General features: G+C 66.5%; 99 protein-coding genes (1 of these 99 running past the window's edge). 60 read left to right on the top strand and 39 right to left on the bottom strand.

The genetic code is table 11. The features are described 5' to 3' along the window. The 11 genes from flgK to J7J08_RS07330 form a co-directional block, all read right to left on the bottom strand. Positions 1 to 395, bottom strand: the beginning of a protein-coding gene (gene flgK, locus J7J08_RS07380; RefSeq protein ID WP_214903366.1) for a flagellar hook-associated protein FlgK. Its footprint begins 1,483 nt before the window's first position; the window shows 395 of its 1,878 coding nt (coding positions 1-395); it begins with the start codon at positions 393 to 395; its stop codon lies beyond the left edge, outside the window. Between the two features lie 8 nt (positions 396 to 403). Then, positions 404 to 1,627: a flagellar assembly peptidoglycan hydrolase FlgJ gene (gene flgJ / locus J7J08_RS07375; RefSeq protein WP_214903363.1), complete on the bottom strand. Its 1,224-nt coding sequence runs from the start codon at positions 1,625 to 1,627 to the stop codon at positions 404 to 406. Beyond that, positions 1,627 to 2,685, bottom strand: a complete 1,059-nt coding sequence (locus tag J7J08_RS07370) for a flagellar basal body P-ring protein FlgI (protein WP_251006494.1) — start codon at positions 2,683 to 2,685, stop codon at positions 1,627 to 1,629. The genes flgJ and J7J08_RS07370 overlap by 1 nt, the downstream gene beginning before the upstream one ends. A gap of 103 nt (positions 2,686 to 2,788) precedes the next feature. Then, on the bottom strand, positions 2,789 to 3,481 hold the full coding sequence (flgH, locus tag J7J08_RS07365) for a flagellar basal body L-ring protein FlgH (protein WP_214903357.1): 693 nt from the start codon (positions 3,479 to 3,481) through the stop codon (positions 2,789 to 2,791). A 22-nt stretch (positions 3,482 to 3,503) separates the two neighbouring features. Then, entirely contained in the window at positions 3,504 to 4,289 is a 786-nt protein-coding gene (gene flgG, locus J7J08_RS07360; RefSeq protein WP_214903354.1) for a flagellar basal-body rod protein FlgG, read from the bottom strand. A gap of 105 nt (positions 4,290 to 4,394) precedes the next feature. Beyond that, positions 4,395 to 5,147 (bottom strand): flagellar basal body rod protein FlgF, encoded by a 753-nt coding sequence (locus J7J08_RS07355; protein WP_214903351.1) that lies wholly within the window; start codon positions 5,145 to 5,147, stop codon positions 4,395 to 4,397. 35 nt (positions 5,148 to 5,182) lie between these two features. Further along, positions 5,183 to 6,406, bottom strand: a complete 1,224-nt coding sequence (gene flgE, locus J7J08_RS07350; RefSeq protein ID WP_214903348.1) for a flagellar hook protein FlgE — start codon at positions 6,404 to 6,406, stop codon at positions 5,183 to 5,185. Between the two features lie 31 nt (positions 6,407 to 6,437). Continuing rightward, positions 6,438 to 7,118: a flagellar hook capping FlgD N-terminal domain-containing protein gene (locus tag J7J08_RS07345; protein ID WP_214903345.1), complete on the bottom strand. Its 681-nt coding sequence runs from the start codon at positions 7,116 to 7,118 to the stop codon at positions 6,438 to 6,440. 26 nt (positions 7,119 to 7,144) lie between these two features. Continuing rightward, on the bottom strand, positions 7,145 to 7,552 hold the full coding sequence (gene flgC, locus J7J08_RS07340) for a flagellar basal body rod protein FlgC (protein WP_214903342.1): 408 nt from the start codon (positions 7,550 to 7,552) through the stop codon (positions 7,145 to 7,147). 3 nt (positions 7,553 to 7,555) lie between these two features. After that, positions 7,556 to 7,951 (bottom strand): flagellar basal body rod protein FlgB, encoded by a 396-nt coding sequence (gene flgB, locus J7J08_RS07335; protein ID WP_214903339.1) that lies wholly within the window; start codon positions 7,949 to 7,951, stop codon positions 7,556 to 7,558. A gap of 612 nt (positions 7,952 to 8,563) precedes the next feature. Further along, entirely contained in the window at positions 8,564 to 9,508 is a 945-nt protein-coding gene (locus tag J7J08_RS07330) for a chemotaxis protein (protein ID WP_214903334.1), read from the bottom strand. A gap of 106 nt (positions 9,509 to 9,614) precedes the next feature. Between J7J08_RS07330 and flgA the strand changes: the two genes are divergently transcribed. The 4 genes from flgA (at position 9,615) to J7J08_RS07310 (ending at position 12,297) form a co-directional block, all read left to right on the top strand. Beyond that, on the top strand, positions 9,615 to 10,277 hold the full coding sequence (flgA, locus tag J7J08_RS07325; RefSeq protein ID WP_214903331.1) for a flagellar basal body P-ring formation chaperone FlgA: 663 nt from the start codon (positions 9,615 to 9,617) through the stop codon (positions 10,275 to 10,277). An 81-nt stretch (positions 10,278 to 10,358) separates the two neighbouring features. Next, a complete protein-coding gene (gene flgM / locus J7J08_RS07320) occupies positions 10,359 to 10,661 on the top strand; it encodes a flagellar biosynthesis anti-sigma factor FlgM (RefSeq protein ID WP_214903328.1) in 303 nt (100 codons plus the stop codon). Next, positions 10,658 to 10,996 (top strand): flagellar protein FlgN, encoded by a 339-nt coding sequence (locus J7J08_RS07315; RefSeq protein ID WP_093532818.1) that lies wholly within the window; start codon positions 10,658 to 10,660, stop codon positions 10,994 to 10,996. Before flgM ends, J7J08_RS07315 begins: the two co-directional genes overlap by 4 nt. A gap of 77 nt (positions 10,997 to 11,073) precedes the next feature. After that, entirely contained in the window at positions 11,074 to 12,297 is a 1,224-nt protein-coding gene (locus tag J7J08_RS07310; RefSeq protein WP_343237716.1) for an ATP-binding protein, read from the top strand. 467 nt (positions 12,298 to 12,764) lie between these two features. Here J7J08_RS07310 and J7J08_RS07305 read toward each other — a convergent pair whose 3' ends face one another. Together J7J08_RS07305 and J7J08_RS07300 are read right to left on the bottom strand one after the other, a co-directional pair. Further along, positions 12,765 to 14,522 (bottom strand): EAL domain-containing protein, encoded by a 1,758-nt coding sequence (locus J7J08_RS07305; RefSeq protein WP_214903321.1) that lies wholly within the window; start codon positions 14,520 to 14,522, stop codon positions 12,765 to 12,767. A gap of 3 nt (positions 14,523 to 14,525) precedes the next feature. Continuing rightward, positions 14,526 to 16,628 (bottom strand): PAS domain S-box protein, encoded by a 2,103-nt coding sequence (locus tag J7J08_RS07300; RefSeq protein WP_214903318.1) that lies wholly within the window; start codon positions 16,626 to 16,628, stop codon positions 14,526 to 14,528. A 143-nt stretch (positions 16,629 to 16,771) separates the two neighbouring features. Here J7J08_RS07300 and J7J08_RS07295 point away from each other — a divergent pair, with 143 nt between their 5' ends. Beyond that, on the top strand, positions 16,772 to 19,228 hold the full coding sequence (locus J7J08_RS07295) for an EAL domain-containing protein (protein WP_343237715.1): 2,457 nt from the start codon (positions 16,772 to 16,774) through the stop codon (positions 19,226 to 19,228). 508 nt (positions 19,229 to 19,736) lie between these two features. On the opposite strand, the gene J7J08_RS07290 is transcribed toward J7J08_RS07295, so the two are convergent. The 6 genes from J7J08_RS07290 to J7J08_RS07265 form a co-directional block, all read right to left on the bottom strand. After that, entirely contained in the window at positions 19,737 to 19,991 is a 255-nt protein-coding gene (locus J7J08_RS07290) for a hypothetical protein (protein ID WP_214903315.1), read from the bottom strand. Between the two features lie 104 nt (positions 19,992 to 20,095). Further along, entirely contained in the window at positions 20,096 to 21,286 is a 1,191-nt protein-coding gene (locus J7J08_RS07285) for a methyl-accepting chemotaxis protein (RefSeq protein WP_214903312.1), read from the bottom strand. Between the two features lie 255 nt (positions 21,287 to 21,541). Further along, positions 21,542 to 22,156 (bottom strand): high frequency lysogenization protein HflD, encoded by a 615-nt coding sequence (hflD, locus tag J7J08_RS07280; protein ID WP_214903309.1) that lies wholly within the window; start codon positions 22,154 to 22,156, stop codon positions 21,542 to 21,544. Then, a complete protein-coding gene (gene mnmA / locus J7J08_RS07275) occupies positions 22,153 to 23,292 on the bottom strand; it encodes a tRNA 2-thiouridine(34) synthase MnmA (RefSeq protein ID WP_214903306.1) in 1,140 nt (379 codons plus the stop codon). The genes hflD and mnmA overlap by 4 nt, the downstream gene beginning before the upstream one ends. Beyond that, positions 23,289 to 23,750, bottom strand: a complete 462-nt coding sequence (locus tag J7J08_RS07270) for an NUDIX hydrolase (RefSeq protein WP_214903304.1) — start codon at positions 23,748 to 23,750, stop codon at positions 23,289 to 23,291. Before J7J08_RS07270 ends, mnmA begins: the two co-directional genes overlap by 4 nt. 1 nt (position 23,751) lies before the next feature. Continuing rightward, complete coding sequence (locus J7J08_RS07265; protein ID WP_214903301.1) at positions 23,752 to 24,216, bottom strand: hypothetical protein; 465 nt, start codon at positions 24,214 to 24,216, stop codon at positions 23,752 to 23,754. Positions 24,217 to 24,310: 94 nt separating this feature from the next. Between J7J08_RS07265 and clpS the strand changes: the two genes are divergently transcribed. Continuing rightward, on the top strand, positions 24,311 to 24,640 hold the full coding sequence (gene clpS / locus J7J08_RS07260; protein ID WP_068851786.1) for an ATP-dependent Clp protease adapter ClpS: 330 nt from the start codon (positions 24,311 to 24,313) through the stop codon (positions 24,638 to 24,640). A 521-nt stretch (positions 24,641 to 25,161) separates the two neighbouring features. Beyond that, the gene (gene clpA / locus J7J08_RS07255; RefSeq protein WP_214903299.1) at positions 25,162 to 27,444 is read left to right on the top strand and encodes an ATP-dependent Clp protease ATP-binding subunit ClpA; all 2,283 of its coding nucleotides are present in this window, start codon (positions 25,162 to 25,164) and stop codon (positions 27,442 to 27,444) included. 90 nt (positions 27,445 to 27,534) lie between these two features. On the opposite strand, the gene J7J08_RS07250 is transcribed toward clpA, so the two are convergent. The 4 genes from J7J08_RS07250 to J7J08_RS07235 all read right to left on the bottom strand — a co-directional run bounded on the left by J7J08_RS07250 (position 27,535) and on the right by J7J08_RS07235 (position 30,333). Further along, complete coding sequence (locus J7J08_RS07250) at positions 27,535 to 27,888, bottom strand: hypothetical protein (protein WP_214903297.1); 354 nt, start codon at positions 27,886 to 27,888, stop codon at positions 27,535 to 27,537. A 218-nt stretch (positions 27,889 to 28,106) separates the two neighbouring features. Continuing rightward, entirely contained in the window at positions 28,107 to 28,325 is a 219-nt protein-coding gene (gene infA / locus J7J08_RS07245; RefSeq protein ID WP_005409596.1) for a translation initiation factor IF-1, read from the bottom strand. 146 nt (positions 28,326 to 28,471) lie between these two features. Further along, positions 28,472 to 29,206 carry a leucyl/phenylalanyl-tRNA--protein transferase gene (gene aat, locus J7J08_RS07240; protein ID WP_214903295.1) on the bottom strand — a complete coding sequence of 245 codons (735 nt, stop codon included), beginning with the start codon at positions 29,204 to 29,206 and terminating at the stop codon, positions 28,472 to 28,474. Then, positions 29,203 to 30,333, bottom strand: a complete 1,131-nt coding sequence (locus J7J08_RS07235; protein WP_214903293.1) for a GNAT family N-acetyltransferase — start codon at positions 30,331 to 30,333, stop codon at positions 29,203 to 29,205. Before J7J08_RS07235 ends, aat begins: the two co-directional genes overlap by 4 nt. Positions 30,334 to 30,480: 147 nt before the next feature. Here J7J08_RS07235 and J7J08_RS07230 point away from each other — a divergent pair, with 147 nt between their 5' ends. Next, a complete protein-coding gene (locus J7J08_RS07230; protein ID WP_214903291.1) occupies positions 30,481 to 32,052 on the top strand; it encodes an N-acetylmuramoyl-L-alanine amidase in 1,572 nt (523 codons plus the stop codon). A 78-nt stretch (positions 32,053 to 32,130) separates the two neighbouring features. Here J7J08_RS07230 and J7J08_RS07225 read toward each other — a convergent pair whose 3' ends face one another. From J7J08_RS07225 to trxB, 3 genes are all read right to left on the bottom strand, one after another. Continuing rightward, positions 32,131 to 32,433 carry an addiction module antidote protein gene (locus tag J7J08_RS07225; protein WP_214903289.1) on the bottom strand — a complete coding sequence of 101 codons (303 nt, stop codon included), beginning with the start codon at positions 32,431 to 32,433 and terminating at the stop codon, positions 32,131 to 32,133. A 55-nt stretch (positions 32,434 to 32,488) separates the two neighbouring features. Next, positions 32,489 to 32,776: a type II toxin-antitoxin system RelE/ParE family toxin gene (locus J7J08_RS07220; protein ID WP_214903287.1), complete on the bottom strand. Its 288-nt coding sequence runs from the start codon at positions 32,774 to 32,776 to the stop codon at positions 32,489 to 32,491. Positions 32,777 to 32,891: 115 nt separating this feature from the next. After that, a complete protein-coding gene (gene trxB, locus J7J08_RS07215) occupies positions 32,892 to 33,863 on the bottom strand; it encodes a thioredoxin-disulfide reductase (protein WP_214903284.1) in 972 nt (323 codons plus the stop codon). Positions 33,864 to 34,162: 299 nt separating this feature from the next. On the opposite strand from trxB, the gene J7J08_RS07210 reads away from it, so the two are divergent. From J7J08_RS07210 to J7J08_RS07185, 6 genes are all read left to right on the top strand, one after another. Continuing rightward, positions 34,163 to 36,529 (top strand): DNA translocase FtsK, encoded by a 2,367-nt coding sequence (locus J7J08_RS07210; protein WP_214903281.1) that lies wholly within the window; start codon positions 34,163 to 34,165, stop codon positions 36,527 to 36,529. A 226-nt stretch (positions 36,530 to 36,755) separates the two neighbouring features. Continuing rightward, positions 36,756 to 38,621: a DUF3857 domain-containing protein gene (locus tag J7J08_RS07205; RefSeq protein WP_251006493.1), complete on the top strand. Its 1,866-nt coding sequence runs from the start codon at positions 36,756 to 36,758 to the stop codon at positions 38,619 to 38,621. Between the two features lie 64 nt (positions 38,622 to 38,685). After that, entirely contained in the window at positions 38,686 to 39,324 is a 639-nt protein-coding gene (lolA, locus tag J7J08_RS07200) for an outer membrane lipoprotein chaperone LolA (RefSeq protein WP_214903277.1), read from the top strand. Between the two features lie 136 nt (positions 39,325 to 39,460). Continuing rightward, a complete protein-coding gene (locus J7J08_RS07195) occupies positions 39,461 to 40,762 on the top strand; it encodes a replication-associated recombination protein A (protein WP_251006492.1) in 1,302 nt (433 codons plus the stop codon). Continuing rightward, positions 40,762 to 41,166, top strand: coding sequence for a fluoride efflux transporter CrcB (gene crcB, locus J7J08_RS07190; protein ID WP_214903271.1), 405 nt, complete (start codon positions 40,762 to 40,764; stop codon positions 41,164 to 41,166). The genes J7J08_RS07195 and crcB overlap by 1 nt, the downstream gene beginning before the upstream one ends. Positions 41,167 to 41,264: 98 nt before the next feature. Next, positions 41,265 to 41,537, top strand: coding sequence for a hypothetical protein (locus J7J08_RS07185; protein ID WP_214903268.1), 273 nt, complete (start codon positions 41,265 to 41,267; stop codon positions 41,535 to 41,537). On the opposite strand, the gene J7J08_RS07180 is transcribed toward J7J08_RS07185, so the two are convergent. The 3 genes from J7J08_RS07180 to J7J08_RS07170 form a co-directional block, all read right to left on the bottom strand. Then, positions 41,482 to 43,833 (bottom strand): ATP-binding protein, encoded by a 2,352-nt coding sequence (locus J7J08_RS07180; RefSeq protein WP_214903265.1) that lies wholly within the window; start codon positions 43,831 to 43,833, stop codon positions 41,482 to 41,484. The genes J7J08_RS07185 and J7J08_RS07180 overlap by 56 nt on opposite strands. Continuing rightward, a complete protein-coding gene (locus J7J08_RS07175; protein WP_214903263.1) occupies positions 43,830 to 44,480 on the bottom strand; it encodes a response regulator transcription factor in 651 nt (216 codons plus the stop codon). The genes J7J08_RS07180 and J7J08_RS07175 overlap by 4 nt, the downstream gene beginning before the upstream one ends. A 108-nt stretch (positions 44,481 to 44,588) precedes the next feature. Then, a complete protein-coding gene (locus J7J08_RS07170; RefSeq protein WP_214903260.1) occupies positions 44,589 to 45,623 on the bottom strand; it encodes a WYL domain-containing protein in 1,035 nt (344 codons plus the stop codon). A gap of 119 nt (positions 45,624 to 45,742) precedes the next feature. On the opposite strand from J7J08_RS07170, the gene J7J08_RS07165 reads away from it, so the two are divergent. From J7J08_RS07165 to J7J08_RS07105, 13 genes are all read left to right on the top strand, one after another. Continuing rightward, positions 45,743 to 46,348, top strand: a complete 606-nt coding sequence (locus J7J08_RS07165; RefSeq protein WP_251006491.1) for a glutathione S-transferase family protein — start codon at positions 45,743 to 45,745, stop codon at positions 46,346 to 46,348. A gap of 100 nt (positions 46,349 to 46,448) precedes the next feature. Beyond that, positions 46,449 to 47,897 carry an amidohydrolase family protein gene (locus tag J7J08_RS07160; RefSeq protein ID WP_214903254.1) on the top strand — a complete coding sequence of 483 codons (1,449 nt, stop codon included), beginning with the start codon at positions 46,449 to 46,451 and terminating at the stop codon, positions 47,895 to 47,897. 341 nt (positions 47,898 to 48,238) lie between these two features. Next, complete coding sequence (locus tag J7J08_RS07155; protein ID WP_214903251.1) at positions 48,239 to 48,982, top strand: CS1 fimbrial subunit B flags: Precursor; 744 nt, start codon at positions 48,239 to 48,241, stop codon at positions 48,980 to 48,982. A gap of 70 nt (positions 48,983 to 49,052) precedes the next feature. After that, the gene (locus tag J7J08_RS07150) at positions 49,053 to 49,553 is read left to right on the top strand and encodes a CS1 type fimbrial major subunit (protein ID WP_214903248.1); all 501 of its coding nucleotides are present in this window, start codon (positions 49,053 to 49,055) and stop codon (positions 49,551 to 49,553) included. 93 nt (positions 49,554 to 49,646) lie between these two features. After that, complete coding sequence (locus tag J7J08_RS07145) at positions 49,647 to 52,190, top strand: TcfC E-set like domain-containing protein (protein WP_251006490.1); 2,544 nt, start codon at positions 49,647 to 49,649, stop codon at positions 52,188 to 52,190. Beyond that, positions 52,121 to 53,425, top strand: coding sequence for a hypothetical protein (locus J7J08_RS07140; RefSeq protein WP_214903246.1), 1,305 nt, complete (start codon positions 52,121 to 52,123; stop codon positions 53,423 to 53,425). The genes J7J08_RS07145 and J7J08_RS07140 overlap by 70 nt, the downstream gene beginning before the upstream one ends. A gap of 183 nt (positions 53,426 to 53,608) precedes the next feature. Beyond that, complete coding sequence (locus J7J08_RS07135) at positions 53,609 to 54,799, top strand: hypothetical protein (RefSeq protein ID WP_214903243.1); 1,191 nt, start codon at positions 53,609 to 53,611, stop codon at positions 54,797 to 54,799. A gap of 182 nt (positions 54,800 to 54,981) precedes the next feature. Next, positions 54,982 to 55,158: a hypothetical protein gene (locus J7J08_RS07130; protein WP_214903240.1), complete on the top strand. Its 177-nt coding sequence runs from the start codon at positions 54,982 to 54,984 to the stop codon at positions 55,156 to 55,158. A 215-nt stretch (positions 55,159 to 55,373) separates the two neighbouring features. Next, complete coding sequence (locus J7J08_RS07125; protein WP_214903238.1) at positions 55,374 to 56,309, top strand: alpha/beta hydrolase-fold protein; 936 nt, start codon at positions 55,374 to 55,376, stop codon at positions 56,307 to 56,309. A 119-nt stretch (positions 56,310 to 56,428) separates the two neighbouring features. Next, the gene (locus J7J08_RS07120; RefSeq protein WP_214903236.1) at positions 56,429 to 57,811 is read left to right on the top strand and encodes an ATP-binding protein; all 1,383 of its coding nucleotides are present in this window, start codon (positions 56,429 to 56,431) and stop codon (positions 57,809 to 57,811) included. A gap of 52 nt (positions 57,812 to 57,863) precedes the next feature. After that, positions 57,864 to 58,919: an ABC transporter substrate-binding protein gene (locus tag J7J08_RS07115; RefSeq protein WP_214903234.1), complete on the top strand. Its 1,056-nt coding sequence runs from the start codon at positions 57,864 to 57,866 to the stop codon at positions 58,917 to 58,919. Positions 58,920 to 58,932: 13 nt separating this feature from the next. Next, positions 58,933 to 59,973, top strand: coding sequence for an iron ABC transporter permease (locus J7J08_RS07110; protein ID WP_251006489.1), 1,041 nt, complete (start codon positions 58,933 to 58,935; stop codon positions 59,971 to 59,973). Beyond that, positions 59,970 to 60,746 carry a heme ABC transporter ATP-binding protein gene (locus J7J08_RS07105; RefSeq protein WP_214903232.1) on the top strand — a complete coding sequence of 259 codons (777 nt, stop codon included), beginning with the start codon at positions 59,970 to 59,972 and terminating at the stop codon, positions 60,744 to 60,746. The genes J7J08_RS07110 and J7J08_RS07105 overlap by 4 nt, the downstream gene beginning before the upstream one ends. Positions 60,747 to 60,833: 87 nt before the next feature. Here J7J08_RS07105 and J7J08_RS07100 read toward each other — a convergent pair whose 3' ends face one another. Then, complete coding sequence (locus J7J08_RS07100; RefSeq protein ID WP_214903230.1) at positions 60,834 to 63,032, bottom strand: TonB-dependent siderophore receptor; 2,199 nt, start codon at positions 63,030 to 63,032, stop codon at positions 60,834 to 60,836. Between the two features lie 508 nt (positions 63,033 to 63,540). On the opposite strand from J7J08_RS07100, the gene fusA reads away from it, so the two are divergent. The 3 genes from fusA (at position 63,541) to J7J08_RS07085 (ending at position 67,251) form a co-directional block, all read left to right on the top strand. Continuing rightward, positions 63,541 to 65,577 carry an elongation factor G gene (gene fusA / locus J7J08_RS07095; protein WP_214903228.1) on the top strand — a complete coding sequence of 679 codons (2,037 nt, stop codon included), beginning with the start codon at positions 63,541 to 63,543 and terminating at the stop codon, positions 65,575 to 65,577. A 285-nt stretch (positions 65,578 to 65,862) separates the two neighbouring features. Further along, the gene (locus J7J08_RS07090; RefSeq protein WP_214903225.1) at positions 65,863 to 66,792 is read left to right on the top strand and encodes a M14 family metallocarboxypeptidase; all 930 of its coding nucleotides are present in this window, start codon (positions 65,863 to 65,865) and stop codon (positions 66,790 to 66,792) included. A gap of 126 nt (positions 66,793 to 66,918) precedes the next feature. Then, positions 66,919 to 67,251, top strand: coding sequence for a hypothetical protein (locus tag J7J08_RS07085; RefSeq protein WP_214903223.1), 333 nt, complete (start codon positions 66,919 to 66,921; stop codon positions 67,249 to 67,251). Here J7J08_RS07085 and J7J08_RS07080 read toward each other — a convergent pair. Then, the gene (locus J7J08_RS07080) at positions 67,245 to 67,649 is read right to left on the bottom strand and encodes a ribonucleotide reductase subunit alpha (protein WP_214903221.1); all 405 of its coding nucleotides are present in this window, start codon (positions 67,647 to 67,649) and stop codon (positions 67,245 to 67,247) included. The two genes, J7J08_RS07085 and J7J08_RS07080, sit on opposite strands and share 7 nt — an antisense overlap. Before the next feature lie 181 nt (positions 67,650 to 67,830). Between J7J08_RS07080 and moaA the strand changes: the two genes are divergently transcribed. From moaA to J7J08_RS06985, 19 genes are all read left to right on the top strand, one after another. Then, positions 67,831 to 68,811: a GTP 3',8-cyclase MoaA gene (gene moaA / locus J7J08_RS07075; protein ID WP_214903219.1), complete on the top strand. Its 981-nt coding sequence runs from the start codon at positions 67,831 to 67,833 to the stop codon at positions 68,809 to 68,811. 7 nt (positions 68,812 to 68,818) lie between these two features. Next, positions 68,819 to 69,817, top strand: a complete 999-nt coding sequence (moaCB, locus tag J7J08_RS07070) for a bifunctional molybdenum cofactor biosynthesis protein MoaC/MoaB (RefSeq protein WP_214903217.1) — start codon at positions 68,819 to 68,821, stop codon at positions 69,815 to 69,817. Beyond that, positions 69,814 to 71,070: a gephyrin-like molybdotransferase Glp gene (glp, locus tag J7J08_RS07065; RefSeq protein WP_214903215.1), complete on the top strand. Its 1,257-nt coding sequence runs from the start codon at positions 69,814 to 69,816 to the stop codon at positions 71,068 to 71,070. Before moaCB ends, glp begins: the two co-directional genes overlap by 4 nt. Further along, complete coding sequence (locus tag J7J08_RS07060; protein WP_214903213.1) at positions 71,067 to 71,327, top strand: MoaD/ThiS family protein; 261 nt, start codon at positions 71,067 to 71,069, stop codon at positions 71,325 to 71,327. Before glp ends, J7J08_RS07060 begins: the two co-directional genes overlap by 4 nt. Before the next feature lie 2 nt (positions 71,328 to 71,329). Further along, complete coding sequence (locus J7J08_RS07055; protein ID WP_214903211.1) at positions 71,330 to 71,818, top strand: molybdenum cofactor biosynthesis protein MoaE; 489 nt, start codon at positions 71,330 to 71,332, stop codon at positions 71,816 to 71,818. Then, the gene (locus J7J08_RS07050; RefSeq protein ID WP_214903208.1) at positions 71,799 to 72,362 is read left to right on the top strand and encodes a molybdenum cofactor guanylyltransferase; all 564 of its coding nucleotides are present in this window, start codon (positions 71,799 to 71,801) and stop codon (positions 72,360 to 72,362) included. The genes J7J08_RS07055 and J7J08_RS07050 overlap by 20 nt, the downstream gene beginning before the upstream one ends. Next, positions 72,359 to 72,727 carry a hypothetical protein gene (locus tag J7J08_RS07045; protein ID WP_214903204.1) on the top strand — a complete coding sequence of 123 codons (369 nt, stop codon included), beginning with the start codon at positions 72,359 to 72,361 and terminating at the stop codon, positions 72,725 to 72,727. Before J7J08_RS07050 ends, J7J08_RS07045 begins: the two co-directional genes overlap by 4 nt. 140 nt (positions 72,728 to 72,867) lie before the next feature. Then, on the top strand, positions 72,868 to 74,286 hold the full coding sequence (locus J7J08_RS07040; RefSeq protein WP_214903201.1) for a NarK family nitrate/nitrite MFS transporter: 1,419 nt from the start codon (positions 72,868 to 72,870) through the stop codon (positions 74,284 to 74,286). Between the two features lie 66 nt (positions 74,287 to 74,352). Next, positions 74,353 to 78,099 (top strand): nitrate reductase subunit alpha, encoded by a 3,747-nt coding sequence (locus J7J08_RS07035; RefSeq protein ID WP_214903197.1) that lies wholly within the window; start codon positions 74,353 to 74,355, stop codon positions 78,097 to 78,099. Further along, positions 78,099 to 79,643, top strand: a complete 1,545-nt coding sequence (gene narH / locus J7J08_RS07030) for a nitrate reductase subunit beta (protein WP_214903194.1) — start codon at positions 78,099 to 78,101, stop codon at positions 79,641 to 79,643. The genes J7J08_RS07035 and narH overlap by 1 nt, the downstream gene beginning before the upstream one ends. Further along, entirely contained in the window at positions 79,640 to 80,320 is a 681-nt protein-coding gene (narJ, locus tag J7J08_RS07025) for a nitrate reductase molybdenum cofactor assembly chaperone (RefSeq protein WP_214903191.1), read from the top strand. The genes narH and narJ overlap by 4 nt, the downstream gene beginning before the upstream one ends. Beyond that, positions 80,317 to 81,021 (top strand): respiratory nitrate reductase subunit gamma, encoded by a 705-nt coding sequence (gene narI, locus J7J08_RS07020; RefSeq protein WP_214903188.1) that lies wholly within the window; start codon positions 80,317 to 80,319, stop codon positions 81,019 to 81,021. The genes narJ and narI overlap by 4 nt, the downstream gene beginning before the upstream one ends. A 3-nt stretch (positions 81,022 to 81,024) precedes the next feature. After that, positions 81,025 to 81,918 (top strand): peptidylprolyl isomerase, encoded by an 894-nt coding sequence (locus J7J08_RS07015; RefSeq protein WP_214903185.1) that lies wholly within the window; start codon positions 81,025 to 81,027, stop codon positions 81,916 to 81,918. Then, positions 81,918 to 83,249: a nitrate/nitrite transporter gene (locus J7J08_RS07010; protein ID WP_214903182.1), complete on the top strand. Its 1,332-nt coding sequence runs from the start codon at positions 81,918 to 81,920 to the stop codon at positions 83,247 to 83,249. Before J7J08_RS07015 ends, J7J08_RS07010 begins: the two co-directional genes overlap by 1 nt. After that, positions 83,242 to 84,435 (top strand): coproporphyrinogen III oxidase, encoded by a 1,194-nt coding sequence (locus tag J7J08_RS07005; protein ID WP_343237714.1) that lies wholly within the window; start codon positions 83,242 to 83,244, stop codon positions 84,433 to 84,435. Before J7J08_RS07010 ends, J7J08_RS07005 begins: the two co-directional genes overlap by 8 nt. Beyond that, positions 84,435 to 85,241: a helix-turn-helix domain-containing protein gene (locus J7J08_RS07000; RefSeq protein ID WP_214903484.1), complete on the top strand. Its 807-nt coding sequence runs from the start codon at positions 84,435 to 84,437 to the stop codon at positions 85,239 to 85,241. Before J7J08_RS07005 ends, J7J08_RS07000 begins: the two co-directional genes overlap by 1 nt. Beyond that, positions 85,238 to 85,978 (top strand): molybdate ABC transporter substrate-binding protein, encoded by a 741-nt coding sequence (gene modA / locus J7J08_RS06995; protein WP_251006488.1) that lies wholly within the window; start codon positions 85,238 to 85,240, stop codon positions 85,976 to 85,978. The genes J7J08_RS07000 and modA overlap by 4 nt, the downstream gene beginning before the upstream one ends. A 3-nt stretch (positions 85,979 to 85,981) precedes the next feature. After that, on the top strand, positions 85,982 to 86,665 hold the full coding sequence (gene modB / locus J7J08_RS06990) for a molybdate ABC transporter permease subunit (RefSeq protein WP_214903176.1): 684 nt from the start codon (positions 85,982 to 85,984) through the stop codon (positions 86,663 to 86,665). Beyond that, on the top strand, positions 86,655 to 87,323 hold the full coding sequence (locus J7J08_RS06985) for an ATP-binding cassette domain-containing protein (protein ID WP_214903173.1): 669 nt from the start codon (positions 86,655 to 86,657) through the stop codon (positions 87,321 to 87,323). The genes modB and J7J08_RS06985 overlap by 11 nt, the downstream gene beginning before the upstream one ends. A 22-nt stretch (positions 87,324 to 87,345) precedes the next feature. On the opposite strand, the gene J7J08_RS06980 is transcribed toward J7J08_RS06985, so the two are convergent. Together J7J08_RS06980 and J7J08_RS06975 are read right to left on the bottom strand one after the other, a co-directional pair. Next, positions 87,346 to 88,884, bottom strand: a complete 1,539-nt coding sequence (locus J7J08_RS06980; protein WP_214903171.1) for a sulfite reductase flavoprotein subunit alpha — start codon at positions 88,882 to 88,884, stop codon at positions 87,346 to 87,348. Beyond that, positions 88,881 to 89,309: a PAS domain-containing protein gene (locus J7J08_RS06975; RefSeq protein WP_214903169.1), complete on the bottom strand. Its 429-nt coding sequence runs from the start codon at positions 89,307 to 89,309 to the stop codon at positions 88,881 to 88,883. The genes J7J08_RS06980 and J7J08_RS06975 overlap by 4 nt, the downstream gene beginning before the upstream one ends. A gap of 274 nt (positions 89,310 to 89,583) precedes the next feature. Here J7J08_RS06975 and J7J08_RS06970 point away from each other — a divergent pair, with 274 nt between their 5' ends. Genes J7J08_RS06970 through J7J08_RS06960 form a run of 3 tightly spaced genes read left to right on the top strand, consistent with a single transcriptional unit; the run spans position 89,584 to position 94,201 of the window. After that, the gene (locus J7J08_RS06970; protein ID WP_214903167.1) at positions 89,584 to 91,008 is read left to right on the top strand and encodes a basic amino acid/polyamine antiporter; all 1,425 of its coding nucleotides are present in this window, start codon (positions 89,584 to 89,586) and stop codon (positions 91,006 to 91,008) included. 47 nt (positions 91,009 to 91,055) lie between these two features. Next, a complete protein-coding gene (locus J7J08_RS06965) occupies positions 91,056 to 92,483 on the top strand; it encodes a basic amino acid/polyamine antiporter (RefSeq protein WP_214903164.1) in 1,428 nt (475 codons plus the stop codon). Positions 92,484 to 92,524: 41 nt separating this feature from the next. After that, positions 92,525 to 94,201, top strand: coding sequence for an alpha/beta-hydrolase family protein (locus tag J7J08_RS06960; protein ID WP_214903161.1), 1,677 nt, complete (start codon positions 92,525 to 92,527; stop codon positions 94,199 to 94,201). A gap of 1 nt (position 94,202) precedes the next feature. Here J7J08_RS06960 and J7J08_RS06955 read toward each other — a convergent pair whose 3' ends face one another. From J7J08_RS06955 to J7J08_RS06945, 3 genes are all read right to left on the bottom strand, one after another. After that, positions 94,203 to 94,757 carry a YqhA family protein gene (locus J7J08_RS06955; RefSeq protein WP_214903159.1) on the bottom strand — a complete coding sequence of 185 codons (555 nt, stop codon included), beginning with the start codon at positions 94,755 to 94,757 and terminating at the stop codon, positions 94,203 to 94,205. 19 nt (positions 94,758 to 94,776) lie between these two features. Further along, on the bottom strand, positions 94,777 to 95,271 hold the full coding sequence (locus tag J7J08_RS06950) for a DUF6491 family protein (RefSeq protein WP_214903157.1): 495 nt from the start codon (positions 95,269 to 95,271) through the stop codon (positions 94,777 to 94,779). A 77-nt stretch (positions 95,272 to 95,348) separates the two neighbouring features. Further along, complete coding sequence (locus tag J7J08_RS06945; protein ID WP_214903155.1) at positions 95,349 to 95,810, bottom strand: glycine zipper 2TM domain-containing protein; 462 nt, start codon at positions 95,808 to 95,810, stop codon at positions 95,349 to 95,351. A gap of 313 nt (positions 95,811 to 96,123) precedes the next feature. Between J7J08_RS06945 and arcA the strand changes: the two genes are divergently transcribed. The 6 genes from arcA (at position 96,124) to J7J08_RS06915 (ending at position 106,054) form a co-directional block, all read left to right on the top strand. Continuing rightward, the gene (arcA, locus tag J7J08_RS06940; protein WP_214903153.1) at positions 96,124 to 97,374 is read left to right on the top strand and encodes an arginine deiminase; all 1,251 of its coding nucleotides are present in this window, start codon (positions 96,124 to 96,126) and stop codon (positions 97,372 to 97,374) included. A 73-nt stretch (positions 97,375 to 97,447) separates the two neighbouring features. Then, positions 97,448 to 98,605: an efflux RND transporter periplasmic adaptor subunit gene (locus tag J7J08_RS06935; RefSeq protein ID WP_214903151.1), complete on the top strand. Its 1,158-nt coding sequence runs from the start codon at positions 97,448 to 97,450 to the stop codon at positions 98,603 to 98,605. Then, positions 98,602 to 101,751, top strand: coding sequence for a multidrug efflux RND transporter permease subunit (locus J7J08_RS06930; RefSeq protein WP_214903148.1), 3,150 nt, complete (start codon positions 98,602 to 98,604; stop codon positions 101,749 to 101,751). Before J7J08_RS06935 ends, J7J08_RS06930 begins: the two co-directional genes overlap by 4 nt. Further along, positions 101,744 to 103,162 (top strand): efflux transporter outer membrane subunit, encoded by a 1,419-nt coding sequence (locus tag J7J08_RS06925; RefSeq protein WP_214903145.1) that lies wholly within the window; start codon positions 101,744 to 101,746, stop codon positions 103,160 to 103,162. The genes J7J08_RS06930 and J7J08_RS06925 overlap by 8 nt, the downstream gene beginning before the upstream one ends. A gap of 40 nt (positions 103,163 to 103,202) precedes the next feature. Next, the gene (locus J7J08_RS06920; protein ID WP_214903142.1) at positions 103,203 to 104,663 is read left to right on the top strand and encodes a DcaP family trimeric outer membrane transporter; all 1,461 of its coding nucleotides are present in this window, start codon (positions 103,203 to 103,205) and stop codon (positions 104,661 to 104,663) included. An 8-nt stretch (positions 104,664 to 104,671) separates the two neighbouring features. Continuing rightward, positions 104,672 to 106,054, top strand: coding sequence for a MipA/OmpV family protein (locus tag J7J08_RS06915; RefSeq protein WP_214903139.1), 1,383 nt, complete (start codon positions 104,672 to 104,674; stop codon positions 106,052 to 106,054). Here the strand turns inward: J7J08_RS06915 and J7J08_RS06910 are convergent. Further along, the gene (locus J7J08_RS06910) at positions 106,033 to 106,623 is read right to left on the bottom strand and encodes a DUF308 domain-containing protein (RefSeq protein ID WP_214903136.1); all 591 of its coding nucleotides are present in this window, start codon (positions 106,621 to 106,623) and stop codon (positions 106,033 to 106,035) included. The two genes, J7J08_RS06915 and J7J08_RS06910, sit on opposite strands and share 22 nt — an antisense overlap. Positions 106,624 to 106,821: 198 nt before the next feature. Here J7J08_RS06910 and J7J08_RS06905 point away from each other — a divergent pair, with 198 nt between their 5' ends. Continuing rightward, complete coding sequence (locus J7J08_RS06905; RefSeq protein ID WP_214903133.1) at positions 106,822 to 108,165, top strand: amidohydrolase family protein; 1,344 nt, start codon at positions 106,822 to 106,824, stop codon at positions 108,163 to 108,165. Between the two features lie 18 nt (positions 108,166 to 108,183). Here the strand turns inward: J7J08_RS06905 and J7J08_RS06900 are convergent, their stop codons facing one another. Beyond that, entirely contained in the window at positions 108,184 to 109,602 is a 1,419-nt protein-coding gene (locus tag J7J08_RS06900) for a DUF1552 domain-containing protein (protein WP_214903129.1), read from the bottom strand. Continuing rightward, positions 109,599 to 113,558: a DUF1592 domain-containing protein gene (locus J7J08_RS06895; protein WP_214903126.1), complete on the bottom strand. Its 3,960-nt coding sequence runs from the start codon at positions 113,556 to 113,558 to the stop codon at positions 109,599 to 109,601. The genes J7J08_RS06900 and J7J08_RS06895 overlap by 4 nt, the downstream gene beginning before the upstream one ends. Before the next feature lie 439 nt (positions 113,559 to 113,997). Between J7J08_RS06895 and J7J08_RS06890 the strand changes: the two genes are divergently transcribed. Beyond that, the coding region (locus J7J08_RS06890; RefSeq protein WP_285230670.1) for an ESPR-type extended signal peptide-containing protein at positions 113,998 to 115,343 on the top strand (1,346 nt) is incomplete at its 3' end.

Here is a 115,343-nt window from a genome sequence, read left to right as displayed (position 1 = left end):
ATGCTCTGTCGGTCGGCGGTAGCGGACGCGTTGGATGACAGGCCGCTGACCGTATCGAAGAAGTTCGACCACACGCCCGACACATTGGTGGCGGTGTCGGAGAACAGCGAATCCACCCGGTCGGCCAGGGTGGAAAGCTGCTTCAGCCGCGCCAGTTCGCCACTGCTGTCGAGCAGCCGCGAGATCGCCAGCTGGTCGGCTACGCGGCGCACATCGCTGATCCGGGTGCCGTTGCCGATGTCCCCGTAACCCAGGTTCTGCGGGTCGGCGGTGGCGAAATCCACCTTCTGCCGGCTGTAGCCGGGGGTGTTGATATTGGCGACGTTATGGCTGGTGGTGGCCAGGGCACGCTGGAAGGCGAGCAGGGCGCTGGTGCCGGTGGAAAGTACGGACATGGATTACCTCAACGACGGATTGCCCCCAGCCCGGCGGGGCTGGCGGTGCTGGCAAAGGTGCGGCCCAGGCGTTGGCTGGCATCGCCCACGGCGGCGATGGCGCGCTCGATGGTCGGGCCGCCGGCGATCGCGGCGATCTTGGCCGCGTAGCTGGGGTCGGTGGCGTAGCCGGCTTTCTGCAGGCCCTGGGCGAAGCTGCGGACATCGCCGCCGGCCTGCAGCGCGTTCTGGTAGCGCGGGCTGTTCTTGAGCAGCTTCACGTAGTCGGCGAAGCTGTCACCCACCGAGGTGTAGGCGCGGAAGCTGGCGGTTTCGTTGCGGCGCACGCCGTCGACATATTCGTGGGTGCCGCTGGTGGCCCGCTCGCCACTCCAGCCGGTGGCCTTGATCCCGAACAGGTTGTGCGAGCTGCCGCCGCCATTGCGCTGCACCAGCTTGCGGCCCCAGCTGGTTTCCAGTGCGGCCTGCGCTACCAGTGCCTTGGCATCCACGCCCAGTTCGCGCGCGGCCTGCTGGGCATGGCCCCAGATGCTGGCCACGAAGCCCTCCGGGGTGTGCGTGCCGAGCTGGGCGGCGGCGGTGCTGCCGGCCAGCGCGTCCACGGCGCTCGGGCCGGTACGGGCAGACGCGGTGGCGCCGACATCGCGCCAGCGGTCATCGGCCATGGCCCAGTTCTCGCTGGAGATATCGGTGGGCACCGCGCCATAGGGATCGCTGCGACCGATCGCCTCGTGCATCTGGCTCCTTTCACGCCCGGCAATCAGGTCCAGCGCGCGCTCCATCGGCTGCAACACCGCCGACGGCGCTTCGCCGCCAAGCTGCTGCAGCAGGTCCACTTCAGCCGGCGCGGACGCCGGTGCGCTGGAGGCAGGCAGGGCCATCGGCGCGGCGGTCGGCGCATTGAGCCGGTAAGCGCGCAGCGCCGCAGCCGGGTTGAGGCGGGTATCGGTGGGCGTGGCGGCATCGGTTTCGCCACCACCAAGCTGGCGCGAGATCATCGCCGACAGCCCCAGGCCACGGCCCTTGGTCATCGCGTCGGCGATCTTCTGGTCGTACATGTCGCGGAACATCGTGTTTTCGCCGGGCAGCAGCGAATCGCCGAAACTGGCATCGCGCATGCTCTTGACCAGCATCTGCGCGAACTGGCCTTCCAGCTGGCGCGCAACCTTGTCCACCTTGGCCGGGCTGTTGGCCTGGGCCGGGTTGAGCTCCAGTGACGGTTGGATGCGCATCAGATCACCTCGAGTTCGGCACTGAGCGCGCCGGCCTGCTTGAGGGCCTCCAGGATCGCGATCAGGTCGCCCGGTGCGGCGCCCACGGCATTGACCGCGTGCACGATCTCATCCAGCGTGTTGCCGCCGTTGAACTTGAACATGCGGCTGCCGTCGTTGGTGGCGGTGATGGTCGACTGCGGCGTGGCCACGGTCTGTCCCCCGGCAAACGCATTGGGCTGGCTGACGTTGGTATTTTCGTTGATGGTCACGGTGAGCGAGCCATGCGAGATGGCCGCTGCGCCTACCCGCACCTGCGCGCCGATGACCACGGTGCCGGTACGCGAGTTGACCACCACCTTGGCCGGCGCGGTGCCGGGGGTGAGTTCCAGGTTTTCGATGCGGGCCAGCAGGCCGATGCGTGCGCCCGGGTCGTTGGGCGATTGCACGGCCACGGTCACGCCATCCACCGCACGCGCCGCGCCTTCGCCGAACGCGTTGTTCAACGCGGCGACCATGCGCGATACCGTGGTGAAGTCGTTCTTGTGCAGGTTCAAGGTGATATCGCCACCGGCGCTGAACACGTCGGGCAGGGCGCGTTCGACGGTGGCGCCGTTGGGAATGCGACCGACGCTGGGCACGTTGACCGACACCCGTGAACCGTCCTTGCCCTGCGCACCGAAGCCGCCCACCACCAGGTTGCCCTGGGCGATGGCGTAGACCTGGCCATCGGCACCGCGCAGGGGGGCCATCAGCAGCGAACCGCCGCGCAGCGACACCGCGTTGCCGATCGAGGACACCGTGATGTCGATCGGCTGGCCGGGCTTGGCGAAGGGCGGCAGCTCGGCATGGATCGCCACTGCGGCCACGTTCTTCAACTGCGGGTTGACGTTGGCCGGCACGTTCACGCCCAGCTCGCCCAGCAGGTTCTTCAGGCTCTGCACGGTGAAGGGTGCCTGGCTGGTGCGGTCGCCGCTGTTATCCAGGCCCACCACCAGGCCGTAGCCCACCAGCGCATTGCCGCGCACGCCGCCGACCTGGGCCAGGTCCTTGATCCGCTCAGCCGACGCCGAAGACATGCAGAACAGGGTGATAAAAATGGCGTAGAGCGGGGCTCTGCCCCGCTGAAAGGCTCTGCCCCGCTTCGCGGAAATAATCGAAAAAATGCTCTTCATATCAGCCTCAGAACGGCACCAGCGCCGAGTTGAAGAAACGACTCAGCCAGCCCATCGCATTGGACTGCGCAACGGGACCGCGGCCGCCGTAAACGATGCGGGCATCGGCCACGCGGCTGGAAGGAATGGTGTTGTCCGGGAAGATGTCCGCCGCACGCACGACGCCCTGCACCTGCACCAGCTCATCGCCCTGGTTCAACCGCAGGTTCTTGGCGCCCTGCACGACCAGGTTGCCGTTGGGCAGGCGCTGCATCACGGTGACGGTCACGCTGCCCTGCAGGCGGTTGCTCTGCGCGCTGGTGCCCTTGCCGGTGAAGTCGCGCGAGCCGGTCGCGCTGGCACCCAGGATGTCCTTGCCGCCCAGGGTCACCGGTGCACCGAACAGGGTGGGCGTGCCCAGCGCAAGGTTGGATTCCTTGTCAGTACTGGTGTTGGCGGTGGTCTGCGCGGTGGTGCTTTCGGTCAGGGTGATGGTCAGCAGGTCACCGACATCACGCGCGCGGCGATCCGAGTACAGCTGCAGCCCGGGGCCGGCGGCGTAGATCGCGCCAGCCGTGGCGGGCGCGCTCGGCGCAACCACCGGTACCACCGGCGCCATCGCCGGGTAGGGGCGCACGTCGCCTGCAATGACGCAGCCGCCAAGCAGGGCGATCACGGCGCTGGCGAGCAGCAGGCGAAGGGTAGGGCGCAGAGGCGACATGGCAGGTTCCCGGTTCAACCGATCAGACGTTGTTGTTGAGATAGCCGAGCATGGAGTCGGTCGTGGAGATCGCCTTGGCGTTCATTTCGTAGGCGCGCTGGGTTTCGATCATCGACACCAGCTCTTCGACCACGTTGACGTTGCTGCCTTCCAGCGCACCCTGCACCACGCTGCCCAGGCCGTTCAGGCCGGGGTTGCCGTTCTGTGCCGGGCCAGAGGCGGTGGTTTCCAGGAACAGGTTTTCACCGCGTGCCTGCAGGCCTGCCGGATTGACGAAGTCGGTCAGGGTGAGCGCGCCAATTTCGACCGAAGCGGCGTCGTCGGCCATCTTCACGCTGATGGTGCCGTCGGTACCGATGGTCAGCGACTGCGCCCCTTCCGGAATCTGGATGCCCGGCTGCACCGGGTAGCCGCTGTTGGTGACCAGCTCGCCATCCTGGTTGCGCTGGAACGAACCATCACGCGTGTAGGCCGACGAACCATCGGGCATCTGCACTTCGAAGAAGCCACGGCCGTTGACCATCACGTCCAGCGCGCGGCCGGTCTGCTGCTGGCTACCCTGTTCGAAATTCTTCGACGTGGCCACCACGCGCACGCCGGTACCCAGCTGCAGGCCGGTCGGCAGCTGCGTCTGTGCCGAGGAGGAACCGCCAGGCTGGCGCACCTGCTGGTACAGCAGGTCCTCGAAGCTGGCACGGTCCTGCTTGAAGCCGGTGGTGTTGGTGTTGGCGAGGTTGTTGGAAACCACCGACATGCGCGTCTGCTGCGCATCCAGTCCGGTCTTGGCGATCCACAATGCCTGGTTCATGGCCTTGTTCCTGTGTTGGTGCGGGTGGCCACCCGGGGTGGCCGTTGTTCTGGCTGATGCATGGCGCGTGCCACAACCGCGCCAGGATTACGTCGGGGCTGCCGCTCAGCTGCCCAGGCGCAGCAGGGAATTGGCGCTGCGGGCGTTTTCGTCGCCGTGCTTGATCACCTTCACCTGCATTTCGTACTGCCGCTGCAGCTGGATCATCTGTACCAGCGCGCCGGCGGCATCGACGTTGCTGCCTTCCAGCTGGCCGCTGTCCAGCGACTTGCCCTGGGCCTGCACGAACGGCTGCTGCGGGTCGGTATTGCGCATCAGTCCGTCCAGCCCGCGCTCCAGCCGCGCATCCTCGGCCGCCACCACGCGCAGGCGGCCGATCACGGCCATGGTCTGCGGGCCTTCGCCCTGCGGGATGATCGAGATGGTGCCGTCGTTGCCGATGTCCATTGCCTGGTGCGGCGGAACCGCGATAGGCGCGCCGTTCTCGTCCAGCACCGGGTGGCCGCCGGCGGTGACCAGCTGGCCGTTCGGCGTGATCGACAGCGACGCGCCGCGCGTATAGGCCTCGCCGCCGCCAGTCGGCGCCTGCACGGCAAGCCAGTTGCCGGCGTCCAGCGACAGGTCCAGCGCATTGCCGGTGACGTGCTGGGCGCCCTGGCGCCGGTTGAAGCCGGCATCAACGTGCAGGGCGTCCACGCGCGAGGCGTAGCCGGCGCCCTTGATCGGGAAGGCCTCGGTGTTGGCGAGGGCTTCCTTGAATCCGGGCGTATCGGTGTTGGCCAGGTTGTGCGACAGCGTACCCTGCGCCTGCAGGGACGCACGTGCACCGGTCATCGCGACGTAGAGTGCCTTGTCCATTGTTGTGTTCCCGTGCTGCGTCGATCAGTGGCTCATCAACGGATGTTGATGATGGTCTGGGTGATCTGGTCCATGGTGGAAACCATCTGCGAGTTGGCCTGGAAGTTGCGCTGGGCGGTGATCATGTTGACCAGCTGTTCGGTCAGGTCGACCGTGGAGGCTTCCAGCGAACCGGCCTGGACCTTGCCCAGGTTGGAGCTGTCTGGCGCACCCGTACGCGGGGTGCCGGAGCCGAAGGTTTCCACCCACAGGTTGTTGCCCTTGGCTTCCAGGCCCTGCGCGTTGTTGAAGGTGGTCAGCGCGACCTGGCCCAGCGCCTTGTCGTCGCCGTTGGTGTAGCGGGCGTAGACCACGCCGTCTTCAGACACGGTGATTTCGTTGAGCTTGCCGGCCGCGTAGCCATCCTGCTGGGTGTTGCGCAGCGCGAACTTCTCGCCGTACTGGGTCGAACCGGTGACATCCAGGGTCATTGCCAGGGTGCCGGCGCCGGTGGTGGGGGTGAACGGATCCATCACGATCTGGCCGTTGGCCGGGTTGGTCAGCGCGCCGGCGTCGTTGAAGTTCAGCGTGGTCGGGGTGCCGACCGCCTGGCCATCGACATAGTTGTAGACCTGCCATTCGTTGGCGTTGGCGGTCTTGACGAAGTAGGAGGTCTGGGTGTGGCTCACGCCCAGCGAGTCGTACACGGTGATGCCGCCGGTGGACTGGTTGTAGCTGTTGGAGTCGGTCGGGTCGAACGTGCCCAGGGTCGGTTCACTGGCGTTGGCCGGCAGGGTGAAGGCCACGTTGACCTTGCCGGTCTGCTGGGGCGGGCTGTCGGTGGTGAGCAGCTGCAGGTCGGTGAGGCGGCCGCTGTCGAAGCTGGTGCCATCGGCGTTCGGCGCGAACACCTGCAGGCGTGCGCCCTGTGGGTTGGTCACGTAGCCGGCCTGGTCGGTCTGGAAGTTGCCGGCGCGCGAGTACACGCGGGCACCGTTCATGCTCATGGTGAAGAAGCCCTCACCGGAAATCGCCATGTCCAGGCTGCGCCCGGTCTGCTCGTTGTTGCCCTGCGAGAACTGCTGGGCCACGTTGCTCAGGCGCACGCCCGAACCTACCGCGTTCTTGGACAGGCCGTAGCTGGTGGCCGAGAACAGGTCGGCGAACTCGGCGCGCGATTCCTTGAAGCCGGTGGTGTTGACGTTGGCGATGTTGTTGGCGGTGACGTTCAGGTCGGCATTGGCGGCATTGATGCCGGACAGCGAAACATTGAAGCCCATGGGGTTCTCCTTGGATGCGTGACGAAGGGACTCAGCTGACGCGCAGCACGTATTCGATCGGGGCCGTGCCCAGGCCCTTGAGGTTGAGGTACAGGCCGTCCGAGCCGACGGTGACGCTTTCCACCGGCGCTTCGACGTAGGTATTGATCTTGGTCTGGGTGCCGGCGCTGTCGGTATGGGTGGCGGCGATGGTGTAGCTGCCGGCGGCCATGCGGTTGCCGTTGGCATCCTTGCCGTCCCAGTTGAAGGTGACTTCACCGGCTTCCTTGGCTTCCACGCTCAGCTGGGTGACCTTCACCCCGTTGGCATCGGTGATGTCCACGGTGACGAAGCCGGCACCGGGGGCGGCAACCATGCCGCTGGTATCGCCTTCGGTTTCCAGCTGCCATTTGGTGGACGGCACCAGCACGTCGTGACCGACCAGCGCGGCACCGCGCAGCACCTGGTCGCCGGCCATCGATTCCTGGAAACCCTTGACCGTGCTGTTGAGGTCGTTGATGCCCTGCACCTGCGACAGCTGCGCCATCTGCGCCACCATCTGGGTGTTGTCCATCGGCTTGAGCGGGTCCTGGTGTTGCAGCTGTTCGGTCATCAGGCGCAGGAAGTCGGCCTGGTCCAGGGTGTCCTTCTTCTTGGTGGTATCGCTGTTGGGCGCATTCAGGCCCAGGGCGCTGTAGATATCGGTGTTGCCGACGCCGGTGGTGGTGCTCATGACGGTATGTCCTGCAATAAGTAAGGTCAGCGACCCATGGTCAGGGTGGCCAGCGCCAGTTCCTTGGCGGTGGTGAGCATCTCCACGCCGGCCTGGTAATTGCGCGAGGTCGAGATCAGGTTGACCATCTGGGCGACGGGGTCGACATCGGGCTGGTAGATGTAGCCGTCGCCATCGGCGAGCGGATGGCCGGGCTCGTAGCGCTTGATCGGCGCGGCGTTGCTCTGGCTGATTTCCTTGACCTGGACGGTAGTGATGTTCGGATCGGTGCGGCTGGTGACCGACTGGAAGATCGGCTCCAGCGGCTTGTAGACGGCATCGGCCGAGCCGGCGATGGTGTCGGCGTTGGACAGGTTGGAAGCCAGCGTGCTCATGCGCACGGACTGGGCCTGCAGCGCCGAACCGGCGATATCGAAAATGGGCAGGTTGCTCATGGCTTATTGCCCCGTGATCGCGGTGAGCATGGAGCGCACCTTGGATTCGACGAAGCTCAGCGAGGCGCGGTATTCCAGCGCGGCGCGGCCATAGGCGGCGCGCTCGGCATCCGGGTCGACGGTGTTGCCGTCGATGCTGGGCTGCACGCCTTCCTTGGTGACCTGGAACGGGTTGAGCCCGCCGCCGATGGCGAAGTGCTGCTCATTGGTGGTGCGCATGAGCCCGTTGCTGTCGGCACCCTGGGCGTTGCGCAGGGCGGCATCGAAGTCCAGGTCCTGGGCCTTGTACCCGGGGGTATCGGCATTGCTCAGGTTGCTGGCAATCAGCTTCATCCGCTGCTCGCGCAACGGCATGGCCTGGGCATGGACACCCAGATAGTCGGAAATCAGGTTGGGCATGGCGCTCTCCCACGGGACGATGTGGGGGAGGGTGCAAGGGGTGTGCCAGAAAGGGGGGGCGGGTTGGTTGATCCGGATCCCAATGGGCCCGTGGTTGATTGACCCCGATCCCAATGGGCCCATGGTTGATTGACCCGGGTCCCGATGGGCCCATGGTTGATTGATCCCGATCTGCGGACGTTACGTAACAATTCGTAGCCCCGGCCGTTGGCCGGACACCGCGCGCAGCGCGGCCCAAGTGTCCGGAGGCGGTCACGCAACGATGGCGGCCAACACCCCGGCGTTTAGAGGTTCCGAAGCCGCCTGTCAGGGGGTTCATGACCCCGGAACGAAGAGCAGCCGGCCAACGGCCGGCGCTACCGTCGGCTTCGGAACCTTTAAACGCCGGACGCATGACCGGAACGGCATTTTTGCCGCCTCCGGACACTTGGGCCGCGCTGCGCGCGGTGTCCGGCCAACGGCCGGGGCTACGAACCGTTACGGGCCCATCGGGATCCGGATCAATCAACCATGGGCCCATCGGGGACCCGTATCCATCAAACGGTGGCCGCCACCCGGTAGCGCCGGCCGTTGGCCGGCCCTCGGGGTGCCCGGCGCCACGCAGGGCGTGACCTACGCGGCCTCGGCGACCTTTCGCAGGCGGTCGAGCACGAAATCCGCCAGTTCGTGCGGGGAATACTTGGCCACGAACGCGTTGGCGCCGACCCGTTCGACCATGGCGTTGTTGAATACGCCCGACAGCGAGGTATGCAGCAGCACGTACAGACCGGCCAGACCGGGATGGCGACGGATTTCCGTCGTCAGGGTGTAGCCGTCCATGGCGGGCATTTCAATGTCCGAAATGACCATGGCGTAGCGCTCGGCCGGGTTTTCGCCGGCGGCGTGGATCTGCAGCAGGTGGTCCAGCGCCTGCTTGCCATCTGACAGCAGGGTGGCACCCACGCCCAGCTGGTCCAGCACGCTGCGGATCTGCTGGCGGGCCACGCGCGAGTCGTCCACCACCAGCACCTGCAGTTGCGGGGCGTCGGCCGGCAGCGCCATCGACGGGTCCAGCACGGCCTCGCCACGGATCTGGGCGATGTCGGCCAGCACGCTTTCCACGTCGATCACCTGGATCAGCTCGCCCTGGAAACGGGTCACTGCGGTGAGGTAGCTCGATTCGGCGCCCAGCTCCGGCGGTGGGTGGATGTCTTCCACCGCAATATTGACGATCCGTTCCACGCCGCTCACCAGGAAGCCCTGGATGGAGCGGTTGAACTCGGTCACCACCAGGTAGCCCGGCGTCTTATCGGCGTCCGGCTCGCGTTCGGGGTGGCCAATCGCCAGGCCCAGGTCCAGTACCGGCACCGAGCGGCCACGCACGTCGGCCACGCCGGCGAACTGGCTGGGCAGCCCGGGTACCTGGAACAGGTCCGGCCGGCGCAGGACTTCCTGCACCTTGAACACGTTGACGCCAAAAAGCTGACGTCCGCCAAGGCGGAACAGCAGCAGGGCGAGGCGGTTGTGGCCAGCCAGGCGTGTTCGCTGGTCGATGCGGTTGAGCAGGTCATGTGACATGGAGGGGGTATCGGCGCCAACGGCGATCACTTGAGCGGGGTGCGGTGCATGTGAACGGCACGGCGCTTGCAGGGTGCTGCACATGTGCCATGCCCCCGGAGCCGCCATGCGTGTCCTTGTTATAGCTGCCATCTTCATCGCGACCTTGGCAGGTGCGCCTGCGCACGCCCAGGCAGGCGGCTGGCAGCCGGTGGACAGCATCCGTGCCGCCGCGCTGTCCACGTTGCCGGCCGGCAGCGAAGGCGACACCACCCTGGATTCGGCACTGCGCCTGCCGGCATGCGGCCAGGACCTGCGCGCCCAGCCGACCGGTACCAGCACCGTGGAGGTCAGCTGCCCCGATGCCGGCGGCTGGCGCCTGTTCGTGCCGGTCAAGGTACGCCGCAACCAGACCGTGCTGATCCTCAACCGTGGCATTGCCGCTGGAGAAACGCTGGCGGTGGCCGATATCACGACTGCACAGCGCGACGTGGCCCGCATCGCCGGTGCCGCCCTGGCCGACCCGGCCGCGGCGGTGGGGCGGGTGGCCCGGCGTACGCTGAGTGCCGGCAGCCTGTTGTCGGCCAGCGACCTGGTGGCCCAGCGTCTCATTCGCCGGGGCGACAGCGTGGCCCTGGTCTCCCGCTTTGGCGGTGTGGAGGTCCGGGTGGCGGGGAAGGCGCTGGCCGATGCAGGTGAAAATGAACGCGTATCCGTGGAAAATCTGTCGTCACGCAAGGTAGTCCAGGGCACGGTGGCGGCCAGTGGCGACGTTTTTGTGACGCGCTGACCACTCCAACACGCAAAATCTCCTAAAGATGGCGGCCGCCGTGCCGTTATCCCTTGTGAACCGTAACTCCCAGGACAACCCATGAGCCAGAAAATCGACGGCAACCTGCAGGCGACCGCCCATCTGCGCAGCATCGCGCCGGGGAACAAGCCCAGCGTGAGCACCGATGCCCCGGCGCGCCCGGTGGAAGCGGCCGACAGCCTGCGGCTGACCGGTGAGGCCACCAGCCTGCAGGCGCTGCAGCGCGAGCTGAGCACCGCCCCGGCGATCGATGCCGGCCGGGTCCAGGCCGTGCGCGAGTCGCTGCAGAACGGCACCTACAAGATCAATCCGGACGCGATCGCCTCGCGCATGCTGGAGCTGGACCAGCAGCTGCAGGGATGAAGCTGGCCATGAGCGAGCCATTGCAGCGCCTCAGCGATGCCTTGGACGTCGAACGCCAGGCATTGGTGGAGCATGACGTCCAGTCGTTGATCCGCGCCACCAGCGCCAAGCTCGATGCGCTGCGTGCGCTGGAGCAGGTGTTGCCGGTAGGGCAGAACGAGCGCCTGCAGGAGCTGGCCGAGCGCAACCGCGCCAACGGCGTGCTGCTGGCGCGGCGCCGCCGCGAGGTCAACTGGGCCCTGCGCCAGCTGGGCCGCAGCGAAGCATCGTCCGCGTACGACGCCAAAGGCCAGGCCAACACCCTGCACACACGGCGGCCGCTGGCCGTCGCGTAGCGCCGGCCTCTGGCCGGCCTTCGTAATGTGTCCAACACGGATATAGTGGGCGCCTGTTTCAACTGCCCGATGTGACCGTGACCGTGCCCACCACTTTTGTCACCGCACCGCTGCCCCCGCAGCCGGTTCTGCTTGCGCTGTTCGAGCGCATCAACGAAGGCGTACTGCTGTTCCGCGATGACGGCAGCGTGGCCGTGGCCAACGCTGCGGTGCGCGGCATGCTGGGTCAGGCCGAAATCGACGCTGGCGTGGATCCCGCGCAATGGCTGCGCCAGCTGCTGCCCCCCGACGCGCTGGAACATGCGCGCCTGCAGGGCCACTGGAACGGCAGCCTGCCGGTCGGCGAGCGCATGGTGATTGCGCATGTCTACCAGCAGGAGGATGCTGGCAGGCGCCATTACCTGGCGCTGTTCCGACGCATTGAAGGCCAGGAAGACTATGAGCGCGAGCTGCAGCAGCGCCATGCGGAACTGCGCCAGGCCTACCTGCGCCTGAACGGTACCCAGGAGAAGCTGCTGCAGTCGGAAAAGATGGCCTCCATCGGCCAGCTCGCGGCCGGCGTGGCGCACGAGATCAACAATCCCATCGGCTACGTGCACTCCAACCTGGGCAGCCTGCAGGAATACCTGCGCAGCCTGTTCACGGTGATCGAGGCCTACGAGCGGGCGCTGCGCGCGCCGGACCCGAAGGCCTTGATCCCGGAGATCGATGACATCCGCACGCGTTTCGACATCGACTTCATCAGCCGCGATCTGCCGCAGCTGATGGCCGAATCGCGCGAAGGGATCGAGCGGGTGACGCGGATCGTGCGCGACCTGAAGGATTTCTCGTATTCGGGTCGGGATGAGTCTTGGAAGCTGGTCGACCTGCATTCGGGCCTGGAATCGACCATCAACATCATCTGGAACGAGCTGAAGTACAAGGCCGAGCTCAAGCGTGAATTCGGCCAGCTGCCGCTGGTGGAATGCCTGCCGTCGGAGCTCAACCAGGTGTACATGAACCTGCTGCTCAACGCCGGCCACGCCATCGCCGAGCGCGGCACGATCACGGTGCGCTCGGGCGTGGATGGCGAGAACGTGTGGGTGGAGTTCGAAGACACCGGCGGCGGCATTTCGCCGGAACTGCGCCAGCGCATCTTCGATCCGTTCTTCACCACCAAGCCGGTGGGCAGCGGCACCGGGCTGGGCCTGTCGATTTCCTACAGCATCATCAACAAGCACCACGGCCGCATCGACCTGGACAGCACCCCCGGCGTGGGCTCGACATTCCGCCTGGTGTTGCCGATCAAACAGCCGCGCTGACAACGTGCGTGCATTGCGGTAGAGCCGGGCTCTGCCCGGCTGCTCCATGCATCTGGGCGAACAGCCGTGGTGTGCGCGGTGTCCCTGGCTTGGGCCGGCGGCGGTGGGTTTTGCGGCCCACGCCGGCTCTCGACGCCTACGCTGCCAGATTCCGAACAGATAAGGCTTGTAGAAAACATCCATGTTTTCTACAGTCCCGCAAACCCACCCCCACCGACCCTTCGACAGTTGGCCGGTGGTCACAGGTGAAGCCGACGCGCGAAACGCGGTAGCGCCGGCCGTTGGCCGGCCCTCCAAATGCGTACCCCGTTCGAAACAATGCGTCACCGTGCCGATCAGCAGGGCCGGCAGTCGTCTGGCGACCGACCCTACCGCCGTCATGCGCGATGATTGCCGTCGCGTAGTGACACGCCATGCGTGTCTGCCTTTTCCCGCCCCGCACATAGCAGTGAATCGCTGCTCTAAGCCTATTCGCCCTCAGGCGCCTGCATCGCCGCCGGTTGCGCGGTGTTGGCCCTGCGCTGTTCTTCGTGCGTGCGGAACGCCTGGTGGATGTGCTTGCGCAGCTCGTCGTCGTTCCAGGGCTTGGTCAGGAAGCGGTAGATCGCGCCGCGGTTGATCGCGTCCGTCACCGTATTGAGGTCGGTGTAGCCCGACAGCACCAGCCGGATGGTGTCCGGGTACAGCATCTTCACCCGGCCCAGGAACTCGGTGCCGCTCATGTCGCTCATCCGCTGGTCCGACAGGATCACCTGCACGTCGTTGATCGCCAGCAGGTCGAACGCATCGCGCACATTGCCCGCCGCCAGGATCCGGTAACCATCGCGGCGGAACAGGCGCACCAGCGAACGCAGCACGTTTTCCTCGTCGTCCAGCAGCAGCAGCGTGCGGTCCGGCCGGGTTTCGGCAAACGCCTCCGGGCGCAGGTAGCGGCGGCGCAGCGTCATGCCGGCCGCGTCGGCCGACATCGGCTCGCCGAACAGGTAGCCCTGGAACACGTCGCAGTCGTTACGGCGCAGGAAGCCCAGTTGCGCCTGTGATTCGACCCCGTTGGCGATTACGGTCATGCCCAGCTGGTGGCCCATGGCGATGATCGCGCGGGCGATGGCCGCTTCGCGGTTGCCGGCCGGGGCGCTCTTGATGAAACTGCGGTCGATCTTCAGCTTGTCCACCGGATAGCGCACCAGCGCGCTCAGGCTGGAATCGCCGGTGCCGAAGTTGTCCAGGCTGAGGCTGATGCCTTCATTGCGCAGGTTGACCAGTGTTTCGTGGACGAAATTCACGTTGTTGGTCAGCGCACTTTCGTTTATCTCCAGCGTGAGCATGTGCGCCGGCACGCCTGCGGTCTGCAGCACTGCCATGACCTCGGCGAAGAAGTTCGGGCGCAGCAGCTGCAGCGTTGACACGTTCACCGCGATGGAGAAATCATCGAAGCCCTGGTCACGCCACGACCGTGCCTGCTTGAGCGCACCTTCCAGCACCCACGTGCCGATCTGCACGATGATGCCCAGCCGCTCGGCGGTGCGCATGAAACGTTCCGGCACCAGCATGCCCAGCGTCGGCGACTGCCAACGCAGCAGCGCCTCCATGCCGACCACGTGGCCATCGCGGGCGCTGACCAATGGCTGGTAGCGGAGCTTGAGTTCGCCATTGGGAATGGCGTCCACGATCTGGCGCGCGATGATGCTCTCGCTGTGCGCGCTGGACGGCGTATTCACCGCGTGGATGCGCACCGCATTGCCACCTTCGCGCGCAGCCTGGTAGAGCGCGTCCTCGGCGTGGTCGAGCAGGCGCGAGGTGTCGGTGGCATGCTCCGGGCACAGGCTCACGCCCAGCTTGCCCGTCATGAACAGCGTGTAAGGCAGCACCGACAGCGGCAGTTCCAGCTGCTGGCGGATTTCTTCGGCCAGGTCATCGGGCAGCGGGAGATCCGCGGTACGCGGTACCGCAATCAGGAACTCGTCACTGCCATGCCGCCACAGGGTGCCGCGACCCCGCAGGTGGTGTTGCAGGCGCTGCGCCACCAGCACCAGCGCCTGGTCGCCCACCTCGGCGCTCATGTTCTCGTTGACCGACGCGAAGTGGTCGATATCCACGTGCATCACCATCAATGGCGTGCCGCCGGAGGCGGCTTCGGCCACCATTGCCTGCAGCGCGGGATTGCCGGCGCCCAGCCTGGGCGGGGCGTCCTCGATGCTGACCAGCGGCAGGGAAGGGTTCCACATGACTCAATGTTCCAATGTATCAGGGGTGGCAACACCGTCGCTGCGGTAAGGCAGGAACAGGTCGACCAGGGTGCCGGCGCCATGCGCCGACTCGATCTTGAGGGTGCCGCCGGCGCTCTGCGCGCGTTCGCGCATCACGATCAGGCCCAGCCCGCGCGGGCCATCGGGGTCGAAGCCTTCACCGTCATCGCGCACCTGCAGGTGCAGGCCATGGTCCTGCACGTCGTGCAGCTTGAGGTGCACCTGGCTGGCGCGCGCATGGCGCAGCACGTTGGTCAGGCTTTCCTGGGCGATGCGGAAACAGGCCTGCTCGATCTCGCCCTGCGGCCGCCGCGGCAACGCCGCGATGTCGGCCAGCAGCTCGATCGGCGAAGAGCGGAACAGAACCCCGGCCTGCCAGCGCAGCGCCGCCTCCAGGCCGAGGGCATCCAGCTGCGGCGGGCGCAGCAGGGTGGAGATGTCCCGCAGCTTGCCAACGGTGGCGTCAGCCAGCTGGATGATCTGTGCCAGGTCTTCGCCGCGCCGCTGCGGGTCGGCCTCGTCCTGGGCCGCATAGGCCGACAGCTTCATGGCGGTGATGGCCTGGCCGATATCGTCGTGCAGGTCGCGCGAGATCGCGCGGCGCTCGTCTTCCTGCAGCGAGAACAGCCGTCCGGCCATGGCCTGCAGCTCGCGGTTGCTGGTTTCAAGCGCCTCGCGGATACGTTCGGGTTCGCTCAGGTCGCGCACGATCAACAGCTTGCAGTTGCGCCCGCCGTAGCGCACGTCGCCAACCGCAAGGCCGGCCTGGAACCGTTCCCCGCCATGCCGGCGCATGCCGATCACTTCGCTGACGCTGCTGGGCAGCGGAATGGGTGCGAACAACTGCGCGCGTACGCGGGCGAGATCCGTGGCTACGACCAGCGCGGAGAGCGGCTCACCCAGCAGCGTGTGCTGGCCATAGCCGAACTGCGCGGCAGCGCAGGCATTGGCGTACAGCACATGTTCGTCCGACAGGATCACCACGCCATCGGGCAGCACCCGCACCAGCTCGCGGAACTGCTCTTCGCGCTCGCGCAGCAGGCGCCGTGACTGTTCGCGCTCGGTCACATCCTGCAGGGTGCCCAGTACGCGTGGCCGGCCGGCGTCATCAGTACCGCTCTCGGCACGCAGATGCACCATCAAGGCACGCCCGTCCATGGCCAACAGGGGCAGCAGCAGGTCGATCTGCACCCGCTCGCCGCGCATGTCCTGCAGCAGCTGTTCGCTCAGCGCAGCGGTCGCAGGGTCGGCCGGGACCAGCAGTTCCTCGAAGCGGTGCCAGCGCCGCGCTTCGGGGGGGCGCCGGCCAAGCAGGTGGTAGACCTGGTTGGAATAGCGGCCCAGCCCGGTGGAGGGATCGACTTCCCACGCGCCGATGCGGGCCATTTCGTGCGCTTCCTCAACCCGGGTCAGGGCCTGGTCGCGGCGGCGCAGTGCCTGGTCTTCGCGGGTGCGGTCGATGGCGATCAGCAACCGTGCCGGCCGCCCGGCGTAGTCGAGGTAGTTGCTGCGCATCTCCATGCGCCGGAGGGTGCCATCCTTGAGCACCAGATCGGCGGTGATCACGCACAACTGGTCCGGTTGCGTGCGGATCTTTTCCAGCGTTGCGGCCAGCGCCGCTTCGTCGCCGGGCGGCCACAGCGCGGCCATCGACATGGCGGTGAACGCGTCGCGGCTCCAGCCGAACAGGTTGCAGGCCGCGGGGTTGACGTCCAGGACCTCCAGTGTCTCCAGGTCGTACACCAGGATCGGCCCCGGGTTGCCTTCAAACAGCTGGCGGTGGCGTTGTTCAGAGTGCTCCAGCTGCGCATGGGTCTGCAGCACGTGCTGGGCCAGTGGGCGCAGGAGCAGGTAGATCAGGGTACCGCTTACGATGACAAAGAGTGCCCCCTTGGCCGTCTGCCAACGCGCGGCCGTGGCGAGGTCGGCGGTGAGTACCTTCACGGCGGCGTCGCTGCACAGTATCCATACCAGCGCCAGCACCAGGTAGCCGATCACCACCCGCCAGCGATCGCGGCGCAGGGCCTTGGCGAGCGGGTGGTCACGACGGTGCGGGGCGGGTGGGCCGGGCGGGGCGACAGGCATGGGGCGCGACGGGAGCGGTCTGGGTGGGCGGTCCATAGTAGTGGCAGGGGCGCCCCGGGCGCACGCGGCACTCAACTATCGAGCAGAACCGCCGCTAACGATTGCGTTCCCGGCTGTCGGGTGCGTTATCGGAGTCAAACCGCGTGGACCAAGGCATCATCGCGAGTCTGCTGCAGCACCCCCTGGCATCGGCCCTGGTCATCCTGGACCGGACCGGGCGCCCGCTCGCCGCCAATCCGGCAGCGCGCGAACATGGGTTGCCGGCAACCGTGGCGGCCTACGCCGAGCTGCTGGAAGACTTGCGGCTGCTGGCGGCCGATGGCGGCCTGGTACCCTGCCAGCTGCCTGGCGGCCCGCGCGGACGCTTCGAGGGCTGGATGCGCGCCGTGCACGATGCCGACGGCAACCTGCTGGCCTTTACCCTGAGCGTGCCGGAGCCGGTGGCTGACACCCCCACCGACATCCAGGCGCAGAAACAGATGGAAACCCTGCTGCTGGAGCAGCAGGTGCACCTGCGGGAAGCCCAGCGCATCGCCAGCATGGGCAGCTGGTCGTGGGATCCGGACAGCCGCCAGTTCTGGTGGTCGCCGGAGTTCCGCGCCCTGCTTGGCGTGGGCGACGCCCCGTTGAACGGACGCCGGCACTGGCTGCGCCTGCTCGAGCCGCGTTCGCGCCGCCTGCTGCGCCAAGCCTGGCGGCGCATGCTGCGTGATGGCACGCCCAGCATGCTGGCGCTGGAGCTGCCGCGCGAAGGCAGCGGCGCGCTGCACCTGCGGCTGTGGATGCAGCCGCTGCTGGGCCCGGACGGGCGCATCCAGCGCCTGCTGGGCCAGGTGCAGAACATCACCGAGCAACACCAGACCGACGCACTGATCCGCTGGCGCACCGAACTGCTCAACCGGGTCTCCGCGCTGGGCCGGATCGGCGGCTGCGAAATCGAGGTGGCTACCCGCCACATGCAGTGGACCGAGGAGTGCTACCGCATCCACGGCCTGCGCAAGGCGTTGATTACCCTCGATCAGGCGCTGGCGCTGTACACGCAGGATTCGCGCGAAGCATTCGAGGCCGCGCTGGCGCGGATCGCCGCCGGCGGCCTGCCCGAACAGCTGGACCTGTGTTTCTACCGCCAGTCCGGCCTGCGCATCTGGGTGCAGGTGCTGATCGAACTGGACCACCGCGATGGCCTGCCGACCCGCTTCGTGGTGCTGTTCCGTGACATCACCCGCGAGCGCGAAGCCAACGAGCGGATCGAGCTGCTGGCACATTACGACCTGCTTACCGGCCTGCCCAACCGCATGCTGCTGCGCGAGCAGACCGCCGACGCCATCGAGGAAGCACGCGACCGCGGCGCGCCGCTGGCGATGTTGTTCATCGACCTGGACGGCTTCAAGACCATCAACGATACCTTCGGCCACGCCACGGGCGATGCGCTGCTGAAGGCCGCGGCCGCGCGGCTGCACCAGAACCTGCGCAACGCCGATCTGTTCGGCCGTTTCAGCGGCGATGAATTCATCGTGGTGCTGCGCGATCTTGCAGGCCCGGAAGATGCCGGACACATGGCGCGCAAGCTGATCGCCTCGCTGGCCGAGCCGTTGCAGCGGGGTGACAGCACCCTGAAAGTGGGGGCCAGCGTGGGCATCGCGATGCTCGACGAGGGGCGCACGGATTTCGATTCGCTGCTGCGTGCGGCCGATGCGGCGATGTACGCCGCCAAGGAAGCTGGGCGCAATACCTATCAGTACTACAGCCAGGACGCGCTGCTGCGCATCCAGCGCAAACTGGAGATCGAGCATGCACTGCTCGGCGCGATCGAGCGCGAGGAATTCAGCCTGGCCTACCAGCCGCTGCTGCATGCCGCGCACGACCAGCCGCCGGCCATCGAAGCGCTGCTGCGTTGGCACCGGCCCGGTATCGGCTATTGCAGCCCGACCGAGTTCATTCCCATTGCCGAGAAGTGCGGCGAGATCGTCCGCATTGGCGACTGGGTGCTGTCCGAGGCTTGTCGCCAGGCCGCGGCGTGGGACAGGGCGGGCCTGCGGTTCGATCGCATCGCGGTGAATGTCTCGGCCGTGCAGTTGCGCGACCGTGGCTTTGCCGAGCGCGTGATCGACATCTGCCATGCCCATGGCTGGGCGCCGCAGCGGCTGGAACTGGAACTGACCGAATCGGCGCTGATCCGCGACACCGACGTGCTACGGCACTGTTTCGACGTGCTCGAACGCCACGGCGTGCCGCTGGCGGTAGATGACTTCGGGACCGGCTTCTCCAACCTGCATTACCTCAACCGCTTCCCGGTGGGTCGCCTGAAGATCGACCGCAGCTTCGTGCAGGGCATGCTCCACGATGCCGGCACCGCCGAGGTCACCCAGGCGATCGTGCACCTGGGCCACGCGCTGGGCATGAAGGTGGTGGCCGAAGGTGTCGAAACCGAGCAGGAAGAGGCGATGCTGCGCCGGCAGGGCTGCGATGAAATCCAGGGTTACCTGTATTCCAGGCCGCTGACCCCGCGCGATCTGGCGCAGTGGTTGAAGCAGGGCGGGGGGCAGGTGGTGGTCCCCGCTATGGCCGGTGACGCGTTGCGGATTCCGGTGGTGCCTTGACGGTGCGTGGGCCGGCCAACGGCCGGCGCTACCGGTGTCCGGTGCCCGTTTATGATCCCGACGCCGTCGTGTCCATGACCGTTGACGGGCCTGTGGTTGGTTGATCCCGGTCTATGGACGTTACGTAACGGTTCGTAGCCCCGAAGAGAACGGCAGGAGCCGTTCTCAACATCGCGCAGCGATGGCCCGAAGGGTGCCCGCCAGGACGGCGGGCATAACGTTGGCCGGACACCGCGCGCAGCGCGGCCCAAGTGTCCGAAGACCGTTGTTGATCGCTTGCGGCCAACACCCCGGCGTTTACACGTTCCGAAGCCGCACGTCAGGCGTTCATTACCCCGGATCGAAAAGCAGCCGGCCAACGGCCGGCGCTACCGCTTCGGACACTTTAAACGCCGGGGTGTTGGCCGCGAGCGTTACGTAAACGCCTCCGGACGCTTGGGCCGCGCTGCGCGCGGTGTCCGGCCAACGGCCGGGGCTACGAATTGGTACGGGCCCATTGGGATCCGTATCAATCAACCTCGTCTCCGCTCAACCCCAGGTCCCACGCCAATCCCGCCAACGCCGGTTCCAGCGGCGCTGCCGCCGGTGCCGTCGCCAACATTCCCGCAAGTTCCCGTTGCGCCTGCTGTTCCAGCACCGCCAACAGTGCGCGGCCGCTCTTTGGCGGCACGGGCACCGGGGCAGGGCGCACGAGGTCACCCACAGCGTCGGACGACGCACCGTTACCGGCAGTAATCAATTGGCTGGCGGCGTTCAACAGCATGCGGCAATCATCTACAGGTGGGTCAGGGAGCTACACGCACGAAAGCCCCGGCAATGCCGGGGCCCGCGTGGATGCCGTTGCCGGCATGCATCAAGGTGCAACGCTCAGAACAGTTCGACCGCACCGGCCGCCATGCTCTGCTGGCTTACCGGCTTGTGCGGCGGGCGTTCCCACTCGCTGCGCATGTCACGCAGGCGGTTGCCGGTACGCTGCAGCGCGCTGGCCACTTCGGCATCGAACACACCGCCATTGCGGTGCAGCAGTTCCTGCAGGCCCACCGCTTCGCGGTTGATCGAAGTCAGGCGGTCCAGGTGGGTATGCACGCCGCCCAGCGCCTGGGTGGCGATGTCCTCGAACTGCAGGGCACGCACGGCTTCGGCCACGCTGGTGTCGATCGCACGGCCGCACTCGGAAATTTCGCGCATGCCGTCGCCCAGCGAGGCATTGATCTGGGCCACGTTGTCGAGCATCGCTGCCGCTTCGTGGCGCGCTTCGCGGGAGCGGTCCATGTCACGCGAGGCCATGTTGGAGACCGTCTCGCGGACCTTGGCGATCGCGTCCTTGGAGCTGTGGGCCAGCTTGCGGATCTGCTCGTTGAAGGTGGTGGAGCGCTCGGAGAGGTTGCGCACCTCGTCGGCCACCACCGCGAAGCCGCGGCCGGCTTCACCGGCACGGGCCGCTTCAATGGCAGCGTTCAGCGCCAGCAGGTTGGTCTGGTCGGCGATCGACTTGACGTCTTCCAGCAGCGCGAAGATGCCATCCAGGTGCTGCGCCATCTGGTCGATGTGCTGCACGGTGTTGCTGCTCTGGCCGCTGACCTGTTCCAGCGCTTCGACCAGCTGTTCCATGCGGTGGCTGGCGTGCTGGGCGAAACGGGCCACGTCGACGCCGGCGCCACCGTCTTCACCGGCGCGGTCGACGATGCGGGCCAGCGCCTGGCTCTGCTGGCGGGACTTGCGGTTCATGGCATCGAAGCTGCCACCCAGGCCGGCCACGGCCTGGCGGATCAGGTCGCGGGCACGTTCGATTTCGCCGCGCGAACCGTCGATTTCGTTGCCGACGAACGAGCGCAGTTCGGTCAGCAGCTGGTCCTGTTCCCGCATCATGCGGGCATGCTCGGGCGAGCGTTGGGTCTGGGCGCGGGCGGTCCACCAGGCGAACCCCAGCCAGCTGAGCGTCATCGTGGTCAGGATCGCCCAGCGCAGGGCGGCCGGCCATTCGAAGCCGATGGCGAAGGGAAGCAGCAGGGTCAGGACCAGGGGGGCGGCCAGACTAGTGAAGAGGCGTGAGTACATGGACGTTCTCGGGGAGGTGCACGGAAGATGTATCGGCCGTACCCCCGTTTGCTTTAGCCATCGCGCACATTTTTCATGCGCAGCCACGCAGGGCGTGGCTCTACATAGGCATAGTGCCACGCCTTGCGTGGCAAACGGGCACCCTCAGCGCCGGTAGGTGACGCAAGGAACGGCGCCGCCGTTCCTAACGTCGCTTGCGACGGCCCGGAGGGTGCCCGCGTCTGCGGGCATACCGTTGGTCGTCACACCTTTCCGTCAGCGAAGCTGACGGTCAACAGCTTCGATCATCGCCTTGCGCGAGATCAGGAAATCCCAGTACTGGCCGCCGGTCTGGCGCCACAACACCGCCGAACGCACCGCCGCCAGCAGCAGCGCGCGGATCTCGGCCACCACCCCCGCCTGGCCCAGGTAGTGCGGGTTGCCCTGGACCATCACCCTTGGCTTGAGGTGGCTGATGGTGTCGGCGTACAGCCCGCCCAGGCTGGACAGCACGTCCGGGTGGGCGCTGTCGTTCAGTTCGGCCGCCTGGCGCTGGGCGCGGGCGATGCCCTGGCTGACCTGCTCGACCACCTCGTGTTCACGCACGAAGCGGCGCTCCAGCTGCAGCACGGCCAGTGCCAGCTTGGGCAGGATCTCGTCCTGGCCCTGGCTGCGGAAATAGTTGTGCAGCAGGCGCAGGCCCGGGGCAAGGTTGGCGGCGCTGCCGTAGATGGCCTGCGGGCTGTCGGCATCGATCCGGAACACGCTGTCGATCGCGGTGCGGACCACGCTGGCCTCGGAATGGCCGGTTTCGGCGATGCGGCGCACCTGCTGCAGCGCCTGGGCGATGCCAGCCAGGGCAAGGACGCGGTCGTCGATGGAAAAACTCATGCAGCAGATACCTCGAAGGGGGAAGGGGTGGTGCGCAGGCGCTGCTCCAGCGGCGCATCGGTGGCGGCGATCACCGCGCCACCGAGGCAGACCTCGTCGTCATACAACACCAGGGATTGCCCGGGGGTGACGGCGCGCTGTGGTCGCGCGAAGCGTACGTCCACGCTGCCATCGTCGCGCACCCGAACCGTACAGGGCTCGTCCGGCTGGCGGTAACGGGTCTGCGCGGTGCATGCGAATTCCCGGGCGGGTGGGGCCCCGGCAATCCAGTGGGCGGTTTCCGAATGCAGTCGGGTCGACTGCAGCCAGGGGCTTTCGCGATCCTGGTCCACGTACAGCACGTTGCTGGCCACGTCCTTGCCCACCACGTACCAGGGCGCGGCTGGCCGGCCACGCACGCCGCCGATGTTCAGGCCCTCGCGCTGGCCCAGGGTGAAATAGAACACGCCGGGGTGCTCGGCGATCCGGTTGCCGTCAGGGTCCTGGATCTCGCCGGTACGCGCCGGCAGGTAGCGGCCCAGGAACTCGCGGAAATCGCGCTCACCGATGAAGCAGATCCCGGTGGAATCCTTCTTTGCATGTGTCGGCAGGCGCGCATCGCGGGCGATGCGGCGCAGGTCGTTCTTCTGCAGGTCGCCGATCGGGAACAGGGTGGCGGCCAGCTGCGCCTGGCCCAGCTGGTGCAGGAAGTAGCTCTGGTCCTTGCTGCGGTCCGCGCCGCGCAGCAGCGCCCAGCGCCCGCCCACCTGGGCCACGCGGGCGTAGTGGCCGGTGGCGATGCGCTCGGCCCCCAGTTCGCGGGCCGCGTCCAGGAAGTGCTTGAACTTCACCTCGCGGTTGCACAGCACGTCCGGGTTGGGCGTGCGGCCGGCGGCGTATTCGGCCAGGAAGTGTTCGAACACGCCCTGCCAGTACTCGCTGGAGAAGTCGCGGAAATGGAACGGGATGTCGAGCAGGCCGCACACGGCCACCGCATCGCGCCGGTCGTCTTCGGCGCGACAGTCGCCGCTGCCGTCGTCGGCCCAGTTCTGCATGAACAGCCCGGCGACCGGTTCGCCTTGCTGGACCAGGCGCCACGCGGCCACGGACGAATCGACGCCGCCGGAAACGCCGACCATGATGCGCGGGGTGCTCATGCAACCTCCTTCATGATCGACAACGGGTGGCGCTGGCCGGCAAGGAAGTCGGCAACGACCTCCCAGACCAGCGGACTGCGCAGCCGTGAGGGCTCGGCCTGGAGTTCTGCCGGCGCCAGCCACAGTGCGCGCAGGATGCCGGTGTCCAGGGGGCGGCCCAGGTCGTGCGATATCGGCTCGGCCGCATAGGCAAAGCGCAGGAACGGCGTGCCGTCGGGCGCGGTCCACTGGTAGGTACCGATGAAGGCGGTCAGGCGCACCGACCAGCCCGATTCTTCCAGTGTCTCGCGCACCGCGGCGGCGGCCAGGCTTTCGCCCGGCTCCAGGTGCCCGGCCGGCTGGTTGAGCACCGCACGGCCTTCAATGGCTTCTTCCACCAGCAACAGGCGCCCGTCCCGTACCACCACGGTGGCCACGGTCACGTGCGGCGCCCAGCGCAGGTCCTGCACTTCGTTCACGTCAGTATTCGTCCGTTCCAGTCAGTTCGAGTTCCATGGCATCGGCGGTGTGCATGGCCGCGTCGATGGCGTCGCCCAGCGCGTCGGCGCTGGCGTTGGCATCCACCTTCACCACGAACATCGCCAACTGCTCCTGCTTGACCCATGCGCCCAGTTTGGCGTCCTGCGAGTCTTCCAGCAGGCGGTTGGCCACGGCGGCGGAGAACTGCTTGCCCGGCGCGTTGTAGCCCGGCGACCAGATCTCGCGGATCCGGTGCTTGCCATAGTCTTCCACCGCCGAGCGCACGAACACCAGCTGGGTGCGGTCGCCTTCGACGTCGAAGACCAGCTTGTAGTCACCGTCCTCGTCGATCTCATAAGGGTACTTCAGCGTATCCAGCACGCGGCCGACCGCCTTGTCGGGCGTTGCGGCGTGGGCCCCGGACACGGTGGCGGCCAGCAGCAGCGCGGTAGCAATCCTTTTCATGAAAACCCTGTGAACGTCGGTGTCAATGCGTGGATTGTGACGGGGGCAGGGGGCCAACGTCCAATCCGGCCGGTGCGGCGTCTATAATGTCCGGATGCCCCGCGAGCCCTCCCAAGAACCCCACCACGACCACGGCGTAGCGCTGGAACCGGCCCGGCCGGAGGTCGCGCCGCCGCCGTTCTACCAGGTGATGCTGCTGAACGACGACTACACCCCGATGGATTTCGTGGTGACCGTGCTGCAGCACTTCTTCTCGATGGATCTGGAAAAAGCCACCCAGGTGATGCTCAACGTACACACCCGTGGGCGAGGGGTGTGCGGGGTGTTTACCCGTGAGGTGGCCGAATCGAAGGTTGCCCAGGTCAATGAGTTCTCGCGCATGAACCAGCATCCGCTGTTGTGCACGATGGAAAAGGCCGGGTAATTCCGCGTTACCGGCGCCTGATGGGTGGCTTCGGTGGGTCTAAGCGTCGGATGGATTGTTCCAGCCGTTGATCCATCGGCTTCGGACGCTTGGGCCGCGCTGCGCGCGGTGTCCGGCCAACGGCCGGGGCTACGAATTATTACGGGCCCATTGGGAACTGGGTCAATCAACCAATGGCCGGGGCTACGAATTCTTGCGGGCCATTGGATCTGGATCAATCAACCTTGGCGCCGGGCGCTCTTCGGTAGCGCCGGCCGTTGGCCGGCCCACGTATCCTATCGGGTGTGACCGTTTCCGGTCGGGTTGCCCGTCCATCAATGAAACAGCGCCGGGGGCCGCCGGGTGGCGGGGCGCTTGCAATGGGGCAATGACGTCGCCATCACGGGTGGACAGCCAATGCTGGCGGTGTCTGGGGCATGATCGCGCAAGTGATAACGCCATCTGAACGCACCGATCCGCTAGGGTGATGGAAATTGTGCAGGTAGGCCGCATATTGTTCCCAACTGCCGCCGGAGTAGAACATGTTCAGTAAAGACCTCGAACACACCATCGGTCAGTGCTACAAGCGCGCCCGTGAGGCCCGCCATGAGTTCATGACGGTGGAACACCTGCTGCTGGCACTGCTCGACAACCCGTCCGCCCAGGCGGTCCTCAAGGCCTGCGGGGCGGACGCCGAGCGCCTGCGCCAGGAGCTGGAGCAGGCCATCGAGGCCTCCGTGTCCCGCCTGGCCGAGGATGACGGCCGCGATACCCAGCCCACGCTGGGCTTCCAGCGCGTGCTGCAGCGCGCGGTCTATCACGTGCAGTCCTCGGGCAAGAAGGAGGTCACCGGTGCCAACGTGCTGGTGGCGATCTTCGGCGAAAAGGATTCCCACGCGGTCTATTACCTCAACCAGCAGGACGTGACCCGGCTGGATATCGTCAATTACCTCTCCCATGGCATCGCCAAGCTGGGCGAGGAAGGCGAAGTGCCACCGTCGTCCGATGCCGAAGGGCGGGCCGAGGGTGGGGACGGTGAAGGCAAGGGCGATGCCTTGGCCGAATTCGCCAGCAACCTCAATGAGGCGGCCCGCAATGGCCGTATCGACCCCCTGGTGGGCCGCCGCGACGAGATCGAGCGCACCATCCAGGTGCTGTGCCGCCGCCGCAAGAACAACCCGCTGTACGTGGGCGAGGCCGGTGTGGGCAAGACCGCCATCGCCGAAGGCCTGGCCAAGCGCATCGTCGAAGGCTCGGTGCCCGACGTGCTGGCCGACGCGGTGATCTACTCGCTCGACCTGGGCGCGCTGGTGGCGGGCACCAAGTACCGCGGTGATTTCGAGAAGCGTCTGAAGGGCGTGCTCACGGCACTGAAGAAGATGCCCAACGCGGTGCTGTTCATCGACGAGATCCACACCATCATCGGTGCTGGCTCGGCGTCGGGCGGCACCATGGACGCCTCCAACCTGATCAAGCCGGCCCTGGCCTCGGGTGAGCTGCGCTGCATCGGCTCCACCACCTTCCAGGAATACCGCGGCATCTTCGAGAAGGACCGCGCGTTGGCACGCCGCTTCCAGAAGATCGACATCGTCGAACCGACGGTGGGCGAGACCTACGAGATCCTGCAGGGCCTCAAGCCCAGGTACGAAGCGCACCACGGCGTGACCTACGCCGATGATGCGCTGCAGGCGGCGGTGGACCTGTCGGTCAAGCACATCGGCGACCGCCTGCTGCCGGACAAGGCCATCGACGTGATCGATGAGGCCGGTGCCCGCCAGCGGCTGCTGCCCGAAGGTGAGCGCAAGGAACTGATCGATATCGAGGAAATCGAAACGATCGTGGCCAAGATGGCGCGCATCCCGGCCAAGCAGGTCAGCGCGACCGACAAGGACGTGCTGCAGCACCTGGAGCGCAACCTGAAGATGGTGATCTTCGGCCAGGACCCGGCCATCGAAACCCTGTCGTCGGCGATCAAGCTGGCCCGTTCGGGCCTGGCCAACCCGGAAAAGCCGATCGGCAACTTCCTGTTCGCCGGCCCCACCGGCGTGGGCAAGACCGAGGTGACCAAGCAGTTGGCGCTGCAGCTGGGCATCGAGCTGGTGCGCTTCGACATGAGCGAGTACATGGAGCCGCATTCGATCAGCCGCCTGATCGGTGCGCCCCCGGGCTATGTCGGCTTCGACCAGGGTGGCCTGCTCACCGAGAAGATCGTCAAGACGCCGCACTGCGTGCTGCTGCTGGACGAGGTGGAAAAGGCCCACCCGGATATCTTCAACATCCTGCTGCAGGTCATGGACCGTGGCGTGCTCACCGACACCAATGGGCGCGAAGCCAACTTCAAGAACGTGGTGCTGGTGATGACCACCAATGCCGGCGCGGCGCAGGCCTCGCGGCGCTCGATCGGCTTCACCCGCCAGGACCATGCCACCGACGCGATGGAGATCATCCGCAAGAGCTTCACGCCGGAATTCCGCAACCGCCTCGATGCGGTGGTGCAGTTCCAGCCGCTGGGCTTCGAGCACATCCTGCGCGTGGTGGACAAGTTCCTGATCGAGCTGGAGATGCTGCTTCAGGAGAAGCACGTCAGCCTGTCGGCCACCCCGACCGCGCGCGACTGGCTGGCCCGCCACGGCTTCGACCCGCTGATGGGTGCCCGCCCGATGGCCCGCGTGATCCAGGACAAGGTGAAGCGTCCGCTGGCCGACGAGCTGCTGTTCGGCAAACTGGTCAATGGCGGCCGGGTCAGCATCGACGTCCGCGACGACGAGCTGTTCGTGGAAACCCAGGCCGAGCCGGAGCGGTTGCTGCCGGCCACCGTCGAATGACCTGATGGTCATTCGACGGGTAGGTCACGACCGTTGGTCGTGACTCCTCAGAAAAACGCCCCGTGAGGGGCGTTATTTGCAGGTGCGGTCTTACCGGGCGCGCGAAGCGAATTCCCCTGCGCTGATGGATTTAATCTTGGCCACCGAGCAGAATTGGCTATCGGTCACCAGCTTGCTGACGCCTGCGCACACCTGACTTTCCTGGGACGGGGTATCGAAATCCAGTTTGCGCGATGTCGCCGCGCTGCCGCACGAATTGGTGAAGCTCACTACATAGTGGTCGCTTCCATTGCGCAGCAGCACGCTCTGAGCGGCATTTTTGCGCACGATCTGGTGGTCGCTGGACAGGACAACACAATCGTCGCCAGCAGGCGCGGTCTGAGCCGCCGCGGTACCAGCAAGAGCGGTGACGGCAAGCAGGCAAAGCGGGATCAGGGTCTTCATGTTGGGGCCAGTCGGAAACGGTCCGGAATGGACCTGTGACCACAATGGGCGCGAACCGCCCAGTGCGAATCTGCAGCAAGGCAGGCTGACTGACGTCAGGGTGCAGGCGGTCACAGTGACTGCCGGCACGGTAGCTCGGGCTGAATGGCGCCCACGCAAAAAGGCCAGCACGAGGCCGGCCTTTGAACGCGTCTTCCGGTGGAAGCCGCCCCTGCCGCTTACTTCATACGGTAGGTGATGCGACCCTTGGTCAGGTCGTAGGGCGTCATTTCGACCTTGACGCGGTCGCCCGTCAGGATGCGGATGTAGTTCTTGCGCATGCGGCCGGAGATGTGGGCGATGATTTCATGCCCATTTTCCAGTCGAACGCGGAAAGTGGTGTTCGGCAGCGTCTCGCTGACGGTGCCTTCGAACTCGATGGAGTCGTCTTTCGACATGTAGTCCTGTGCAGTTCTATAAACGGCCGAGCTGGCCTTAAGAGCGGGCATTTTACGCGCTCTTCCCCTTGGATGCAAAGATTGTGTTAACGACCCCGGATTCCGGTAGCGCCGGCCGTTGGCCGGCCCTCACCAGCCGCGCCACCTCACGCCAGCGATGCGGCGGAAAACTCCCCAACCCGCTCCGTCCACGCTCCAGGCAGCTCAATGGCATTCACCTGCTCCCGCACGGCCCCAAGAAACCGCTCCCGTGACCAGTGCTCGGCCCCCATCCGCAGCAGGTGGTCGTTCTCCACCTGCGCATCGATCAACGGCCAGCCCCATCCGCGCAGGACATGTGCCAGCCCGGCCAGCGCCACCTTCGAGCCTCCGCTCTCGGCGCTGAACATGCTCTCCCCGAAGAACATCCGTCCCATCGCCACCCCATAGATCCCGCCCACCAGCCGGTCGCCGTCCAGTACCTCGATCGAATGGGCAAACCCCAGCGCGTGCAGCGCCTCATATGCCTTCACCATGTCCCGGGTGATCCACGTTCCGTCCTGACGGGGGCGCGGGCTGGTGGCGCAGGCCTCGATCACCTCGCGGAAGCGGGTATCGGCGCGCAGCACCCAGCCGATGGCGCGCAGGCTGCGCCGGAAGCGGGAGGAGAGGCGCACTCCATCGGTGCGGAACACCATGCGCGGGTCCGGGGACCACCACAGCAGCGGCTGGCCTTCGGAGAACCACGGGAAGATGCCGCCAGCATAGGCATTGAGCAGGCGCACCGGCGAGAGGTCCCCGCCCAGCGCAAGCAGGCCATCGGGCTCGCGCAGCGCGGTCTCGGCCGGCGGGAAGGGGGCATCCGGCCGGTCGTCCAGCCGCCAGGGCAAATGCCGGGTCATGCAGGCTCGGTGCTCTTGAAGGGCGTGTGGGCAGCCAGCGCCTGCGCATAGCGCCGCACTTCCCCGCGTTCCTGTTCGCACCAGCCGGCCAGCGCACCGGCGAAGTCCGGCTGGGCAATCCAGTGCCGGCTGCGCACTGGGTGCGGCAGGAAGCCACGCGCCAGCTTGTGCTCGCCCTGCGCGCCGGGCTCGAAGCGGGGTAGGCCTTCGCGCAGGCAGTACTCGATACCCTGGTAGTAGCAGGTCTCAAAATGCAGCCCAGGCAGGGTGGCGCCACCCCAGTAACGGCCATACAGAGTGTCCGCGCCGCGCAGGCACAGCGCGCCGGCAACCGGTTGGCCCTCCAACATGGCCAGGAAGATCACCAACTGGCGGGGCAGGGTGGTGGCCAGGTGCTGCAGGAAAGGCAGGGTCAGGGCGGGCGAGTTGCCGTACTCGCTGAAGGTCTGCAGATAGAAATCGTGCATCGCCTGCAGGTCTGCAGCGGTGGCTTCATCGCCGTGCACGATGCGGTAGGTGACACCGGAACGCGCCAGCTTGGCGCGTTCCTGGCGGATGTTCTTGCGGTGCTTGTGGTCCATCGCCGCCAGGAAACCGCTGAAGTCGGTCCAGTCGCCCGGGTTGTGCCACTGGAACTGGATGTCCTCGCGCAGCAGCCACTCCGGCCCGAACGCGGTGTCGTCTTCGGCCAAATGGAAGTTCACGTGCGCCGACGACCAGCCCATGCGGGCCACTTCCATGCGCAGGGTCTCGACCAGTGTGCGGGCGGTTTCAGCATCCTTCGCCAGCAGGCGCGGTCCGCTCACCGGCGAATACGGCACCGCGCCCAGCCACTTCGGGAAATACGCCAGCCCATGCCGGGCATAGGCGTTGGCCCAGGCGTGATCGAACACGAACTCGCCATGCGAGTTGTCCTTGAGGTAGCCCGGCACCGCCCCGATCAGCTGATCGCCTTCCCACAGGGTGAAATGGCGCGGCCGCCAGCCCCATTCCGCGCGCAGGCAGCCGTGTTCTTCCAGGCCCTGCAGGAAGGAGTGGCTGACGAACGGGTTGCGGCCATCGTGCAGCGCATCCCAGTCGGCGGCAGGCAGGTCAGCGAGGCGATGTAGGAAACGTATATCGGGCATGGCTAGAGGATAGGGCAGGTCGATGGAAAACGGGGTGTTTTAGGCGGGGGTGATCGGCGCGCAGGAACCGATAGGAAAGTCGTTCAGCACCCGCCGGAAAGCGTGCGCTTGCGCGCGTTCGTGTGGTTTTGAAGGGAGGAGATTTCGATGGCGCATCCGGAGATGCGTCAACTACTTTCAAGGAGAATGGAGATGGTAAGTAAAAGCCTACAGTTGTTCGCGGTTGGATGCGGAGTTCTGCTAGCTGCCGCTGACGTAGCTGATTCACGGGCCGCGCCGGTACCTGTTGGTGGTGGCCACTCAATCGAGACAAAGGATGAGGCTACGCAGACGACCTGGTACGTCGACGCCGAGCTGATACATCTGCTGGAAAAGGAAGCGTCCAGAAGCGTTTCGACCTACCTGCAAAGCAGGGATGTGCTGCGCACGGTTGATGTAAAGGTGACCATCGACATGAACAAGAAGACGGTGCTGGCAGACTTTGGCAAGGGCTTTCTTCCGGGAGCCGGCGAAGGGTATGCAGAAACGTTCCTGCACGAACTTGCCGTGACACTTCGTGTGTACGCCGAGAAGGCTGGGCTTCCCATCGTTGATGTGGACTTCCGGTTCCAGGGAAAGCCACTCAAGGACTACTTCCCCAAGGATCTTGCAGTGCCTCCGCAAGCTCGTATGAATCCGCGAAATGCCACTGCGTTGGTTTCCGCCAGTCACGGACTGGTGCGGGTGTTTCCATCCAGGAGCTGGGAGTTTCAACGCCCGGATGCGTTCGGTTTCAGGGAAGACATGATCACGCCAGCGTACGGAGATGTGTTGCAGTCGCTTCTTGTGGAGCGAAGTGGCTTGAGCGTCTATCGTGCGCGAAGCAGGGCGCAGGGTCTGCACGAAGAGTCGGAGCGCCCGTGGGAGCAGATGTCTTCGAGGTACCACGTAAAGGCTGTGATGCCCGCGCGCACGGATATCTGGAACTCGCTACCGAACGAGACCACAAATGATCGGGAGGTCAATGAGGACATCCGCACACGCCCTCTCTACGCGAATCACCTAGGGGTAGGAGCAATGATCAGCCTTCATACCAATGGTCACCCAATGGCGACGACTCGGGGCTTGGAGGTCTTCTATCACGGCGATAAGCCGAACGATCGCCCTCTGGCAGAGAGCGTGCTGTGCGGGATGCGTGAGCAGATCCGAGCGCAGCCGGGCTACGAGAACTTTCCTATTCGAGATCGAGCCAACGCGGGCCGACACGGCGAAAACAGGATTGCCACAATGCCAGCGGTACTTGTGGAGATCGCCTACCACTCGAACCCAGAAGACTCCGCCGCGCTTCAGGACCGCGTATTCCGCGAAGCTTCCATGAAGGGGGTCGAAAAGGGCTACCGTCTATTCCGTGAAGGCAAGGACTGCACCCCGCTGGCGTTGAGGAAGATTGATCGCGTTACCGTTCCTGCGAACGGTGCGGCAGAGACCAACGTTCATTTCGACGGCCATCCACAGTTCCCGGTGACGCTCAGCTTCACGCCGGTGTACTGCACCCAGCCGGGCGCCTGCAGGGGGGAAGAAAAGACGGTCACGGAAGCCTCCGCCTCGCCCATCAAGGCGCAGATGACCTGCGAGGGCAGTGGTTACGGCATGGTCAACTGGAGCACGGTGATGCGCGATGCCGATGGGGTGACTTCCGGTCCCATCGAACACTGGATGACCTGCCAGAGCGGCGGTTGATCCGCCAGCGCGCCAGGAGGTTCAGGCGTAAAGCGAAAGGCCGGCGCATTGCGCCGGCGTTTGGAAACAGAATGCAGGTTAGGCAGCGGTGGCGTGCAACTGCACGCCGAGGGCGCGAGTCACCTTCAGAATCGTGGCAAAGTCCGGGCTGCGCTCACCGGAGAGAGCGCGGTAGAGACTCTCACGTGAAACGCCTGCGTCGCGAGCAACTTTGCTCATCCCCTGGGCGCGGGCAATATCACCGAGCGCCTTGGCGATGAATGCAGAATCGCCGTCACTTTCCATGATGCAGGCATCCAGGTGCGCGGCCATTTCCTCCGGAGTGCGCAGGTGCTCCGCAACGTCGAACTTTTCTACCTTTGTCTTCTTCTTGGCTGTCATGTCGCTGTAGCTCCGGTAGTTTCGTTGCGCCGTGATCTTCTTCTGTCGGATGGCGTCATAAATTGTGAGCCAGCTCCTTCGCCTTTTCGATGTCGTGTTGCTGGGAGCCCTTATCGCGGCCTACCAAAAGAATAATGAGCCGGTTGCCTCGCTGTGTGTAGTAGATGCGATAGCCGGGGCCTACATCTACGCGAAGCTCAGCTATCCCGCCGCTCAGGTTGCGGTGGTCACCGGGATTGCCATCGGCAAGCCGGCGAATGCGGGCGAGGATCCTTGCGCGGCCTGCGACGTCCTTAAGGGCGTCTATCCATACTGAGAACTGGTCGGTGCACTGCAGCTCCATCTGTAAGGTGTAGCCAACAGGCTACATAATGTCCACCCAGGCCACGTCTCACAATTTCAAACGCAGAAGGCCGGCGCTCGCGCCGGCCTTCCTGGGGTGCTTCAGGCGTTGCCGGTCAGCCCAGCTCGCCCTTCGCATCCAGGTAGCGTTCGGCGTCCAGCGCGGCCATGCAGCCGAAGCCGGCCGAGGTGATGGCCTGGCGGTAATGCTGGTCGGCCACGTCGCCGGCGGCGAACACGCCTTCCACCGAGGTCTGGGTGGCGTTGCCGCCCAGGCCCGAGCGGATGTCCAGGTAGCCATTGTTCATGCTCAGCTGGCCGTCGAACAGGCTGGTATTGGGGTGGTGGCCGATGGCCACGAAGAAGCCGTGGGCGTCGATGTCGCGGGTGCTGCCGTCCAGGGTGGACTTCACGCGCACGCCGGTGACGCCAGCCTCATTGCCCAGCACTTCGTCGACCTGGTGGTGCCACACCGTCTCGATCTTGCCCGAGGCCACCTTGGCGAACAGCTTGTCCTGCATGATCTTTTCCGCCTTCAGGGTGTCGCGGCGGTGGACCAGGTAGACCTTGCGGGCGATGTTGGACAGATACAGTGCCTCTTCCACGGCGGTGTTGCCGCCGCCGACCACGACCACGTCCTGGTCACGGTAGAAGAAGCCATCACAGGTGGCGCAGGCCGACACGCCGCGGCCCTTGAACGCCTCTTCGGACGGGATGCCCAGGTACTTGGCGGTGGCGCCGGTGGCGATGATCAGCGCGTCACAGGTGTATTCGGCGCTGTCGCCGATCAGCTTGAACGGGCGCTGGGTCACGTCGGCGGTGTGGATGTGGTCGAAGATCACTTCGGTCTCGAAGCGCTCGGCGTGGGCCTGCATGCGCGCCATCAGGTCCGGACCCATCAGGCCGTGGGCGTCGCCCGGCCAGTTGTCCACCTCGGTGGTGGTCATCAGCTGGCCGCCCTGCTGCAGGCCGGTGATCACCACCGGGTTCAGGTTTGCGCGTGCGGCGTAGACGGCGGCCGTCCAGCCGGCCGGGCCGGAACCGAGGATGACGAGCTTCTGGTGGCGGGAAGGCTTGGAATTGCTCATGTAGACTCGCAAAGAGATGATGGGGCGGGGCGCTGGCGGAGGATTGCCGGGCGTCCAAGACAGGTCGGTAGGCCACGACCGCTGGTCGTGGCGCGAACTATAGAGTGGCGGCTGGAAGCGGCTGGTTCAAGGCGAAGGGTGGAACGGCGCAACCCGGAACGGGGCAGCCGGCTCCGCGACGGAGTTTTGGCGGTCACGCGCGTGATGGGGCGTCACGACCAACGGTCGTGAACTACCGGCGCTCGCCTCAGTCGTTTATTATCAAGGACTAACAGTGCATTCCCAAGGTCTGGTCTAAGGTGGCGAAACAGGTCCCGGAACGATCCAAGTCTCCCGACGGCAAAGCGGCGTCGCGCCGCGCTGCGGCTGCGGCGCCGGTCGAAAACCCCCGTCGGCTGCGTCTCTGGCGCGACCTCGGCCTGATCGCGATCGCGCCGGCGTTGCTGTACCTGGTGGCCAGCTTGTTCACGTACTCGGCCACCGACCCGGGTTGGTCGCACACCGGCAGCGTGGTGGCGCCCATCCACAACATGGGGGGGCGGGTAGGGGCGTGGGTGGCCGATGTGCTGCTGCAGCTGTTCGGCTACATGGCCTTCCTGCTGCCCATCGTGCTGGGCGCGCTGGCGTGGTTTGCCATGTTCGGGCTCAAGCGCGAGAGCAAGGGCGAGCACGATCTTGACCCCGCGCTGCGCCTGGTAGGGTTGGTCGGCTTCCTGATTGCCGGCACCGGCTTCCTGCACCTGCGCCTGTTCAGTGGCGACGTCGGCCATGCCGGCGGCATTCTCGGCCGGCTGGTCGGCAATTCGCTCAGTGCCGGTTTCGGTGCGCTGGGCGCGAACCTGTTCGTGCTGGTGCTGCTGCTGGCCTCGATCACCCTGGCCACCGGCATTTCGTGGTTCGTGGTGATGGAAAAGATCGGCCGCGCGGTGCTGGCGCTGCCGCCGCTGCTGAGCAGGAAGAAGGAACAGGCCACCGAGTGGCAGCAGACCCGCGCGATGCGCGAGGAGCGCCAGGAAGTGCGCAAGGTCGATGCCGAGGTCCGCGCCAGGCGCGAGCCGGTCAAGATCGAGCCACGCCCCGAGCCGGTGCTTGAGAAGAGCGACAGGGCCAAGCGCGAAACCCAGATTCCGATGTTCCGTGGCGTCAATGGCGATGGCTCCGATCTGCCGCCGCTGGCGCTGCTGGACGATCCCAAGCCGCAGCCCAAGGGCTACGACGAAGAGACCCTGGAAACGCTGTCGCGCCAGATCGAATTCAAGCTCAAGGATTTCCGCATCGATGCCCTGGTGGTGGGTGCGTACCCGGGTCCGGTGATCACCCGCTTCGAAATCGAACCGGCGCCGGGCATCAAGGTCAGCCAGATCAGCTCGCTGGACAAGGACATCGCCCGCGGCCTGTCGGTCAAGTCGGTGCGCGTGGTCGACGTGATTCCGGGCAAGTCGGTGGTGGGCCTGGAGATTCCCAACGTCACCCGCGAAATGATCTATCTGTCCGAGCTGTTGCGTTCCAAGGAATACGACAAGTCGGCCAGTCCGCTCACCCTGGCCCTGGGCAAGGACATCGCCGGCCGCCCGACCGTGGCTGACCTGGCGCGCATGCCGCACCTGCTGGTGGCCGGCACCACCGGTTCGGGCAAGTCGGTGGCGGTCAACGCGATGGTGCTGAGCCTGCTGTACAAGGCGTCGCCGAAAGACCTGCGGATGTTGATGATCGACCCGAAGATGCTCGAACTGAGCGTCTACCAGGGCATTCCGCACCTGCTGGCGCCGGTGGTCACCGACATGAAGGAGGCCGCCAACGGCCTGCGCTGGTGCGTGGCCGAAATGGAGCGTCGCTACAAGCTGATGAGCGCGGTGGGCGTGCGCAACCTGGCCGGTTTCAACAAGAAGGTCAAGGACGCCGAAGACGCGGGGCAGCCGTTGATGGACCCGCTGTTCAAGCCGAACCCGGAGCTGGGCGAAGCGCCGCGCCCGTTGGAGACGCTGCCGTTCATCGTCATCTTCATCGACGAATTCGCCGACATGATGATGATCGTCGGCAAGAAGGTCGAAGAACTGATCGCGCGCCTGGCGCAGAAGGCGCGTGCGGCCGGCATCCATCTGATCCTGGCCACCCAGCGTCCGTCGGTGGACGTGATCACCGGCCTGATCAAGGCCAACATTCCGACCCGCATCGGTTTCCAGGTCAGCTCGAAGATCGATTCGCGCACCATCCTGGACCAGTCCGGCGCCGAAACGCTGCTGGGCCACGGCGACATGCTCTACCTGCCGCCCGGCACCGCGCTGCCCGACCGCGTGCATGGCGCCTTCGTCTCCGACGAGGAAGTGCACCGCGTGGTCGAGCACCTCAAGGCCAGCGGCCCGGCCGACTACATCAGCGGCGTGCTCGACGAAGTGCAGATGATGGGCGATGGCGTGGTGGTGGGTGCAGGTGGCCTGCCCGAATCGAGTGGTGGCGCTGGGGACGAATCCGATCCGCTGTACGACGAAGCGGTACGGATCGTCACCGAGACCCGTCGTGCGTCCATTTCCGGTGTGCAGCGCCGCCTCAAGATCGGCTACAACCGCGCCGCGCGCCTGATCGAGGCCATGGAAGCGGCCGGCGTGGTCACCCCGCCCGAGCACAACGGCGACCGCAGCGTCCTCGCGCCACCGCCGCCGAAATAGCCCGGAACCGCTGAAGACCCGGGTAGAGCCACGTCCTGCGTGGCTGTCACAGGTAGAGCCACGCCCTGCGTGGCTGTCACAGGTAGAGCCACGCCCTGCGTGGCTGCGCACTCGATAAGGATCCAGAATGACCCGCATGACATGGATGGCAGCGTGCGCCCTTGCAGTGTCGCCCGTGCATGCCTGGTCCCAGGCGGCCCAGCCGCCCCGGCTCCCCGTGCCCGCCATGGCGCCCACCCCGGCCCCGGCCAGCGCCCCCAGCGACATCCAGGCCAGCAACAACTTCAGCTTCGTCAGCTACCGCGCCGACTATGTGGTCCGCCCCGATGCGGGCAACGTGCAGACCGAGTCCTACGACATCCTGCTCAAGACCAAGGCGGCGGTCGAACAGTTCAGCCAGGTGCGATTGAGCTACAGCGAGAAGATGGAAACCCTGGAGGTGCTGTCGGCCTACACCCTCACCGCCGACGGCCAGCGCCGCGACGTGCCAGCCGACCGCATCTACACCCAGGAAAGCTACTCCAGCGCCGCCGCGGCCATGTATGCCGACCGCAAGGTGCGGGTGGTGGTGTTCCCGAACCTGGCGCCGGGCACGCGGGTGGTCTACCAGACCCGCCGCACCCAGAACATGCCGTACTTCCCCGGCTACTTCAGCCTGTGGGAAACGTTCAGCGTGTTCTCGCAGTACGACGATGCGCAGGTGACCCTGAGCGCGCCGGCATCGCTGCCCATGCATGTGCAGCAGCGCGGCGTGCAGGGCAGCCAGGCCCCGACCCTCCGCAACGGGCAGGCCACCTGGGCCTGGCGCTACCGCCGCCCGGACCCGCTGCCGGTGCAGAATTGGACCGCCGCGCCATGGGAGTTCAGCCCGACCATCATGGCCAGCACCTACCGCGACTGGGCGCAGGTGGCCCAGGCCTACCAGCTCAAGGGCAGCGAGGCGGCGCGGGTGACCCCGGGCATCCAGACGCTGGCCGATGAAATCACCCGTGGCATCGATGACCGGCGCGAGCAGGCCGCCGCGCTGTACCGCTGGGTGTCGCAGAACATCCGCTATGTGGCGGTGTACCTGGGCAACGGCGGGCTGGAGCCGAATCCTGCGCAGAGCATTCTCGACAACCACTATGGCGACTGCAAGGACCATGTGGTGATCCTGGAGGCACTGCTGGCAGCGCGCGGCATCGACAGCACCCCGGTGCTGATCGGTGCAGGCGGAGGCCCGACCCTGCCGGCGATTCCGATGCTGGGGCGCTTCAACCACGCCATTACCTACATCCCCGAGTTCGACCTGTACCTGGATTCGACCAGTGCGTATGCGCGCTTCGGCCAGCTGCCCGACGGTGACCTGGGCGCGCCGGTGCTGCTTACGCGCCAGGCCAGGGTCGCGCGCACGCCCGCCAACGATGCCGCGCGCAATGGAAACGGTTTCGAGGTGACGTTCCGCTTCGACCCGGCCGGCAATCTGGAAGGGCAGACCGTGCCGCAGCCCCGCGAGGTCGGCGAGATCGGCATGCGCGGCTCGTTCGCCCGGCTCAACGCGCAGAACCGGGCGCGCGTGGAAGAATCAATCATGGCCTCGTCCGGCTTCGATGGCAGCGGCACGCTGACCCTGCTGGGCGACCCGCAGGACCTGGCCCGGCCATTCAACTACCGCTACGATTTCCATGCCCGCGATTACGTCGACTTCGGCGTGGTCGGTGGCATGGTGCTGCCGGACCCGCCGGGTGGGGAGTCGTTCCGCGACATCTACACGACCACCTCGGCGCCGGACAACGTGACCCCGTTCTACTGCAACGACACCCTGCGTGAGGAAACCTACCGGGTGGAGTTCCCGGTCGGGGTGCCGATCGTGGCGATGCCGCGCGACCAGCAGTTCCGCAACGCCGCCGGCGAGTACGCGCTGCACTGGACCCGGGAAGGCCAGGCCATCGTGGCCCGCCACCGCCTGCACCAGAACGCGGTGCGCGGGGCGGATGCGTTGTGCCAGCCGGGCGATTATGCTGCCTTCCGCGAGCTGTACCAGCAGGTCCGGCGTGGCTTCCGTGGACAGGTGGTCTACGGCGACCTGCGCACGGTGCAATCCGCCCCCTGATTCCCCATTCAGGATGACGGCGGCACACTGCCTGCCATCCTCCCTACGTTTATTGGATACCTCTATGCAGAGCACCTTCCGCCGCTGTCTCGTCGCCGCCACGCTGGTCTGCGCCAGTGTCGGGTCGGTGTCTGCCTGGGCCGGCGCCCGCGATGAGCTGAACCGTTTCACCAAGGACCTCAAGGGCCTGGACGGGCAGTTCGAGCAGAAGGTGTTCGACAGCAAGGGCAAGGTAAAGGAAACCACCAGTGGCAACGTGGCGCTTTCCGCGCCGCGTCAGTTCCGCTGGGAGTACACGAAGCCGCATGAGCAGCTGATCATTGCCGACGGCAGCAACGTGTGGGTGTACGAGCCGGACCTGCAGCAGGCGACCAAGCGCGCGCAGGGCACCGAGGAGCAGAACAGCCCGCTGACCGCGCTGATCAACCCGGCACTGCTGGACAAGCAGTACGACGTCAGTGAAGAGGCCGCGCCGCGTGATGGCCTGCAGTGGCTGTCGCTGACGCCGAAACGTGAAACCGAGACCTCGTTCCAGTACGCCGCGCTGGGCTTCAATGCCCAGGGCCTGGCCCGTATGGAGGTGACCGATGCGGTGAACCAGCGCACGGTGATCAGCTTCACCGGCTGGAAGCGCAATCCGGCCTTCCCCAAGGGCACGTTCAATTTCACGCCGCCGAAGGGCACCGACGTCATCGGGAACTAAGGTAGCCGGGCAGAGCCCGGCGCTACGGCGTTCGGGCAGAGCCCGGCGCTACGGCATTCGGTCATACAATAGTTGCGTGGCCAGAAACCGAACTTCATTCAATGAGCCCGATCTGCTGACGGTGGATCGGGACAGCATGCGCCCGCTTGCCGAGCGCATGCGCCCGCAGACCCTCGACGAGATGGTGGGGCAGAAGCGCCTGCTCGCCCCGGGCAGCGCGCTGCGCCGGGCAGTCGAGTCCGGGCACGTGCACTCGATGATCCTGTGGGGCCCGCCGGGCTGTGGCAAGACCACGCTCTCGCTGCTGCTGGCCCACTACGCCGATGCCGAGTTCCGGGCGATCTCCGCGGTGCTGTCCGGCCTGCCCGAGGTGCGGGTGGTGCTGGCCGAGGCCGCCCAACGCTTCGCCGAAGGCCGGCGCACGGTGTTGTTCGTCGACGAAGTGCATCGCTTCAACAAGGCGCAGCAGGATGCGTTCCTGCCGCACATCGAGCGCGGCACCATCGTGTTCGTCGGCGCAACCACCGAAAACCCCTCGTTCGAACTCAACTCGGCATTGCTTTCGCGCTGCCGCGTGCATGTGCTGGAAGCGGTGTCGCCGGCTGATATCGTCGAAGCGCTGGAGCGGGCCCTACAGGACGGTGAGCGCGGGCTGGGCGGCGAATCGCTGCAGGTCACGCCGGAAGCCCTGCTGCAGATTGCCACCGCGGCCGACGGCGATGTACGGCGCGGCCTGACCCTGCTGGAGATCGCCGCCGAACTGGCCGGCGGTGAAGGCGGGCGGATCAGTCCGGAAATGCTGGTGCAGGTGCTGGCCGACCGCACCCGCCGGTTCGACAAGGGCGGCGAGCAGTTCTACGACCAGATCTCGGCACTGCACAAATCAGTGCGCAGCTCCAATCCGGATGCGGCGCTGTACTGGCTCACGCGCATGCTCGACGGCGGCTGCGATCCGTCCTACCTGGCCAGGCGCCTGACCCGCATGGCGATCGAGGACATCGGCCTGGCCGATCCCCGCGCGCAGTCGATGGCGCTGGAAGCCTGGGACATCTACGAACGGCTGGGCAGCCCGGAGGGCGAGCTCGCCTTCGCCCAGCTGGTGCTGTACCTGGCCAGCACCGCCAAGTCCAACGCCGGCTATGCCGCCTTCAACCTGGCCAAGCAGGAAGTGCGCGAGACCGGCACCCAGGAGGTGCCGCTGCACCTGCGCAACGCGCCTACCAGGCTGATGAAGGAGCTGGGTTACGGCAAGACCTACCAGTACGACCACGACGCCGAAGGCGGCATCGCGCTGGACCAGACCGGCTTCCCGGATGCGATGGGCGAACGCGTCTATTACCAGCCTGTCGCGCGCGGGCTGGAAATCAAGCTGAAGGAAAAGCTCGACCGCCTGCGCGCCGAGCGGGAACAGGCGCGGGCGCGGAAGGGGCAGGACTGATGGCCGGCTTCGGTGTCTGGTGGCAGCAGCTGGGCCTGGTAATGATTGGTGGCGCTCTCGGCTCAGCCCTGCGCTTCATCATCGGCGACGCGGTGTGGCGCCAGTTTGGCAGCAGCTTCCCGTGGGGCACGCTGACCGCGAACCTGGTCGGCGCCTTCGCCATTGGCTACCTCGCGGTGTGGTTGCAGACCCGGGGCGATGCGGCGGTGTACTGGCGCGCATTTGCCGTGGTCGGGATCATCGGCGGATTGACCACGTTCTCGTCGATGATGCTGGAAGCGGTGCTGCTGGCGCGCAATGCGCGCGGCTGGGAAATGCCAGCCTATCTGGGCGTGAGCCTGGTAGCGGGGTTCGCGCTGGTGTGGCTGGGTGCGCGCGTGGCGGAAGCAACCGTCGCGCGGTGACATGCCCCGTTACGGTAATCCAGCGGCTTTTCTGCTGGATTTCCGTGCTCTATCACGATATTGTTTCGCCCCCGTTCGTGCCGCCCCCGCCACCCGTCATGCGTGATGAAGAAGATCCCGGCACCCTGGAACTGATGCTGCCGCGCAAGCGTGGCCGTCCGCCCACCTTCGGCTACGCCATGACCGACGCGCAGCGTGCGGCCCGCTACCGGGCGCGTCGTGCGGGGCAGGCCGACCACGCCGATGTGCGCACCTGCAGCGACATGGTGCTGCTGGACAAGATCCGCGCGGCGATCAGCGCCAGGGATGCCGAGCTCACTGGATTCCTGGTGCACGTGCTGTGGCAGCGCTATCCCCTGCAGTTGAAGTAATCGCACCGCGTACCAGGCCGGCCACGGCCGGGCGCAGGTAACCCAGCAGGCGCTCGGCCTCCCGCCAGCTGCCGGCGTCGTCCAGGTCCAGTTCGTGCAGGTCGCCGGCGATCGCGGCCAGGTCCGGTTGCCCCAGCATCTGCAATACGCCGGCCAGCCGATGGGCGTGGTGTCGCAGGCGGTTGCCACCCTGTGCGTGCAGCGCGTCGTGCAACGCCATCTGTTCTTCCTGCAACGAATGCAGGAAGTCAGCCCAGATCGGGTCGATGCTGCCGCTTGATGTTGCGGGGGCGGGGGCGTTGCCAGGTACCTCCAGCTGCAACGCGCGCAACAGCCTGCCGATATCCAGCGGCTTGCACAGCACCGCGTCCATTCCGCAGGCGAGGCAGCGCTGCACGTGGGCAGGCGAATCGTTGGCCGAGACCGCCACCAGGATGGCTGCCGCGCGTCCGTGGCGGCGTTCCAGCTGGCGAAGCTGGGTGGCCAGCTCGTAGCCACTCATGTCGCCGAGCACGCAATCCAGCAACACCACGCCGCAGGGCTCGGCGGCCTGGCTGTGCAGGGCGCTGGCACCGTCGGCGCAGCTGCTCACCGACGCGCCCAGCGTTTCCAGCTGCCGGCAGACGACCGTCCGGTTCAGCGCATGGTCTTCGACCAGCAGCAGGGTGCGCCCAGCCAGCGGTTGTTCGCCGGTGGAATGACCGGCACCTTCGAGCACCACGGGCAGGCGCACGTCGAAGCAGCTGCCTTCGCCCGGCGCACTGCGCAGCTGCACCGTTCCTCCCATGCCGCGCACCAGGTCCTGGCAGATCGACAGGCCCAGCCCGGCACCGCCCAGCTGCCGCGAATGGCTGTCGTGCGCCTGCGCGAACGGCTTGAAGACACTGTCGTGCTGGTTGGCCGGAATGCCGATCCCGGTATCGCTGACCGCCAGCCACACGCTTGCGCTGTTCTCATCGAGCTGCAGCGACAGCGTCACCTCCACCGTGCCCACATCAGTGAATTTCACCGCATTGCCCAGCAGGTTGCTGATCACCTGGCGCAGTGCGTCACCGTCCAGCCACATCCTGGGCAGCGGGTCGGTGTCCTGCAGCAGCGCCATGGCAAGGCCCTTGGCCTCCGCCCCGGGGCGGGCTACCGCCATGCAGTCGCGGACCAGTTGCCGCACATCCTGCCAGCCCGGCGTGGGGAGGTACTCGCCGGTGGCCAGGCGTGAGTAGTCCAGCGCGTGGCCCAGCAGGTGGCGCAGCCCGGCCCCGGCATTGCGTGCCGCGTTGACCAGTTGCCGTTGGCCCTGGTCCAGCCCCGACTGGTGCAGCAGATCCACCGAGGTGACCAGTGTCTGCGCCGCGTTGCGGACCTCGTGGCTCATCACGGCAATGAAGCGCGCCTGCTGGCGTTCGCTGCGCCGCGCCGACTGCTGCGCGATGCGCATCCACACCCCGGCGGTGAGCAGTGCCAGCAGGGTCAGCGTGGTGGCCAGCAGTTCCCAGCGGAAGTGCTGCGACATCACCTGCAGCGACGGCCCGCTCAGGTAGGTGGCCTTGGTCCAGCGCTGCATCAGCATGGCGTGTTCCTGCGGGCTGATCGCGCGCATCGCCTGATGGATCTGATCGAGCAGGCCGCGGTCGCGGTGGCGTACCACCAGGTGCAGGCTGCCCGGCAGGGTCGATGGCCCGCCGTGCAACAGCAGGCTGTCGCCGAACTCGCGGCGCACCATCGGACGCATTGCCACATCCAGGTCCAGCGCCGCATCAACCACGCCCGCTTCCACCGCAGACAGGGCTTCGCGCAGGCTGGGCAGGCCCACCACCTGCAGGTGGGGATGGTAGGCGCCCAGCCACTCGGCCAGGCGCGTGCCGCGCACTACCGCCACCCGTCGCAGGTGCGCGAATTCCGGCGCGTGCGCCTGGGCGTGACGGCTGGCCAGCAGGGTCTGGCCGCGGTAATAGGCCGGTGAGGCGGCCAGCGATGTGCAGGGGGTGTTGTCCAGCGGGCCCAGCAGCAGCATCAGGTCCGCGCGCCCATCGCAGAGTGCCTGCAGCGCCGCGGTGGCGGATTCCACCGGCTGTTCACGGAATTCCAGGCCGGCCTGTTCCGCCACCAGCTGGGCGTAGCCGCTGATCAGGTTGGTATCGCGTGTCGCGCGGCTGTGGCCGGCCAGCAGGCCCTGCTGGGAAGGGTCGGCGGCCACCCGGACCAGGCGCGGTTCGCCGGCGGTGCCTGGCCACGCGGGCAGCAGCAGGCCGACCAGCACCGCGGTCAGGGCGCCGGTCCAGGTCCGGTCGGCGCTCACCACACCGCCAGTTGGTGGCGCAGGGTGAACAGGTCGCGGTCGGTGCGCAGGCCGAGCTTGCGGAACGCGGCGTGCTTCTGCGTGCTGATGGTCTTGATGCTGCGCTTCCGCTGCAGTGCGATATCGGTCACGGTCATGCCGCTCAGGCACAGCTGCAGCACTTCGCGCTCGCTCGGCGACAAGCGGTGCTCGGCATATTCATCGCGGTAGTTGGCCGGTACGTGGGTGTGCCCGGCGGCCACGCGGGTAACCGCGCGCGCGAGTGCTTCCAGCGTTTCGGCCTTGGATACCACGCCTGCCGCGCCGGCGGCCATGCTGTTGGAGATCATGACGTGATGCACGTTGGCCGAAAACATCAGCACGCGTACACGCGGGAAGCGCCGCCGCAGCATGCGCAGCAGTTCCATGCCCTGCAGGTCGCCTTCGGCCAGGGTGTAGTCCACTACCGCCACATCCACCAGGTGGCGCTGCAGGGTGTTGATCAGCGACTGGGTATGGGCATGGTTGCCGACGACGTGGAAGCGCGGATCGGTCGACAGCTGCACGTAGCTGCCATGCCGGACGACGTCGTGGTCATCGAGCAGGGCGATGTTCAGTACGGACGGCAGCAGCGGTCCGTAGGCGGGGCCTGGATAGCGTCGGGACAAAGGAGGCACGCAATCGTGGGATTTGCGCCATTCTTACCGCTTCAATGCGCAATGGAGATACTCTCATGTCAGATTAGGACTATTCCTATGCGCGGGACGAGAGCTGCGTCACTCTCTGTGCGGATCCGGTTCCGCGCTGGATGCCAGGCCAGTTGCGCCGATCAAGCCGGTGACGTCGGTACCGGTGCGTGCAAGGCTGCGTGCCACCCGGTCGCCTGCGTCGCGCATCATCGCGTGCAGGGCGGGTGGGCCCAGTATCTCGAACTCAAGCTCCAGCGCGAGCAGCCAATAGACCACCGCGCCCTGCGGATGCGCGCCACAGCGCAGCAGGCACCGCTGTGCATCCACCCTTTCAAGCATCCCGGCCGAGGGCGGGATGCGCTCGCGCACGTTTTCGATCGGCGCGTGCAGGATCACCCGTGCTTCGTCCCCGTAGGGCCCCAGCGAGAGAGACTGCTTCACGAACGCGCGCAGGTCGCCGTTGGCGGGCGACGGGCGAGGGCGGAAGTGGGCGCCGACCTCTGCCGTGCTGGTCATGCGGTCGATGCGGAACGTGCGCCAGTCCACGCGCAGCGTGTCCCATGCCACCAGGTACCAGCGCCGCTCGGCATGCACTACGCCCTGCGGTTCCACCAGCCTCTGGCTCGGTTGTCCCTGGCGGTCGGCATAGTCGAAGCGCAGTTGTAGCTGGTCACGGCAGGCACCGGCCAGCGTGGCCAGCAACCCGGCGTCGACCACCGGCCCGGCCTGGTCGATCGGCAGGATCGCGGTGCGCAATGCATCCAGGCGGCGGCGCAGGCGGGCCGGCATCACCTGTTCCAGTTTGACCAGTGCAGTGATGGCGGTCTGCTCGATGCCGCTGATGGTGCCGGATACCGCAGTGCGCAGTGCCAGCGCGGCGGCCAGCGCTTCTTCATCGTCAAGCAGCAGCGGCGGCAATGCACGCCCGGCGCGGAAGGCGTAGCCGCCGGCCACGCCGCTGCTGGCCTGGATGGGATAGCCCAGCTCGCGCAGACGCTCGATGTCGCGGCGCAGCGTGCGCGGGTGCACGCCGATGTCCGCCGCCAGCGTGTTGCCGGGCCAGTGCGGGCGGGATTGCAGCAGCGAGAGTAGACGCAACAGTCGGGCAGAGGTCGTGAGCATGGTGGCAGCATCGCGCCTGTCGAGGACAGAATCTGTCCGCAATGGTGGCTAGCCTGTGGCCACGGTGCAAGGTCCTTCGCGGCGCACCTTTCCACTTCGACCATCACAAGGAGTTCCGCATGTCCGTCGTCTTCTACTGGCACCCCATGTCCAGCGCTACCCCGGTCGCCTGCGCCCTGGCCGAACTGGGGGTGGCCCATGACCGGGTGCGGATTGACATCCGCAATGGTGAGCAGCGCACACCCGAATACCTGGCGATCAATCCAAACGGCAAGCTGCCCTGCCTGGTCGTGGACGGCACGCCGATCTTCGAGGGCCTGGCCATCCACCTGTGGCTGGGCGACCGCTTCGGGGTTGCACGCGGGCTGTGGCCGGCCGCCGATACGCCCGAGCGCCTTCAGGCATTGTCGTGGTGTGCCTGGGCCTATGTGACCTACGCGGCGATGGTCAACCGCCTGCTGCTGGCCACCCGCGAGGGCCCGCTGCGCGACGGCGTGCAGGCCGCCGCTGCAGGGCAGGGCGCGGCCGAGCTGTTGGCGCTGCTGGAGGATCGCCTGGCAGGACGCCCCTGGATGCTGGGTGGCGGGTACTCGCTGGTCGACCTGGTGGTGGCACAGGTGGTTGGATATGGCACCTATGTCGGCGCAGGCGTGGACGCGTACCCCGCCGTGGCGGCCTGGCTGGCGCAGGTGCAGGCGCGACCGGCCATGCAGGGTGAGGTCTGAGTAAATTGGCGTTGCAAATAAACGGCATGCCGAAATTCAGCTGGTGAATGCAGGCCTCCTCACCGTATGGTACGGAGGTCTTTCACGTCGTGCCGTTGCCATGAAACCCATGTTGCTGTCTGCGTTCCCGGTGCTGCTTGCACTGGCCCCCTCTGCCTTGGCCGCCGAACAGGCCGACCTCATCATCCGCCACGCCACCGTGGTCGATGTCGAGCATGCCACCACCCATGCCGACCAGGCGGTGGTGGTGCGCGGCAGCGATATCGTCGCGGTGGGGGATGACCGCGCCATCGCAAACGCCCGGAGCGCACCGCAGCGCATCGATGGCAAGGGCCGCTTCCTCATTCCGGGCCTGTGGGACATGCATGTGCATTTCGGCGGTGGCCCGGCGCTGGTCGAGGAAAACAAGGCCCTGCTGCCGCTGTACATCGCCCATGGCATCACCACCATCCGCGACTGCTCCGGCGACTTGCCGGCACAGGTGCTGCAATGGCGCGGGCAGATCGCCGATGGCAGCCTGGAGGGTCCGCAGCTGTTCAGTTCCGGCGCCAAGATCGAAGGTATCAAGCCGGTCTGGAAGGGCACGCTTGAAGTTGGGAGCCAGGCCGACCTGGAGGGCGCGCTGCAGCAGCTCAAGCGCGACAGTGTCGACTTCGTCAAGATCACCGACAGCACCTTGACCCCGCCGCTGTTCCTGGCGGCGGTCAGCGGCGCGCGTGCCAACGGCCTGCGGGCATCGGGCCACATTCCGATGGCGCTGACCGTGCAGCAGGCCGTGGATGCCGGAATCAGTTCGATCGAGCACCTGGATTACGCGTACAAGGCTGGCGTCAAGGACGAGGCGACCATTGCCGCCGATTTCGCCGCCAAGCGCATTGACCGTGCCGAGGCCAATCGCCGCCTCGATGCCGGCTTTGACCGTGAGACGGCGATGGCGGCCTACCGTGGATTCGCGGCGAAGGGCGTATATGTGACGCCGACGCTCAACGGGGGCCGCATCCTCGACTTCCTCGACCAGGACGACCACGCCAACGATCCGTACCTGGCTTACATCGGTCCGAGGCTGCAGGCCACCTACCAGTGGCGCGTGGAGCGTGCTGCCAAGGCCAGCCCGGCGCAGATCGCCGAACGCCACCAGCAGTACCACCAGGTGGCGGCCGTTCTCCCGATGCTGCAGCAGGCAGGTGTGACCATCATGGCCGGCACCGACGCGGGTTTCCTCAATTCGTTCAATTATCCGGGCATCGGTCTGCACGACGAGCTCAGCCTGTTCGTGAAGGAAGGCCTAACGCCGGCGCAGGCGCTGTCGTCGGCTACCCGGGCTGGCCCGTCGTGGTTCGGCACGCTGGACCGTTATGGCGGCATCGCCGAGGGCAAGGCAGCGGATCTGGTGCTGCTGGATGCCAATCCGCTGCAGGACATCCAGGCCACGCGTGCGATCAATGCCGTAGTGCTGCGGGGGCAGGTATACGACCGCAAGGCATTGGATGCGCTGCTGGCAGCGACGCGGGAAAAGGTGGCGGCGTGGCAGGAGGCAGCCGGGCCCTGACAGCATGTCCTGACGCGATATTCGTGTGATGGTCCCTGGACGCCCCGCCTTTGCGGGGCGTTTTTGTTTCTGTCGCCAATACAAGAAGTTGCAGTGGCGATTGAGGAATCTTGCATGTAACGACATGACACGGCTGCCTAAGCTGCGCACCTCATTTGGCGCGGCAATGCCAATTGATCTTAACGATCACCATGTCAATCGATCTTGCAACAAATTGCAGAGACGTTTGAAGAAAGTTGCATGTAACGACATGGGGGTGACGCCTAACCTGCGCACTCGATTCGGGGCAGTTATGACAACTGGCCAGAACATTCACCCAGTCAATCATAGGAGCATCTTCGATGAAGCGTTTGATGACCGCCATGGCATTGGTGCTGGCAATGACCGGCGCGCAGGGTACTGCGCACGCCGCTGCGCCAAACATTCACGTGGGGGCAATGTACGAATATGCCGAGCCCGGCAAGGGCGCGCTGCTCAAGCGCGTGCGCAACACCGGCGATGCCACGGCGTTCGTGCGCGTGCAGATCACCGAAGTGCGGTATGCCGCGGATGGCAGCCACCATGAGGTGCCGGTCACCGGCACCGACGCGGGGCTGATCGCCAGCCCATCGCGGCTGATCGTTCCCGCCCAAGGGCAGCAGGCCACGCGCCTGCTGGTACAGGGCGACCGCAGCGCCGAGCGCTACTACCGTGTGCGCTTCGTGCCCGTCCTCCCGCAGTCCGAGGACGAATTCGCGCTGACCGATGCGCAGCGCGACGAGTACCGCAAGGAACTGTCGGCCGGCGTCAACGTGCTGACCGGCTACGGCGTGTTCGTGATCGTGCACCCCGACCAGACCCGCTACGACGTGCAGACCGAAACCCATGATGGGTACGTGCAGCTGCGCAACGCGGGCAATACCACGGTGATCCTGGACGACATCCGCCAGTGCAGTACGCAGGACAAGGCGGCCAAATGCTCGCCGTCGCGAAAGGTCCACCTGCTGCCGCAACGTACCGAACGCTTCACGCGCAGTGCGGAGCACCTGCACCGCTTCCAGATCGTTGAGGGGAACGACCGCAAGGACGTTCAGCTCAACCCCTAGGTTCCGCTTGGAACCACAGTCCCGTCGCCGGACTCCAGGCGACATGTTCCCACCTCGGAGATGTATTGCAATGAACTTCAAGACCACCATCCTGGCTGCTGCTGCCGCCCTGATCCTCACCCCTGCCGCGGCCATGGCCGCCACCGAGCAGTTCCCGCTGCAGGTCACCGTTGAAGCTATCGTTCCGTCGGCCACCGGCCTGCAGATCTCGCCGGTCGGCAACTGGGCCGGCCAGACCCAGAACATGCGCTGGAACATCGCCACCCAGCGCCTTGATCCGATCCAGCAGCAGCTCGACATGAAGAGCGGGCTGGGCGCCATCAACGCCTACCTCACCACCGACGCCATGCTGACCAGCGCCGGCAACATCATCGACCTGACCGTCAACGTTGCCGGCCAGGACCTGCTGGTCGGTGCCGCCAATGCGGTTGAAGTGGCCACCGCCACCGAAGCCGCGGCCAGCAAGCGCGCCGCCGTGACCATCACTGCTGCCGATGCAGGCGAGGAAGGTTACCCGCAGGGCAACTTCCAGGGCAGCGTTTTCATGATGTACGAAAGCGGCACCCCGTAACCCCGCGCGCATCTGCGCACGTGTTTACCCCGGCAGCCCCGGCTGCCACAGGAGGGGCGCTCACGCGCCCCTCTTTCATACACAGGAATGGCCATGTCACCGCGTCTGCTTCCCATCGCCACCGCCGTAATGCTCTATTGCAGCAGTGCAGTAGTGCAGGCTGCGCCTGCGGCCCTGGAAAGCCTCACCCTGCTCGATCAGGCGGGGGGCTTGCCCGATGACTTCCGTGACCACTTCTTCGACGTACCCCTGGTGGTCCGCGTCGAGCGTGACGGACACTACCTGGGCGATGCCCGGGCCGTGCTCTCGCGCGAAAACACCTTGTCGCTGCTGGAATTCACCGACAGCAACGACAGCACCCAGCCGGCCGCCGAACGCGAGCGCTGGCTGAAGGTGCTTGCCACGCCGCGCCCGTTGGGCGCCTGCAGCCAGGCCTGCGACGCGGGCCTGGTGCAGCTGCATTACAGCCTCGAAAGTTCGCTGCTGTCCATCGCCACCGACCGTGGCGGCGACGCGGCGGAGGAGCAGCGCCATCACGCATTGCCCGAGGGCGGCAGCCGTGGGTTGATCCTGCGCCACCAGCTCAACGCCTATGCGGGCGAGGGCATGGATGCAGCCGGCCGTTACGCCGTGGACGCGCAGGGCAGCCTGGGCCAGTGGACGCTGGTGGGCAACTACCAGGTCGACCGCAGCGGCGACGAAGAAGGCGAACTGCGCCATTCGGTGCAGAGTCTGTATGCCCAGCGCGAATTCCGCGACAACTTCCTGCGCGCCGGCTACTTCCTGCCGAACTTCCAGGGCGTGACGCGCCAGCCGCGTGCGTCGGGATCGGTCAGCCACACGACCATCGGCGTGATGGCCGGTTCATCGGACAGCCTGGCCATCGATACGCGCGCCCCCAGCCTGTACCCGGTTTACCTGACCGCCAACCGTGAAGGCACCGTGGAGGTGTTCCGCGATGGCAGCCTGATTCTTACCCAGCCGTTGCAGGCGGGTCTGCAGGAGCTCGACACCCGGCGCCTGCCGGGCGGCATTTACGAGGTCGAACTGCGGGTGATCGAGGACGGCCGCGAGAGCTCGCGCGAAACCGCGGTGATCCACAAGCCGAGCAACTGGCGCGACCCCAGCCGCCGTTGGCGCTACAGCGCGTTCGCCGGCATGCAGCACACCCTGCTGGACAGCATCGAGGACCCCAACGCGGGCAAATTCGCGGCGGGCGGCATCGTCAACTACCTCGCGCACCCGCGTGCGGTGGTTGGCCTGTCTGCACAGCACCTGGACGGCGAGAATGCGATCGCCGGGTCGCTGGACTGGCAGATCAACGACAGTGCCAACCTTTACACCAATGCCTACACCAGCGACAGTGGCAACGGCGTGGACCTGCAGGGGCTGTGGCGCTACCGCCACGGCAGCGTGATCGTCTCGCACAACCGCAGCTGGCAGGAGCGTCGCCGTCCCGGCGATGATCAGTTCCCGCTGGTCCCGGATCGCCCGCTGCCGGAGACCCGGTCCGGCTGGTTGCAGACCAGTGCGCTGAGCGTCAACCACCGCCTGGGCGACAGCAGCCATGTGGCCGCGCGCGTGTCGCATCACTCTGGGGTGAGTAATGGCGTCGGCCTGGACCTGTCGTTCAGTCGCCGCCAGACCCTGTTTGGCAGCGATGCCACCTGGCGCGCAGCGGTGTTCGACCGCCCGGCCAACGTGAGCAGCGGCAGCCGCCGCAATCGCGGCGTTGATTTCACCCTGAACATCGCGCTCGGCCAGGAAGGTCGCCGCTACAACGGCAGCCTCGGCAGCCGTACCGCCACCGACGGCGGGCGCAGCCTGTACGCCAGTGCCGGTGCACAGCAGAACTTCGACGAGGGGCTGCTGCGTGGGGTGGCGGGCCAGGCCACGCTGGATAGCGATGGGCTCGGCCTGAGCGCGAATGCGCAGTTCGAGCACCCGGCGCTGCGGGGCGACATGCATGCCCAGCGCTCCTCGCTGGGCGGGCAGCTCAGTGGCGGTCTGAACCTGGAAAGCACCATGGCGGTGGGCGGCGGCAAGCTGGCCATTGCCGGCGCCGGGCAGGTGAGCAGCACCGATACCGGCATGATCGTGGACGTGAGTTCCGAGCTGGGCGATGTCGAGCTGCGCGCGCACGACAGCCGTGGCGGTTCGTACGTGCTGCAGCCGGGCCGCAACTTCCTGCCGGTCACTGCCTACCGCAACGGCGCGCTGCAGATCGATTTCCATGGGCGTGCAGCGCCGGCGGCGACGATCCAGCCGGCCACCCTGGATTACCACCTCAACAAGGGCGGGGTGGCCTACGGCAAGGTTGAGGTGCTCAGCACCTTCACCGTGATGGGCCATCTGAAGGACGCCGCTGGCCAGCCACTGGCCGGCGCGCATGTGATCAACCACGCAGGCCGCAGCGTTGCCGAAGCCGATGGCTTCTTCACGCTGGAAATGAGTGCGCGCACACCCACGCTGGAAGTGCGCCACCCCAAGGTAGCCGGCTGCAGCTTCCAGCTCGACGGCACCACCACGCGCCCGCAGGGCGACACCTGGCTGGCCGGCATTCTGCAATGCCCGCCGGCCGTCCTGGCCACTGCGCAATCGACCTCTACTGCGTCCGCTGCTGGAGCAATGCCATGATCCGTGATCTCCTTTCCATCGCCGTGCCGGTTCGCCTGCGCCAGGCGCTGTGCGCGCTGGCGCTTGTCGCCGGTGCCGGCGCTGCCAACGCCGCCGACATTCTTATTACCGCCGAGTTCAAGCCGAGCACCCTCGATCCCAACAAGCGCGAGTTCGTGAACACCACGCCGTGGTCCGGCGTGTGCTACGGAACGCATCAGGCGGCCTGCATCCACAACAACTGGTGGAGTATCGATACCAAGATCCGTGGCAAAAAGGATGCAATTCGCGAGGCCGGCTGGACGCCGAACGGGTTCTACATCGGCATGCCGGCGCCGCGCACCGTGACCGTCGTGTCCGATGATGGCAGGAATACCTTCGACCTGGGCTTCAATATCATCGGCGCCGCGATGCGATTGGTCGATGAGGATCGCGACGGCCCCTTCGAGCCAGCATCGAACGGTAATCCGAACAACTGCAATCTTGGATTGAAGAATGTCGGCGCCAATAACCGCAGCGCCATGCGCATGTTCCTGCGTCGCGACGGCGGTGAGGGCGTGGTCGCCTGCGCGCTGCACTGGATTACCACCAACAACTACCTGATGACCGAGTTCGACTTCACCTACAAGCTCACCACGCCCCAGCCACTGGGAATGCCTTCCGGGGTGTATCGCGGCATGACCACCTTCCGGGTGGGCGGTACGGGTGAGGGTGCCGACTTCGACCTGGGCAACGGCGTCACGCTGGATGACAACATTGTCAACGTGCACTTCGAGCTGGATGTCCACCATCCTTTCGAGCTTGAACTGCCGCCGGGCAGCGACCGTGCGGTGCTGGCACCCCGCGGCGGCTGGACCCAGTGGAGCGACCACGGCATCGTGCCGAAGATGCTGGAGCGCGAGCTGCCGTTCACCGTGAGCAGTTCGGGCCAGTTCAGCGTGTCGCTGCAATGCCAGTATCCGCTCCCCGATGGACGCTGCGCGATCCGCAACATGACCGAAGCGGCGGACGATGCGCCATTGGACATTGCCTTGTCACTACCGGGATTCCAGGTGGAGGCAAAGGGCGCAAACGCGGTCGGGCTGCCTTTGACCACGACCATGGAGCCACCGGTGTTCACCGCGGATGTGCTGTTCATCCGCCAACCTTCGCAGCTGCATTTCGCGGTCAAAGGCGATGCGGTCAAGGAGATGCTGGACCACCCTGGCAGTCATTACCGGGGTGACGTCACCGTGATATTCGACGCGGATCCTTGAGGCAGCGAAGCGTGCACCACCGTGCAGCACCCCCACATGCCCACAGGGCGACCCCTGGCTGGCCGGCATTCTGCAGTGCCCGCCGACCGGCCTGACCGCGCAGTCTTCGTTGGCTGCGCCTGCTGGAGCAATGCCATGATCCGCAACCTCCTTTCCACCGCTGCGCCGGTTCGCCTGCGCCAGGTGCTGTGTGCGCTGGCGCTGGCCGCCGCTGTCGGTGGTGTCCATGCGGCCGACATTCATATCACCGCCGAGTTCAAGCCGAGCACCCTTGATCCCAACAAGCGTGAATTCGTCAATACCACGCCATGGTCGGGCGTGTGCGTGGGTACGCACCAGCAGGCCTGCATCAACAACAACTGGTGGAGCATCGACACCAAGATCCGTGGTACCAAGGATGGCATCCGTGAAACCAACTACGGTCCGAACGGATTCTATATTGGCATGCCACCGGCCCGTACCGTAAATGTCACTTCCGATGATGGTAAACACAGTTTCGACCTTGGCTTCAACATCATCGGTGCGGCGATGCGTCTGGTGGATGAGGACCGCGACGGACCGCGGGAGCCGGCCTCGGTAGGGAACCCCAACAACTGCAACCTGGGTTTGAAGAATACCAACGCCTTGAATCGCACGGTCATGCGGATGTTCCTGCGCCGCGACGGTGGAGAGGGCGTGGTCGCCTGTGCTCTGCATTGGCTGAATACCAACAACTACCTCATGACCGAGTTCGATTTCACCTACAAGCTGACCACGCCAGCTCCGCTGGGGATGCCCAGTGGCGTGTATCGTGGTGTGACTGCGTTCCGCGTTGGCGGCACGGACGAGGGGGCGGACTTCGACCTGGGCAACGGCGTCACGCTGGACGACAACGTGGTGAACATACATTTCGAGTTGGATGTCCATCATCCTTTCGAGCTTGAACTGCCGCCGGGCAGCGACCGTGCGGTGCTGGCACCCCGAGGCGGTTGGACGCAATGGAGCGACCACGGCATCGTGCCCAAGATGCTGGAGCGCGAATTGCCGTTCACCGTGAGCAGCTCGGGCCAGTTCAGCGTGTCGCTGCAATGCCAGTACCCGTTGCCGGATGGCCGCTGTGCGATCCGCAACATGACCGAAGCGGCGGAGGATGCTCCGCTGGATATTGCCTTGTCGCTGCCGGGATTCCGGGTGGCAGCAACCGGCGCGGACGCAGTGGGGTTGCCCTTGACCACGACCATGGCGCCACCGGTGTTCACTACGGATGTATTAGTTATCCGCCGTCCTTCGCAGCTGCATTTCGCGGTCAAAGGCGATGCGGTCAAGGAGATGTTGGACCATCCCGGCAGTCATTACCGGGGTGACGTCACCGTGATATTCGACGCTGATCCGTAAGGCTGCGCGGTCCGCATCGCTTTGCTACAGCAGTGTGACTGCCGCCAGCGGCGTTGTGAACTGTTTACCCAGATGCGTGATACGTGTACGTGGGCTTGCATCCACGTACGCGGTGATAACGGACCGACCCCTAGGGTGGAATCACCGGCATCGCTTTCGACGCCGACTACCGGAGATACGTGATGGGTAACCAGCAGAATCCGCAGCAGGGTCAACAGAACCCGCAACAGGGCCAACAGAACCAGCAGAACCAGAAAGACCAGCAGGACAAGCAGCGCCAGGGCCAGCAGCAACAGCAGGACCCGAACCAGAAGAACGAGCGCAACCAGCAGGGTGGCCAGCAGGACGAAGAAGAATAAGCGCCTGCACCAACGGAATAACCGGAGTCCGGCCACATGGCCGGACTCTTCGTATGCGCGCCATTCACGAGGCAAGTGATACCCATTCGCATTTGCGGTACACTGGGGCGATCGCCTTGCGTTGAGTCGTGCCCGCCGTGCTTTCCAGCCTGATTCCTGTTTTCTCCCCGTGGTTGCGCACCGTCGGTGCCGCAGCGGCCTTGGGTGTGGTTGCGATGTCGACGGCTGGGGCGCAGCAACGCAACCCGTTGCAGAAGGTCGGCGAGACCGTCCTGGACCAACCGGCGCAGCGCTATCGCTTCGAGCGTTTCGTGATTGAAAGCGGCGAGCCGGCACGCCGCTGGCGCATCAACGTCGGTGTGCCTACCCGCAACGCGGCCACGCCGGCGCCGGTGCTGTACATGCTGGACGGCAATGCAGCGGCGATGGTGTTCGACCAGGCGCTGCTGAGCGACCTGGCCGCGCATGCCGCGCCGGTATTGGTGTTCATTGGCTACGACAACGACCTGCGCATTGATTCGCCTGCGCGTACGCTGGACTACACCGCCTGGGTGGACACCGCCGATGATGAGAACGGCACGTCGCGGTCCAGTGGCGGTGGCGCCAAGGCGTTCCTGGATGTCATCCAGCAGCGCATCAAGCCCGAGGTGGAACGCCGCGCCCGCGTGGATACGCAGCAGCAATCGCTCTGGGGCCATTCGCTGGGCGGCCTGTTCGTGCTCAGCACCCTGTACACCCAGCCGACTGCCTTTCAGCAGTACGTCAGCGCCAGCCCCTCGCTGTGGTGGAGCCAGGGCGCGCCGCAAGGCACGATGGAGCAGGGCTTCATCGCCCATCCGGCACCGGCGAAGGTATGGCTGATGCTCGGGGGCGATGAACGCACCGGCAATCGCGGTGCGCGTGACATGAGCAACCCGCGCGTGGTCGCACACCTGCGTCGCATCGCAGGCGCCACGCCGGATGCGTCGCATGCGCTGAGCGGGCGCCTGGCAGATGTGCCGGGCCTGAACGTGACCTACCGTGAATTTCCCGGTCTTGGCCATGGCCCGATGTTGCCCGCATCGCTCAAGGCCACGCTGGCTGCCTTGTACGGTGTGACCGACCGCAACGCCGCCAGCGGGACGCCAGCGACCGACGCGAGCGCCGATTGAACCGTTTTTCCCTTACCCAGGCAGTGTGTGGCGCCATGCCACCGTCGCAGCGATGCGTCCACGCCAAGGCAACCCTTGTGACACGCGCCATTGGCGCGCCCCTACAGAAGGAGTCTGCTATGTCCCGAATGATGTCCCTCCCGCGCGTTGCCGCATTGGCCCTGGCCCTGTCGCTGGTCATCGGTGCGGTGTCCGCGCAGCCGGTGTTCGATGCGCCGGCCAACGGCTTCCGTGGCAAGGTCAGTGCCCGTAACGAAAACGTGATTCCGGGCAGTACCGCTGAAGTCACCGGCCGTGCGTTCGTACCGGGCCAGCAGGTGACCCTGCTGCGCGGCGAGACCGTGCTCAACGCCACCCCGGTGGTGGTCGACGCGCAGGGCACTTTCAAGGCCAGCGTGCAGGTGCCCGCCGACGCCGTGCCCGGCCAGCATCCGGTCGTGGTGCGTGCCAGCCAGCCGGCCGCCGCCACTGTCGTGGCCCTGCGGGTATCGCCGTACCTACCGCTGAGTGGGCAGCAGGCGTTCCAGCAGACCTCCGGCAAGCTGGTCCAGGGTTTGTACCAGAGCGCCTACAGCGCAGGCAGCAACGCGCTGTACGTGACGTCGGCTGTCGGCCGCCCGCCGGTAACCCAGTCGCAGCTGCTCAAGGTCGACCCGAAGACGCTGAAGGTGGTCAAGGCGATCACCCCGGCACAGGTACCCGATGCGAAGGGCGGCAGCGTGTTCGCGGTGTATGGCGTTGGCGTGGACGATGCCAACGGCAACGTCTGGGTGAGCAACACCCGCCAGGACACGGTGGCGGTGTATCGCCAGTCGGACCTGTCGCTGGTGCATCAGTTCCCGGTCGGCGCGGTGCCGCACGCACGCGATGTGGTGGTGGATGCGCAGCGCGGCAAGGTGTTTGCTTCGGCCGCCGGTGAGGACCACCTGTCGGTGTTCGATGCGAAGACCTTCACGGCACTGGAGCCGATCACCCTGGCATCGGGCGTGGACGATGAAAAGTTCGTGCCGATGAGCCTGGTGCTGGATGAAGCCAGTGGCAAGCTGTTCACGGTGAGCATCGGCACGCCCGAAGCGGCCGTGATCGACGTGGCCAGCGGCAAGGTGGACAAGGTCATCGACCTGGGCAACGCGATCAGCGCCTCGGGCGTGGCATTCGATGCGAAACGGAACCGCCTGTATGTCGCCTCGCAGGGTACCGACAACCTGCTCATCGTCGACGTGGCCAGTGGCAAGGTGCTGCACGACGTGCCGGTGGGTGCGGGCGCACTGAACGTGGCGTTCGAACCGGTGTCCGGGCTGGCGTACGTGACCAATCGGGGCGCCGGTACGGTGACCGTGGTGGATGGCGACGGCGCGGTGGTTGGCAACATGGACGGTGGCACCTTCCCGAACCACGTCCGCGAGGACGGCAAGGGCAACGTGTTCGCGGTCAACAAGTCGCGCGGCGCGGAAGATCCGAAGGGTGACCGCATCACCCGCATCACCCCGACCCGCCGCTGATGCACCTTGCGCGCCGGGCACCGGCCCCGCGCGCACCTCACTGGAGTAGTACATGTCGAGTTCACTGACTGCGCCCCGTGGCGTGCTGGTGCTGGCCCTGGCGGCCGCGCTTGCGGGTTGCGGCGGCAAGCCTGCAGATACGGCGGCAGCTGGCGCTGTCGCGGCGCAGGCCGCCGACGCAGCGGGTGCGTCTTCGCCTGCCGCGCTGCCGGCCGGCTGGCTGCACCTCGCGGGCACCGACGTGCCGTCCAGCGGCAACCTGACCCCGGTGTTGCCGGTGACGGTGGCCTCCGATGACGGCGAACAGGTAACGGTGAACGACGCCTCGCGCATCGTGGCCGGCGGCGACGATGTGATCGCGGTGATCGAAGCGTTCGGCATGGGCGGCCAGGTGTATGCAGCACCGCTGCGTTCGGCGACGGAAGCCGGGCGCAAGGCGCCCAAGCAGTTCCTGTTCAACCGCACCACCGGCGTGGAAGGCGTGCTCAGCCTGGAAGGTACGCTGTTCCTGGGCAACAGCCTGCGCCGGCATGCCGAACTGGCGAAGAAGCTGCGTGGTGCGGGCGAGGCCGCCGTGGTGATCGACGACCTGCAGCCGGCGCCGGACAAGGTGCGCAAGGTGGCGGCCGCGCTGGGCGTGGCGGAGGCGGGCAATGCGCTGGCCGCACAGGTGCAGGCGCAGCTGGATGAGGCAGCGGCGATTGCGGCGGCCAGCAGGGTGCATCCGCGGGTGATCCATCTTTCGGCTACCGGCGCCGGCGGCGCGCCTACCGTGGCGGGTGCCGACAGTGCGTCCGGCACGCTGATCGGGTTGGCCGGCGGCGTCAACATCGGCACCGAAGCCGGCGTAGCCAATTACTCCGCGCTCAGCAATGAAGGCGTGGTGGCGGCGGCACCGGAGGTCATTCTGGTGACCGAAAACGATCTGCAGCTGTTCGGGGGCGAGACAGGACTGTGGAAGGCTTACCCGACCTTGAAGCAGACCCCGGCGGGGGCGGCCAACCGCGTGTGGGTGATGCCGGACGTGCAGTTGAAGGCGGCCAGCATCGGTTCGGGCAGCGGCGCGGTGGCGTTGGCCAAGGCGTTGGCGGCGGTGCCCTCACCGTGAGCATGACGCCGTGATGGAACGCACTACGCGCCGACGTGCGGGCGGATGGGTGCTGGCGATGATGGCGCTGGCACTGCTGGGCGCGATCCTGGCTTCGTTCGCGGTCGGGCCACTGCGCCTGCCACCGCTGGAGGTAGTGCAGGCGGTGGCGGTCAAGCTGGGTATGCTCGACCCCTCGCAGGTGAGCCAGCGCGACATGGCGGTGGTCTGGAACCTGCGCATTCCACGTGCGCTGCTGGGCGCGCTGGTGGGCGCGTCGCTGGCCATGGCCGGTGCCAGCCTGCAGGGGCTGTTCGGTAATCCGCTGGCCGACCCGGGCATCGTGGGGGTGACCCAGGGCGCATCACTCGGCGCGGTGGCGGCCATCGTACTGGGCGCCGGCAGCGTGGGCGGCTGGACACTGCCGCTGGCGGCGTTCGCCGGCGGTGCGGCGGCGATCAGCCTGACCTACGCGCTGGCGCGGCCGGGGCGCAACAGCGGCACGGCCACGTTGCTGCTGGTGGGTATTGCGATGGCGGCGTTCTGCTCGGCGGCCATCGGTTTCCTGACCTACATCGCCAGCGAAAGCGAACTGCAGTCGCTGGTGTTCTGGCAGATGGGCTCGCTGGCCCAGGCGGACTGGGCCGATGTGGCGGCGGCGCTGCCGGTGTTCGTGCTGGGCACGTTGGCGTTGCTGCGCATGTCCATACCGCTGGACATGCTGGCGCTGGGGGAGCGCCAGGCGCAACACCTGGGGCTGGACGTGAAGCGCACGCGGTTGAAGCTGATCGCCTTCAGTGCCCTGCTGGTCGGTGCGGCGGTGGCGTTTGCCGGCTCGATCGGCTTCGTCGGGCTGGTGGTGCCGCACGTGGTGCGCATGCTGGTGGGCCCGGGGCACCGCTGGTTGCTGCCGGTGTCGGCGGTGACCGGCGCGCTGCTGATCGTGGTGGCCGATACGGCCGCACGCACGCTGGATCCACCGGCGGAGATTCCGCTGGGGTTGTTCTCGGCCGCATTGGGCGCACCGTTCTTCCTGTGGCTGGTGCTGCACCAGCGCCGGAGTGGCACGGTATGACGGCGCCGTTCCTTCAGCTGGACGGGGTGGCGGTGCGCTTCGGGGAGCGCACCATCCTGCACGACATCCACCTGGGCTTCGTCCCAGGTACGCTGACCGCGCTGGTCGGCCCGAACGGGGCGGGAAAGTCGACCCTGCTGGCGGTGGCCAGTGGCGACCTGGCGGCCGACGCGGGGCAGGTGGTGCTGCACGACCAGCCCATCGCGCAGTGGAAGGCGATGGCGCTGGCGCGCGAGCGCGCGGTGATGCCGCAGGACCACGCGGTGCGGTTCGCCTTCACGGTGGAAGAAGTCGTGGCGATGGGGCGGCTGCCACACCCGGCCGATGCGCTGTGCGATGCCGCGCTGGTGGAGCAGGCGCTGGGCCAGTCAGAAATGACTGGCCTGCGCGCGCGCGAGGTGCAGACACTGTCCGGCGGCGAAGCGGCGCGATCTACCTTCGCGCGGGTACTGACCCAGGCCACACCGTTGCTGCTGCTCGATGAGCCGACCGCGGCGCTGGACCTTCGCCACCAGGAGCGCACGCTGCGCGCGGTGCGCGGGTTGGCCGACGCAGGCGCGTGCGTGATCGTGGTACTGCACGATCTGAACCTGGCTGCAGGCTATGCCGACCGTATCGTGCTGCTGGAGCAGGGCAGGGTGGCCGCCGATGGCACGCCCGACCAGGTGTTGACCCGCGATCACATCGAACGCGTGTACCAGCAACCGGTGCTGGTGTTGCGGCACCCGCAGCGCGATGTGCCGCTGGTGGTGGTGGCGGACTCCAACGGGTGATGCGGTAAGGCCCTCTTCGGCCTGGGTCATGCGTTACCGCACCGATGTGCGTTACGGCCGTCGTTTGGGAACCGACGCTACCCATCCCTACCAGCCGAAGGTTGCCGTGGCCGTGACGGTGCGGCCGCTGCCGTAATAGCAGGACGAGACACCGGTGCAGGTGGAGACGTAGCGCTTGTCGGCCAGGTTGCTGGCGTTGAGCGCCAGCTTGACGTCGGTGCTGCCGAACCGGCCCAGGTCGTAGCGCAGTGCCGCGTCGAACAGGGTGTAGGACGGAATGCGGTACAGGTTGGCGCTGTCGCCGTAGCTGACCCCGTTGTAGCGCGCGCCGGCGGCCAGGCTCACGCCGCGCAGGGCGCCGTCCTGGAAGGTGTAGTCGGCCCAGAACGAGGCGCTGTAGTCCGGCACCATGGCCAGCTGCCTGCCCCGGTAGGCGGACGAGGTCAGCATTTCCGAGTCCATCCTTGAGGCAGCGCCGATCAGGCTCAAGCCGCCGATGGGGGTGATCCGGCCTTCCAGTTCGATGCCGCGCACGCGACCTTCGTCGCCCTGGATGGAGCAGGTGGCGGTGCCGGTGGCGCCGCAGTTGCGGTGGGTTGCCACCGGATCGTCGACGATCATGTCCCGCTGGCGCAGGTCGTACACGGCCAGGGTAACCAGCCCGTCGACGCTGGCGGGCTGGTACTTCAGGCCGGCTTCCCACTGCGAACCGGTGACCGGATCGAACGCGGTCCGGGCGTAGCTGTCGAGCGGGGATTTTGTCGAGGGCTGGAAGGATTCGGCATAGCTCACGTACGGGGTCAGTCCGTTCTCGAACACGTACAGCAGGCCGGCACGGCCGGTGAAGGCTTCGTTCTTGATCACGTTGTGCGCGCCGGGCTGGGAGATGCCGGTGGCGATGTTCCGGGCGGCGCTCAGGGTGTCGTCCTTGGTCCAGTCGTAGCGGCCGCCCAGGGTCAGGCGCCAGTTGCCGGCGGCCAGCTGGTCCTGCAGGTACGCACCGCTCTGGCGGTTGATGCCGGCGGTGGGCGTTTCGGTGGTGACGGTGGGCTGGTAGGGGTAATAGACCGGGTCGAAGATGTCGATCGCGCGCGGGTTGGTCATCGCGCTGCGTACGCCTTCCCAGTCTGCGCGCTGCCAGTCCCAGCCCAGCAGGACGGTGTGGTCAACCGTGCCCGTGCTGAAACGCGCCTGCAGGCGGGTGTCGAAGGTGTCGCCATCGGAATCGCCGGTGCCCTGCACGCCGCGGCGGTTCTGGGTGCGGCCGTCTGCATTGAGTGCACCAAAGGTGACCACGCCGCGGTACAGCGAATCGACGTGCGTACGGCGGGCGTTCTGGGTCAGGGTGAGGTGGTCGTTGAACTGGTGTTCGAACATCCAGCCGGCCGTCCACAACGTGCGGTCGAAGGTGTTCCAATCCGGTTGGCCGATGAAGGTGCTGTTCTTCATGTGGCCGTAGGGCGTGGCGTTGAGCGTGCCGGCCATGGGCAGGAACTGGTAGGTCGAGCCGCCGTCGTCCTTCTGGTACATGCCCAGCAGGGTGAGGCGGGTGCGCTCGGCGATCTGCCAGGTGTAGCTCGGCGCGAGGAACCAGTGCTCCTGCGCGGTGTGCTTGATCTGGGTGTCGCCGTCGCGGTACAGGCCGACCAGGCGCAGCAGATGGGCGTCGTCGGCGGTGCCGGTGCCGACATCGAAGGCCGCGCTGTACTGGCCGTTGGCATCCACGCCCAGGCGCAGCAGCGGCTGCTGGTCCGGGGTGGGGGTCTTGCTGACCTGGTTGACCATGCCGCCGGGCGCGACCTGGCCGTACATCACTGCGGAGGGGCCCTTGAGCACCTCCACCCGTTCCAGGTTCCAGCTGTCGAACATGCTGCGGTTCCACTGGCTGCCCTGCGGTGCGCGCATGCCGTCCAGGGTTACGTTGTTGGCCCAGCTGCCGGCGTCGAAACCGCGGATGCGGAAGTCGTCCACGCGGTTGTCGATGCCGCTGCTCTCCAGGCTCACGCCCGCCACGTAGCGCATGGCGTCGTTGAGTGACTGCACGCCACGCGCATCCAGTTCGGCGCGTTCCACCACGGCGATGGATTGCGGCGTTTCGGCAATGCTGGTGTTGGTCTTGGTGGCGCCGCTGGTGCTGTTGGCGGCACGGTAGGCGTTGACCTGCACCGCATCGAGGGCAGTGGCGGTCTGCGCGAAGGCGGCAGGTGAGGCAGCGCTGGCGATGCAGCAGGCGAGGGCAAGCAGGTTGGGACGCAACCGGCGGAACGAAACGGGGGAGGGGGTCATGTACTGCCAGCGTCGAGGATGTCGCGATGCGACGTTGCCTGCGTATTCTAGGGACTTTCACGAAGGATGCAATTGCGACCTATTCGCATATACAAGACGGGATCGGGGGGTGTTTGTTGTCTGTGATGCAGTCATGCAGCGGCCATGGCCGTCAGTGTTCCACCGGTGATGCTGAAAACCGCTTGCACGCCAGAATCAGAGGTCTAGAATTCGCCCCAGATCCTTTCAACCACCGCCATGAACCCGATGCCGCTCCTGACGTTTTTTACTCGCACCCGCGCTTTCGCGGGACGGGCGCGTCTGCCTCGCGGATCCTCTGGCGGGTGATCGATTGCTGATCACCGCAGGACCCCAGACAGAGCGCCCATCGGGCGCTCTTTTCGTTTCTACAACCGCATGAAGGAGAACGTGCCATGCACCAGATCGCCGAGCCCCAAACCTGGCCGCACGCCCGTTAGCCAACGGCGGCGTGCGGCTTCCTGATGATGGCAGCAGCGAGACCCAGACCATGAACACCCACACCCCGCACCTCCGGCGCAACCTCGGCATCATTGCCCACATCGACGCCGGCAAGACCACGCTTACCGAACGCCTGCTGTGGAAAACCGGCGAGATCCATCGCGTCGGCGAAGTCCACGATGGCGCGGCCACCACCGACTTCTCGGCGATCGAGCGCGAGCGCGGCATCACCATCGGCGCGGCCGCCGTGCAGGCGCATTGGGCGCCGCGTGGCGAGCCCACCCACCATCTGACCCTGATCGACACGCCCGGGCATATCGACTTCGCCATTGAAGTCGAACGTTCGCTGCGCGTGCTCGATGGCGCGGTGGCGGTGTTCTCTGCCGTGGACGGCGTGCAGCCACAATCGGAAACCGTATGGCACCAGGCCCGTCGTCATGGGGTGCCGCTGATCGCGTTCGTCAACAAGATGGACCGCATCGGCGCCTCGTTCGAACGCGTGCTGGCGCAGCTGCAGGACAAGCTGCAGGCGCGGCCGTGGGCGATCGGCTGGCCATTGGGCGCGGAAAGCACGTTCCACGGCTGGATCGACCTGGTCGAACGCAGCACCGTGCAGTGGGACGAGGCCGGCACGCCGACCCGCACCGCATGGACCACCGTCGAACACGGCGAGTGGGAGCCGCGGCGCGCGGCGCTGGTCGAATCGGTTGCCGACCACGACGAGCTGCTTGCCGAAGTCTGGCTGGACGGCAGTGCCGTGGAGGCAGACGCGCTGCGCGCGGCGTTGCGCCGGGCTACGCTGGCGGGTGCCGGTGTACCGGTGCTGGCGGGCGCGGCCTTCAAGAGCAAGGGCATTGAAACCCTGCTCGACGCCATCGTGGATTACCTTCCTGCGCCGGAAGATCGGCCGGCCGTGGTGGCCACGGAGGAGAATGGCGAGGTCAGCCTGCCGCCGGACCCGGACGGTCCGCTGGCGGCGCTGCTGTTCAAGATCACGCACCAGCACCACGGTGCGTTGAGCTTCGTGCGGGTGTACTCCGGCACGCTCAAAGTGGGCGATGCGTTGGCCAGTTCGCAGCATGCGCAGGGACGCCGGGTCAGCCGCCTGGTGCGGGTGCAGGCAGACCAGACCCACGACATCAAGCAGGCCGTGGCCGGTGACATCGTGGCGGTACTGGGCTGGAAGGATGCGGTGAGCGGTGAAACGCTGAGTGCGCCTTCGCGCCCGCTGCTGCTGGATGCGATCCAGGCGCAGCACGCGGTGCTGGCGTGGCGGTTGACCGCGGAGAAGGCGGCTGACCTGATCCGCATCGCGCAGGGCCTGTCCAGCCTGGCCCAGGAAGATCCGTCGTTCCGCGTCGAAACCGAAGCGGACAGCGGGGAAACCCTGGTCTGGGGCATGGGCGAGCTGCACCTGGAGGTGATGGTCGAACGGCTGCGCACCGAATGGAACGTCAATGTTCGAACCGGTGCGCCACGGGTGGCCTACCAGGAAACGCTGAAGCAGGCGGTACGGGGCGTGGAAGGCAAGGTGGTCAAGCAGACCGGCGGCCAGGGCCAGTACGCACGGGTGGTGCTGGAGGTCAGCCCACGCGAGGACGGCGAGGTGCATTTCGTCGACCGCACCGTCGGCGGCGTGATCCCGCGCGGGTTCGTGGCCGCGGTGGAGAAAGGCGTGCGTGGCGCGCTGTCGGAGGGTCCGCGTGGCCATCCGGTGGTGGGCATCGAGGTGGTGCTGGTCGACGGGCAGACCCATGCCAAGGATTCGTCCGATCTGGCCTTCCATCGGGCCGGTGCCGAAGCGGTGAAGGCCGCGCTGCTGCAGGCCGGCACCCGGCTGCTTGAGCCGGTGATGGAAGTGGCCATCCACGTGCCGTCGGTGAATGTCGGCGACGTGGTGGGCGACCTCAACCGCCGCAGCGGCCGCATCGCCTCCATCGAGGACCAGGGCGGCCGTGCGGAAGTGGTGGGCTACGCGCCGTTGGCGCAGTTGTCCGGCTACACCACCTCGCTGCGCTCGCTGACCCAGGGGCGCGCATCGAGCGACATGCGCTTCAACGGGTATGAGGAAGTGCAGGCCGCTTGACGCGATGCCGTCAGGAATGGGAACGGGGCCGGCAATGCCGGCCCCGCGGACACGCATGGCGTGTCCCTACACCCCCTGCAGCCCAACATCCACGTTCGACCCCCACCCCGAGCGACCAAAGATCGTAGTGACACGCCATGCGTGTCAACGCCATGATCCTGCGCACGTAGGTCGCCATGCGTGTCAACGCCATGATCCTGCGCACGTAGATCGCCATGCGTGTCACCGCCATGACCCTGCGCACGTGTGATTTACAATGGCCGCATCCGCTTCAGGAGCCCCACCATGACCACCCCCCATTTCCATCCCATCGGCACCCCCGGCCAACCCTGGGGCGATACCGAACGCGCGGCATGGCGCGCGCGCCAGATCGTGCAACGCAACCATGCGGACGACGTGGTCGCCGCACTGAACGCGCTTCCCGATGCACTGGAGGTGGTGCAATACGGCCAGCTCGAATCCATCACCGGCACCTACCCGCTGTTGCTCGCCATGACCCGCGATTGGAATCCGGCACTTCCCACCGCGCTGGTCACCGGCGGCGTGCACGGCTACGAAACCAGCGGCGTGCACGGGGCACTGCAGTTCCTGCACGACCACGCCCCTGCGTACGCCGGCCGCATCAACCTCATCGTCGCACCCTGCGTCTGCCCTTGGGGCTACGAACGCATCCAGCGCTGGAACCGCGATGCCATCGATCCCAACCGCAGCTTCCGTGACGGTGGCCGGATTGTCGAATCGGCCTCGCTGATGAACTGGATCGCCGCGCGCAACGACAGCCTGCTGGTGCACCTGGACCTGCACGAAACCACCGACAGCGACGCGCATGAATTCGATCCGGCGCTGGCGTCGCGCGATGGCAGGCCATGGATCCCGGAAACCATTCCAGACGGCTTCTATGTGATCGGCAACAGCGAGAATCCCGAACCGGCCTTCCAGCGTGCCCTGATCACCGCCGTGGCACCGATCACCCACATCGCACCCGCCGATGCGCACGGCAACCTGGCTGGGCTGCCATTGCAGGCGCCGGGCGTGGTCTGGGGCGAATCGCGTTCGATCGGTGCCTGCGCCGGCTTCACCAACGCGCGCTTCGCCACCACCACCGAAGTGTATCCGGACAGCCCGCGCACTACACCGGTGCAGTGCAACGATGCACAGGTGGCGGCGATACGCGCCGGGCTGGACTTCGCCCTTGCAGCGACCGGCAACCAGTAGTTTTACTGGCAGCTTTACCGCGGCCCGCGCCTCGGCAACGGTTGACGCGCCCCACACGTGGGGGCACTCTGGCAGCGCATGTTTCCACCCGACTTTGATCGCGTGACCTGAACCACAGGGAGAATCATGACCGCTGCAACGTCGACCTCTTCATTGGGAGCCAATCCCGGCGGACATACCCGCCTGTGGCGCGTGTTCTGGCTGCTGGGCGTGATTCCGAGCAACGTGCTCTGGGCCGTTGCACTGTGGGCGCTGGCACGCCAGCAGGTTGCGCTGGTGTTGGGCCTGTTCGCGGTGCTGCTGCTCTACACCGGCTGGATCATTCCGGCGGTCTGGCGCGCGGCGCCGACCGCACGCACGCCCGGCCTGGGTGTTGCGGCGCGCGGGCTGACCGTGGGCTGGGGCCTGAACACGGTGCTGGTGATCTTCTTCCTCACGCTGGAGCTGGTAAATCAGTAGAACTGGACCGGTTCCCCGTCGCGGTCGAACGCGGCGAATCGGGTTACCTGCCCATCGTTGATGGCGTTGACCATCAAACGCAATGGTTGCGCGGCTTCGTCGCTGGACGGGGCCACCCCGGCACGCCCGTCCAAAGCGGCAACGAAGACCAGGTCCCACTCCATGCCCGTATCTGCCGATTCAACCTGTAGCGCGTGGAACGAAGCGACTTCGGTCGGCAGCTTGTCCACGCACAGCACCGGACCCAGCGTGCCCCCTTCGCGCCGCGCGTGGCGGGCGTGCTGGTCTGCGGTGGGCGACTCGGGCAGTTCGGCACGTACGAAGACGAACAGCAACCGTTGCGGTTCGGGCTGGGTGCCTGCGGCCTGCAGCAGGCCATCGAAGTCGGTCAACGCCATGGGCAGTGTCATCCGCGTGCAGCAAGTGAAACCGCATGCTGCCACAACGCAGCCGGCTGTTGGATGGCGCCGCATTGATTTAAATCATACCGGCGTGGGAGGGCAGCTCGTAGGCTGGTCGCCATCGAAAGCACCGAGGCCAACGTACGCCATTGCACGTACCTGAATACAGGAGGATGCCATGACCCAGCTCACCGACGGCTTCGGTCGCCGCTTCCCGTATCTGCGCCTCTCATTGACCGAAGCCTGCAATTTCCGCTGCAGTTACTGCCTGCCTGATGGTTACCAGGCCGACGGTCGCCCCACGTTCCTGGACGTCGACGAAATCGTGCGGCTGGTCCGCGCCTTCGCCACGCTGGGCATGCACAAGATCCGGCTGACCGGCGGTGAACCCAGCCTGCGCAAGGACCTTGAGCAGATCATCGCACGCGTGGCCGGCGTGCCCGGTATCCGCAAGATCGCCATCACCACCAATGGCACGCTGCTGCCGCGCCGCCTGCCGGGCTGGCACCGGGCGGGCCTGACGGCGCTGAACGTCAGCATGGACAGCCTGCAGCGCGACCGTTTCCACGCCATTACCGGGCACGACCGCCAGCCGGAAATCCTGCAGGGCATCGCGCTGGCACAGGAGCTCGGGATGGAATCGATCAAGCTCAATGCGGTGCTGCTGCGTGGCCTCAACGACAACGAGCTGCCCGCCTGGATGGCGTTCCTGCGCGACCGGCCGGTGAGCGTGCGCTTCATCGAGCTGATGCGTACCGGTGACAACGCGGCGTACTTCGAGCGCCATCACCTGCGCGCGGACGTGGTGGTGGACCAGCTGCTGGCCGCCGGTTGGCGGCTGCGCCCACGGGCCGCCGATGCTGGCCCCGCACGCGAATACACCCATCCCGACCATCGCGGCAGCATTGGGGTGATCGCGCCGTATGCGCGTGATTTCTGCCAGGGCTGCAACCGGTTGCGGGTGACCGCACGCGGTGACCTGCGGTTGTGCCTGTTCGGCGAGTTCGGCGTGCCACTGCGGCCGTTGCTGCAACACGAAGACGACCGCGACGCACTGCTTGCGCGGATCACCACCCAGCTTGGCCTCAAGGCGGCCGGGCATGGGCTGCACCAGGGCCAGACCGGCCTGACCCCGAACCTGGCATCCATTGGAGGATGAGTACGCAATGACTGGCGAGATATCCGCAGCCTTCCACATGGCCGATGTGCGCGACAAGCGCGTGACCCGTCGGCGCGCGGTCGCCGTGGGCGAACTGCTGGCTGGGCCGGTGGCCTGGCCGCTGATCGTGCAGCGCCGGTTGCCCAAGGGCGACGCGCTGGTCATGGCGGAAGTGGCCGGGCTGCAGGGCGCGAAGATGGCGTCCGCGCTGATGCCGCTGTGCCACCCGCTGCCGCTGGAGCTGGTGCGCGTGCACTGCGCGCCGGTGCCTGAGCGGCATGCGATCCGGGTGTGGTGTGAATGTGCAAGCGAAGCGCGTACCGGTGTCGAGATGGAAGCGTTGGCGGGGGTCACCGCGGCGCTGCTGACCCTGTACGACCTGAGCAAGCCGGTCGAGCCCGCGCTGGAGATCGGCGCGGTGCGCCTGTTGTTCAAGGAAGGCGGCAAGCGCGGCCTGTGGCTGCATCCGCAGGGCATGAATGACGAGGAGCGTGAACGTTTCCAGCCACGCCCGCCGCGCCAGTTGCAGGGTGCGCCCTGTGCCGTGCTGACGCTCAGCGACCGCGCCAGTGACGGGCGCTACGAAGACCGCTCCGGCCCCCGCCTGGTGGAAGGGTTGCAGGCACTGGGCGGCCGGATCACCGCTGCCGAGATCCTGCCCGATGGCGTACAGCCCCTGGCCAGGCGCCTGCAGCAGTTGGCTGCCGAGGGTGTCCGGCTGTGCCTGTGCACCGGCGGCACCGGCCTGGGCCCACGCGACCTCACCCCGGAGGCCCTGTTGTCGGTGGGCGGGCGACGGGTTGAAGGCCTGGCGCAGATGGTGCGCAGCCTGAGCGCACAGCACACCCCGCTGGCGTGGCTGAGCCGCGCCGACGTGGTGCAGGTGGGGCAGATGTTGGTGTTCGCGCTGCCGGGCAGCCCGCGCGCAGCGGTGCAGTGCCTTGACATCCTGGTACCCGTGCTGGGCCACGCGCTGGCGATGGTCGAAGGCGGTGACCACCCATGATCGGCTACGACGACGCACTGCAGCGGATGCTGGCCTTCACCGAAGCGCTGCCGGCTGAGAGGGTGGCGGTGGCGCAGGCCGGTGGGCGCGTACTGGCGCATGATGTGCCCAGCCCGCAGTGCCTGCCGTCCTTCGACAATGCGGCGATGGATGGCTTCGCGTTGCGCTGTGCCGGTCAACCGATGGCGGCAGGCACCGCACTGGACGTCCAGGGCTGGCAGGCCGCAGGCGATCCTGCGCGCGATGGGGGAGAGGGCGCCATGGAAATCATGACGGGCGCGCGCATGCCTGACGGACTGGACAGCGTGATTCCGGTCGAACACGTGCGCGTAGCCGCGACGGTCGGTGGGCGACCGACACGGATCGAGCTGCTGCAGGCGGTCCAGCCCGGGCAGCATGTGCGGCTTCGGGGGCAGGACGTACGCACCGGCGAAATGCTGGTGGCCGCCGGCAGCACGCTTGCGCTCAATGCGCGCACGCTGCTGCACGCGGCCGGGGTGGCCCGGGTCGACGTGCGCATGCAGCCGCGGGTGGCGGTGATCACCACGGGCAAGGAGCTGGTAGGTGATGCCGAGCAGGCACTGCACTCCGGTGAGATCCGTGACAGCAACCGGCCGTACCTGGTCGGGCGGCTGCAGGCCGCGGGCGCGGAGGTGGTATGGCAGGGCGCGGTGGGAGACGACGACGCTGCGTTTGGCGCGGCGCTGGACGCGGCATTGGCGGCCGGCGCGCAGATCGTCATCAGCACCGGTGCGGTATCGCAGGGCCGTTACGACTTCATTCCCGATGCACTGCGGGCAAGGGGCGCCACCATCGTGTTCCACAAGGTGGCCATCCGCCCTGGCAAGCCGCTGCTGTTTGCGCGGCTGGCAGGCGGCGCACTGTATTTCGGCCTGCCGGGAAACCCGGTTTCGGCAGCAGTAGGCCAGCGCTTCTTCGTGGAACCGGTGCTGCGGGGCCTGTTGGGGCTGGCGCCGGAGGCGGTGCTGCAGGTGCCGCTGCAGGCCGATGTACGCAAGCCGCCGGGGTGGCGCTTCCATGCGCGGGCCCGGGTTGAACTGGATGCCGGCGGACAGCTGTCGGCGCGGGTGCTGGCGGGCCAGGAATCGTTCCGGCTGATGTCGATGCTGCAGGCCAATGCCTGGGTCGTGCTGGACGGTGATGAGGATGTCGCACGGGCGGGCACGCCGGTGCAGGTACAGGGCTGGGGGCACCGTGATCCGGTGCGGCTGGCCCGGCTGGAGGTCTCATGAACACAGTACAGGTGCAGCTGTTTGGTGCGTTCTCGGAGCTGGTGCCGGAGCGGTTGATCGACATCGAGGTGGCCGGCGACTCCATCGCCGACCTGCGCCATGCGCTGCGCGAGCTGCTGCCCCGGCGCTGGCCCGCGTTCCGCGCCGGCCTGCTGGAGTATTCGGCGTTCGCCGATGAGCAGCGCGTGCTGCGCGACCACGAGAGGCTGCCGGTGGATGGCCGGGTGGCGATCCTGCCACCGGTGAGCGGAGGATGAGCATGCACACGCGCCAGCAGTTGAAGGTGGTGGAACGTACCGACGCGGCGATCGACCCGGCCGACGCAATTGCCTTTGTCTCCGATCCCGGCTTCGGCGGCATCGATGTGTTCATTGGCAAGGTGCGCGACCTCAACCAGGGGCGCGCGGTGCAGGGCATCAGCTACGACCTGTTCGTGCCGTTGGTGCTGAACGGGTTCCAGCAGCTGGCTGCCGAGGTCGAGGCGGAGTTCGGGCCACGGCTCAAGCTGTATGTCGCCCATGCCAAGGGCCGGCTGGCGGTGGGTGAGGTGGCGGTGGTGGTGGCGGCAGGCAGCCCGCATCGTGACGAGGCATTCCGCGCCTGCCGGGCATTGATCGAGGCGGTGAAGCACCGCTCGCCGATCTGGAAGCAGGAACACTATGTGGATGGTGACAGCGTCTGGAGCGAAGGCTGCTCACTCTGTTCTTCGGTGCACGATGAGCACGCCCATGGGCACGCCGCGCACTGACCGCGCCATTGCCGGCATCGTGCTGGCCGGTGGCCAGTCGCGCCGCATGGGTCGGGACAAGGCCATGCTGCCATGGAATGACGCCAGCCTGCTTGCGCACATGCGGGCACTGTTGCTGCAGGCTGGGGCCGAGCCGGTGCGGGTGAGTGGTGCATACCCTGCCTTCGGCGGCGTTGAGGACATGTTGGCCGGGCAGGGGCCGCTGGGCGGCCTGCACAGCGTACTGCGCACGCTGCCCGACGGCATCGCCTGGGTGGTGCCGGTGGACATGCCGCGCCTTGATGTGTCGCTGCTGCACCAGCTGCGGGAGGCGCCGCCGGCGGCGTGTGTGATCTTCGCCGGACAGCCATTGCCGATGCGGCTGCGGGTGGATGCGGCCACACGGGCCCAGCTCGATCAGATGTTGGCTGGCGCGCACGGCCCCCGTTCGCTGCATGCGCTGCAGGAATCGCTCGGCGTGCTGGCATTGGATCCCGATGAACACGCCAGCGCACGCCTGACCAACTGCAATACCCCTGAACAGTGGAAGGAACTGGTGTCATGAAGGTTCAGCTGCAGCACCAATCGGTGCGGGTGCGGGTCGACGAGGATGAGCTGGCACGGCTGCTTGCCGGCCAGACCCTCAGCAACCTCACCCGGCTGGGGACCGCTCCGCCGTGGGCCCTGTTGATCGTGCTCGGCACGCAGGACGCCGCCAGCCTCGAGTACGAGGGGCACGCACCCCGCATCGTGCTGCCTGCCGGGCTGATCACCGCATACAGCGGGCGGCTTCCGTGCCGCGATGGTCTGTCGTTCCGTCTCGAGCAGGGGCATGAAGCGCTGCAGGTGCAGTTCGACGTCGACGTGCGCGACAGCATCCGCCAACGCGGCGCCACCCGTCGCGGAACCGTGGACGTGCCGGTCAGTTGATTTTTGTCAGGTGAGGTTCGATCCCGCCGGGGCGATTGATCGAGATCAACCCGGAAGCCGGCGCCGACCGTTCCAATGGTCCGGTGACCCGGCAGCTGTACACGCAACGCCCGTCGTCACTCCACAGCCAGGAGCCATGCATGACCGCCGGTAGCGATGTCGTTCACAACAGAAAGGATGGGCCCGGCCGCGTCATCAGCGACTGGCAGCCTGAAGATCCCGCGTACTGGGCGCGCAGCGGCCACCGCGTGGCCACGCGCAACCTGCTGATCTCGGTGCCGGCGCTGCTGCTGGCCTTTTCGGTCTGGATGCTGTTCTCGGCCGTATCGATCAGCCTGCCCAGGATCGGTTTCGCCTTCAGTACCGACCAGCTGTTCTGGCTGGTCGCGCTGCCCAGCCTGTCCGGTGCCACGCTGCGCATCTTCTATTCGTTCGTGATTCCGCTGGTCGGCGGCCGGCGCTGGACCGCGTTGTCTACCGCCTCGCTGCTGCTGCCCACGCTGTGGCTGGGGTTCGCGGTGCGTGATCCGTCCACCCCATACTGGGTGTTCGTGGCCATCGCGATCCTGTGCGGGTTCGGCGGCGCCAACTTCTCCTCGTCGATGTCGAATATTTCGTTCTTCTACCCCAAGCAGCGCCAGGGCTTCGCGCTGGGCATGAACGCGGGGCTGGGCAACGTTGGCGTGTCGGTGGCGCAGCTGGTGATTCCGCTGGTGATCAGCGTTGGCGTGTTCGGTGCGCTGGGCGGGGGACCGCAGCCGAACGTGGACGGTGGCGCGCCGTTGTTCCTGCAGAACGCCGGTTTCATCTGGGTGCCCGCGATTGCCGTGGTCGCCGTGGCGGCGTGGTTCGGCATGAACGACCTGACCACCGCGCGTTCGTCGTTCGCCGAACAGGCGGTGATCTTCCGGCGCAAGCACAACTGGTTGATGTGCTGGCTGTACATCGGCACCTTCGGATCCTACATCGGCTTCTCGGCCGGCTTCCCGATGCTGGTCAAAAGCCAGTTCCCCGAGGTGAACCCGATGACCTATGCGTTCATCGGGCCATTGCTGGGCGCGCTGATGCGTTCGGTGGGCGGCAGCCTGGCCGACCGCTGGGGCGGCGCGCGGCTGACCTTCTGGGTGTTCGCGCTGATGATCGTGGCGGTGCTGGGCGTGCTGCATTTCCTGCCGCAGCATGGGCAGGGCGGCAGCTTCTACGGGTTCCTGGCGTCGTTCATGGCGCTGTTCGTGCTGAGCGGCATCGGCAATGGCACCACCTTCCGGATGATTCCGGTGATCTTCCGCACCTTGCATGAGCGTCTGTCGGCCGGTGCCGACGCCGCCGGCAAGGCCGCGTCCGCGCACCAGGCCAGCATTGAATCGGCCGCGGTGGTCGGCTTCTCCGGCGCGATCGGTGCCTATGGCGGTTTCTTCATTCCCAAGAGCTACGGCTCGTCCATCAGCCTGACCGGCGGCCCCAGCCTGGCCCTGTACGGCTTCATTGCTTTCTACGTTACCTGCCTGGCCGTGACCTGGTGGTGGTACTACCGGCGCGGAGCCGAAGCTCCCTGCTGACAACCCGCGCACCGCAGCCACTGCTCCACCCGCCACGATGCCAACGATTGCCGAGGGAGATCCACGATGAGCTATTTCCTTGACCGCTTGCAGTTCTTCAAGCGCGACCCGCAACCCTTCGCCGACGGACACGGTTTCACCAAGACCGAAAGCCGCGAATGGGAGAACAGTTACCGTGCGCGCTGGCAGTACGACAAGATCGTGCGCTCCACCCACGGGGTGAACTGCACCGGCTCGTGCAGCTGGAAGATCTACGTCAAGAACGGGCTGGTCACCTGGGAAACCCAGCAGACCGATTACCCGCGCACCCGCCCGGACCTGCCCAACCACGAGCCGCGTGGCTGCCCGCGTGGCGCCAGCTACTCGTGGTACCTGTACAGTGCCAACCGGCTGAAATACCCGCTGATCCGTGGCGCGCTGGTGCGCATGTGGCGCAACGCGCGCACCTCGATGGCACCGGTAGACGCCTGGGCCAGCATCGTCGAGGATCCGGCCAAGGCGCGCGAGTACAAGACCCGGCGTGGCATGGGGGGCTTCGTACGGGTTACCTGGGATGAAGCCAACGAGATCATCGCCGCGTCCAACCTGTACACGGTGAAGCAGTACGGCCCCGACCGCGTGGTCGGCTTCTCGCCGATTCCGGCGATGTCGATGGTGTCCTACGCGGCCGGCGCACGTTATCTCTCGTTGTTGGGCGGGGCCTGTCTGTCGTTCTACGACTGGTACTGCGACCTGCCGCCGGCCTCCCCGCAGGTGTGGGGCGAACAGACCGACGTGCCCGAATCGGCCGACTGGTACAACAGCCGCTACATCATCGCCTGGGGCTCGAACGTGCCGCAGACGCGCACGCCCGACGCGCACTTCTTCACCGAGGCGCGCTACAACGGTACCAAGACCGTGGCGATCTGCCCGGACTACTCCGAACTGGCCAAGCTCACCGACCATTGGCTGCACCCCAAGCAGGGCACCGACGCGGCGCTGGCGTTTGCATTCGGCCATGTGATCCTGCGCGAGTTCCATGTCGACAGCCCCTCGCAGTACTTCCAGGACTATTGTCGCCAGTACTCGGACATGCCGATGCTGGTCCGGCTGGAGCGTCGCGATGACGGCCGGCTCGTGCCCGGGCGGTTCCTGCGCGCCAGCGACCTGGGCGGGCTGGGCGAGGCCAACAACCCGGAATGGAAGACGCTTGCCCTTGACGAAACCAGCGCTGCCATCACGGTACCCAACGGCTCGGTCGGCTTCCGCTGGGGCGAGCAGGGTAAGTGGAACATCGAAGAGAAGGCCAGCGACGGCAGCCCGACGCGGCTGCAGCTGAGCCTGGCCAACACCCATGACGGCATAGAAGCGGTGAGCTTCCCGTACTTCGGCGGGGTGGAGAACGAGCGCTGGACCAACGCACCGGTGGATGAGGTGCTGGAGCGCAACATTCCGGTCAAGCGGGTGGCCCTGGTCGATGAGGGTGCGGCGCTGGTCGCCACGGTGTACGACCTGCTGTTGGCCCAGTACGGGGTGGATCGCGGCTTCGGCGGCGACAACGTGGCCGCCAGCTTCGACCAGGATGTGCCGGGCACGCCCGCCTGGCAGGAGCGCATCACCGGGGTGCCGCGCGCGGAGGTGATCGAAATCGCCCGCGAGTTTGCGCGTACCGCCGACAAGACCCGTGGCCGCAGCATGATCATCGTCGGCGCTGGCATGAACCACTGGTTCCACAACGACATGAACTACCGTGGCCTGATCAACATGCTGGTCATGTGCGGCTGCGTGGGCCAGACCGGCGGCGGCTGGGCGCATTACGTGGGACAGGAAAAGCTGCGCCCGCAGACCGGCTGGCAGCCGCTGGCGTTCGGGCTGGACTGGAGCCGCCCACCGCGCCACATGAACGGCACGTCATTCTTCTACTTCAACAGTGGGCAGTGGCGTTACGAAAAGCTGCAGGTGAACGAACTGCTGTCGCCGCTGGCCGATGCGTCCAAGTACAGCGGCAGCCTGGCCGACCTCAACCTGCGCGCGGTACGCATGGGCTGGTTGCCGTGTACCCCGCAACTGGACCGCAACCCGCTGCAGCTGGCGCGCGAAGCGGATGAAGCCGGGGTGCCGGTGGCCGACTATGCACTGGGCAAGTTCAAGGACGGTTCGCTGGACTTCGCCTTCGCCGATCCGGACGCGAAGCAGAACCACCCGCGCATGATGTTCATCTGGCGCTCCAACCTGCTGGGTTCGTCGGGCAAGGGCCACGAGTACATGCTGCGGCACCTGCTGGGTACCCGGCATGGCCTGCAGGGCAAGGACCTGGGCGAGGCCGGTGCGATCAAGCCCGAAGAGGTGAAGTGGCACGACGAAGCGCCCGAAGGCAAGCTCGACCTGCTGGTGACGCTGGATTTCCGCATGTGCACCACCGCGCTGTATTCCGACATCTTGCTGCCTACCGCCACCTGGTATGAGAAGGACGACCTCAACACCTCCGACATGCACCCCTTCATCCACCCGCTGTCCAAGGCGGTGGACCCGGCCTGGGAATCGCGCAGCGACTGGGAGATCTTCAAGGGCGTGGCCAGCACCCTGAGCGCGATGGCGCCCGGCGTGCTGGGGGTGGAGAAGGACCTGGTGCTGGTGCCGACCCTGCACGACACCCCCAACGAGCTGGGCATGCCGTTCGGCGTGGCCGACTGGAAGAAGGGCGAGTGCGAGGCGATTCCCGGACAGACCATGCCGTCGATGACGGTGGTCGAGCGCGACTACCCGAACCTGTACCGCAAGTTCACCTCGCTGGGCCCATTGCTGGACAAGCTGGGCAATGGCGGCAAGGGCATGAATTGGAACACGCAGGACGAGGTCGACTTCCTCGGCAAGCTCAACCACACCGTGCGCGAGGAGGGCATCAGCCAGGGACGCCCGGCCATCGACACGGCCATCGACGCCTGCGAAGTGATCCTGCACCTGGCCCCGGAAACCAATGGACATGTGGCGGTCAAGGCGTGGGAGTCGCTGGGCACGTTCACCGGTCGCGAGCACACCCACCTGGCGGTGGGCAAGGAACACGAGGCAATCCGCTTCCGTGACATCCAGGCGCAGCCGCGCAAGATCATCTCTTCGCCGATCTGGTCCGGGCTGGAAGACGACCATGTGAGCTACAACGCCGGCTACACCAACGTGCACGAGCTGATTCCGTGGCGCACCATCACCGGCCGCCAGCAGTTCTACCAGGACCACGAATGGATGGTGGACTTCGGTGAGGCCTTCATGGGCTACCGCCCGCCGATCAACACGCGCACGGTGGAACCGCTGCTGGGCAAGCGCGGCAATGGCAACAAGGAGATCGTGCTGAACTGGATCACCCCGCACCAGAAGTGGGGCATCCACAGCACCTACAGCGACAACCTGATCATGCAGACATTGTCGCGCGGCGGGCCGATCGTGTGGCTCAGCGAAGATGACGCGCGTAGCGCCGGGATCGAGGACAACGACTGGATCGAGCTGTTCAACGTCAATGGCGCCATTGCCGCCCGCGCAGTGGTCAGCCAGCGGGTGATGAACGGCATGGCGATGATGTACCACGCACAGGAACGCATCATCAACGTGCCCGGTTCCGAGATCACCGGCACCCGTGGGGGTATCCACAACTCGGTGACCCGCATCGTGCTCAAGCCCACCCACATGATCGGTGGTTATGCGCAGCTGTCCTACGGCTTCAACTACTACGGAACCTGCGGTACCAACCGCGATGAATTCGTGATCGTGCGCAAGATGGACAGGATCGATTGGCTGGATGGAGAAAGCGCCTCTGCCAGCAACGAAAAGGAGGTGGCGTGATGAAAGTTCGTGCACAGATTGCGATGGTCCTGAACCTGGACAAGTGCATCGGCTGCCACACCTGCTCGATCACCTGCAAGAACGTGTGGACCTCCCGCGAAGGCGTGGAATACGCGTGGTTCAACAACGTGGAGACCAAGCCCGGCATCGGCTACCCCAAGGAATGGGAGAACCAGGAGAAGTGGAACGGCGGCTGGGTGCGCAACCGTGCCGGCAAGCTGGTGCCACGCGCCGGTGGGCGCTGGCGGATGCTGGCCAAGATATTCGCCAACCCGGACCTGCCGCAGATCGATGACTACTACGAACCGTTCGACTTCGACTACCAGCACCTGCATGACGCCGGCGACAGCAAGCACCAGCCCACGGCACGGCCGCGCTCGCTGATCACCGGCCAGCGCATGGAGAAGATCCACTGGGGCCCGAACTGGGAAGAGATCCTGGGGTCGGAATTCAGCAAGCGCTCGCGCGACTACAACTTCGACCAGGTGCAGAAGGAGATCTACGGCAGTTTCGAAAAGACCTTCATGATGTACCTGCCGCGCCTGTGCGAGCACTGCCTCAACCCCGCCTGCGTGTCAGCGTGCCCATCGGGCGCGATCTACAAGCGCGAGGAAGACGGCATCGTGCTGATCGACCAGGACAAGTGCCGCGGCTGGCGCATGTGCGTGTCCGCGTGCCCGTACAAGAAGATCTACTACAACTGGAAGAGCGGCAAGTCGGAGAAGTGCATCTTCTGCTATCCGCGCATCGAAATGGGCGAGCCCACGGTGTGTTCGGAAACCTGTGTCGGCCGTATCCGTTACCTGGGCGTGATGCTGTACGACGCCGACCGCATCGCCGAAGCCGCATCGGTACCGGCCGAGAAGGATCTGTACCAGGCCCACCTGGACATTTTCCTGGACCCGGAAGACCCGGCGGTGATCGCCGCCGCGCGCGCCGAAGGCATCCCGGACAGCTGGCTGGACGCCGCCAGGCGCTCGCCGGTGTACAAGCTGGCCATCGACTGGAAGCTGGCGCTGCCGCTGCACCCGGAGTACCGCACGCTGCCCATGGTCTGGTACGTGCCGCCGTTGTCGCCGATCCAATCGGCGGCCGAACGCGGCCACATCGGCATGAGCGGCGAGCTGCCGGATGTGGCCTCGCTGCGCATTCCGGTGCGTTACCTGGCCAACCTGCTCTCGGCCGGTGATGAGGCGCCGGTGGTACGGGCGCTGGAACGGCTCATGGCGATGCGGGCCTGGCGGCGTGCCATGAACGTGGATGGCGTGGAGGACACCCGGGTGCTCGAACAGACCGGCTTGACCGTGGCCCAGGCCGAGGACATGTACCGCTACCTGGCCATCGCCAACTACGAGGACCGTTTCGTGATTCCCACCGGACACCGTGAATATGCCGACGATGCGTTCGGCGAGCGCGGCGGTTGCGGTTTCACCTTCGGCAGCGGCTGCAACGGCGACAGCCCGGCCGATCTGTTCGGCCAGCGCAGCAGCACCGGCTTCACCGTCCACCCCAACCGCCAGCACCGGCACGAGGTGGTCGAATGAGCCTGCTCAAACTGATCGGCGTGCTGCTGGATTACCCGCGAGACGAGCTGTGGCAGCACGGCGAGGAACTGCTGGCCGCCACTGATGACCCGGCGCTGTCGCGTGGCCGCCGCACCCAGCTGCGCGCCTTGGTGCAAGGCCTGCTGGCGATGGATCCGCTGGATGCGCAGGACCGCTGGCTGTCCACGTTCGACCGTGGACGCTCGATGAGCCTGCTGGTGTTCGAGCACATCCACGGCGAATCGCGCGACCGCGGCCAGGCCATGGTCGACCTGATCGACGCCTACCGCCGCAACGGCTTTGAGCTGGACGCCCGCGAGCTGCCGGATTACCTGCCGCTGCTGCTGGAATACCTTTCGCACCGCCCGCAGCATGAGGCCCGCGACTGGCTGCTGCACATCGGCCATATCGCCGGGATGCTGGCAGCGCGCTCGGCCGAACGCGAGCTGCCGCAGGCGGTGCTGTTCGAAATACTGGTCGAAGCGGGGCAGGGCAAGGTCAACCTGGACCTGCTGCGCCAACGCGCCAGCGAAGAAGTGCGTGACGACACCGACGCCGCCATGGACCGGTTGTGGGAAGAAGAAGCGGTGCGCTTCGGTGCCGAAGCTCCGTCCCAGGAATGCGATCCACCCCATCGCTCACCGGCACGCGCCGTGAATCGAGAGGCACAGCCATGAACTACCTGCATCAATTCGCCTTCCAGTTCTATCCCTACATCGCCGTGGCGGTGTTCCTGGTCGGCAGCTGGGCGCGCTTCGACAAGTCCATGTACACCTGGCGCACCGGGTCGAGCCAACTGCTGTCCGACCGTGGCATGCGGATCGGCAGCAACTGCTTCCACATCGGCATCCTGGCGATCCTCGGTGGGCACCTGGTCGGGCTGCTGACGCCGCACTGGCTCTACGAGCACTTCATCAGCTCGCACCAGAAGCAGCTGCTGGCAATGATCGTCGGTGGCTTCTTCGGTGCGCTGTGTTTCGTGGGCATCACCATCCTGCTGGTGCGGCGCCTGTTCAACCCGCGCGTGCGGGCCACCGGCAGCTTCGGCGATGTGCTGGTGCTGGTGCTGCTGTTCGCCCAGCTGTGCCTGGGCCTGGTCAGCATCCGGGTCTCGGCCGACCACCTGGACGGCACGGTGATGGTGCAGCTGGCCGATTGGGCCCAGCACATCGTCACCTTCCGGCCCGGTGCTGCCGACTTCATCGTCGGGGTCAGCTGGGTCTACAAGGCGCATATCTTCCTGGGCCTTACCCTGTTCCTGATCGCACCGTTCACCCGGCTGGTGCATGTGTGGAGCATTCCGCTCAGCTACCTGTGGCGGCCCTACCAGGTGGTACGCCGGCGCCAGGCCACGCTGCGCTACGGTCCGCGGGAGTAACCGATGAGCACACTGCCACGCATCCTGCCGATCACCGTGATCGATTCGGCCCAGCCGGTGCCCGCCGAAGCGGGCCACCACCATGCGCAGGGCGAAGGGCCGCGTTCGCTCGGCCAGCCGGCACCCTGCCGGCTGCATGTGGCCGACACCCCCATCAGCGAAGCCGATATCGCCCGCGAGATGCTGTTCCACCGGGCCATCCGCCCGGAACAGTCGCGCGCCGACGCGGCGCGGGCGCTGGTGGTGCGCGAGCTGCTGCGGCTGGAGGCGGTGCGTCTGGGCCTCGCCGCAGATGCGCCGGCCGACAGCGCGATCATCGACGAGGAGGCGCTGATCGAAGCGCTGATCGTCGGGCAGATCGACAGCCGCAGCCCGGATGAAGACGCCTGCCGCCGCTACTACGACCAGAATCCGGAGCGCTTCCGTTCGCCGGACCGCATCCGCATCCGCCACATCCTGCTGGCCGCACCGGCCGATGACGTGGCCGGGCGGCTGAAGGCACGCACGCAGGGTGAGGCTCTGATCACCGACCTTCGGCAACAGCCGCACCTGTTCGCCGATTTCGCGTTGCGCCATTCGCAGTGCCCGTCGCGCGACCAAGGTGGGGAGCTGGGCTGGCTGCAGCGTGGCCAGACCACGCCCGAGTTCGACCGCCAGGTGTTCCGCCTGCGCGAGGGCCTGGCCGGGTTCCCGGTGGAATCACGCTGGGGCCACCATGTGGTGAGCATCGATGCGCTGGAAAGCGGGCAGCCACGCACCTTCGAGGAGGTCCACGAGCAGATCCGCGATTACCTGGAACTGCAGGTGCGCCAGCGCGACCTGCAGGCCTACCTGCTGTCGCTGCGCGAACGCTACCCGGTGCGCGGGCTCGAAGAGATCGAGGCCCAGGCGGAATGATGAACCAGATCAACTCCCCCGCCAGCCCCGGCGAGCAGCAGCGCGCCCTGTGGCTGAGTACCTTCGCCTTCACCGTGTGCTTCGCGGTGTGGATGATTTTCTCCATCATCGGCATCCAGATCAGCGAGCAGCTCGGCCTCAACGACACCCAGTTCGGGCTGTTGATCGCCACCCCGGTGCTGACCGGCTCGGTGATCCGGGTCTTCCTGGGCATCTGGTCCGACCAGTTCGGCGGGCGCAAGGTGATGGCCCTGGTGATGCTGTGCGGCGCGGCGGCGACGTGGATGCTCACCTATGCCACCACCTACCCGCAGTTTCTCATCGCGGCCTTGCTGGTCGGCGTTGCCGGCGGCAACTTCTCGGTGGGGGTGGCCTACGTGTCCAAATGGTTCCCGGCCAGCCGGCAGGGCACCGCACTGGGCATCTTCGGGGCCGGCAATATCGGCGCGGCGGTGACCAAGCTGCTGGCGCCGCTGGTGATGGTGGCGGCGGGCTGGACCATGGTCGCCAAGGTCTGGGCGGTGGCGCTGGCGGTCACTGCGGTGCTGTTTTTCCTGTTCAGCAGGGAAGACCCTTCGCTGGAGGAGCGCCGCCGAAGTGGCACCCGGCCGATGCCGTTTTCCGAGCAGATGGCGCCGCTGCGCAACCTGCAGGTGTGGCGGTTCTCGCTGTACTACTTCTTCGTGTTCGGTGGGTTCGTCGCACTGGCGTTGTGGCTGCCGCACTACCTGGTGGGCGCCTACGGCATGGACGTGGCCACCGCCGGCATGCTCGCGGCGTGCTACTCGATCCCGGCCAGCCTGTTCCGGGTGGTCGGCGGCTGGTTGTCGGACCGCATCGGCGCGCGCCGGGTCATGTACTGGACCTTCAGCGTTTCGGCGATCTGTACCTTCCTGCTCGCGTACCCGGACACGGTGTACGTGGTGCAGGGTATCCAGGGTGAGATCCGCTTCCACCTGGCCATCGGCGTCACCCTGTTCACGGTGCTGGTGTTCGTGCTTGGTTTCTTCATGTCACTGGGCAAGGCGGCCGTATACAAGCACATTCCGGTGTACTACCCGCGGCACGTGGGTGCGGTGGGCGGCGTGGTCGGCATGATCGGCGGCCTGGGCGGCTTCATCCTGCCGATCGTGTTCGGTGCGCTGAATGATCTGATCGGCATCTGGAGCAGCTGTTTCATGCTGTTGTTCCTGGTGGTGGCCGCAGCGCTGGGCTGGATGCATTTCGCCATCCGTCGCATGGAGCGCCGGCACTTCCCGCAGATCGACCGTGAGACCGATCTGCCCGAGGCCATCGATGCCGCGGCAGCGGACGAGCGTGCGCGTGCTTGATCTTCCCGACCGCCTGTTGCAGCAGCCGTCACACGTGCTGTTTCCATCCGCCCTGCAGTTCAGCAGCGGGTTCGGCGAGGCCGGCTGGCGCAGCGCACTGTTGGCCAGCAACGAGCACCTGATCCCGCGCTCGCTGACGTTGGGGTTCCAGGCCGCGCGCGCGGAGGTGGGTGGTGAGGCCTACCTTCGGTCGCTGCTGTGTGGGCTGCGCGTGCATGCCGGGCTGCTGGCCGGCGACCGCGAGGTGGTGGCGCTGGTGCTGCAGCTGGGGTTGGCCGAATGCCTCGCCCCGGCGCTGCTGGAACAGCTGCTGGAGGCGGTGCCGCAGCACCTGCGCACGGTGGCGCGGCCGCAGGTGGAGGTCCGGCTGGATGCAGGCAGCCTGCGTGAGCCGGAGCAGCTGCGCGCGGTGGGCTGCACGCGCCTGACCGTGATCGACCGGCCAGGTACGAATGGCCCGGGGCTGCTGGCGCGGGCACAACCGGTCGGTTTCACCGCCTGCTACTACCAGCTGCGTGTGCCCTCGCGCGCGGACCCGGACTACCTGCAGCGGCTGCAGCGTGTGATCGAGCTCGGTCCGGCGCGGATCCTGCTGCCCGCACCGTGCCTGGCGCCCACCCAACCCTGCGCGGCGACATGGTTCGGTGCGTGGCAACAGCTGGTGGACGCCGGTTACGTTCCCATCGGCGGGGACCACTACCAGCACCCGGATCGCGCGCCGCCGGCTACCGCCCGCGACGCCTACCGCTACTGCGACGTGGTCGGCGTGCCGCGGCGCGAGCGCACTGATTTCATCGGCATCGGCGCCGGTGCCTGCAGCCAGGCGGGGGAGGTGCTGTGTCGGCTGGATGACGATCCAGCGCGCTGGCAGGCGCGCATGGGCGGCGGGCACACGGGTGTGGTGGCCGGCCTGATCCTGTCCGAAGCAGAAGCGCTGGCCAACGACGCCGTGCAGCGTATCGCCTGCGACCACGCGCTGGATGTGGCCGACTTCGAGTGGTGCAATGCACGCCCGTTCGCGGAGGTGTTCGAGGATGCGCGGGTGCGGCTGGGGCCGTGCCTGGCGCAGGGCTGGGCGTACTGGGACGGCCAGGTGCTGCGGCTTCGCACGGAGGGCATCCTGCTGTGGCGTATCATCGCCGCGTGCTTCCGACCCGCGCAGGCACCGGCCCCGATCCAGGAATGATGACGTCTCCCATGCTGACCCACGGCCGTCCCGGCCGCGCCACCCCCAACCCTGCCGCGGCCGATGACGGCGATGCGCTGCACTTCTGCAGCACCTGTGCGTTTTCCGATGCCTGCATGTCGCAGGGCTATGACAAGTCCGCGTTGTCCGAACTGCATGTGCTGGTCGACCATGTGGGCCCGTTCCATGCCGGCGAGTACATCTTCCGCGCGGGCGAGCCGTTCGATGCGATCGCCGCCGTGCGCGCAGGCATGGTCAAGACCTTCGTGGATGACAGCCAGGGCAACGAACAGGTGCTCGGTTTCAGCCTGCCGGGCGAGGTGATCGGACTCAACGCCATCCACGGCGCGCGCTACCCCTGCAACGCGATGGCGCTGGATACGGTGCACCTGTGCCGCATTTCGTTCCCGAAGATGAGCCAGCTGGCCAGTCGCATGCCCGGCCTGCAGGCCAAATTGTTCAGCCTGCTCAGCGCGGAGATCGGCAAGGTGGCGCTGCTGGCGGCCAACCACCGCACCGAAGAGCGCATGGCCGCGTTCCTGGTGGACATGTCCGAACGCTATGCCCGCCGTGGTTTTTCGGCGGTGCGCTTCAACCTGATGATGGCCCGCACCGAGATCGCCAATTACCTGCGCATGGCCCCGGAAACCGCCAGCCGGGTGTTGCGGCGCCTGGCCGATGACGGCGTGATCGCGGTGAACCAGCGCGAGATCCTGCTGCTGCAGCCGGAGCGCCTGGCCGCGATGGCCGTTGCAGGCGCCAGCGAAACGCAGGATCCCGCTTCCCCGCAAGGTACCGACCGATGAACCGCCTGCTCTTCCTGTTGCTGATGGTGTTCGCGCTGCCGGCTCCCGCCGCCGGGTTGACCGTGTCGGCGGCGTCCAGCCTGACCGAAAGTTTCCGTGACATCGCCAGCGCCTACGAAGCGGTGCATCCGGGAACGAAGGTGGACCTGAACTTCGCCGCGTCGGGCGTACTGCTGCAGCAGATCTCGCGGGGTGCGCCGGTGGACGTGCTGGCCACCGCCGACACCGCCACGATGGAACAGGCGGCGAAAAGCGGTCTGCTGGAAACCGATTCGCGCCAGACCTTCGCCAGCAACCAGTTGGTGGTGGTGGTACCGCCGGGCCGCAAGAACGCCCCCGGCGCGCTGTCCGCGCTGGCGGGGAAGGGCGTGCAGCGGGTGGCGATCGGCAATCCGGACAGCGTGCCGGTAGGCCGCTATGCGCGCACCGCGTTGCAGGAGGCCGGGTTGTGGGATGCGATCACGGCCAGGGCCATCACCACCCAGAACGTGCGCCAGTCGCTGGATTACGTGGCGCGCGGCGAAGTGGATGCGGGCTTTGTCTACGCCAGCGATTACCAGGCGATGCCCGGGCGCGTGGTGCGTGCCTTCGACGTGCCGCTGAAGGCCCCGATCCGCTATCCGCTGTCGGTGGTCAAGGACAGCGCCCGTGCCGCTGAAGCACGCCGCTTCGTGGCGTTCGTGATATCACCGCAGGGCCAGGCGATCCTGCGCCGCCACGGCTTCGGCGCGCCCTGACCGATGGCGTTGGACTGGTCCGCGTTGTGGTTGTCGCTGAAAGTGGCCGGCTGGGCCACGGCGATCAACCTGGTACTGGGGGTGGCGTTGGGCGCGCTGCTGGCGCGCCGGCGTTTCCCCGGGCGCGAGCTGCTGGACACGCTGCTGACCCTGCCGATGGTGTTGCCCCCCACGGTGCTGGGCTACTACCTGCTGGTGGTGATCGGCCGCAACGGACCGCTCGGTTCGTGGCTGCAGTCCACCTTCGGCATCAACCTGGTGTTTACCTGGCAGGCGGCCGTCATTGCAGCTGCGGTGGCCTCGCTGCCGCTGGTGTTCAAGCCGGCGCGGGCCGCGTTCGAGGCGGTGGACGGGCAGCTGGAGCAGGCCGCGCGCACGCTTGGCGTATCCGAGTTCGCGCTGTTCCTGCGGGTCAGCCTACCGCTGGCCTGGCGCGGCATCCTTGCGGGCCTGCTGCTGGCGTTCGCACGTTCCATGGGCGAATTTGGCGCCACCTTGATGGTGGCCGGCAGCATTCCCGGGCGCACCCAGACCCTGTCCATTGCGATCTACGAAGCGGTGCAGGCCGGGCATGACGACAAGGCCAATGGGCTGGTGATCCTCACGTCGGTGGTCTGCATCATCATCCTGCTGGCTGCGGCCCGGCTGGTCGGCGGGCGACGCCGGGAGGCGCGCGATGTGGCTTGAGCTGGACATCCACCGCCAGATGGATGCGCCCGGCCAGCAGTTCACGCTGGATGTGCAGCTGCAGTGCAGTCAACGGCAGGTCGTGCTGTTCGGCCCGTCCGGCGCCGGCAAGAGCCTGACCCTGAAGGCCATTGCCGGGCTGCTGCGGCCCCACGGTGGCCACGTGCGACTGGGGGGGGCGACCCTGTTCGACGCCGCGCAGGGCGTCCACCTGCCGCCGCAACAACGCCGCCTTGGCTACGTGTTCCAGGACTACGCGCTGTTTCCCCACCTGACGGTGCGCCAGAACATCGCGTTCGGCCTGCATCGCAGCTGGTTGAATCCAGGGCGCCGCGCAACGGACCCGGAGGTGGAGCGCTGGATGGCCGCGCTGCGCATCGAGCACCTGGCGCAGATGCTGCCGGCGCAGCTGTCCGGTGGGCAGCGCCAGCGCACGGCGTTGGCGCGGGCGTTGGTGACCCGGCCGCAGGCCCTGCTGCTGGACGAGCCGTTCGCCGCGCTGGATCACGCGCTGCGTAACCACCTGCGCCAGGAGCTGTTGAGCGTGCTGGAAGCCACCGACATTCCCTTGTTGCTGATCAGCCACGATCCGGTGGACGTGGCGATGTTCGGGCACCAGGTGGTGGAGCTGGCCGACGGACGGGTCAAGCGCCCCTGAGCGGGGCGCGGTGTCGGGTGGTTCAGTACAGCTCGCAGTGCAGGCGCTGTTGCTGGTGCAGGCTGGCCCACCGAGTCGTTGCAGGGTCCATGTCCGGATGGATCGCATTGACCGCCTGCTGTACCGCGCTTTCCAGGTGCCGCTTGTTGCCGCACAGGTACAGGTGGGCGCCGCGCGCGAACAGGTCAGCGACGTCCCCGGCGTGCTCGGCGAGCGCATGCTGGACGTAGTACTTGTCCGCACCATCGCGCGAGAACGCGGTGCGCAGCGTGGCCAGCCAGCCGTCGGCGTGCCACTGCTGCAGCACATCTTCGTACAGGTAGTCATGCGCCCGGTGCTTCTCACCGAACAGCAGGTGCACCTCGCGGCGGCTGCCGCTGGCCCGCAGCTCGTGCACCAGCCCCATCAGCGGGGCGATGCCGGTGCCGGTGCCAACCAGCAACAGGGGTGCCTGCGCATCGTCGGGCAGATGGAATCCGGGGTTCGTACGGCAGTACACGCGGACACGGTCGGCACCGTGCAGCAGCCCTCCGGTGGCGGTACCACGACGGGTGCGCCCGCGATGGGTGTAACTCACCTCACGGATACACAACGCCACGGTCTCACCCGCTGCCGAAGCGATGGAGTAGGCACGTGGCAGGCATGGCGACACCAGCCCGACCAGGCGTGCGAGTGGCACGCTGTCGGGCGTGGCATGGTCCATCAGCACATCCAGCAGATCGCTGCCGTGGAGATGGGTTTCCAGTGCCTGGCGTTGGCTGACTTTCAGCAGCCCCTTCAACGCGTCGCTGCCGCCCAGCCGGGCCAGTTCCCTCAGCAGGGCCTTGCCCAGCTGCCGCAGCTCTTTGTGGCGCAGCAGTTCGGCAGCCGCAGGGTCGTCATACCATGCGGCAAATGCATCGAGCAGTTGCGGGTCATTGGGGGCGATCACGTGCAGCGTGTCGCCCGCGCGGTAGACGATACCGCTGCCGCGCAGGTCCAGCTCCACGTGCCAGGCGGCCGGCTCGCTGCGGCTCAGCCGCCGCCGTTCGATCACCGGCGCGTGGAAGGCATTGTCCTCGCCGTAGGCGGTTACCTGCAGGTGCAGGTCGCGTCCGGCGTCGGGCTGTCCGCCCAGCACGTCGCCCAGTACCGGTGCCCAGCGCTGGAAGAACTGCTCATGGCAGGCATCGGCGTCCACCCGGTTCATGATCGGCTGCGCCTGACGCTCGCCCAGCAACGCGTCCATTTCCTTGGTGAAGCCACAGAAGCGCGGGTAGCCGGTGTCGCCCAGCCCAAACACCGCATAGCGCAGGCCGGGCAGGGCGGGGGCCTGGCGCAGCGCCTGGGCGAAGCGCTCGCCGTTGGCCGGCGGCTCGCCATCGCCAAACGAGCTGGACAGGGCCAGCAGCACATCGCCGGCACCGAGCCCGGCCACATCGATGTCGTTGAACGGCAGCACCTGCGGCGCGTACGCCTGCAGGGCCGGGAACGCGCCCAGGCGGTGGGCCAGGGCGCGGGCGGTGCCGGATTCGGAGCCGTAGCCCACCAGCACGCGTTGGATGGGGGCCGGGGCGCTCACGCGGCCTCGTAGAACGCGTCGAACGTTTCCTTGCTGAACTCCACCGCGTCGAAGTTGCCCATGAGGTCGTTCACCACGCGCCGGATGCTGATGTACGAGGTGATCTGGCCGGCCTCGTCCCACAGCGGCTGCACGGTGGTATCCACGACGTACAACGCGCCGCCCTTGCCAAGGTTGGGCACGATGCCGGTCCAGATCCTGCCGGCCTTGATGGTGTCCCACATGTCCTTGTAGACGGCCTTGGGCACGTCCGGGTGGCGCACGATGCTGTGCGGTTGGCCGATCAGCTCCTCGCGCTGGAAGCCGGTAAGGGTGCAGAACAGGTCATTTGCATAGGTGATGTTGCCCTGCAGGTCGGTGGTGGAGATGACCATGACGTTCTCGAGGGCGTTCAACAGCTGGGTGGTGACGGGGCGGTAGGACATGGCAGGTTCCGGTTGAATGGGTGGGTGTGTCGGTTCGTGGACAGCATCGACCGCACCCCCCCTCGATGCCCTGACATTGGTCAAGCCGACGATCTGGACCGGTGCGACCGGGCGTCGCAGGGCACGTGGCCTGCATGAACAGGCAGGCACGTCGGATCGCGGATAGTTCGCCCGCGCAGTGGGGAATGTGCAGCAAATACTGAGCTGGATCTCACGTCGAATTGACGATTTCCTCTCCATCCTGAACGCTCCAACCTGCATGCGGACGCCCGCCATGTCCTCGAACGTTGTGAAGATGACGCGCACGCAACTTACCGCCATGGTGGTCGGCGGCATGATCGGCGCGGGTATTTTTTCCCTTCCCCGAACCTTCGCCGGCGCGACCGGCCCGCTGGGCGCGGTGGTGGCCTGGCTGATTGCCGGCCTGGGCATGTACACCCTGGCACGCGTGTTCCAACTGTTGGCCGAGCGCAAACCCGACCTCGACGCGGGTGTGTTCGCCTATGCGAAGGAGGGCTTCGGCAATTACCCCGGCTTCCTTTCCGCGTTCGGTTACTGGATCGGCAGCTGCATCGGCAACGTGTCGTACTGGGTGCTGATCAAGTCCACCCTGGGCGCGTTCTTTCCGATCTTCGGCGACGGCAACACCGTGGTGGCGATTCTGGTGGCCTCGGCCGGCATCTGGCTGTTCCACTTCATGATCCTCCGTGGCGTGCAGCAGGCCGCGGCGATCAACAAGATCGTCACCATCGCCAAGGTGATCCCGATCCTGGTGTTCCTGGTCATCATGGCCTTTGCCATGAAGATGGAGGTGTTCACGTTCAACTTCTATGGCGGCGGCCTGGAAGGCAACATCTTCGAACAGGTCCGCGCGACCATGCTGGTCACCGTGTTTGTGTTCCTTGGCATCGAAGGCGCCAGCGTTTACTCGCGCTACGCCAAGGAACGCAAGGACGTGGGTGCGGCCACCATCACCGGCTTCCTGGTGGTTACCACCCTGATGGTGCTGGTGACCCTGCTGCCATTCGCCGTACTGGAACGGGCCGACATCGCCGGCATGCGCCAGCCTTCGATGGCCGCCGTGCTTGAAGCCGTGGTGGGCCATTGGGGCGCCGTCTTCGTCAGTGTCGGCCTGCTGGTTTCCGTGCTGGGTGCTTACCTGGCCTGGTCGTTGATCTGTGCCGAGGTACTGTCGGCGGCGGCCCGCACCAAGGACATGCCGGCGATCTTCGCGCGGGAGAACGCCAACGGCGTTCCGGCGGCAGCGCTATGGGCGACCAACATCATCGTGCAGCTGATCGTGATCACCACCTACTGGTCGCGCGATGCGTTCTCGCTGATGCTCAACCTGACCAGCGCGATGTCGCTGATTCCGTTCCTGCTGGTGGCCGCCTACGGGCTGCAGATCACCAAACGCGGCGAAACGTACCACGAACGGCCCAACGAGCGCGGGCGCGACCTCACCCTTGCGATCCTGGCCACCCTCTACACCGCCTTCCTGCTGTATGCCGGCGGCATCAAATTCATCGTGTTGTCGGCGGTGCTCTACGCGCCGGGCAGCCTGCTGTACTTGTGGGCGCGGCGCGAACAGGGCGAAAAGATCTTCACCAAGGCCTCGGATTTCATCATTCTTGCCCTGGCCGTGGTCGCGGCACTGGTCGGCGTGTACTGGATCGCCACGGGCTACATCCAGATCTGATCCGCGCATGTGCGCGGGTCTGCCTACCCGACAAGGATTGAGTTGCCATGAGCCCTGCCGCGGGTAGCCGCAAGTTGTCGCTGCTGGAGCTGACCGCGCTGGTGGTCGGCTCGATGATCGGTTCGGGCATCTTCGCGCTGCCGGCCGCGTTCGCGGCCAACACGGGGGTGCACGGCGCGCTGTTGGCCTGGGCCATTGCCGGCACCGGCATGCTGATGCTGGCGTTCGTGTTCCAGTCGCTGTCGCGGCTGAAACCGGAGCTGGACACCGGCATCTACGCGTATGCGAAAGCCGGTTTCGGCGATTATGCAGGCCTGCTTTCCGCGGTCGGTTACTGGCTGGGTTGCTGCCTGGCCGATGTGGCCTGCCTGATCCTGATCAAGGCCACGCTGGGCCAGTTCTTCCCGGCATTCGGCGATGGCACCACCGTGGTGGCGATCCTTTCGGCATCGCTGCTGCTGTGGGGCTTCCACTTCCTTATCCTGCGCGGAATCAAGGAGGCGGCGCTGATCAACACCATCGCCACCGTGGCCAAGCTGGTGCCGCTGGCGGTGTTCATCGTGTTCCTGTTCCTGGGCTTCCGCGCCGATGTGTTCGCCTTGAACCTGTGGGGCGGCGAGCCGCCGGGTGCCGGCACGTTGTGGCAACAGACCCGGGGCACCCTGCTGCTGACAGTGTTCGTGTTCGTGGGTATCGAAGGGGCCAGCGTGTATTCCCGCCATGCGCGCCGCCGCGAGGACGTCGGCATCGCCACCGTGGCCGGGTTCCTTGGGGTGCTGTGCCTGCTGGTGATGGTCACGATCCTGTCCTACGGGGTGATGCTGCGCCCGGACCTGGCCGCGCTGCGTACCCCCTCGATGGCAGGGGTGATGGAGGCGATCGCCGGGCGCTGGGGGGCGCTGTTCATCAGCATCGGCCTGCTGATTTCGGTGCTGGGCAATTACCTGTCCTGGTCGCTGCTGGCCGCCGAAGTGCTGCATTCGGCAGCGCTCAACGACGCCATGCCGCGTGCACTGGCGCGCGAGAACCGCGCCGGCGTGCCGGACGCGGCGCTGTGGCTGACCAACGGCGTGATCCAGGCCTTCCTGCTGGTGAGCTGGTTCGCCGACTACGCGTTTACCTTGGCATTGAAGATGACCAGCGCGATGACGCTGGTGCCGTACCTGCTGGTGGCCGCGTACCAGCTCAAACTGTCGTTGGGGGGCGAGGGCGGGGTGGAGGGTGCCGCGCACGCGCGGATGCGCTGGATCGCCGGCATCGCCACGGTCTATGCGGCGTCCATGCTGCTGGCCGGTGGGAGTCGCTACCTGATGCTGTCCAGCCTGCTGTACGTGCCCGGATCGATCCTGTTCTGGGCGTGGCAGCGCCATCGGGGCCTCGCGTTCCGACCGGCGGAGACGGCGGTGTTGTTGTTGCTGTGCGTGATGGCGGCAGCGGCTGTTGTCGGGTTGGCCAGTGGCTGGCTGCGCCTGTGACCGGGCCACCCGCCACACCGTTTCGTTCCCTGCTGGCGCGCTTGTCCGCGCCGTATCGGGGTCCGCTGTGCCGCACCGGGCAGGTGCTGGGTTCGCTGTGCTTCATCGCCTCGTTGACCCCCAGCCTGGTCCCGCGTGGATACCTGGCCCAGGGACTATTGTCGGGGGTGTGCTTCGCCGTGGGCTACCTCATCGGTGTGGCGCTGGCCGCCCTGTGGCGGCGCCTGATGCTGCCCGAGCTGGGCCGTGGGCGGCTGCAGCGGGTGCTGCGCTGGCTGCCGTGGGCGAGCCTGCTGGCCTGCGCACTGACCGTGTGGTGGGTTCGACCCTGGCAGGATTCGGTGCGCGTGGTGATGGGCCTGCCGCCGATGGACGAGAGCTTCTCGCTGCGGCTGCTGGCCATTGCGCTGGCGGTGTTCGCCGTGCTGCTGGTACTGGGCCGGGCGTTTGCCTGGGTGGCGCGCCGGGTCGGGGGGCTGTCGCAGCGGATCATGCCCGCCCCGGTGGCGCGGCTGCTGGGCATCGTGGTGGCCGCGGTGGTGTTCTTCAACCTCGCCAACGGCGTGCTGCTGCGCGGTGCACTGCACGCGGCCGATGCGTCGTTCCGCAAAGCCGATGCGTTGATTCCGCCCGACGCCATCGCACCGGCGCGACCTGGCGCAACCGGCGGCCCCGGCTCGCTGGTGGTCTGGGAGCAGATGGGCAGGGCAGGGCGCGATTACGTGACCGCCGGACCGGACGCGGCGGACATTGCCGCGTTCACCGGTAAACCGGCGCTGCAGCCGATCCGGGTCTACGCCGGGCTGCCTGCGGCGGAGGATGCCCGCGCACGTGCGCAGCTGGCGCTACGCGAACTGCAACGCCAGGGCGGCTTCGAGCGTGCCAACCTGGTGGTGATCACACCCACCGGCACCGGCTGGGTCGACCCGGCAGCGGTGGACAGCCTGGAGTACCTGCTCCACGGTAACGTGGCCAGCGTGGCGGTGCAGTATTCCTACCTGTCCAGCCCGCTGTCGCTGCTGGTCGAACCCGAGTATGGCGAGGAAACCTCGCGGCTGTTGTTTGCCGAGGTGTATGCGTACTGGCGTACGTTGCCGGTGGAAACGCGCCCGCGGTTGTATGTGCACGGGTTGAGCCTGGGGGCGATGAACTCCGAGCGCTCGGTGAACCTGTTCGACATGATCGATGCGCCCATCGATGGCGCGCTGTGGAGCGGTCCGCCGTTTGCCACCCGGACCTGGCGGCAGACCACCAATCAGCGCAACGCCGGCTCCCCCGAATGGCTGCCGGTGTTCCGGGACAGCCGCGCGGTGCGCTTCATGAACCAGGCAGGCACCCCGGTTCCCGCTGCGGCGCCATGGGGAAGGATGCGCGTGGTGTACCTGCAGTACGCCAGCGACCCGATCACCTTCTTCACCCCTTACGACGCGTGGCGGCAGCCGGACTGGATGGCCGAGCCGCGTGCTCCGGATGTGTCGCCTGCCGTGCGCTGGTACCCGCTGGTGAGCATGCTGCAGCTGGCGCTGGACATGCTGCTGGCCGATCGAACGCCGATGGGCTATGGCCACGTGTTCGCGCCTGCGCACTACATTGCGGGGTGGCAGGAAGTACTCGGAACCCCTGAGTGGAGTGATCTCGACACGCAGCGCTTGAGGGACCTGCTGGACCCGCTGCGCCGCCGCGAGATCGAGCGGCGGCGCAGCAGCAGTGGCGGTTGAGTCAGGAAGGCGGCGGTGGTGGCTCGACCGGCGGCCGGAGCGTTGGGCGGGCCAGCCGCTCGGTGATGGCCAGGATCAGCGCTGACAGCAACAGCATGCCGTGGATGCCCGCCATCCAGCGCAGAACGTCCGGGTCGATCACCTTGCCTTCCTCCAGCTTCATGAAGATCCGCAGCAGGGCAATCGCCGAGATGGCGATGATGGAGCCCATCAGCTTGCTCTTCATGCCGGAGAAATCGACCGTACCCATCCACGATGGGCGCTTTTCCTGGCCGGAGTCGATCCGCGTCACGAAGTTCTCGTACCCGGCCAGGGTGACGATCAGCAGCAGGTTGGCCACCAGTGACAGGTCGATCAGCGACAGCGACAGCAGCACCGCATCGGCCGGGCCCAGCTCGGCGACGCGCAGCACGGCATTGAGCAGTTCGCGCAGGAACACGAACAGCAACAGCAACAGCGCCACCACCAGCCCGAAGTAGAACGGTGCCATGATCCAGCGCGCATCGAACAGACTGCGCGACACGTTGCGGCGGATCATGTTGCGCAGTCGTTCCATCACGGGCCCTGGTCAGCACTCATTCTTCAAAGCTGTCGGTCACATCCGGGCCGGTATCTTCCACCAGGTCGGCCGGGCGTTCGCCGTAGATCGTGTTGCGCATCTCGCGGCGCGCATCGCGGATCGCGGTGCCATCCAGCGGGCGGATCCGGATGATGCGGCAGGACTGCGGCATGGCCACGCTCATGGTGCGGGGAATCACGCTGTCCCAGCGGGCATTGACCGTGCCGAACGAGTTGGTGATTTCTACCGTGTGCGCGATCGACAGGCCGGTACAACGGCCACGCAGCTCAATCAGGTGTCCACGGCTCTGGCTGGTCCACACCGCCAGCGCCCGGTCGCCCAGCGGCGTCCACTGGGTATGACGGACGAAGCGCGCCAGCTGGAATGAAGACACCGGCGGACCGGCGTGCTGCACATACAGATTGAAGCGTTCCTGGGTGGTCATGGTAGGCGTGGTGGCGCACCCGCTGAGGGTGGCCACGGCAAGCAGTGTCAGCAGCAGCGGTCGCATGGCGGTTCCTTCGACAGAGCTACGCAGGGACACGCCCGTCGTTATGCGACGGGCGTTGCGGGTGCGCGTTTCCCGGCTCAGCGGGTAACGCGGGTAGTGCTGCCGTCGCTGGACACGCGCACGCGGTCGCCAACGCGGTAGTCATTGGCGCTGCCGTCCTGGACCACGGCGACCGTGCGGCCGTTCTCGAGCTGGACGGTGATCTCCACCCCGTTGCGCGCGCCGCGTGCCAAGGCGTTGCCTGCGGCACCGCCTGCTGCGGCACCTGCGATCGCGCCGATGGTGTTGGCACGGCTGCCGCCGCCAATGGAGCTGCCGGCAACGCCACCGATACCGGCGCCGACAAGCGTGGCTACGCCGCGCGAATCATTCTGGATCTGCACGGCCCGGATCGACTGGACCGTGCCCATCTGCACATCCTGCGCGCGCCCCACCTCGGAGCGGTTGAAAGTGCTGGGCGTGGTGTGGGTGGCGCAGCCCGCCATGAACAGGGCAGAAGCCAGCAGCGCCGTCGCGGCACCTGCATGTGAAAGTCTCATCGTGTCTCTCCATCGAATGAATGCGCGGAACTACCGGACTGGCTGCCTTCCTGGCCCTGAAATCTGTTCCATGAAGCAGCGATTAACTACGCGACCGGTAACGACGACGTGAAAGAAGCTGCATCGCCAACCAGCGCAACAGGTTCAGCATTCCCCGGGGCCTGCGTCCGTTATCCACATTCCGACATTCACATGGCCATGACCTTTTTCGGACTAGTTCTGCACGCATCGATGATGTATTCCGTGGCCGCGGCGACGATATGCGGCGGCTTTGATCTCCCCGTTTGCTTTCGTGAAATGGAGTAGCCCCCCAATGTCCAGTGCAACTGTCTACGGCGTTCATTCCGAAGTCGGCGTCCTCAAGAAGGTGATGGTCTGCGCGCCCGGCATGGCGCACAGCCGGCTGACCCCGCGCAACAAGGACGACCTGCTGTTCGATGACGTGATCTGGGTCGACAACGCCAAGCGCGATCATTTCGACTTCATGTCCAAGATGCGCGCCCGTGGCGTGGACGTGGTGGAGATGCACGACCTGTTGACCGAGACCCTGGAGTTGGACGAGGCGCGCAACTGGATCCTGGATCACCAGATCAACGCCAATGAAGTTGGCGTGGAGTTCATGTCCGAAGTGCGCGCCTACCTGCAGGCGCTGCCGGCGCGCCAGCTGGCCGAAACGCTGATCGGCGGCCTGAGCGTGTTCGACCTGCCGGACGACTTCGCCGGGCCTACGCTGCAGGCCGCACGCGCACAGCCCGACATTGTCGGCTACCTGTTGCCGCCCCTGCCCAATACGCTGTACACCCGCGACACCACCTGCTGGATCTACCAGGGCGTGACCCTCAATCCGCTGTACTGGCCGGCGCGTCACGAGGAAACCATCCTCACCACCGCCATCTACAAGTTCCACCCGGATTTCGCCACGGCCAAATTCCCGATCTGGTTCGGCGACCCCACCGTCGACCACGGCAATGCCACCCTGGAAGGCGGCGACGTGCTGATTCCCGGCAACGGCATCGTGCTGATCGGCATGAGCGAGCGCACTTCGCGTACCGCCATCACCCAGCTGGCACAGTCGCTGTTCAAGAACGGCGCGGCCAAGCGGGTGATCGTGGCGGTCATGCCCAAGCTGCGCTCGGCCATGCACCTGGATACCGTGTTCACCTTCGCCGACCGCGACGTGGTGACCGTGTTCCCGGGCATCGTCGACCAGATCCATACGGTGTCGCTGCACCCCAGCGACAAGGCGCCGGGCTTCGAGATCGTGTTCGAGAAGAAGCACTTCAATGACGTGGTGGCCGAGGCGCTCGGCTTCAAGCAGCTGCGCATCGTCGAATCCGGCGGCGATCGCTATGCGGCCGAGCGCTCGCAGTGGGACAGCGGCAACAACCTGGTGGCCATGGCGCCAGGTGTGGTGGTCGCCTACGACCGCAGCACCCAGACCAATACCGACCTGCGCAAGCAGGGCATTGAAGTGATCAGCATTGTCGGGGCCGAGCTGGGGCGGGGCCGGGGTGGTGGCCACTGCATGACCTGTCCGTTGATCCGCGACGCGGTGGCCTTCTAGGCGCTGCGCTGACATTTCCCGTCACGGCGGCCGGCCGGGTGCCGCCGCCGTGCGAACCGCGGAGGCCGGAAGGATGCAATCCCCTGGGTGGATGGCGCGTGCATGTCTGTTGATGGCGGTTGCGCTGGCGACCGGTTGTGGACGTGGTGGTGGAGATGATGCGCAACGGCCGCCCACACTGGTGGCGGTGGAGGTGGTCAAGGCACAGACCGTGCCCAACCTGGTGGAACTGCCGGGGCGCGTGGAAGCCAGCCGCTCTGCGGACGTGCGTGCACGTGCCGATGGGATCGTCGAGCGACAGTTGTATGTCGACGGCACGGAAGTAGAGGCCAATGCGCCGTTGTTCCAGATCGACCCACGTGACCTGCAGGCGAGGCTGCAGCAGGCCCGCGCATCGCTGGCCTCGGCGAGGGCGGCGCGGGCGCAGACCGCTTCCCTGCGGGCACGGTTGTCCACGCTGGTACAGCGCAAGGCGGTCAGCGTGCAGGAATACGAATCGGCGCAGGCCTCGTTCCGCCAGGCCGATGCCGCGCTGATGGAGGCGCAGGCGGCGGTGGACCGCGCCACGCTGCAACTGGACCACGCTACCGTGCGCGCACCGATCAAGGGCCGCACCGGCCGCGCCCAGGTCAGCGAAGGTGCCCTGGTCAGTGCGGCAGCGGCCACCCTGTTGACCCGGATCGACCAGGTCGATCCAGCGTTCGTCATCTTCAACCCTTCCAACATCGCGATGAACGAGCTGGAGCGCGGCATCGCCGAAGGCCGCATCGACATGGGCGATGACCACAAGGTGCAGGTCACCATCCTGCTCGATGGCGGCCAGCGCCTTCCTGCTCCCGGCGTGGTCGACTTCAGCGAAACCGCGATCGATCCCGCCACTGGCAGCCGCACGCTGCGGGCGCGCTTCGCCAACCCTGACGGCCGCCTGCTGCCCGGCCAGTTCGTGCGCGGCATCCTGGCGGTGGGGAGCGTCCGCAACGGCACCAGCCTGCCCGAGCGTGCCATCCAGATCGGCGAGGACGAGGCCACCGTCATGCTGGTCAACGACGAGAACATCGCCGAGCGTCGTGCGGTCACCCTGGCCGGACAGGCCGGAGGGCGCTGGGTAGTGCAATCCGGGCTGACGCCCGGTGACCGGGTGATCGTCGATGGCTGGCACAAGATCCAGCCCGGGCAACCGGTGTCCATCCAGTCCGAGCCCATTGCCAAGGCCAAGGCCAAAGCGCCATGAGTGGCTATTTCGTCTACCGCCCGGTGTTGGCGTGGGTGATCGCGCTGTTCGCCATCCTGTTCGGCGGCATCGCCCTCAGCAGTCTTCCGGTAGAGCAGTACCCCGACGTGGCGCCGCCCTCGCTGAGCATCTCGGCCACCTTCGTCGGCGCGGACGCACAGACGCTGGACCGCACCGTGACCTCGGTGATCGAGAACGAATTGAGCGGCGTGGACGATTTCCTGTTCATGACCTCCACCAGCCGCGCCAACGGTACCGCGCAGATCCGCGTCACCTTCCGCAGCGGTACCGACCTGGACATCGCCCGCTCGCAGGTGCAGGACCGCCTGGCCCGGGTTGAACCCCGCCTGCCCGAAGAAGTGCGGCAGATGGGGGTGCGGGTAACCCAGGCCAGCAACGGCTTCCTGATGCTGATCTCGCTGCAGTCGGACAAGGGCCGTTACTCGGCGCTGGAACTGGGCGACTACGCCAACAGCAACATCGCCGACGAACTGCGCCGCGTGCATGGGGTGGGTGATGTCACCCTGTTCGGCTCCAGCTACGCGATGCGGATCTGGCTGGACCGCGAGAAGCTGGTCAGCTTCGGCATCTCGCCCGGCGAAGTCATGGCCGCCGTGCGTGAGCAGAACGCGCAGACCGCCGGCGGTGGCCTGGGCCTGCAGCCGACCACGCCGTCAACCGAAACCACCGCGCAGATCGTCATGCGTGGGCGCTTCAGCACCCCGGAACAGTTCCGCCAGGTGATCATCCGCGCCACCCCCGGTGCCGCCACGGTACGCCTGGGCGATGTGGCCCGGGTGGAACTGGGCAACGACAACTACGCGTTCAACCTGCGCTTGAACGGCCAGGAGACCGCCGGCCTGGCCGTATCGCTGGCCACGGGCGCAAACGCGCTGTCCACCGCCACCGCCGTGCGCCAGCGCATGCTTGACCTGGAAGCCAGCTTCCCGGACGGCATGCAGTGGACGACCCCGTTCGACACCACGCCGTTCATCACCGAATCGGTCAACGGCGTTGCCGTGACCATGGTGCAGTCGCTGGTGCTGGTCTCGATTGTCGTCCTGCTGTTCCTGCAGAGCTGGCGCGCCGTGTTCCTGCCCACCATCGTGGTGCCGGTGTCGCTGCTCGGCGCCTGCCTGGGGCTGCTGGCGTTCGGGGTTTCGATCAACCTGCTGTCGCTGTTTGCGATGGTGGTGGCGATCGGCATCCTCAACGACGACGCCATCGTGATCGTCGAGAGCGTCGAACGGATCATGCGCGAGGAGGAGTTGCCGCCCCGCGAGGCCACCGCCAAGGCGATGGGCCAGCTTTCCGGCGCCATCATCGCCACCACGCTGGTGCTGCTGGCGGTATTCATTCCCATGGGCTTCTTCCCCGGCTCGGCCGGCGGCATCTACCGGCAGTTCGCAGTCACGCTCAGCGTGTCGCTGGTGGTCTCCACCATCCTGTCGCTGACCCTGGCCCCGGCCATCTGCGGCGCGATGTTGCGCCCGGCCAAGGAGCAGATGGGGAAGGGCGGCCCCGGGCGCCGGTTGTTCAGCGCCATCAACACCGGGCTGGATAAGAGCAGCCGCAGCTATGCCGGCTGGGTGGGCGGCATGCTGGTGCGGCCGTGGCTCTGGATCGGGGTATTCGTGGTGGTCACGCTGATCACCGGCCTGTTGTACGCACGCCTGCCCGGCGGCTTCCTGCCCACCGAGGACCAGGGTTACATCTTCGTGGCCTACAACGCCGCCCCCGGAGCCACCATGGAACGCACCCGCGCCGCGGCCGAGCAGGCCGAGGCGATCCTGCGCCAGCAGCCGGAAGTGCGCAACGTGGCCACCGTGATCGGTTTCAGCTTCTTCGGCCAGGGCCAGGCGGTGGGCATGTCGTTCGTGGACCTGCACCCGTGGGCCGAGCGCAGCGGCAGCGAGCGCAGCGCCATGTCGTTGGCCGCGCGCATGAGCGCCGCCTTTACCCGCATTCCACAGGCGCAGGTGTTCGCACTCAATCCGCCTGCTATCCAGTCGCTGGGCAATGCATCGGGCTTCAGCATGAAGATCGAAGACCGCAGCGGTGTGGGTGGACCCGGCTTGAATGCGGCGGCGATGGGCATTACCGCACGTGCCGCCGCCAGCGACCGGCTCACCGGCGTGCGCCCGGAAGGCATGCCACGCGCCCCGCAGCTGTTCGTGGATATCGACCGTACCCAGGCGCGCGCACTGGGCGTGCAGCTGTCGCAGGTCAACCAGGCGCTGGGCATCATGTTCGGCTCGGCCTACGTCAACGATTTCGTGCGCCAGGGCAATGTGCTGCGCGTGTTCATCCAGGGCGACGCGGAACAGCGCATGCGTGCCGAGGACGTCTCAGACCTGCGGGTGGTCGGCAGCAATGGCCAGTCGGTGCCGTTCTCGGCGTTCGCCACCACCCGCTGGACAGTGGGCGAACAGCAGGTGGAGCGTTACAACGGTTTCCTGTCGGCCACGGTATCGGGGCAGGGCGCCCCCGGCGTGTCCAGCGGTGCCGCACTGGTGGAGATGGAACACATCGCCGACCAGGTGCTGCCGCCGGGCATGCGGCATGAGTGGACCGGCACGGCACGTGAAGAACGCGAAGCGTCAGGGCAGGTGGGCATGCTGCTCGGGCTGGCCTTCATCGTGGCGTTCCTGCTGCTGGCGGCGCTGTACGAAAGCTGGGTCACACCGGTGATCGTGCTGCTGGTGGTACCGCTGGGCATCCTCGGCGCCGTGGTGTTCACCGCCGCGCGCGGGATGTCCGCCGATGTGTACTTCACCGTGGGCCTGGTCACCATCATCGGCCTGGCCGCCAAGAACGCCATTCTGATCGTGCAGTTCGGGCTGGACGAGGAAGCGCGCGGCGTGCCAGTGCGCGATGCGATCCTGCAGGCCGCGCAGCAGCGGTTGCGCCCGATCCTGATGACCAGCCTGACCTTCATCGTAGGCATGGTGCCGCTGGTGGTCGCCACCGGTGCCGGCGCGGCCAGCCGCCAGGCGGTGGGTACCGGCGTGCTGGGCAGCATGCTCAGCGCCACCCTGTTCGGCATCTTCTTCACCCCGCTGTTCTACTTCCTGCTGCGCCGCCGCGCGCGCCCGCGCACGGCCGATCCCGCCGCACCAGCAGGCAGAGAGGGCACCGATGCGTAACGGCATGCTCTGGCGGGTGGGTGCGCTGCTGGCGGTCGGCCAGCTGTGCGGCTGCAACCTGGCGCCGAACTACGTGCGCCCGGAAGCGCCGGTGCCTGCGGCGTTCCCGCCGTCCACTGCCGAGGGCGCACTCGCACCAGGCATTGCCTGGCAGGGCTTTTTCCATGATCCGGTACTGCGTGACCTGATCGGCCAGGCGCTGGTCTACAACCGCGACCTGGCCGGTGCCGCCGCCCGCATCGAACAGGCCCGTGCGCAGTTCCGCATCCAGCGCAGCCAGCGCCTTCCCGGGCTGGACGCCAGCGCTTCCGGACAGCGACTACGCACCCCACTCAGCGCGGCTGACGGCGCACCCCGGGTCACCGTCGACAGTTATGCATTGCAGGTGGGCATCCCCTCGTTCGAGCTGGATTTCTGGGGCCGCGTGGCCAACCTCAGCGAGGTGGCCCGCCGCCAGTACCTGGCCACGGAAGAGGCCCGCAACACCGCCGAACTCTCGCTGGTGGCGAACGTGGCGGCGAGCTACTACGCCGTGCGCGCCAGCGATGAAGGCATCGTGCTGGCCGAACGCTCACTGGCCAGCCGTAACGAAACCCTCGAACTGGCGCAGCTGCGCATGGACGCCGGGCTGACTTCGTCCATCGACTTCAACCAGTCCTACGCACTGGTGACCCAGACCGAGCTGCAGTTGGCGCAGTTGCGGCGCAGCCAGGGACAGGCACTTCAGCTGTTGCAGTTCCTGGTGGGCGTGCCGCTGCCGCCAGCGCTGCCGTCCGGGCTGCCGCTGGACCCGGCCGCGCAGCTCACCCAGCTCGATCCGGGCCTGCCGTCGGCGCTGCTGGAAGCGCGCCCGGACGTGCGCCTGGCCGAGCACCAGCTGCGCGCGGCCAACGCCAACATCGGCGCTGCGCGGGCGCTGTACTTCCCGATCATCGCGCTGACCGGTGCGGGAGGGTACGCGTCCAGCGATCTGTCTGGACTGGTGTCGGACAGCAACCGGGTCTGGTCGTTCGGCGCCGGGGCAGTACTGCCACTGCTCGACTGGGGTGCCCGCCGCGCCCGCGTGGATGCGGCCAATGCCGCCCGCGACGAACGCGAGGTGGCCTACCAGTCCACCGTGCAGAACGCGTTCCGCGAGGTCGCCAGCGGCCTGGTCGCCGCCGAGCAGAACGACCGCCAGATCGCTGCGCAGATTCGCGCGGTGGAAGTGCAGCAGGCGCTGGTGGTGACCGCGCACGACCGCTACGACGTGGGACTCACTCCGTACCTGGAAGTGCTCGATGCCGAGCGCAACCACTTCGCCGCCGAACAGAACCTGCTGCAGCTGCGTGCAGCGGCATTGCAGGACGCCGTGAACCTGTACGCCGCACTGGGCGGCGGACAGGGCCAGCGGGTGGTTCCCGCCGATTGATCCATTCGTGTTTTCGACTTCCCTGCGAGGGCCGCCTTCCATGCGCATTCCCACCCGATCCTTCTGCCTGGCCGCCGTGCTGCTGCCAGGCGCCGTCGCGGCCCAGACCCGCGACGCCACCCAGGACGCCGAACTCCAGCGCCTGCGCCAGACCGTGGAGATGCTGACCGCGCGCATCCAGGCACTCGAATCCGGGCAGGCCAGCACCGCCCAGCCCGCACCGGCCAGCCCGGCGCAATCGGCAACCGCCGTTGTGGCCGTACCGGGCGCGGTAGGTGGGCCTGCCCAGCCAATCGCAGTGGCGTCGCCCGAAGCAATGAAGGTCAAGCCCTCGCCACTGCCGGCGCGTGACACCTTCGATGAGGACGACCAGGCCACCGCCCGCGCCGACAACGAAGTGCCACCGGGTGATGACCTGGAAGGTTTCTTCGTGATTCCCGGCACCGAAACCTGGCTGCGGCTGGGCGGTTACGCCAAGCTGGATGCGATGTTCGACAGCGGCGACGCCGGGGTCACCGACGAGTTCGTTCCTTCGTCCATTCCCGTCGATGGCGGGCGTGACAGCTCGCGCTTCAACATGCACGCCCGGCAGACCCGGCTCACCTTCGAAGGGCGCCGCAACACCGATGCCGGCCAGCTGCGGTTCCTTATCCAGAACGATTTCTTCGGCTCGGGTGGCAGCTACGGCTACCGCCTGCGCCACGCCTGGGGGCAGCTCGGCAACACCTATGTGGGCTTCGGCTGGTCGGCCTTCATGGACCTGGACTCCGGCCCCGATACGCTGGACTTCGCCGGCCCGCCGGCATCGCCGTTCGCGCGGCTGGCCAGCGTCCGCCAGTATTTCCCGCTGGGCAACGGCAACCAGTTGATCCTGGCCGCCGAGCATCGCGCGCCGGAACTGCAGTTCTCCGGCGTCACCCAACGCTCGCGCACGGCCGCGCCCAACCTGGTGTTGGCCGCGCGGCACGAGGCGGGTTGGGGCAGCCTGCAGGCGTCGGGCCTGCTGCGCTACCTGGCCTACGATTCGGCGCAGGACAGCAATGAAGGCAGTGACAGCGCCACCGCCGGCGGCCTGGCCCTCAGCGGAACCTGGGGCTGGGGCGACAACGGCAACTACCTGGTGTTCGGCGCCGTGGGCGGGCAGGGTATCGCCGCCTTCATCGGCGACCTGGGCGGAGTGAATGTCGATGGCGTGGTCGACCCGCAGGGCGACCTGCAGGTGCTGCAGCAGTACGGCGGCTGGCTCGGCTACACCCACCACTGGACGCAGCGCTGGCGTTCCACCCTGACCTACAGCCGGCTCTATCTGGAACGCGACCCGCTGCTTGACCCATCGGTGTTCCGCCGCAGCGATTACGCCGCCGCCAACATCATCTGGCAGCCGGCGCCGAGCTGGAGCTGGGGCGCCGAGTTGCTGTACGGCAAGCTGCAGGAGCAGAGTGGTGCCAGTGGCGATGTGTTCCGCCTGCAGACGGCGCTCAAGTACGACTTCGTGAGATAGGAGGCGTCATGGCAACGCGCAGACTACGAAAGCTGCTGCTGGTCAGCGCACTGGCGGCCGCCGCCCCGGTGGCCGCGCAGGACGCCATGCTCGGCACGATCCTCGAAGAACCCGGCAGTGCGGGGCTGGGCTTCCTCGGCCGGATCGAATCGTCGCCCTACAAAGGTGCCGACGATCGCGTCGATATCATGCCGCTGTACCTGTACGAGGGCGAGCGCTTCTTCCTGCGCTCCAACGCGGCGGGCGTGCGCTTCACCCCGCACGAGGACCAGGGCCTGGAGCTGTTCGTCGAACGGCGGCTGGAAGGCTACCCGGAAGATGAAACCCCCGACATCCTCGAAGGCATGGAAACCCGCAACAGCGAGGCCGACGCCGGCGCCCGTTACTACTTCAAGCACAACAACCATGCGTTGGACTTCACCGTCCGCCAGGACATCTCCAACAGTTCCAATGGCACCGAAGTGCGCGCCGGCTATGGGTATACCTGGCGTGGCGACCGCTGGGCGCTGCAGCCGGTACTCACCCTGGGTTGGCGCAGCGCCAAGCTCAACGACTACTACTTCGGCGTGGAGCCCGACGAGGTAACCCCCGAACGCACCGAGTACTCGGCCGGCAGCGGGGTGGACATCACCGCTGGCCTGTATGGCCGCTACCGCATCCTGCAGAACTGGAGCCTGGTCGGCGGCGTGTTCGCCAAGCGCTACGCCAGCACCATCCGCAACAGCCCGCTCGTGGACAGCGACATGCAGTGGGGCGCCATGCTCGGCGCCGCCTACGATTTCGGCAACGGCCAGGTGCGCTGGGACAAGGAAGGCACTCCCACCTACGTGAAGGTGTTCTACGGCCGCGATTCGGACGATGGCTGCCACCTGGTCAAGATCATGACCTTCAGCTGCGTCAGCTTGAACAACGACGACCCCACCGACATCTGGGGCGTGCACGTGGGCCGCCCGTTCGTGTCAGGACTCAACGGCTGGCCACTGGACCTGGTCGGCTACGTGGGCGTGCTGCGTCATGACGAAAAGGGCCACCAGCCCGATTCGTGGCAGATAGATGCGTACATGAAGGCCTTCTACTACGGCTTCCCGTGGTCACACCGGGTCAAGACCCGGCTCGGCTTCGGCTTCGGTGTGTCCTATGCCGAGCGCGTGCCGTATGCCGAAGTGCAGTCGCAGGCTCGCCGCGAGCGCAATACCTCCAAGGTGCTCAACTACCTGGACCCCAGCATCGACGTGAGCCTGGGCGACATTTTCGGCAGCGAACGCTGGCACGAGCTGTACTTCGGGTTCGGCGTCTCGCACCGTTCGGGCATCTTCGGTTCGGCGCGGATGCTGGGTACCGTCGACGGCGGCTCCAACTACATCTACACCTACCTGGAAGGGGCGTTCTGATCACGATCCTGGCGGAACAGCAGGGCGATGGCGATGTAGGCCACGCCCATCGCGAGCAACGCCAGGCCCACGCCCCACGACGCCGATGCGCGTCCGGCCCAGGCCACCCCGCTGACGCACACCACGGCCGCCACCAGTGCCACCAACCCGGACACCAGCGAAATCCAGCGCTTGCCACCGGGCTGGAAGCGGAATGCCAGGCTGATCTGCGCGATCGCCTGCACCACCAGCACCGCCGCCACCGTGGTCGCCACCGCGTAGGCAGCCCATTCGGGATGGGTGTAGATGGCGATGCCGCCGATGATCTGCGCCGCGCCCAACAGGATGGTCATGGCAAAACTGGGCAGGCCGTGCAGCAGGAACGCTTCGGTCAGCTGCAGCGCACCGGCGATCACCAGCAGGCCGGCCACCAGCACCGTCATGGTGCGCACCATGAAAGAGGACGCATAGATGCCGAACGCGCCCAGCACCAACAGCAGCACGCCTACGATGAGCAGGCGTTGCCAGCTGGATTTCATTGCCACGCCGATGGAGCCCGGATCCTTGCCAAGTCGGGAGAACACAGTCATGACGTACCACTCCTGGAAAGACCATCCAATTACCCGCCCGGCATCGTTATGCAGCGGTGAAACCCATCCCAGTAATTCCCGCAAACACATGACACTCACGCGTGCGCTCCTATACCTGCGCAACATTCGTCACGAGGGCGCAGTACCATGTCGCATCGAATGACTGTTCGGATCGTGGGGGTCTTGGTTTCCCTTGGCATGGCGTCTTCGGTGGGCGCGCATTCGGTCATGCAGCAGGAGCCAGGGGGCGACACCCCGGAGGCCGCCACCGCTGGCGCACCGGCCGCTACGCTGTTCACCAACGTGCGCATCTTCGACGGCACCCATGGCCGCCTGTCCGCACCCAGCAATGTGCTTGTGCAGGGCAATACCATCGCGCGGATCTCCGCGGGTGCCATCGACGCCCCCGGCGCGCGCCGCATCGATGGACGCGGGCGTACTCTCATGCCCGGCCTGATCGACATGCATTGGCACAGCATGTTCGCCGGCATCCCGATCCAGGCGCTGATGACCGCCGACACCGGGTACATCAACATCGTGGCCGGTGCCGAATCCCGCAAGACCCTGCTGCGCGGGTTCACTACGGTACGCGACGTCGGCGGCGCAGTGTGGGGGCTGAAGGCCGCCATCGATGCCGGACATGCCGAGGGACCGCGCATCTGGCCCTCCGGCGCAATGATTACCGTGACCAGTGGGCATGGCGATTTCCGTGAGGCCTCCGACCTGCCGCGCACGGTGGGCCAACCTGGGTCGCGCCACGACGTGATCGGCGACAGCGCCATCGCCGATACGCCCGACGAACTGCGCGTGCGCGTGCGCGAGCAGCTGATGCGTGGCGCCAGCCAGATCAAGCTCACCGCCGGTGGCGGCGTCTCCTCGCCGCACAGCCCGCTGGACGTGGTGACCTTCACCGAACCCGAGGTTCGCGCAGCGGTGGAAGCGGCCACCGACTGGGGAACCTACGTGACCGTGCACGCCTACACCCCCGAGGCGATCCAGCGTGCCATCCGTGCCGGGGTGAAGTGCATCGAGCATGGCAGCCTGATGGACGACGCCACCGCCCGCCGCATCCGCGATACCGGCACCTGGCTCAGCACCCAGCCGTTCCCGCCGGAGCTGGCCAACGCCTTCCCGACGGGCTCGGAGCAGTGGCAAAAAGCGCAGGAAGTGTTCGCCGGTACCGACCAGACCTACCGCTTCGCCATCAAGTACAAGCTCAAGACCGCGTTCGGCACCGACGTGCTCTTCTCCAGCGCGCTGGCCTCGCAGCAGAACCACATCCTGGCCAGCCTGACCCGCTGGTATACCCCGGCCGAAACCCTGGTCATGGCCACTGGCACCAACGCCCAGCTGCTGGCGCTGTCCGGCAAGCGCAGCCCGTATGCCGGCCGCGTGGGCGTGGTGGAGGAGGGGGCCCTGGCCGATCTGCTGCTGGTCGAGGGTGATCCGCTGTCTGACATCAACGTCATCACCAACCCGGACGCCAACTTCAATGTGATCATGAAGGACGGGAAGATCTTCAAGGACGAGCTGCGCAACTGAGGGCCCGGCCCGGTTCCATCACGCAGGCCGGAACAGGTCTGGAACGGACTCCATGTTTCCCGCGTAGGGCACCTCCACCCCAAGCGCCCGGCCGAGTTCGCCCCACACCCGCTGCATGCGAACCAGTCGCCTGGGCCGGCCGGTCTGCCATTGGTTGTCGACATCGCCCAGCGCCATGACGTCGTAGTAGCGACCACTGCCCGCGCCGTTCATCAAGCGGCCGCTGGCCCCTCCCAGGAAAACCAGGGGCATGTCCATCATGTGTTCGCGTGCACCACAGGCCATTTCGCTGGTGTAGACCACCAGGGTATGGTCCAGCAGCGAATCGCCGGGCACGTCAGGGTCCGCGTAACGGGCCAACGCATCCAGGAAGTCGCTTACCTTGGCCGTGTACCACTTGGCGCGGTCCTGCCAGCGTCGCCGGTCCGCTTCCACGGCGGACTCTTCCGAGCCCATCTGGCCCCAATGTGCAATGTCGTGGGCGCTGCGCGGGTCGATACCGGGAATGGGCGATTGCTCGGAGGAATAGGCCACCTGGATCGTGGCCACGCGCATGATGCCGCACGAGAGCGCCGTGGCGATCACCTGGTGGTGCGCGGCCTGCACTTCGTTGCGGAAATTCGGATCGTCGACAGGGTGCGATTCCGGTGGCGCGGCGTCATCGCAGGACGGGGGCAGGGTGCCGCCGATGTCTTCAATCAGCTGCTCCATCGCGTCCATGTGTGTGTCCAGTTTTGCCCGCTCGCTGCCGTGCACCTTGCCGCGGATGTCCTCCAGGTCGGCCATCGCCGGGTCGAGGATGGCCGAAGCGCTGCGTGCCCGGCGCAGCATGCCGGGGGTGCCTACCAGGTTCTCGAACAACACGCGCGGATCCTTCTGCGGGGTGCGCATCACGCCGTTGTCGTAGGACACGTACCACGAATTTCCGCCGACGCCCACTTTGCTCATGGGGCCGGAAAAGGCCGCCCCGACCACGGGGTTGTTGCCCGGCAGCGCCTTGGCGAGCAGCACGTCGATGCTGCTTCCAGTGCCGCCGCCCGTGGCGCGCAGGATGCTGGTCCACGCATTATGGCCACCGAACGCGCTGGAGTTCTCCAGGTAGCGCAGGAACAGGGCCTTGTCGCGGTGCTTCTCCAGCGCCTGGCTGGCCAGGTTCAAGGTGAACTGATCGGTATCGGTGACGCCCTCTGCCACGGCCGGATGCCAGATGGCCCCTTGCGGGTTCCACTCGGCACCGGCGGTGGCAAAGCCGTTGATACCCAGCCCATCGGGTATCACGAAAAACACCACCTTCATTCTGGGGCTGCCTGCGCGGCTGCCGGCCGTGGCCAGTCGTGCCAGCCCGGGGCGGCTGAAGAAGGGGACGGCAGCAGCGGCGGCAACGCCGGCGCAGGTTGCGCCGATCAGGAAACGTCGACGTCCGGAAGAGGGGTTCATTGCGGCGGTTTCCTTGCAGGATGCTCGGTGGCGGGCGCGTCGATGCGTACCTTCCTGGCAATGTCCTTGCGCCGGGTGAAGGAGGGGGATGCCGCGATATCCAGCAGCATCCTGCGCATATCGCCGTTTTCCATGAGCTGGCGGCGCAGATGGCTGTGCAGACTGACCACATTGGGGGTCACTTCCGTTCCCAGGGTATAACGCAGGTAGCCATCTGCCAGGCAGCTCATTGCGGACGGGTTGTCCGGAATCAGCTCGGCAATGCCGCGAACGTTCTGCAGGTTGGTACCCCAGTACCCGGTATCGCTTGCATTGCGGAAATCGAGCGTGGCATCCAGGTCCACCAACTGCGCGGTGTAAGGGGGGTTCACGGCGAACTCCTGGGTGCGGAATTTGCCTGTCCAGTCGTAATTTTCCATGGAAGCGCCGGTGTCATTGACGAATTTGTGGCAGTTCCAGCAGGTCTCATCCGCATACCTGCCGTTGATGAGGTCCCAGCGGTAGCGCATGGTGACGCCGTGATCGGGGAACTGCGGGTTGCCCGGATCGGCAATGGGGGTCCCGAACACGTGGCAGAAGAACTGCTCGCGGATACGGAACCCGCGTGCGATCAGGCCGCTGGTGTCCTGGCCGGATTGCGTGATCTGGAACTGGCCCTGGTGCAGCAGGCCACCACGGTCGCCCCCGGGCGGAAGGGATACGCGCTGCATCTGGTCGCCAGCAACACCGCCCACGCCGTAATGTTGGGCCAGCGCCTGGTTGAGGTAGGTATAGGCGGGGTTGAACAGTTCGCGGACGTTGCCCGAACCTTCTCCCATCAGATAATGCACGCTGAGCGACTGCTCCTGCGCCATGGCGTCGATCAATGGCTTGCCCAGTCCAGGCTTTTCGCCGATGGCCTGCAGAGTGCGCGCGTAGTAGCGTACAAACCGCTCGAACTGCTCCAGGCCCTTGGGCGACTGCATCATGTCCGACGCGGTGGCGTTGATCTGCTCCTGCGTGGCCAGCTCGCCATTGGCCGCCTTGGCCAGCAGCGCGTCGTCAGGCGTGGTTCCCAGATAAGCGAACGAAAGCGCTGTTGCGGTTTCGTAGGGATCGAGCCGGTAGTCGCCCGAGCCGTCGTCGATGGCCTGTCCCAGTTCCTGCCGGTACAGGAAATTGGGCGACATCAGCATGCTGGCCAGCATCAGACGCGGCCCCTCCATGTCGCCATCGGTCGTTTCGAGCACGGCCTTGTAGCGGGTGACCTCGGCCGACAGCAGCGGCCGCCTGAACATCAGCCGGCCAATGCCGCTCACGAATGGCGTGGCGTCGCTTCCCGGGGTATATCCCAACGCGTCCAGGTCTGCGCCCTGCGCAACTTTTCGGGCCAGAAGGTAATACTGGTAGAGCGGGTCCTTGCGTACCACGCCCAAGGCTGCGGGGGCCGGATATTTGAATGACTTGTATGCGTTCTCCGGTGGCACATCGGCCTTGTCGACCGCCAACCCGAGGACATCCTGTACGGAGTTCACGTATTCGTCCGTGGCCAGCAGACGCACCTGCCGGGTGCCGACCGGTGGCGGCGGGTCCAGGTAGTCTCCCCATACGGTATCCAGCAGGTAACGGGCTGTTGCGCTGGAGCAGGTGCGGTCGCAATGCCCGGGCACGCCCATCGTCTCGATCTTGGCGATCAGCAGGTCCACCCCCGCGCTGTCCCACCGATCCGCCAGGTCGCCGTTGTCCCAGTACAGCGGCTGATGGCAGCCGGAGCACGTTTCCTCCAGGACTGTCCTGCCCAGTGACTCCACCGCGGTATACGTGGGTGCGACGGTCTGGTCGCCGGAGTTCTCGTCCACCCGCACCTTGTGCAGGGTAGGCGAGGGCATGGCGGCGTCGAAGTAGGGATAGACCACGTTGTATTCGCCATTCCCCACCTCGTGGCGCAGTTGCTGGCCCCATTCGACAACGAGGGGTTCGCCGTTTCCGGATTTGCCAGCGGTGCGCAGGTGGACGGTCCAGTTGGGTGCAGTGACGTTGCTTGGGCGCGGTGGCGCCTTGATGATGATGTCTGCCTTGACCTCGACGGGCTCCCGATAGGCGAGCTCCAGGGTAGAGACCCTCTCTGCGGCGAGGGTGAAGGTCTGCTCCCGGGCCACCGGGACCCAACTGCCCGCATCGCGCATCTCGAACGCATATTCGCCCGGCGCCAGCCCCGCGAAGGTCAGCGGCGGCGCGCCCCAGCCCAGTTGCACCAGGCGCTGCTTCCCGGAAGGTTCGGTGAGGATGCCGCTGGGTTTGGCGTCGGCCAGCGCAGGAACAGGTGCAGTGGCCGGCACCTGGAACGACAGGGTGGTGCGGGGCAGGGAGTCGGGCTCATACGTGACCTTGTAGATGACGCCGGCCACGTCGTCCGAGATCAGCAGGCTGCCATCGGGCAATTCCAGGAAGTCCACCGGCTTGCCGGTGAAGGCACCGCTCGGCGGTTTCCAGCCGGTGATCAGCGGTACGTCGTGCACCACCTTGTTGTTGAGCACGGTCAACATGCGGACGTCGGTGGAGGGGTCTTCGGCGGTGCCGCCGCCATGCTGGGCCACAAGCAGCTGCCGTGCTCCTGCGGGCGCGGGATAGTGGTTCCAGAAGTGAATGCCGAGCGGCGCCGAACTGGACGCCAGTGGATACACCGGCTGAGTCTGCCGGCGAATGTCGATCTCGTCGGGCATCAGGTCGGAAATGATCGCGCCCGGCAGCAGCTTGCCGTCGTTCGGGGCTTCGGGATCGTCGAATTCGGCCTGCGTATACCCGAGCGTGGACTTGCCGAATACGTACGGTACGCCGAAGAATTCGCCGGCGCGGGAGATGCGGTTGATTTCGTCGGTGTTGGGGAAGCCCTGGCGGTTGTTGTCGCTGAACCATATCTGCCCGGTGTCCGGATGCCAGGCCAGGCCCACCGCGTTGCGCACACCCGTGGCCAGCAGCGTGGACTCGCCGGTAGCAACGTTGTATTTCAGCACCGAACCGTAGCGGGTGTCCTGCGGCACCTTGCAGATATTGCAGGGAATCCCGACGGCCGTGTACAGGTTGTCATCGGCTGGATCGTTCGGATTGAAATACAGCGGGTGCTTCTGGTGCCACACCCGGTAAGGGCCGTCATCGCCGGAGGGGGGAAGCTTCATGCGCGTGTCGTCGGCCGGGAACACCATCAGCTTCTCGGCGACCGGATTATCCAGGTGCGTGTCCACGTCCTTGATCCGGTACAAGCCGCCGGTGGAGCCGAAGTAAAGGTCGCCGTTGCGATAGGCTACGCCGTGCGGTTCCTGCAGTTTCGTTGCCAACAACTGCACGCCGGTAGGATTGCCATTGCCATCCAGGGGCAGCGCGTAGATGAAATCGGCAATGCGCTTGTCGTAGGCAAAATGCGGAATGGCGCTGGAGCCCACGTAAAGCACATTGTTGCCCATCGCCATCTGGCGTGGCTGCAGCAGGCCGGTGGCGAACACCTCGATGTTGACGCCCGGTGCCAACACCAGGTCCTTGAGTGGCACCTCAGGACGGAACCTGGCTTCGAACGTGATCACCTGGCCAGCCGTTTCGGTGAACGGCAATATCGCCGGCGTGTTGAGCGGAAGCTGGCCACCGACGCCTTTGATGTAGAGCTGGTAATCACACCGGCCCAGGTCATCGACGGTGATGCTCTGGCCCCATTCCCCGGTAAAGCTGCGCACGCTGGGGTTCGGTCCGGCACAGCGCACGGTACCGGTGACCGGCCCCGGCGTGGTGTCCGGCGGGATGGCCGGCAGGACCAGGGCAAGCCGATTGCCGGCAAAGGTAGCGTCGGGAACGGTGCAACTGCCCTGTGCGTTCCAGGCATCACGCCAGAGATGCTCGGTGGCGGTGCCCGGTTCAAAGGCATCCTGGTTGCAGAAACGGCCGTCGCCCCATTCGGTGCAGACATAAACCTGTCCGCGATTCTGCACCCGATCGCCGGGATGATAGGCGCTGACGCGGCCCGGCGCCGGGCTGCGCCACGGCGGCACGGTCTCGCAGCTTGGAGCCTGGTCCGCAACGTTGTTTTCCCCAACGCCGGGGACTCCTGCTTCCCGCAGGCGCTGGCACCCCGTGACAAACATGAATGTCATCAGCACCAGGGCAAATCCCACGGGGAATACAGGTATACGAGCAGCCATGGCCCCTCCCTTATTACCCCGTAGGCAGAATCCTGCCTTCATTCTTGTTAAGTCAGGGTAAACGGCAGGACTGGATTTTCAGCAATTGAAACTAATTGGATTTTTCCAGGAACAGCCCGTACCGAGAATGCGCCCCTCATTCGTGGCGGTATTCCTCGCAGTTGGCAAGGCAACGGGAAGAACGTCGACATCGCTTCCCCATCGCATCGCCGTCTTCCTGGATTATCAAATGAATGTTATCTATCGAATCATCTGGAGCGCTTCGCTCAAGACCTGGGTTGTTGCCTCTGAACTCTCGAGCGGCCGCCGCAAGCGCAAGACCCGCACTCTGCTGCTGGCCTCCGCACTGCTCTCCTGCACTGCCGTTACGGCGGCTGCGGCACCGGATGTCGAGCCTCCGCAGCAGCTTTCGGTTGCGTCGACGTGCGTCGCCGTGGCAGACGACGCCGTGAACGAACAACACTGCGACGTTGCTGAAGATGCAACGCCGCGCTCGGCAAGCGCTGACGCGTCGGCTGATTACATGGTGGTCAACAGCACCGGGGCGGCTGCCGTTGCAGGCGGCTTGGACGCCATTGCCGTGGGCACCGGCGCCAATGCCGAGGCCCGCAATACCATCGCGCTGGGCTCGAATGCAGGCTCCACTGCCGTGGGCGGCATTGCCATCGGTCATGACGCCAGCGTCGAGCGCGATCCGGAAGGTCCCGCCGGTTCGGGTGGCATGCACGGCATCGCCATCGGCGAAGGTGCCAAGGTCGGCATGAACATGGATGACCCCGACTGGCACTACATGAAGGCTGACAAAGCCATGGCACTGGGTGCCTACAGCAGTGCGTCCGGCGAACGTTCGGTGGCGCTGGGTGCCGAGTCCGTCGCCGATGAGGACCTGACGGTTTCGGTGGGCAGCAATTCGTTGAAGCGCAGAATCACCAATGTGGCTGCTGGCACCCAGGCCCACCACGCCGCCACCTTCGGTCAGCTGGAGGGCGCTGCCCAGGCGCTGGGCGGCGGTGCGGGCTTCGACGCCGCCACAGGTGCGTTCAAGGCGCCGTCGTACGTCTTCGGCACCGGTTCCACGTTCACCAACGTGGGCGACGCCCTGGGCGAGCTGGACGAGCGCGTGGGCACGCTGGAAGACGGTGGCACCGGCGACGGCCTGATCGGCCAGGACGCTGATACCGGCGTGATTGGTGTCGGCGCGGCGGTGGGCGGCAGCGAAGTCAACTTCGCCGGCACCGACGGCGACCGTCGACTGAGCGGCGTGGCTGCAGGTACCGAAGACAACGATGCAGTGAACGTGGCCCAGCTGACCACGGTGAACGATGCCGTGCAGGCCAACGCCGCCGACATCGGCCAGAACGCTGCGGATATCGCCACCAACCTCGGCACGATCGAAGAAAACACCACCGGCATCGGCCAGAACGCGACCGATATCGCGGCCAACGCCGCCTCGATCACGGGGCTGGATACCCGCGTCGGTACCAATGCTGCCGACATCGTCCAGAATGCTGCTGATATCGCCACGAACGCATGCACGACCGGCGGCAACCGCGCCGGCAACGCGCAGCGCGGCCC

The organism is Stenotrophomonas sp. ISL-67 (assembly GCF_018612915.1).
Taxonomy (GTDB): Bacteria; Pseudomonadota; Gammaproteobacteria; order Xanthomonadales; family Xanthomonadaceae; genus Stenotrophomonas.
Note: the sequence above shows the minus strand (reverse complement) of the source record. Positions and strands in the feature narration are given on the sequence as shown.

Bases quoted from the DNA above. Each gene is read 5' to 3' on its own strand.
- J7J08_RS06970 (WP_214903167.1), top strand. From the start codon at position 89,584: ATGTCCTCGAACGTTGTGAAGATGACGCGCACGCAACTTACCGCCATG.
- J7J08_RS06985 (WP_214903173.1), top strand. From the start codon at position 86,655: ATGTGGCTTGAGCTGGACATCCACCGCCAGATGGATGCGCCCGGCCAG.
- J7J08_RS07130 (WP_214903240.1), top strand. From the start codon at position 54,982: ATGGGTAACCAGCAGAATCCGCAGCAGGGTCAACAGAACCCGCAACAG.
- flgG (WP_214903354.1), bottom strand. From the start codon at position 4,289: ATGAACCAGGCATTGTGGATCGCCAAGACCGGACTGGATGCGCAGCAG.
- J7J08_RS07265 (WP_214903301.1), bottom strand. From the start codon at position 24,216: ATGAAAAGGATTGCTACCGCGCTGCTGCTGGCCGCCACCGTGTCCGGG.
- J7J08_RS07120 (WP_214903236.1), top strand. From the start codon at position 56,429: ATGTCCCGAATGATGTCCCTCCCGCGCGTTGCCGCATTGGCCCTGGCC.
- J7J08_RS07160 (WP_214903254.1), top strand. From the start codon at position 46,449: ATGAAACCCATGTTGCTGTCTGCGTTCCCGGTGCTGCTTGCACTGGCC.
- J7J08_RS06955 (WP_214903159.1), bottom strand. From the start codon at position 94,757: ATGGAACGACTGCGCAACATGATCCGCCGCAACGTGTCGCGCAGTCTG.
- J7J08_RS07015 (WP_214903185.1), top strand. From the start codon at position 81,025: ATGAGCACACTGCCACGCATCCTGCCGATCACCGTGATCGATTCGGCC.
- J7J08_RS07370 (WP_251006494.1), bottom strand. From the start codon at position 2,685: ATGTCTTCGGCGTCGGCTGAGCGGATCAAGGACCTGGCCCAGGTCGGC.
- flgB (WP_214903339.1), bottom strand. From the start codon at position 7,951: ATGCCCAACCTGATTTCCGACTATCTGGGTGTCCATGCCCAGGCCATG.
- J7J08_RS07330 (WP_214903334.1), bottom strand. From the start codon at position 9,508: ATGTCACATGACCTGCTCAACCGCATCGACCAGCGAACACGCCTGGCT.
- trxB (WP_214903284.1), bottom strand. From the start codon at position 33,863: ATGAGCAATTCCAAGCCTTCCCGCCACCAGAAGCTCGTCATCCTCGGT.
- J7J08_RS06945 (WP_214903155.1), bottom strand. From the start codon at position 95,810: ATGAGACTTTCACATGCAGGTGCCGCGACGGCGCTGCTGGCTTCTGCC.
- crcB (WP_214903271.1), top strand. From the start codon at position 40,762: ATGGCCGGCTTCGGTGTCTGGTGGCAGCAGCTGGGCCTGGTAATGATT.
- J7J08_RS07205 (WP_251006493.1), top strand. From the start codon at position 36,756: ATGGCGCCCACCCCGGCCCCGGCCAGCGCCCCCAGCGACATCCAGGCC.
- J7J08_RS07140 (WP_214903246.1), top strand. From the start codon at position 52,121: ATGCCCGCCGGCCGTCCTGGCCACTGCGCAATCGACCTCTACTGCGTC.
- J7J08_RS07315 (WP_093532818.1), top strand. From the start codon at position 10,658: ATGAAGCTGGCCATGAGCGAGCCATTGCAGCGCCTCAGCGATGCCTTG.
- hflD (WP_214903309.1), bottom strand. From the start codon at position 22,156: ATGAGTTTTTCCATCGACGACCGCGTCCTTGCCCTGGCTGGCATCGCC.
- J7J08_RS06920 (WP_214903142.1), top strand. From the start codon at position 103,203: ATGCGCATTCCCACCCGATCCTTCTGCCTGGCCGCCGTGCTGCTGCCA.
- J7J08_RS07040 (WP_214903201.1), top strand. From the start codon at position 72,868: ATGACCGCCGGTAGCGATGTCGTTCACAACAGAAAGGATGGGCCCGGC.
- J7J08_RS07100 (WP_214903230.1), bottom strand. From the start codon at position 63,032: ATGACCCCCTCCCCCGTTTCGTTCCGCCGGTTGCGTCCCAACCTGCTT.
- moaCB (WP_214903217.1), top strand. From the start codon at position 68,819: ATGACTGGCGAGATATCCGCAGCCTTCCACATGGCCGATGTGCGCGAC.
- J7J08_RS07185 (WP_214903268.1), top strand. From the start codon at position 41,265: ATGCGTGATGAAGAAGATCCCGGCACCCTGGAACTGATGCTGCCGCGC.
- narI (WP_214903188.1), top strand. From the start codon at position 80,317: ATGAACTACCTGCATCAATTCGCCTTCCAGTTCTATCCCTACATCGCC.
- narH (WP_214903194.1), top strand. From the start codon at position 78,099: ATGAAAGTTCGTGCACAGATTGCGATGGTCCTGAACCTGGACAAGTGC.
- J7J08_RS07090 (WP_214903225.1), top strand. From the start codon at position 65,863: ATGACCACCCCCCATTTCCATCCCATCGGCACCCCCGGCCAACCCTGG.
- J7J08_RS07035 (WP_214903197.1), top strand. From the start codon at position 74,353: ATGAGCTATTTCCTTGACCGCTTGCAGTTCTTCAAGCGCGACCCGCAA.
- J7J08_RS07000 (WP_214903484.1), top strand. From the start codon at position 84,435: ATGACGTCTCCCATGCTGACCCACGGCCGTCCCGGCCGCGCCACCCCC.
- J7J08_RS07235 (WP_214903293.1), bottom strand. From the start codon at position 30,333: ATGCCCGATATACGTTTCCTACATCGCCTCGCTGACCTGCCTGCCGCC.
- fusA (WP_214903228.1), top strand. From the start codon at position 63,541: ATGAACACCCACACCCCGCACCTCCGGCGCAACCTCGGCATCATTGCC.
- J7J08_RS07050 (WP_214903208.1), top strand. From the start codon at position 71,799: ATGGGCACGCCGCGCACTGACCGCGCCATTGCCGGCATCGTGCTGGCC.
- J7J08_RS07155 (WP_214903251.1), top strand. From the start codon at position 48,239: ATGAAGCGTTTGATGACCGCCATGGCATTGGTGCTGGCAATGACCGGC.
- mnmA (WP_214903306.1), bottom strand. From the start codon at position 23,292: ATGAGCACCCCGCGCATCATGGTCGGCGTTTCCGGCGGCGTCGATTCG.
- J7J08_RS07125 (WP_214903238.1), top strand. From the start codon at position 55,374: ATGTCGACGGCTGGGGCGCAGCAACGCAACCCGTTGCAGAAGGTCGGC.
- modB (WP_214903176.1), top strand. From the start codon at position 85,982: ATGGCGTTGGACTGGTCCGCGTTGTGGTTGTCGCTGAAAGTGGCCGGC.
- flgC (WP_214903342.1), bottom strand. From the start codon at position 7,552: ATGAGCAACCTGCCCATTTTCGATATCGCCGGTTCGGCGCTGCAGGCC.
- J7J08_RS07285 (WP_214903312.1), bottom strand. From the start codon at position 21,286: ATGTACTCACGCCTCTTCACTAGTCTGGCCGCCCCCCTGGTCCTGACC.
- J7J08_RS07355 (WP_214903351.1), bottom strand. From the start codon at position 5,147: ATGGACAAGGCACTCTACGTCGCGATGACCGGTGCACGTGCGTCCCTG.
- J7J08_RS07115 (WP_214903234.1), top strand. From the start codon at position 57,864: ATGTCGAGTTCACTGACTGCGCCCCGTGGCGTGCTGGTGCTGGCCCTG.
- glp (WP_214903215.1), top strand. From the start codon at position 69,814: ATGATCGGCTACGACGACGCACTGCAGCGGATGCTGGCCTTCACCGAA.
- flgA (WP_214903331.1), top strand. From the start codon at position 9,615: ATGCGTGTCCTTGTTATAGCTGCCATCTTCATCGCGACCTTGGCAGGT.
- J7J08_RS06915 (WP_214903139.1), top strand. From the start codon at position 104,672: ATGGCAACGCGCAGACTACGAAAGCTGCTGCTGGTCAGCGCACTGGCG.
- J7J08_RS06930 (WP_214903148.1), top strand. From the start codon at position 98,602: ATGAGTGGCTATTTCGTCTACCGCCCGGTGTTGGCGTGGGTGATCGCG.
- J7J08_RS07145 (WP_251006490.1), top strand. From the start codon at position 49,647: ATGTCACCGCGTCTGCTTCCCATCGCCACCGCCGTAATGCTCTATTGC.
- J7J08_RS06975 (WP_214903169.1), bottom strand. From the start codon at position 89,309: ATGTCCTACCGCCCCGTCACCACCCAGCTGTTGAACGCCCTCGAGAAC.
- lolA (WP_214903277.1), top strand. From the start codon at position 38,686: ATGCAGAGCACCTTCCGCCGCTGTCTCGTCGCCGCCACGCTGGTCTGC.
- J7J08_RS06910 (WP_214903136.1), bottom strand. From the start codon at position 106,623: ATGACTGTGTTCTCCCGACTTGGCAAGGATCCGGGCTCCATCGGCGTG.
- J7J08_RS07085 (WP_214903223.1), top strand. From the start codon at position 66,919: ATGACCGCTGCAACGTCGACCTCTTCATTGGGAGCCAATCCCGGCGGA.
- flgM (WP_214903328.1), top strand. From the start codon at position 10,359: ATGAGCCAGAAAATCGACGGCAACCTGCAGGCGACCGCCCATCTGCGC.
- J7J08_RS07110 (WP_251006489.1), top strand. From the start codon at position 58,933: ATGGAACGCACTACGCGCCGACGTGCGGGCGGATGGGTGCTGGCGATG.
- J7J08_RS06925 (WP_214903145.1), top strand. From the start codon at position 101,744: ATGCGTAACGGCATGCTCTGGCGGGTGGGTGCGCTGCTGGCGGTCGGC.
- J7J08_RS06905 (WP_214903133.1), top strand. From the start codon at position 106,822: ATGGCGTCTTCGGTGGGCGCGCATTCGGTCATGCAGCAGGAGCCAGGG.
- clpA (WP_214903299.1), top strand. From the start codon at position 25,162: ATGTTCAGTAAAGACCTCGAACACACCATCGGTCAGTGCTACAAGCGC.
- J7J08_RS07230 (WP_214903291.1), top strand. From the start codon at position 30,481: ATGGCGCATCCGGAGATGCGTCAACTACTTTCAAGGAGAATGGAGATG.
- clpS (WP_068851786.1), top strand. From the start codon at position 24,311: ATGCCCCGCGAGCCCTCCCAAGAACCCCACCACGACCACGGCGTAGCG.
- infA (WP_005409596.1), bottom strand. From the start codon at position 28,325: ATGTCGAAAGACGACTCCATCGAGTTCGAAGGCACCGTCAGCGAGACG.
- modA (WP_251006488.1), top strand. From the start codon at position 85,238: ATGAACCGCCTGCTCTTCCTGTTGCTGATGGTGTTCGCGCTGCCGGCT.
- J7J08_RS07300 (WP_214903318.1), bottom strand. From the start codon at position 16,628: ATGCCTGTCGCCCCGCCCGGCCCACCCGCCCCGCACCGTCGTGACCAC.
- J7J08_RS07220 (WP_214903287.1), bottom strand. From the start codon at position 32,776: ATGGAGCTGCAGTGCACCGACCAGTTCTCAGTATGGATAGACGCCCTT.
- narJ (WP_214903191.1), top strand. From the start codon at position 79,640: ATGAGCCTGCTCAAACTGATCGGCGTGCTGCTGGATTACCCGCGAGAC.
- J7J08_RS07345 (WP_214903345.1), bottom strand. From the start codon at position 7,118: ATGAGCACCACCACCGGCGTCGGCAACACCGATATCTACAGCGCCCTG.
- J7J08_RS07080 (WP_214903221.1), bottom strand. From the start codon at position 67,649: ATGGCGTTGACCGACTTCGATGGCCTGCTGCAGGCCGCAGGCACCCAG.
- J7J08_RS07105 (WP_214903232.1), top strand. From the start codon at position 59,970: ATGACGGCGCCGTTCCTTCAGCTGGACGGGGTGGCGGTGCGCTTCGGG.
- moaA (WP_214903219.1), top strand. From the start codon at position 67,831: ATGACCCAGCTCACCGACGGCTTCGGTCGCCGCTTCCCGTATCTGCGC.
- J7J08_RS07060 (WP_214903213.1), top strand. From the start codon at position 71,067: ATGAACACAGTACAGGTGCAGCTGTTTGGTGCGTTCTCGGAGCTGGTG.
- J7J08_RS07305 (WP_214903321.1), bottom strand. From the start codon at position 14,522: ATGTGGAACCCTTCCCTGCCGCTGGTCAGCATCGAGGACGCCCCGCCC.
- J7J08_RS07045 (WP_214903204.1), top strand. From the start codon at position 72,359: ATGAAGGTTCAGCTGCAGCACCAATCGGTGCGGGTGCGGGTCGACGAG.
- aat (WP_214903295.1), bottom strand. From the start codon at position 29,206: ATGACCCGGCATTTGCCCTGGCGGCTGGACGACCGGCCGGATGCCCCC.
- J7J08_RS07250 (WP_214903297.1), bottom strand. From the start codon at position 27,888: ATGAAGACCCTGATCCCGCTTTGCCTGCTTGCCGTCACCGCTCTTGCT.
- J7J08_RS06950 (WP_214903157.1), bottom strand. From the start codon at position 95,271: ATGCGACCGCTGCTGCTGACACTGCTTGCCGTGGCCACCCTCAGCGGG.
- J7J08_RS07195 (WP_251006492.1), top strand. From the start codon at position 39,461: ATGCGCCCGCTTGCCGAGCGCATGCGCCCGCAGACCCTCGACGAGATG.
- J7J08_RS07165 (WP_251006491.1), top strand. From the start codon at position 45,743: ATGTCCGTCGTCTTCTACTGGCACCCCATGTCCAGCGCTACCCCGGTC.
- flgE (WP_214903348.1), bottom strand. From the start codon at position 6,406: ATGGGCTTCAATGTTTCGCTGTCCGGCATCAATGCCGCCAATGCCGAC.
- arcA (WP_214903153.1), top strand. From the start codon at position 96,124: ATGTCCAGTGCAACTGTCTACGGCGTTCATTCCGAAGTCGGCGTCCTC.
- J7J08_RS07150 (WP_214903248.1), top strand. From the start codon at position 49,053: ATGAACTTCAAGACCACCATCCTGGCTGCTGCTGCCGCCCTGATCCTC.
- J7J08_RS07290 (WP_214903315.1), bottom strand. From the start codon at position 19,991: ATGCTGTTGAACGCCGCCAGCCAATTGATTACTGCCGGTAACGGTGCG.
- J7J08_RS06965 (WP_214903164.1), top strand. From the start codon at position 91,056: ATGAGCCCTGCCGCGGGTAGCCGCAAGTTGTCGCTGCTGGAGCTGACC.
- J7J08_RS07055 (WP_214903211.1), top strand. From the start codon at position 71,330: ATGCACACGCGCCAGCAGTTGAAGGTGGTGGAACGTACCGACGCGGCG.
- flgH (WP_214903357.1), bottom strand. From the start codon at position 3,481: ATGTCGCCTCTGCGCCCTACCCTTCGCCTGCTGCTCGCCAGCGCCGTG.
- J7J08_RS06900 (WP_214903129.1), bottom strand. From the start codon at position 109,602: ATGAACCCCTCTTCCGGACGTCGACGTTTCCTGATCGGCGCAACCTGC.
- J7J08_RS07170 (WP_214903260.1), bottom strand. From the start codon at position 45,623: ATGCTCACGACCTCTGCCCGACTGTTGCGTCTACTCTCGCTGCTGCAA.
- J7J08_RS07225 (WP_214903289.1), bottom strand. From the start codon at position 32,433: ATGACAGCCAAGAAGAAGACAAAGGTAGAAAAGTTCGACGTTGCGGAG.
- J7J08_RS07010 (WP_214903182.1), top strand. From the start codon at position 81,918: ATGAACCAGATCAACTCCCCCGCCAGCCCCGGCGAGCAGCAGCGCGCC.
- J7J08_RS06935 (WP_214903151.1), top strand. From the start codon at position 97,448: ATGCAATCCCCTGGGTGGATGGCGCGTGCATGTCTGTTGATGGCGGTT.
- flgJ (WP_214903363.1), bottom strand. From the start codon at position 1,627: ATGCGCATCCAACCGTCACTGGAGCTCAACCCGGCCCAGGCCAACAGC.